Source organism: Frigoribacterium sp. PvP054, from assembly GCF_040547465.1.
In the GTDB taxonomy this organism is placed as follows: domain Bacteria; phylum Actinomycetota; class Actinomycetes; order Actinomycetales; family Microbacteriaceae; genus Frigoribacterium.
Genome location: NZ_JBEPPU010000005.1, coordinates 112,278 through 223,234 on the forward strand (window position 1 = coordinate 112,278; position 110,957 = coordinate 223,234).

Consider the following 110,957-nt stretch of genomic DNA (forward strand, 5'->3'; position numbering starts at 1 on the left):
TGCCGCGGCGGTGGCGGCCCGGAACTCGTCGACGGCGCCGGTGAGCACGCGGGTGCAGGCCGTCATGACGACCTCGTCGAGCGACGAGAAGTGGTTGAACACGGTGCGACGCGAGACGTCGGCGCGTTCGGCGAGCTCGTCGACGCTGAACCGGGGCGCACCTCGCTCGGCGATGAGGGCGTCGGCGGCGTCGACGATCGCCTGGCGGTGCTTGGCCTTGAGGGCGGCACGGCGGTCGGGCACCAGGCTCTTGACGGTCACCTGCCTACACTAAGTGCAGCGACGCACTCGGTGCAGCCAGATCCGCTGGGGAATCGCTGGGACTCGGGCGGCCGGGAGGCGGCCGCCGTACCCCGCCCGACCCGCGCCTCCTCGTCCCGCCCCCGTCCCCATCGCCCCGGACGGTCGGGTGGGCAGAAGGTGTCCTCGGCACACGGCTGAGGGTCGTCTTCCGCCCACTCGACGACGAGACGAGGCGGGGGACGCTCGGGTCAGATGGTGCCGTCGAGGTCGAGCAGGCGGGCGCTCTCGTCCCACAGTCGGCGGGCGAGGTCGGCGTCGTTCGCCTGACGAGCCACGCGGCCCGGCGCCGTGAGCCGGTCGAAGTAGTTGCCGCTCGGTGCCGGCACGGTCGTGGCCCCCGCGAGGCGGATGAGGGGCTCGGCGCCGTCCTCGGTCGAGACGGCGAGGCGCTTGGCGGCCGTCATGAACGCGCCGTTGCCGCCGAAGCCCGAGGCGACGAACCCGGGGTGGAACGCGTACGCGTCGACCCCGCCACCGGCGCGCGGCAGGCGTCGGGCCAGCTCGCGCGTGAACAGCACGTTGAGCAGCTTCGAGGTGCCGTAGGCGCGGAACCCGCCGGCCCACGGTCCGGCCGAGTTGTCGAGATCGTCGAGGTCGACCTTGCCGAAGAGATTGCCGGCGCTCGAGGTCTGGACGATGCGGACCGAGCCGGGCCGGGCGTCCTTCGCCGTCTCGAGGAGGCGCGGCGTCAGCAGGGCGGTCAGCAGGAACGGCGCGAGGTGGTTGCCCTGGAACGTCGTCTCGTGACCGTCGACCGTCAGCGACCGCTCGGGGATCGTGGCCCCGGCGTTGTTGGCCAGGACGTGGATGCGCGGCAGCTCGGCGAGCAACTGCTCGCCGAGGTCGCGGACGCTCGAGAGGTCGGAGAAGTCGGCGAGGTAGGCGCGGCCCCCGACCTCGTGGGCGACGGTGCGGGTGCGGTCGGGGTTGCGACCGACGACGGCGACGGTGGCACCGAGGCGGGCGAGCTCGCGGGCGGCGGCGCGGCCGATGCCCGAGCTGGCCCCGGTGACGACGACGGTCTGGTCGTCGAGGCGGGCGGCGGGAGGCAGGGTGACGGTCATGCAGGGGACGCTAGGCGGGATTTGCCCACCCCGCACCCCCTCGACCGGCGCGGAACCCCTGCCTAGGCAAATCGCCGACTGCCGGAGGACGGGGTGCCGGGGCGGCGGGGCAGCAAGGCGGCGGGGTGACGGGGTGACGTGAGGGCAGCATCGGGGAGCGGCCCATGGCGGCTCCAGGCACAGCGGTCTAACCTCGGACGACGACCCCGCCCGCGACGAAGGCACCCTCCATGCGACACGACGACGGCTCCCCCGACACCCCCGGCGACGACCTCGCGACCTGGTCGGACGAGGCGCACCGCGAGCTCGAGCTGCTCGTCGCCCGTGACCGCGAGGTCGAGCTGTCCCGTCGGCACGAGGCCGAGCGCGTCGCCCGTCTCGAGCGGGCCGCCCGACTCGAGCACGAGCGTCGCCGCGAGGCCGAGCTGCCCCCCGAACTGCGCGACGCCGACGACGAGCCCTACGACGGCGGCCCGAGGCGGCGACTCGTCATGGGGTCGTCGAGGGTGCTGGCGGCGGTGGCCCTGCTCGCCGCGATCGCCGTCGCGGTGACCGGGTTCCTCTAGGCCGACCCGCGCCTCCTCGGCTCGTCAGAGCGCCAGCGGGGCCCGCCCGGGCGGCGGGCCCACTCCGCCCTCACCGCACCGCCTTTCGTGCACGGCACCGCGACCAGTCCGGGTGCGGTGCACGAGACGCGGTGCGGTGTGCGTCGCGGCGGGACGGCTCAGGCCCCGCCCTCGGCCGCCAGGCGCCGCAGCACCCGGCCGGACGCGGCCGACATCTCGGCCTCGACGCCGAGCGCGGCGAGGTGCTCGACGACCGAGTCCATCTCGTGGGCCCGGCGCACCGCGTGCTTGCGGCTGCCCGTGACGTAGCGCTCGATCTTGGCGTCGGCGTCGCCCGACAGCTGGGCGGCGACCTGCGCGTGCACCCACTCCTCGCAGCCGGCCGCGCGGCCGGCCTCGAGGGCCTCGACCACCGTCGTGGCGAGGCTCTTCATCATCACGCTGCGCAGCAGCTTGCGCGAGGTGGCCTCGCCGGCCGGGGCGTCCACGGTCTCGACCTCGGCCCCGAGCGACCGCAGGAAGACCGCGACGTCGGCGGCGGCCGAGCCGCTGACCATGGTCTCGGTGGCCGCGCCCTTGGTCGGCACCGGCCCGAGCACGGCGACGTCGGCGAAGCGACCCCCCGCGGCCTCGACGACGGCCTCGGCCTCGCGCATCACCTGCGCGGAGGCGGTGGTGAAGTCGGACCAGATCGCGCCGGGCGCGAGGTGGCGCGCCTCGTCGGCCGCGATCCGACCGCTGAAGGACGCGCCGGTCAGCACGACGACGAGCTCGGACGAGGCCACGACCTCGGCGGCCGTGTCGAGCCGGCGGACGCCGTCGGGCGTGCTGGGCGCCGCCGGGTCGAAGCCCGTGACGTCGTGACCGGCGGCCGCCGTGGCCGCCGCGTAGATGTGCCCGGCCTCGCCGAGGCCGATGAATCCGACTCGCATGGTGTTCCTTTCGCCGCGAGTCGTGGCGACCCGCGTGTCAGCGCCCGATCGCCTGCGCGGCCCGGCGGAGTTCAGGGGCCCGATCGACGAGCTCCTGTCGTGTGTTGAGTTCTGCCGGCCCCGAGGCCGACACCGAGGCCACGACGTCGCCGTCGGGCCCGAAGACCGGGACGCTGACCGCGGCGACGTCACGGTCGCGCTCGGCGATCGAGACGTGGAAGCCGTCGGAGCGGATGACCTCGAGCGACCGACGGAGGTCGTCGGTCGAGACCGGCGTGCCGTTCGCGTCCCGCAGCTCGCCGACCGAGGCGACCAGCGCCTCCTGCTCGTCGGCGGGCATGTGCGCGAGGATCGTGCGCCCGGCGCCGACCGTCAGCGGCAGCCGACGGCCGATCGGCAGCTGGTACCGCAGCGGGTCGGCACCGTCGACCCGTGAGCTGAGCACGCGCTCGGCGCCCGAGCGGACGTAGAGCGACGAGGTCAGGCCCGTCGTGACCGACAGCTGCTGCAGGTGCGGCCGCGTCCGGTTGCTCAGCGGGTCGCCCACGATGAACGCGTGCGCCATGCCGAGCGTCGCGACCCCGAGGCGGTAGTCGCCCCCGACGTGCTGCACGAGGCCCCGACGCTGCAGCACCCCCACGATGCGCAGCACGGTCGCCGTGCTCAGGCCGCTGCCCTTGCTGAGGTCGACCAGCCGCATCGGCCCCGGCGCCCTCTCGAGCAGCTCGAGGACGTCGAGTGCGCGTTCGACGCTGCGGACGGTGGGCTGGGGGTCTGCCATGCCGACCATTCTCACCCGGACACGATGCGCCTCCGGGTCTCGGTCTCGTCGGCGTGCTTCGCCTCGGCCCGCTCGAGCACGGCGTCGGCCTCGTCGGCGGGCACCACGGCGACGCCGTCCGAGTCGCCGAGCACGAGGTCGCCGGGGTGCACGACGACCCCGCCGATCGCGACCGGACGGCCGATGCGGAACGGGCCGTTGCGGTACGGACCTGCCGGGGAGGCGCCGGCCGCGAAGGCGGGGAAGCGCAGCTGCTCGAGGTCGTCGACGTCCCGCACGGCCCCGTCGACCACGAGGCCGACGCAGCCGGCCTTGCGCAGCCGCTCGGCGATCAGCTCGCCGACGAGGGCGCGGTCGGTGACGCCGTGGCCGTTGACCACCAGCACCTGGCCGGGCCGGATCTGCCCGATCGCCTCGTGGATGCCGGCGTTGTCGCCCCCGGCCACCTCGACCGTGAAGGCCGGGCCGGCGAGGCGGGCGCCACGCCAGACGGCGCGGACGGCCGAGTCGACGACGCCGAGGCGGTCCATGGCGTCGCCCACGTTGGCGACGGGCAGCGCCGCGAAGCGGTCGAGCGGGGTGCGGGGGTCGGTCACGGGGGCTCCGATGGTCGGGGTGTCGGTGGGTGCGGCGGTCGGGGCCGGCCCGGGGGCCGGGGCCGGCTCGGGGGTCGGGGGCGGCCCGGGGGCCGGGGACGGCTCAGGGGTCGAGGCGGGCCCGGGCGTCGGGGCGGCGGTCGGGGCGGTCATCCCTCGCTCGGCTTCCAGCCGTGGGCGTACGAGAGCAGCAGCGTCCAGATGCCGAGGACGGCGGCGATGCCGAACGCGACCGGGCTGACGACGGACTCGGCGGCCGTGACGAGGTCGGCGTTCAGGCCGATCACGCCGACGAGCTGGGTGAGGACGAGCACGGTGCCCACGATCAGCATCGAGACGAGCAGGACGACGAACACCGTCGTCATCAGGCGGATCAGTCGCTGCCGGGCCGGGCCGTGCTGCGGTTCGGGGGTGGCGTTGTCGGTCATGGTGTCTTCTCCGTTCCGGGTCAGTGGGGCACGGGCAGCCAGCCCGGGCCGATCAGTGCGGCGATCAGCAGGATCGGCAGGACGTACAGGACGATCAGGGGCACGAAGGTCTTGACCGGGTTGACCCCGGCGATGCCCGTCGCGATGTAGATGGCCGAGGCGCCAGGGGGCGACGCCCCCTCGGTCGAGGCCGCGACGAGCACGACGCAGGCGGCCAGGATCGGGTCGACCCCGGCGACGACGAGCACGCTGAAGCCGATGCCGCCGATCGTGGCGATGGTGGCCGTCGAACTGAGCGGACCGGCCACCAGCACGACGAGCACGGCGACGACCACCGACATGACGAGCGGCGACGCGTCGAAGCCGTTGAGCACCGCCGACAGCTGGTCGGCCAGCCCGAGTTCGGTCAGGACGGCACCGCCGGCGAAGGCGAAGACGAGGGTGGCGCCGATGTCGCGGTAGCGCGGCGCCGTCTTGGCGACGAACCCGTACCAGGCGGCGCCCGTGCGTGGCAGCTTCTTGCGGCCGAGGACGAGGGCGAAGAGCAACAGCAGGACGGGGATCCACACCACGATGCTCACGGTGTCCATGACGTCCTCGCCGAGGGCGCCGATCAGGGCCTCGCCGGTCGGGCCGAGGGTGACCAGCACCGGGATGACGATGCCCAGGAAGAGCAGGAACGACGTCCACCCGCGGGCGAAGGCCTTCACGAACGGCATGATGTCCGACCGGTCGACCCGGCCGATCTTGTGTCGGCGCACGAAGATGAAGACGACGATCAGGCGCCAGAGCACGCACCAGCCCGCGGCCGCGAACATCGCGGGCAGCAGGGCGTCGACCGACACGAGCGGAGCGACCGTCGCGGTTCCGATCAGGATGAAGAACGACGCGCTCGGCGGGATGACCGTGCCGTTGCCGGCGTTGCCGGCGATCAGCGTGGCGGCGACGTGCGGCGGCCACTGCGAGCGCTTCATCCACGGGATGGCCACGGTGCCCATCGTCGCGGCGTTGGCCGAGCCCGAGTGCGCGACCGAGCCGAAGAGGGCCGAGCCGACGGTGGCCACGTAACCGGCGCCTCCTCGGAACCGGCCGAGCAGCGAGTTGAGGATGTCGACCTGGCGGTCGATGACCCCGGTCGAGGCCAGCAGGAACCCGATGAAGGTGAAGGCCAGGGCGGCGAACACGATCTCCTGGCTGAAGGCGGCCTGCAGGCCGACGAGCACCAGGTCGAGGACGTCGGGCCCACCGAAGGCGCACACGACGAGGAATCCGACGACCATCGCCTCGCCGATGCCCCGCTTCAGCGGCACGCTCCAGACGACGATGGTGCCGATGTAGGCGATGAGGGCCCAGACGGCCGTACCCATGATGACTCGCTCTCCGTTGAGGGTCAGAAGTTCACTAGACGCACTTGAAGTGCGTTCCGTGAACCGTACGGGGAGTTTCGGCCGCCGTCAAGAACCCACCTGACGCTGCGCACCGCGCTTCGTGCACCGCACCGCGGCTAGCCCGGGTGCACTGCACGAAACGCGGTGCGAAGCGGCGGCGCCAACCCCCGACACGACGGACGCCCCCGCACACACGGTGCGGGGGCGTCCGGCGGAGCAGGCGCGGGGCGGGGTCGGATCAGGCGAAGGTGGCCGCGTCGATTACGAAGCGGTAGCGCACGTCCGACTTCAGGACGCGGTCGTAGGCCTCGTTGATCTGCTCGGCGCCGATCAGCTCGGTCTCGGGCAGGATGCCGTGCTCGGCGCAGAAGTCGAGCATCTCCTGCGTCTCGCGGATGCCGCCGATGGCCGAGCCGGCCCAGCTGCGACGGGCCGGGATCAGCGCGAACGCGGGCACCTCGAGCGGCTCGGAGGGGGCACCGACGTTGACGAGCGTGCCGTCGACGGCGAGCAGGCCGAGGTAGGCGCCCATGTCGACCTTCGCCGAGACGGTGTTGACGATCAGGTCGAACGAGTTCGCCAGGTCGGTAAAGGTCTGCTCGTCGCTGGTCGCGTAGTGCGCCTTGGCGCCGAAGCGCAGCGAGTCCTCCTTCTTCGAGGTGGTCTGCGACAGCACGGTGACGTCGGCGCCGAGGGCCGCGGCGATCTTGACGCCCATGTGGCCGAGTCCGCCCATGCCGACGATCGCGACCTTGGTGCCCTCGGTGACGCCCCAGTGGTGCAGCGGCGAGTACAGGGTGATGCCGGCGCAGAGCAGCGGGGCGACCTTGTCGTAGTCGAGCGACTCGGGGACGCGCAGCACGAAGTCCTCGGTCACGACGACGGCCTGCGAGTAGCCGCCCTGCGTGATCGTGCCGTCGATCGGATCGACGCTCGTGTAGGTGCCGGTGTTGCCCTTGGCGCAGTACTGCTCGTCGCCGCGCTTGCAGTACTCGCACTCGCCGCACGAGTTGACCATGCAGCCGACGCCGACGCGGTCGCCGACCTTGTGCTTGGTCACCTCGGAGCCCACCTCGGCGACCGTGCCGACGATCTCGTGACCGACGACCTGCGGGTACTGGATCTCGCCCCACTCGCCGCGGACGGTGTGGATGTCGCTGTGGCAGATGCCGGCGTAGGCGATGTCGATCATGACGTCCTTGGGGCCGACGTCGCGGCGCTCGACGGTCGTCTTGACGAGGGGCTCGGTGGCGGACGGTGCCGCGTAGGCGTTGACGGTGCGCATGGGTCTCCTGAGGGGTGTGTTCGGTTCGGGGGCGGGGGCGGGGGCGGGTCGGGTCGGAACGAGGTGCTCGACGACCGTCGCCCACGTCCCGACGCTACGCTCCCGGCCCGATCGCGGGTGACCCCGACGGGACCCGCGGGCGAGGACCCGCGGGAGGCGCGGTGCGAGTCGGGCCGGCACCGCGCCTCCCGCGGGCGGTCGCGTCGGCCGTCGTCGATCGTGGGACACGCCTTCGCATGGGAAAGTGCCCTGACTAGCGGGCCGGCCGGCACGGACCACGGCGTAGCACGGACGGAGACGCAGCACCGGGTGGTCCGGTGCCGGACGAAGGAGTCGACATGGCAAGCGGAGTGGCAACAGTGTGGGTGCCCGTGACCGACATGGGACGGGCGACGGCGTTCTACCGTGACGCGCTCGGCCTCACGGTGAAGAACGAGAGCGACGACTGGACCGAGATCGACGCGAACGGCCTGATGATCGGCCTCAACGGTCGCGAGGAGGCCTCGGCGTCGAGCGAGGGCGGGGCGGTCATCACGTTCCAGCCCGACGGCACCCTCGAGGACGCGCTGGCCGACCTGCAGTCGCGCGGCGCCGACGTGACCGGCACGATCAGCGAGCACCCGTGGGGCCGCATCCTGCCCTTCAAGGACTCCGAGGGCAACGACCTGCAGTTCTACACGCCCCCGACCGACTGACGTCGCGGGCCCCGAGGAGGCGCGGTGCCGGTCCGACCGGCACCGCGCCTCCCCTGCGTGGTCGCGCCCGTGTGGTCGCGTCACGGCGCGGGGTACGCCCCCGGTCGGCCGTCACGTGGACTGGGGTCGGGACTTCGGGCCGCCGGTCGGGCAGGGTGGTGACCGACCTCGCGTCCTGCGCATCTGTGACGAACGGCGACCCCGCCTCGTCCTGAAAGAGTGGCCTCGTCTCACCAGCGTGCCGCGCCGGACGCGAGGAGGACGGGAGACCACCATGACCAGCACCGAGATCGACGGCGACACCGACACCCGCACCCCGCGGGGCCTCGCCCCGGCGACCCCGGACGCGGCCGCCGCCGCGGCCCCCGCGGGCGACGCAGCCTCCCCCGCCGCGCCTCCGCTGCTGCCGCCGCCGCCGATGGACCGGTTCCACCGTGACGCCTGGTCGGGCACCGACGTCGACGAGTCCCGGGCGAAGCTCGAGGCGGCGCTCGGCGGCCGACGGTTCCGGGCACGCCCGGGCGCGGAGCCGTTCTCGTTCCGCTTCGCGACCGCGGGCGACCGACGGCTGAGCCTGCAGACCGGCACCTTCACCGGGCACCTGCAAGGCGTGATCCCCTGGTCGCGCGACTACGTCGTCTCGTGGTTCCCCGTCGGCTCGGTGACGATCGACTACCCGAAGGGGCACCTCGCGAGCGTCGGCGGCCGGCCCTTCCTCACCCCGACCGAGACCTCGTACTCGTTCGCGATGACCCCGCACCGGCACAGCATCGTGCAGCTCGACGCGGGGTTCCTCGAGGACGTCGCGGCCACCCGACACGGCGGTCCGCCCCAGCGCGTCGACTTCGACCACGCCGCCGTCCCGAGCGACGACGCCCTCGCCGCCTGGCGCGGAGTCCTGGCCGACGTGACTCCGGTCGTCGTCTCACCCGAGACCAGCGCGCCCGACCGCCTCCTCGCGCAGACGGCCCTGGCCGAGGCGCTGCTCGACCTCTTCCCGTGGCGGCCGGTCGCCGTGCCCGCCGAGCTGCGGACCGAGCGCACGCGTCGGCTCCGGCTCGCCGCCGAGTACGTGCACGCGTACGTCGACCGGGCGATCAGCTCGAGCGACATCGCCGCCGCGGTCGACATGCACCCGCGCACCCTGCAGCAGCAGATGCAGGAGCACCTCGGCGCCAGCCCCACCCGCTTCGTGCGCGGCGTCCGCCTCGACCGGGTGCGGCTCGACCTGCTGCACGGCGACCCGCGCACCACGCTCGTGTCCGAGGTCGCCACCCGCTGGGGCTTCGTCCACCTCGGCCGCTTCTCGGCCGCCTACGTCGCCCGCTTCGGCGAGTACCCCCGCGACACCCTCGCCCGCTGATCGCGGCCGCGGCCGCAGCCCGCCCCCGCCGGTGTCGCACCGCCACCTCGACGGTGCACCGCGACCGCACCGCCAGGTGGACGTCGCACCGCCGAATGTGACGGTGCGCCGTCCACTCGGCGGTGCGACACCGGCACCGCCCTGCGAGAGCCCCGGTGGCCGACGCCGGACCCCGAGGAGGGGGGGGGGGGGGGCGCCCCGCCCCCCCCCCCCCCCGGGGGGGGGGGGGGCGCGGGCCCCCCGCCCCCGGGGGGGGGCCCCCCCCCCGCCCGCGGGGGGGGGGCCCCCCACGGGGGGGCCCCCCCCCCCGGGGGGGGCCCCCCCCCCCCCCCCCCCGGGCCCCCCCGGGGCCCCCCCCCGGGGGGGGGGCCACCCCCCCGGGGGGGGTGGTTCGACGACGCGAACGTGGTGCGACCTGGGCGGGGGCGGCCTCCTAGGCTTCGGGCATGGGATCAGACGCCAGGGTGCGCTACGCCGAACGGGCCGACGAGTACGCCCGGCACCTCGGCTCGATGTCGTCGGTGCACCCGGCCGACGAGCACCTGGTGACGTCGTGGGCGAGGGCGGTCGGCGGCCCCGTGCTCGACGCGGGCTGCGGTCCCGGCCACTGGTCGGGGCACCTCGCCGCCCGGGGCGTCGACGTGCGCGGCGTCGACCAGGTGCCCGAGTTCGTCGAGCACGCCCGCCGAGCGCACCCCGCCGTGCCGTTCGACCTGGGTGACGTCGACGCCCTGCCGTACGGGCCGGGCGAGTTCTCGGGCGTCCTCGCCTGGTACTCGCTGATCCACCACGACCCGGGCGGCATCCGTCGGCCGCTCGACGAGTTCGCGCGGGTCCTCCGACCCGGCGGCGGGCTGCTCGTCGGGTTCTTCGCCGGGTCGACCGTCGAACCCTTCGACCACGCGATCACCACCGCGTGGCGCTGGTCGCCCGACCTCCTCGCGGACGCCCTCCGCGCCTCCGGGTTCGACGTGCTCGAGACCCACACGCGGACGGGCCCGCCCTCCGGGCCGAGACCCCACGGCGCACTCGTCGCCCGGCTCGACCGGTAGGGCCGCTCAGCCGCCCTGGCGCACCTGTCGCACGTACCGGTACACGGTCGGCTCGGACACGTGCAGGGCCTCGGCCACCTGGGCCACCGCGCCCTTGAGCAGGAACACCCCCGCCCGTTCGATCTCGCGCACGGCCGCGACCTTCTCGTCGGGCGTCATGCGGTGCGGTTCGACGCCCTGGGCGGCGACGATCCGCGCGACGCCGTCGAGCGCGAGTTCGTCGACGTTCATGCTCAGCCGCTCGGCCACGGGCGCCGCCGCCGGGTGCGCCGTCGACCCCGTCGCCGCTCCGGACGCCCCCGTCGCGGCCCCGGGCCCACCGCCCGGCCCGGCCCCCTTGACCAACCCGGTCGTCGCCGTGATCGCCATGAGCAGGTCGCGCGCCCGGGCCAACGGCTCGTCGTCGATGTTCAGGCAGAGCATGCCCACGACGTCGCCGGCGGCGTCGCGGATGAAGAAGGTCGACGAGCGGAACGTGCCGCCCGTGCGCGACTCGGCCAGGTAGTTCGCCAGGTAGTCGCGGTCGTCGTGCTCGTGGTTCTGCAGCACCTTGAGCACCAGGTCGGTCGCCGGCCCGCCGACGCTGCGACCGCTCACGTGGCCGTTGGTCAGGGCGACGATCGAGCGGCTCAGGTCGCTCGTGTCGTGCAGCACGACCTCGGTCCGGGGCCCGAGCAGCTCGGCGAAGAAGTCCATCAGCGGCAGGTAGGGCTCGAACTCGGCCCGCAGGACGCGACTCGGGTCGACCACGGTGGCGCTGCTGGCTCTCGTCATGAGTCCAGGTTACCGGTGTGTAACAAGTTCCTCGCGCTGTGATAATTTCTTCTCACCCTGCCGACGACTCGGCTAGCTTGCGATGACCGACGACGCTCACGAAAGGCTCGACCATGACCCGAACCCGCTCCCGCTCCGCCCTCTGGGGCACCGTCGCCACGGGCGCCGTCCTGGCCCTCGGGCTCACCGCCTGCGGCGGCCCGAGCGCCCCGCAGCCCGGCGACGCCACCGGCGACGCCACCTCGTCGTCCGCGTCGAGCATCCCCGACACGAGCGCCCTACTCGACGCCGTCCAGGTCGACGACACGCTCGCCGCCGAGGTGCCCGCCGACATCAAGGACGCCGGGACGCTCGTCGTGGGTTCGAACGTCCAGTCGGCGCCGAACAACTTCTACGCGGCCGACGGCTCGACGGTCGTCGGCTCGGACCACGACCTCATCACGGCCGTCGCCAAGAAGCTCGGCCTCGACGTCGAGTACCAGAACCAGGACTTCGGCTCGCTCATCACCAGCCTGCAGTCCGGCCGCGTCGACGTGACGATCGCCGCGATGAACGACACCGCCGAGCGCCAGCAGGCCATCGACTTCGTCGACTACCTCACCTCGGGCATCACCCTGATGGTGCAGAAGGGCAACCCGGCCGACATCACCGGCCCCGACACCCTCTGCGGCAAGTCCATCGCGGTCGTGACCGGCACGAGCCAGCAGGAGTTCGCCGAGGCCACGAGCACGCAGTGCGAGACCGACGGCGACGAGCCCCTCGACATCACCGTGACCGACAGCGACAGCCAGAACCAGACGCAGCTGCGCACCGGCCGCATCGACGCCATCGTCAACGACCTGCCGAGCGCGGTCTACATCTCGAAGACCGCCCAGGACGGCCAGGCGTTCGAGGTCGTGCCCGGCGACGTCATCGACGGCGCCCCCTACGGCATCGGCGTCAACAAGGACGACCCCGCGCTGCGCGACGCCATCGCCTCCGCCCTCGACGAGCTGATCGACGACGGCACGTACGGCGAGGTGCTCGACGCCTGGGGCATCACCTCGGGCAGCGTCACCGAGGCGACCGTCAACGGCGGCAAGTAGGTGGCGACCGCACGACCGACGGGCACCGGCGCCGGCGACGCGACCCGCGCCTCCTCGTCCCGCCCGCCCGAGCGCCCCGGGCGCGAGCTGCTGCCGCAGGTGCGCCTGAAGCACTGGGGGCGGTGGGTGAGCGCCGTCGTCATCGTGGTGCTGCTCGTCGCCCTCGTGTACGGGGCGTCGCAGGGCGACATCTCGTACCGGGACATCCCGTACTACCTGGTCTCGCCGATCATCCTGCAGGGCCTCGTCGGCACCATCGTGCTCGCCGTGGTCGCGCAGGTCAGCGCCGTCGTCATCGGCGTCGTGATCGCCCTGATGCGCATCTCGAAGAACCCGGTCGCCCAGGCCTTCGCGGCCGGCTACACCTGGCTGTTCCGCGGCCTGCCGGTGCTGCTGCAGATCCTGCTCTGGTACAACCTCGCGCTGATCTTCCCGCGGCTGCAGCTCGGGGTGCCCTTCACCGACGTGGTGTTCGTCGACGTAAGCACGAACGACGTCATGACCACGTTCGTCGCGGCGTTCCTCGGCCTCGCCCTCAACGAGAGCGCCTACATGGCCGAGATCGTGCGGGCGGGGCTCAAGAGCGTCGACCGCGGGCAGATCGAGGCCGCCCAGTCGATCGGCCAGACCCCGGCGCAGCGCATGGCGCGCATCGTGCTGCCCCAGGCGATGCGCATCATCATCCCGCCGACCGGCAACGACTTCATCAACATGCTCAAGGGCACCGCGATGGCGTCGGTCATCGGCTACCTCGAACTGATCAAGGCCGCCAACAACATCGCCTCGTTCAACCTGCAGGTGATGGAGACCCTGATCGCCGCGGCCATCTGGTACATGGTCGTCGTCAGCGTCGCGAGCGTCGGCCAGTACCACCTCGAGCGCAGCTTCGACCGGCAGGACCGCCGCCCCGGCGGTCCCCCGAACGCCCGCGCCCTCCGCCGCAAAGTCGCCGCCGACCTCGGCCGCGCACCCCTCGTCAGGAGCACCCCGTGACCACGACCGACACGACCCCAGGAGGCGCGGTGCCGGCCGCCGGGGCCGCCCCCGTCCTCGAGGCCGTCGGCATCGGCAAGTCGTACGGCAGCCACGAGGTGCTGCGCGACGTGTCGATGACCGTCAGCAGCGGCGAGGTGGTCTGCATCATCGGACCGTCCGGCGCCGGCAAGTCGACGTTCCTCCGCACCCTGAACCGGCTCGAGGAGCCCGACGCCGGCGAGGTCTGGGTCGGCGGCGAGCCGATGGGCTTCGAGCTGCGCGACGGCGTGCTGCACGAGCTCAGCGAGCGTCGGCTGTCGGCGCAGCGGGCACGCACGGCGATGGTGTTCCAGCACTTCAACCTGTTCCCGCACCTGACGGTGCTGGGCAACGTGCTCGAGGGCCCCGTGCGCGTCCAACGTCGGTCGGCGAAGGAGGCGCGGCGCGAGGCCGTCGAGATCCTCGAGCGGGTGGGCCTCGGCGACAAGGTCGACGCCTACCCCGGCCAGCTCTCGGGCGGGCAGCGGCAGCGGGTGGCGATCGCGCGGGCCGTCGCGATGAAGCCGCTCTTCCTGCTCTTCGACGAGCCCACGTCGGCCCTCGACCCCGAACTCGTGGGCGAGGTGCTCAAGGTGATGGGCGACCTGGCCCGCGACGGCATGACCATGCTCGTCGTGACGCACGAGATCCAGTTCGCCCGCGAGGTCGCCGACCGCGTCGTCTTCATGGCCGACGGCGGCATCGTCGAGCAGGGCCCGGTCGAGCAGGTGCTCGGCGCCCCCCGCGAGGCCCGCACGAGGCAGTTCCTGCAGCGGGTGCTGGCGTGACGTCCGACCCGGCGCTCGACGCGTACCTGGCGTCGTTCGCCGAGCCGGTCGGGTACCTGAACTTCGGCAGCTACGGTCCGCCCTCGCGCGACGTCGTCGAGACGATCGGCCGCCTCGCCTCCGCGGCGAGCGCGGGCGTCCCCTCGTCCGGCCTGCACGCCGAGGACGACCGGGCGCTGGCCGCGGTGGCGCGCCTCACCGGGTTCGACCGCGCCGGGGTCGCCCTCACCGGCAGCACGTCGCTCGGGTTGATGCAGGTCGCGTTCGGCCTGCCGCGGGGCGAGGTCGTCGTGAGCGGCGCCGAGTTCCCGTCGAACCTCTACGCGTGGTGGCGCTCGGAGGAGGCCGGCCTCACCGCCGTGCGTCCGTTGCCCGAGGTGCCCGGTCAGCCGCTGGCACCCGTCACTCCCGAGCGGGTGGCCGACGCCGTCGGGCCCGACACCGTCGCGGTCGCCGTGAGCGCGGTCGACTTCCGCACCGGCGCGGTCGCCGACCTCGCCGGCCTGCGGGAAGCCGTCGGCGACCGCCTGCTCGTGGTCGACGGCATCCAGGGCTTCGGCGTCGTCGACGCCGACTGGACGCTCGCCGACGCCCTCGTCGTCGGCGGCCAGAAGTGGCTGCGGGCGGGGTGGGGCACGGGGTTCGTGGCGGCGTCCCCGCGGGCCCTCGCGCGCCTCCGTCCGGTGCTCGGCGGTTGGACCGGCGTCGAGGGCGCCTCTCGCTACGACGGCGTGCGACACGATCCGCTGCCCGGGGCTCAGCGCCTGTCGGTGACGAACGGCTCGCCGTTCGCCTCGGGCGCCCTGGCCACGGCGCTCGAGCAGCTCGAGTCCGTCGGGGTCGGCGCCGTGGCGGCCCGCGTGGCCGACACCGCGGGCGACCTGGTCGCCCGACTCGAGGCGGCCGGCGTGCCGGTGCTCTCCCCCGTCGAGCGCCACCGGCGGGCCGGACTCGTCGTGGCGGGCGTGCCCGCGGGCGAGGCCGCGCGCGTCGGCGCCCGGCTCGAGGAGGCCGGCGTCACGGCCACGATCCACGGTGACGACCGGGTGCGCCTGAGCGTCCACGCCACCACCACCCCGGCCGCACTCGACGCGGCCCTGAGCGTCCTGGGAGGACGACGATGACCCTCGAGACGAACCCCCTCCGGGCCGTGCACACCGACGCGGCCCCGGCGGCGATCGGCCCCTACTCGCAGGCCGTCCGCGTGGGCGACCTCGTGTTCGTGTCGGGCCAGCTGCCGATCGACCCCGCGACCGGCGAGTTCGCCGGGCCCGGGGTCCGCGACGAGGCGCGTCAGTCGTTGCGGAACGGCGCCGCGGTGCTCGAGGCCGCCGGCTCGGGCGTCGACCTCGTCGTCAAGACGACGGTGCTGCTGGCCGACATCGCCGACTTCGCCGTCGTCAACGAGGCGTACGCCGAGGTCTTCGACGGCGGCGTCCTGCCGGCCCGCGCCGCCTACCAGGTCGCGGCCCTGCCGAAGGGCGCCCGGGTCGAGATCGAGTTCGTCGCGGCGGTCGCCCCGGGGCACGCCGGGTAGCATCGCGGCATGCCGGAGGGTGACAGCGTCCACCGACTCGCGGCGCGCCTCCGTCCCTCGCTCGTCGACCGGCTCGTCGTCGACGGTGAGCTGCGGTCCGGCGGCCGGGCGGGCGACTCGCTCGCCGGCCGGCGCGTCGTCGAGCTCGACACCCACGGCAAGCACCTGCTGACCCGCTTCGACGACGCCACCACCCTGCACACCCACCTGCGGATGCAGGGTTCGTGGACCCTCACCCGACCCGGCCGGGTCCTGCCGTCCCGACTGCAGCGACAGGTGCGCGTGCGGGCGCGGCTCGACGACGGTCACACGCTGTGGGGCGTCGACCTGCCCGTGGTCGACCTCGTGCCGACCCGCGACGAGCACACCCTGATCGGCCACCTCGGCCCCGACCCGTTGCGCCCCGACTGGGACCCCGAGGAGGCGCGACGTCGCCTGGCCGCCCGCCCCGACGTCACGGTCCGTGCGGCCCTGCTCGACCAGCGTCCGATGGCCGGCCTGGGCAACCTCTGGGTCAACGAGGTGGGCTTCCTGCGCGGCGTGCACCCCACGACCCCGGTCGGCGGGGTCGACCTCGTGAAGCTCGTCGACGTCGCCGCGCGGGCCCTGCGGTTCTCGGCCACGACGCCCGGCGCGTACCAGGTGACGACGGGGCGCACCCGCCGCGGCGAGACGCACTGGGTGGTCGGCCGGGCCGGTCGCCCGTGCCTCCGCTGCGGCACCCGCGTCGAGGCCCGCGACGACCCGCCCGGCCCCGACGGTCGCTCGCGGCGGGCGTGGTGGTGCCCGCGGTGCCAGCCCGCGGCGGGCGGCCGCGACGGGTGACCGCCCCGCGCCCGAGGCACCCCCGCGCCCGAGGCACCCCCGCGCCGGAGGCGCCCCCGCGCCGGGTGGACGCCGACGCGGTTCAGGGGCGAGCGGCGATGATCGTCTCGGCGACGGCGGTGAGCAGCGGGGCCTGCTCGGGCGAGAAGCGGTTGGGGTAGCCGACCTGCATCCAGGAGTCGTCGACGAGCACGTCCAGCCAGCACGAGAGTCCTTCGGCCGACGAACAGCGCAGCGTCGCGTCCTGGGCGCCGGAGACCACCACGGGGGTCGCTCCACCGGCCGGGTCGTCGCCGTCGCGGAACGTGTCGGACGCCGACTCGTAGGCCCACCGTGCGCCGGGGGCGATCTCGACGTCGATGCCTCCGACCGCACCGTCCGGCACCTGCACGCCGTCGGGCATCGACCACCGACACTCGTACGTGTCGGACTGGGTCCGCTCGATGCCGTCCTTCGTGCCCGGCAGCAGGTCGATCGCCACGTCGGACAGGCCCGGGGTGCCGAGGACCTCGCTCATCGGCCGGGCGGTGGCCAGGGCCGGGCACCCGCCCGACGGGTCCCACCGAGCGGACGACTCGGGCGCCACCCACGGGCGGGCCGGCGTGAGGGGGACCACGACGTCGACGACGCGGGAGAAGAAGCTCGTCAGCAGAGCCGTCGCGTCCGGGGCCAGGGTCGGGGACTGGTGCCACCTGAACTCGATCCAGAACGACCCGGCCACGATGCTGCCGTCGCACTGCCCGATGGTGTCGTCGCACGACAGCACCGACGCGTCGCCGAGGCCGGCGGCGGCGGCCCCGGCGGCCCTGCGTTCGTCGATCCACGTCCGACCCGCGTCGACGTCGGACGAGACGTCCATGATGAGGGAGGCGGACGCCGAGTCGGTCGACGACCCCCACATGCAGGTCCGGACGCCCGCCTGACGCAGACCCGCGATGTCCGGCATGAAGACGTCGGGGAAGTCGTTGAACTGGTCCGGCGCGCGCAGCAGCGAGCCGAGGGACGCCTGATCGGCGACCGCGGCGCAGTCCAGGGGCAGCGACGGGACGGGAGCGGCGAAGTCGGGTGCCGGGGCGTTCGTCGGCGTGCTCGTGGGCGACGGGGTCGGGCTCGGCGTGGGCGTCGGGGTGACGGACACCGAGGCGGGTGGGGCCTGCTCCTCGGGCTCGTCGAACGGTGACGGGATGAGCCCCAGGGCGACGCCACCGCTCGCGAGGCCGAGGCCCACCAGGGCCAGGACGCCGAGGCTCCCGCCGACGACCCGGCCTCGGCCGCGACGGCCCCGACGGTCGCCCGCGACCCCCTCGAGGACGCCTCGCCTCACCGAGACGGTCATGGTGGTCAGCTCGTCGGCGGTCGGAGGGACGTCCCTCCACCCGCCTCGATCGTCGTCAGCGTTCACCGTCGATCACCGCCTTCCGGAGTCTCGTCCTGGATCTCAGGACACGTTGCTTCACGGCGCCGACGCTGACGCCGACGAGCTCGGCCGCCTCCGAGTACGAGCGACCGTCGACGAGGCAGAGCTCGCACACGCGACGGTCGGTCTCCGAGAGCGTCTCGATCTCGGCCCGGACGAACCTCAGGCGATCCCTGGCCTCGTCGTGGTCCGCGGGGGCGGCCAGGTCGTCCGGCAACTCGTCACTCGCGTGACGCATGTTCTTCCGGTTGAGGTTCAGGGCGTGGTGGCGGCAGGTCACGAGGAGCCACGGGAGCAGCGACTCGGTGCCGGCGACCGTGTCGGCCTTGCGCCAGAGGGTGAGGAACGTGTCCTGCACGACTTCCTCGACGTCCATGCGTCGTGACGTGATCGCCCACGCGTACCGCGTGACGGCCGCCGTGTACCTGTCCAGCACCGTCGCCAGCGCCGTCGTGTCCCCTCGGGCCACCTGCCTCAGCAGGTCCTGGTCCGGACTCGTCGTGTGATCCACGTCCACCCCCTCCACCCCGGCAATGTCGTCGACGTCGCGAAGGTCACAAAATCGTCCTGCCCGGCCGGGGCGCCGCACTCAGCCAGTGAGGACCGTCCTCAGGGCGTCGTACGCGGGGGTGGGCGCACCGTCGTCGAAGAGCAGGTCGTGCCCCTGCTGCGGGCGGCCCTCGTCGTCGACGAACCAGTCGTACCGGTCGTCGACACCCCAGGTCGTGTACGAGACGCAGGCCTCGGAGCGGAAGCAGGCCGTGAGGACGGTGGCGTACTGCTCGGCCTGGGCGTCCTGCCCCTCGTCGTCCGTGACGTCGTTCTCCGAGATGCGGACGAGCAGCCCCGCGTGGTCGAAGGCGTCGAACGTCTCGGCGAGGTCGTCGGCCGAGATCGCGTCGGTCCCGAGGTCGTAGACGTGGGCCTGGAGGCCCACGCCGTCGACGAACCCTCCGCGCTCGTTCGTGTCGAGGGCCAGCCGCAGCAGGGCGTCCTGGCGCGGACCCGGCACGTCGGCGCCGTTCTCGTTCACGAACTGCCGGACGTCCGGGTCGGCGTCGTGGACGGCTCGCGAGACGACCACGGGGTAGGTCGGCCCGAAGACCCGGTACCAGACGTTCTGCTGCAACTCGGTCCCCTGGTCGACGTCGAACGGTTCGTTGACGACGTCGAGCGAGTCGAGCCGACCCCGGAAGTGCGTGACGACCGTGGTCACGTAGTCGAGCAGGGCGTCGGCGCTCGACCGTCGCTCCTGCTCGGTGTCGGAGGGGAGCTCTCGCATCCAACGGGGCATCGCCTCGCTGAACGCGATCGTGTGGCCGTGCACCGCCATGCCGTGGTCCTCGGCGAGGTCGAGGAGCGCGTCGGCCTCGTCGAAGAGGTACTCGCCCCGACGAGGCGAGATCGCCTGCGGTTTCATGGCGTTCTCGAGGGTGAGGGCGCCGAAGTCGCCCACGAACTCGTCGGCGTACCGGGGGTCCGAGGCGAGCGGGCCGAGCGCCACGGCGGCACCGACGACGAAGTCCGGGCGGGAGCGGGCGGCGAGCGCCTGCAGACCGTCCGGCGAGGCCTCGGCTCCCGCCCAGGCGGGGCCCGCGGCGGACAGCGAGTCACCGGCCGGGGCCGTCGCGGTGAACGAGCCGACTCGGAAGGTCCCCTCGTCGCTCGACAGGCCGAGCCAGAGCTCGCCGGACCCGAGGACGCCCCCCAGGGGCGCCGAGAACACCGTCTCGCCGTCGTCGACCACCTCGAGCAGGTCGCCGGACCGACGCACCGAGAACTCGGCCTCGGGGTCGTCGATCGTCACGTGCTCGTCCACGACCGGCCGGGGGTCGGTCGCGTCGTCCGGCGGCGACCCGTCGAAGACGGCGATGCCGAGGTCGTCGCCACGGAACGTGAGCCGGACGCCGGCCGGTTCGAGGCGGAACTCGTCGGCGACCACCGGTGGGCTGTCGTACACGGCCAGGGTGGCGTCGGCGGTCACGTCCGCGAACGAGGCGCTGAGGCTGACGTCGCCCGGGGCCACGAGGTGGGTTCCCGCGAGGTCGAGCGGCGGGTCCGGCTGCCCGCCCGACCCGTCCTGGCGCACGATGCTCCGTCCCGTGGCCGCCACCCGCAGGCCGTCGTCGTCGGCGACGACTCCGGGCACGTGCCGCCAGTCCTGTCGGAGGACGTCCACGACCGTCCCCTGCTCGGGTCGCGGGGGCGACGACGTGCACCCCGCCACCAGGAGGCCGACGGCCACCAGCGCCACGACGCACCGCCGCGCCCCCGCTGCTGTCGGCTCCACGTCCGTTCGCTGCTCCACCCACGTCACGCTACCCGCGCCTCCTCACGGGCCCTCCACCCCTCGACCGGCGACCGGGCCAGTTCGCAGACTCGGGTCCTAGTGTCGGGCCACGCGGTCTCCCACCGCTGGAGCAGGGCACGACCGGCCACTTCGAATCATCGAATCCTGGAGTGCCCCCGTGGCCGCCCACCGTGAACGACGCCTGCTGTACGCCATCGTGCGCCTGATGGGCGACGCGACCGGTCCCGATGGCCGCGACGACCGCCTCCAGGTCCTCGTCGACGAATCCGTCGCCCTCTTCGACGCGCACGCGGCGGGCCTGATGCTCTTCAGGCGATCGGGTGAACTGCAGATCGCCGCGTCGACCGGGCACCACAGCGGCCTGCTCGAGCTGCTGCAGGTCGAGACGGACCAGGGGCCCTGCCTCGAGGCGGCCCGGACCGGCCAGGTCGTCGCCGTGCCCGACGTGACCGCGGTCGAGGCACGCTGGCCGCACTTCAGCCGCAGCGCCACCGACGCCGGGTACGCCTCGGTGCACTCGATCCCGCTGCGGCTGCGCGACGACGTGATCGGGTCGCTGAACCTCTTCGGCGAGGAGGCCGGGGCCCTCGACCCGGACGACGTCGCCGCCGCCCGGGCGTTGGCCGACATCGCCACCATCAGCATCGTGCAGCAGCGGGTCGTGGACGACGGCGAGGTCGGCCGGGCCCAGCTGCAAGCCGCCCTCGACAGCCGCACCGTGATCGAGCAGGCCAAGGGATGGATCGCCAACCGCAACGCGATCAGCCCGGAATCGGCCTTCGGCCTGCTGCGGGACCACGCCCGGCGCAACCGGCTGCCCCTGACCGAGGTCGCCCTCGGCGTGCTGGCAGGGCGCATCGTCCTCTAGGTGCCGTCACCGCTCCGGCCGCCGATCGCCCCGGGTCGTGCCGGTGACCCGACGTCGCCCTGTGTGAGCCGGATGCTCTGGTGGTCGGGGCGGAACCCGTGGTCGGAGCCCCAGAGCACCGCGTCGACCCGGTTCACGGCACCGATCTTGCTGTACAGGGTGCGGATGTGGGTCTTGATGGTGTTCGGGCTGAGATGGGCGAGGACGGCGATGTCGGCGTTGCTCTTGCCCTGGGTGATCAGCGCCAGGATCTCGGATTCACGGTCCGAGATGCCGAGCGCCCGACCGGGCCAGTCGACCGCCGGTCCGCTCCGGACGCGGGCACGCGCCCCGTGGACCACGCTCTCGCCGGCGGCGACGCGCTCGAGCCCGTCGACGAGGTCGGCGGCGGCCAGGCTCTTGGGGAAGTACCCCCTGGCGCCCCGCGCCAGGGCGGCCTCGATGAGGTCGTCGTCCATCTTCCAGGTGAAGACCGCCACGTGACGGTTGAGCGGGTTGGCGACGAGGCGTGAGACGTCCTCGTCGTCCGGCTTCGGCTGGGCGAAGGTGTCGTAGAGGGCGACGTCGACCACCGTGTCCACCCGCTCGCGCGCGTTGATCTCGACGATCTCGATCCGCTCGGCGAAAGGCTCGAGGACGCGGGCCAACCCCTCGACGACGATCTCGTAGTCGTTGACGAGCGCGATCCTGGTTCGTTCCGTGACGGGGGACATGCCTCCATGAATTCACCCCCAGGGGTGACACGACCGCGATCCCCGGGTGCTTGTGTCGAATGAGTCAGCGAACTCGCAGCCTCCGGGCCGGGACCGCGACCCGGGCCGCCACTCGACCGCCCGACCACCCCGGGCCCCCTCTGCGCGCCCACCCCCGGAAGGAACACCCCCGTGTCCGATGCCCTAGCTCCCTGGAACGCGTCCCTGACGCTGGCCGAGCACTCGATCATCGTCTATTCGCTCTCCGTCGCCGGCCTGGCGCTCTTCGCGTTCTTCGTGAAGTCGCTGGTGTCGACGAAGGAGATCACCCAGCGCTACCGCCCGTCCGTCTACGCGGGCATGTGCATCACCGGCATCGCGTTCCTGTCGTACCTGCTGCTGGTCCTCGCCTTCGCCTTCGGGTACGAGCGGGACGGCGACAGCTGGGTGCCGAACGCCACGGCGATCCTGTCGTGGGCTCCCCGCTACTTCGACTGGACGGTCACCGTCCCGCTGCTCGTCATCGAGCTGCTCGCCGTCGCCACCCTCGCCGGTGCCGCCGCCCGCCGGGCGCGCACCGTCGGCATCGCCGCGGCGTTCCTCATGATCAGCACCGGCTTCGTCGGCGGCGTCGTCATCGACTCCGGGACGAACATGGGCGCCCTCTGGCTGTGGGGCGTCATCTCGGGCCTGTTCATGGTCGTCCTGTACGTGCTGGTGATCTACGTCGTCGTCAAGGGCAGCCGTGACCTGGCCGGCACCGCCGTCCCCGCCACGCTCCGCAACGCCGGAATCCTGCTCATCGTCACCTGGCTCGCCTACCCGATCGTCTTCGGCCTGCAGGGCTGGGGCCACGGCGGCGCGGTCATCACCTGGATGCAGGTCGTCCTCTCAGCCGCCGACATCGTCGCCAAGGTCGGCTTCGGCTCGATGATCCACAAGATCGCCAAGATCCGTTCGGCGATCGACGTGGAGCAGGGAGTCGACACCCACCCCGAGTCGATCTGGATCTCGTCCGAGAAGCTGTCCGACGCCGCCCCCGCCGCGTCGGCCCCGGCCCGCACCGTCCCCGCGACCGACGCCTCGGGCACGCGTGGCGGACGTGCAGCCCGTCGCTGAGCCGACGAGCAGCCGCTCGGCGGGGGTGCGGGACGCTCGCGTCCCGCACCCCCGCGCCGTCGGCGCCGATCGCTTGCCGCCCCGCACGGTCGACGTCGCCGTCGTCGGGGGCGGCTGCTCGGGGCTCGCGGTCGCCGGGGAGCTGTCCCGGCGCGCGCCAGAGCTCGAGGTGCTCGTCCTCGAAGGGCGCACGCGGCCCGACCCCCGGGTCTGGTGCTCGTGGGACGACGGCTCCGACCCCGTCCCGGAGGCGCGCTCGGCTTCGTGGGACCGCTGGGAGGTCCGCACCCGCGCCGGCATCAGCACGGGAACGGACCCGGACCACCCGTACCGGATGGTCCGCGCCGAGGACCGCCGCGAGGCCGTCGACCGCCGCCTCGCCGAGAGCAGGGTGGCCGTCGTCGACGGCGCGGCCGTGCACGACTTCGACCGCCGTGCCCACGACGGTCGGCACGTCCTGCAGACCGGGGCGGGGACGGTGGAGGCGCGGCTCGTCGTCGACGCGACCGGTCACGACCCCCTCCCCTCCCCGCAGCACGGCGCGGTGCTGCTGCACCAGCGCTTCGTCGGCCTCTGGATCTCGACCGCGAGGCCGGTCTTCGACCCGACGACGGTCACGCTGATGGACTTCACCGACGCCCCCGACGACCAGGTCCGGTTCGTCTACGTGCTGCCGGTCTCCCCCACCGAGGCCCTCGTCGAGAGCACCGTCTTCACCCCGGAGCGTCGCTCCTCGATCGACTTCCGCGCCCACGTGCGCGACTACGTCCACCGTCGGTGGGGCCTCGAACCGCACGAATGGACCGTGACCGGGTCGGAGAGCGGATGCGTCCCGATGACCGACGCCGCGCCTCCTCGGCCCGGGGGCGACGCGACGATCGCGACCGTGGCCGGCGTGGTGCGCCCGAGCAGCGGGTACGGGTACGCCCGGGCACACCGCCACGCCCCCACCGTGGTGGACCACCTGCTCGACGGCACGCCGGCCCCGGCCTTCCGCGACACCTGGCGCACCCGTGCCCTCGACGCCGTGTTCCTGCGCTTCCTGCGCGACCGGCCCGACGCGGCGCCCGAGGCCTTCCGACGCCTCTTCACCCTGCCGGGACCGCTCGTGGTGAGGTTCCTCACCGAACGCTCCACGCCGAGGGACGAACTGCGCATCGTCCTCGTCCTGCCCAAGGCGCCGTTCGTCGCGGCCCTGCTCAGGACGGTCCGCGAGACGTGCGTCGCGCGGTGGCGCCGGTCGGCGTGCCGCGCGTGACCGCGACGGCAGCCGCGGGGCCCGCGTCGAGGGAGACCTCGACCGAGGTGGGGACGGTCGTGGCACGACGCGTCCTGGCACCGGTGACGGCGGCCCTCGCCGTCGTGACCGTCGTCGTGGGACTCGTCCGCGCAGGGGGCGTCGAGATCCCGCTCGAGGTGCAGCTGGTGCCCTTCGCGGTCAGCATCCTGGTGTTCGGGCTGCCCCACGGAGCCCTCGACCACCTCGTCCCGGCGCGGCTCCGCGGCGACGGCCGCGTCCTGCGCTCGGTCGCGGTCGTCGTCGCGCTCTACGCCGTGCTCGGCGCCGCGACCGCCGCCCTCTGGCTCGTCGCGCCCCTCGCCGGCATGCTCGCCTTCATCGCCCTGACGTGGTTCCACTGGGGTCAGGGTGACCGGTGGATCGACCACCTGATGGGCGACGGGACGGTCGGGGGCGCCGCCGCCGCCCTCACGATCGCCGCACGCGGCGCCCTGCCGATGCTCGTCCCGCTCGTGGCGCACCCCACCGACTACTCGTCGGTCGTGGGCGAGGCGGCCTCGGCGGTGGGCCGCGCCTCGACGGCCCCCGTGGGCGCCCTGTCGATCACGACGGGGTGGCGCGCCGTGGCCGGCGTGATCGTCCTGGCCCTGGTCACGGCCCTCGTGGCAGCCGTCCACCGGGCCCGCCGGCCCGTCGCGCGGACGGTGACCGAGGTGGTCGTGCTGGCGGCCTTCTTCTGGGTCGTCCCGCCCGTCCTCGCCGTCGGCCTCTACTTCACGCTCTGGCACTCGGTCCGTCACGTCGTGCGGCTCGAGCTCACCGACCCGGCCGGGGCGCGCGATCTCGCCGCAGGCCGGCTGTTCCGGCCCTTCCTGCGCTTCCTGCGCCAGGCCTGGCCGATCACCCTCGTGGCCCTCGCCATCCTCGTCGGCACCGGGGTGCTGCTGGGCGACGACGGTCTCGGCGTCTACCTCGTCGTCCTCGCCGTCCTCACGACCCCGCACGCCGCGGTCGTCACCTGGATGGACCAGGTGCAGGGCGCCTGGACCGGCCGGGGCCCCACCGGCACCCGGCCCGACGACCACCACATGCCGGAAGGCACACCCCGAGGAGTTGCATGACGATCATGGACACCCTTCCCCTGTGGCTCCTGGCCGTGATCTTCGTCGCCGGCGCCGCCGTCATCTGGGTCGCCGGCGTCCAGCTGTCGAAGACGACCGACGTCCTCGACTCCCGACTCCACCTCGGCAGCGCGCTCGGCGGACTGATCGTCCTCGCGGTGGCGACCAACCTGCCCGAGATCGCCATCACGGTCAGCGCCGCCGTCTCGGGCTCGCTCGAGGTGGCCGCCGGCAACATCCTCGGCGGCATCGCGCTGCAGACGGTGGTCATCGTCGTGCTCGACGCCTTCGGCAAACGGGGCTCGTCGGCCAAGCCGCTCACCTACCGGGCGGCCTCGTTGGGGCTGCTGCTCGAAGCACTGGTCGTGGTGGCGGTCCTCGCCGTCGTCATCGCCGGAACCCAGCTGCCCACGTCGCTCACGGTGGCCCGCCTCACGCCGGACGTCGTCCTCATCGCCGTCATCTGGCTCGTGGGCCTCTTCCTCGTCCGGCGTGCCGGCAAGGGCCTGCCGTGGCACGAGGCCGGAGCGGCACCCGACACGTCGACGCCTCGACCGAGCGGACACCGGACGCGCTCGAACCCGTCGCCGACGACCATGAGCACGAAGAAGGCCGCGGTCGTCTTCGGCCTGTCGGCCCTCGCCACGCTCGTCGCCGGCGTCGTGCTCGAACGCGCGGGCGATGCGGCCGCGTCGCAGATCGGGTTGTCGGGGGTGCTGTTCGGCGCGACGGTCCTGGCACTGGCGACGAGCCTGCCCGAGATCTCGACCGGGTTGCAGGCCGTCAAGCAGGGCGACGACAACCTCGCCGTCAGCGACATCTTCGGCGGCAACGCGTTCCTGCCCGTGCTCTTCCTCGTCGCCACCCTCATCTCGGGGCAGGCGATCCTGCCCCGGTCGAACACCAGCGACATCTACCTGACCGCCCTCGCCGCGCTGCTCACCCTCGTCTACGCCGTCGGCCTGCTCTTCCGGCCGCGACGACGCATCGTGGGCATGGGCGTCGACTCGTTCGTCGTGCTCGTGCTCTACCTGATCGGCATCGGCGGTCTCGTCGCCATCACGATCGGCTGACGCCGGCGGCCCGGCGCGTCGTGTGAGACCGTGCTCGAACTCGACCTCGGGGTCCCCTGGCCCCCGCGCCTCGCCCCACGTCCGTCACGCTCGATCTCGGCCTGTCCGGGGTGCGTCACCAGGGTGCGCGGGTGCCGTCCCACGACCAGAGGGCACCGGTCGGGCCGTCGTCGGGCAGGAGGGCCAGACGGACGATCCCGGCCGCCGCTTCGGCCGGGTCTCCTCCGACGGACATGCCCGGGACGATGCCCGTCCTCCTCAGGCCGGGTGCGACCGCGTTCACCTTGAACCGGTCGCCGAGTGCTTGGGCGGTGAGCAGCGTCACGCCGTTCACGGCGGTCTTCGAGGTCCGGTAGGCCAGCCCACCACCCTTGACAGCTTCCCAGTCGAATTGCGGATTCGGCCCGGCGTTCCACGTCAGCGACCCCGTGCCGCTGGAGACGTTGACGATGCGCGGGTGCGCCGAGCGGCGAAGCGCCGGCAGGAACGCCTGGGTGACTCCGATGAGGCCGAACACGTTGGTGTCGTACGCGGTGCGGAGCTGCTCCAGTGTCGTGCCGTCGATGTCGTCTCCGCCCGGATTCACCCCCGCGTTGTTGACGAGCACGTCCAGCTCGCCGACCTGCGCGGCGGCGGCCTCGACCGACACGGCGTCCGTCACCTCGAGTTGCACGACTCGCGCGGACGGCCCCAGGGAACGCGCCGTCCGCTCACCCTTCTCGACGTCGCGGGCTCCCAACCAGACGGTCACGCCGTGTCGGATCAGCTGGCGCGCGACGTCCAGGCCGATGCCACTCGTCGCACCGGTCACCAGGGCCACGGTCCCAGGGTGAGCGTGCTGGCGAGTCTCCGGTAGGCGTTCGATCTGCATGTCGTTTCCATCCCATCTTCCAACTCCAACGCTGTAGTTGGAGAATAGCAGTGGCCCTTCGGAATGCCAACCGCGGCGTTGGTATCGTCGTCGGATGGCTTGGGACACAGAGGGGACGCGTCGCCGACTCCGGGAAGCGGCACTGACCGAATTCGCTCGATCCGGATTCGACGGCACCACGGTGGCGGCCGTCGCCGATCGGGCAGGGGTGAACAAAGAGCGCCTGTACAGCTACTACGGCGACAAGAAGGCCCTGTGGGACCTCGTGCTCGGGACGGAACTCGAGCGCCTGGCGGCGGCGGTGAGCGTCTCGGGGACCGATCTGGAGGACATCGGCGAATTCGCCGGGGCGTTGTTCGACTACCACGCAGCCCACCCCGAGCTCGGTCGTCTGCTCCAGTGGGAGGGCTTGCGGGGCGGACCGCCTGCCGACGCGATCGCTCGAAGGGCGCACTACCAGGACAAGATCGAGCAGTTCCGCTCCGCTCAACGAGAAGGTGCTCTCGATGCAGCCCTGGACCCGGCCCATCTGGTCTTCGCCCTCATCGCCCTGGCCGCCTGGTGGCAGACCGTGCCGCAACTCGCGGAGTTGATCACGGGAGCCTCGCCTGACGACGAAGAACGAGCTCGCCGCCGCCACTTCGTCGTCGAAGCAGCTCGACGACTCTGTGCCACGACTCCGGTCCGAGGCGGATGAGACCGAGGCCCCCCGGGCGTGGCGTCGGTCCCGCCGGCGAGGAGCACACGAAGAGGCCGATGTCCCCGCCCCGACCTACCGCCGGACTCCTGGGCCCTGTTCAGCGTCCGACGGCCGGAGCCCCTGTCGGACACGCGAGACCTCCCCGCCACCCGAACGACGCAGTAACGTCTGGCCCCATGGACGCACACGTACGAGCCGTCGACACGACAGACGGCGGACGACTGGCCGTCACCCACTGGCGGGCAGAGGGGCCGACCGTCGTGCTCCTGCACGCCGGCGTCACCGACCAGCGGTCGTGGACCGCCGTCGCGGGAGACCTCGCCCACGAGCAGGTCGACGTCGTCGCGTACGACAGGAGGGGCTTCGGGGCCAGCCCCGCAGCCGAGACGACATCCACCTTCACCCATGTCGCGGACCTGACGGAGGTGCTCGATCACCTCGCTCTCGATCGGGTCATGCTCGTCGGCAACTCCCTGGGCGGCGCACTGGCACTCGACGCCGCGCTCCTGCACCCTGACCGCGTGACGGGGGTCGTGCTCATCGGAGCAGCCGTGTCCGGGATGACCGACGACGACACCCCGTTCGACTGGCGACCGGACACAGCCACCGCACACCTCATCGACGAAGCCGACGACGCATCCCTCAGCACCGACGATCGACTTCGAGCCCTCGCCCACCTCTGGCTCGACGGTCCGGCAAGCACCGAGGGAAGGGTCGGCGGTGGAGCCCGAACCCTCTTCTCCGAGATGAACCGAGACATCGTCGACGTGGACGAGACCGGTCCGACAGGTGACGCCGGTGTCGATGCATGGACGCGCCTCGCCGAACTGACCGTGCCCGTCCTGAGCACGTGGGGAGAGCTCGACCTACCGTGCGACATCCCGTTCTACGAAGAAACCGCCCGACGCATCGCCCAGCGCCCGGGCCGCGTCCTCCCGAAGGTGGCGCACCTGCCAGGGCTCGAGCAGCCACGACTGGTGGCCGATCTCATCGGGGACGAGCTCCGTCGCCTGCAGCGATGACAGGGACTCCTCACGCCGACTCGTGCCGTGGAGCGAGCGCCCCGCAGCCCGCTCGGCGATCCCCTGTCGGACGCACTCGGCGGACGATCGGCATCACCGGACCGTCACGACCAGCTTCCCGGGTGCCGCACCGGACTCCATGTCCGAGTGGGCCTGCACGATGGCGTCGAACGCGTACACGCGGCCGATCGGCACGGTGACCCGGCCGGCCCCGACAGCGTCGAGGAAGTCCTGCAGCACGGCCGCCGGCAGATCGCTGGCCTCGCCCGAGTAGGCGGTGAGGCGGACCCCGTTGGGCAGGTAGTCGATGGGGTAGAAATCCGGCACCGTCCACTGATCACTGAGCATGCCGGTGAAGCAGACCGTGCCGTGGACGGCGGTCGCCCGGAGGGTGTCGCGGAGCGTCGGCGCGCCCACCAGCTCGACCGCGCCGGAGACCCCCTCGGGGACGATGCGGCGCACGGCATCCGTGATGGCTCCGTCGTCGATGACGACGTGGTCGACGCCCGCAGCCTCCAGGACGGCGGACTTGGCGGTGCTCCTGGTGGTGGAGATCACCGTCATGCCTCGCTGCTTGGCGATCACGGCGAGGGCGAGGCCGACCGAGGAGGTGCCGCCCCGGATGAGCAGGGTGTCGCCCGGCTGCGCGTCCACACCGGTCACCAGGGAGCCGTAGGCGGTCTGCAGCATCTCGGGGATCGCGCCGATCACGCTCCAGTCGAGGGAACTCGTGAAGGGGACGACGGAGGCGGCAGGCACCGTGACGTACTCGGCGTAGCCTCCGTCGATGGTCCGCCCCATGCCGCCCATCAGGGCCGCGACCTGGGTGCCGGGCTCGAACTCCCCGCCTGGCGCCTCGACGACGACACCGACCGCCTCGATGCCCGGGACACGCGGGAACGACCCGAACGACCCGAGGCCCTGTCGGAAGTGCAGCTCGGAACGGTTCAGGCCGAACGCCCGGACCTCGATCAGCACCTGGCCTGCTGTGGCGCCAGGACGCGGGACATCGCGGATCTCCAGGACGTCCGGGGCGCCCGGTCCGTCGAGGACGATCGCTCGCATGGTGCTCATCTCGCGCCTTCCTGACTCCCGGATCGTCCCGGTAAGTCACACAAAGTAGTTGACGAGGAATATAGTTCCTCGGAGTGCACATCCGCACCGACCATCCGAAGGAGAGCTGCATCATGTCGACCACCCTCGGCCCCACGACCACCGCGGTCCTCGTCATCGACATGCAGAACGACACCGTCCACGCCGACGGGGCCTACGCCACCTCCGGCGCAGTCGAGCACGCGCAGTCGCAGGACGTCGTCGCGAACGTCGGCTCCGTCGTCGACGCCGCCCGCGCCTCCGGGGCCCCCGTCTTCTACAGCCGCATCGTCGTCCACCCGATCGCGGGCATGAGCGGCACCAACGCCCCGATCTTCCGGATGCTCGCCCCCGACACGTTCAAGCTCGACAGCTGGGGCGCCCAGATCGTCGACGAGCTCACCCCGGTCGCCGGCGACGTCGTCCTCGACCGCACCCGCATGAGCGTCTTCAACGGCACCGCGATCGACAACATGCTCCGCAACCTCGGCATCGAGACCCTCGTCGTGGTGGGCGCGTGGACGAACATGGCCGTCGAGCACACCGTCCGCGACGCCGCCGACCTCGGCTACCGGGTGACCCTCGTCGAGGACGCCACCTCGAGCCTCAGCGCCGAGTGGCAGCACGCCGCGACGAGCTTCGCCCTGACGAACATCGCCACCGTGAGCGACACCGCCAGGGTCACCGCCGCCCTCGCCGGCTGACCACGATCCGCCCTGACGACATGAGCCTCTACGACGTGTTCTTCGACCTGACCCGCGCCGAGATGCACCTCTGGGACCGCATCGACGACGCCCTCCGCGCCGAGATCGACGTGCCCTTGGGGCGGTTCGAAGCCCTTCTCGTCCTCCGCCGGCTCGGGCCCTGTCGCATCCTCGACGTCTCCCGCGAGCTCGCACTGACGGTCGGCGGGACGAGCAAGCTCGTCGACAAGCTCGAGACCACCGGCCTGTGCCTGCGGGCACCTAACCCCGACGACCGGCGGTCGTCCCTCATCACCCTCGCCGAGGCCGCCCGGGCCGTCGTCGACCGCGGTGAAGCAGTGATCGACGTGACCCTTCGAAGCCACCTCGGCGTCCACCTCAGCAGCGACGAGCTCAGCGCACTGAGGCGCGCGCTCCACGTGCTTCGCCAGGCGAGCAGGGCTGACACCTCGCCCGTGTAGCCCTCGTTCCCCGGGGCCGCGCCGACGTCAGCGCATGTCGGCCGATCGCGTCAGATGAGCGAGCCGTCGTCGGCGGAGGCGCTCCACCGGGGACCTGCGATGCGACGCCGGGCATCGGAGCGGCTGCTCGGTCGGGACCATCCGGCCGTCGATGCACGCTCTGCCCGTCGGCGTCACTACGGTTGTCCGGTGCTCTCCACGCTCCTGGCCCAGGTCTCCTGGCTCCCCGCGGTCGTCCTGCTCCTCACCGTCCTCGTCGGCCCGTTAGTCGGGACCGCGATCGTGCGACGACCGAAGCTGCTCAGGGTCCTGTGGCTCGTATCCCTCGTGATCCTCGCGGGCCTGACCCTCTACCCCGAGGGCGGAGCCGGGCGCGACGTCACCTGCACGATCGAGGCGCCCTACTTCTCGTTGCGGGCCGCCGAGACGCTGGCGAACGTGCTGCTGTTCATCCCCCCGGTCGTCCTCACCGGTCTGCTCTTCCGACGCCCCGCCCTGGCCGCCCTGGCGGGCAGCGTCGCATCGGCACTGATCGAGCTCGGCCAAGCGGTCGTCCCGGCCATCGGACGCGCCTGCGACACCGGGGACTTGATCACCAACACCACGGGCGCCGTCCTCGGCGGCGTCATCGCCGCCACAGCCCTGTCACTCGCTCGCCGGCGCCAGGGCCACGCCACCGGCCGCTGAGACCCCACCCCCTCCGCACGACGACCCCGACTCGCCACGGCTCCGGGCGGACGGACCCGCGACGGACGGAGTCCTTCTCCGGCGCGAGTCCGTGTATCGTGCTCACCACCGAGGTAAAAGGCGCCGCGCCCTGCGACGCACCCGCACGCGGCATCGAACGAGTCGCCACTTCTTCCCTCGAAGGAGTGCGCCCCCGTGACCCCCAGCCCCTCTCTCCCCCGCCCTCGGCTGCGCGCCGGCGACGCGCCTCCACGGTTGTCCGACGCGTGGATCGCCCTGGCCGGGTTGTCCGCGGTGTTCCTGTTCGAGATGCTCGACACCTCGGTGCTGAACGTCGCCCTGCCGACGATCGGCCGTGAGCTCGGCTCGTCGACGACGGGCCTGCAGTGGGTGTCGGGCGCCTACGCGGTCGCCTTCGGGGGGCTCATGCTGCTCTGCGGCGCCGTCGCCGACCGGGTGGGGCGCCGCCGCGTGATGCTCGCGGGCCTCTCGCTGCTGGCCGTGGCGAGCCTCGCCACCGTGGCGGTCACGACGACCGAGCAGCTCGTCGCCGTCCGCGTGCTGACGGGCGTCGCCGCAGCGATGACCACCCCGGGGTCGATGGCGTTGGCGTTCCGGCTGTTCGACGACGAGGGCCTCCGCGTCCGGGCCCTGACGGTGATCTCGACCGCGGGGCTCGTCGGCCTCGCCGTCGGCCCGACCGTGGGCGGGTTCGTGCTCGCCGTCGCTCCGTGGCAGGTGCTGCTGCTGGCCGACGTGCCGATCGCCGTGCTGGCGTTCGTCGGCATCCGGTGCGGTGTCGCCCGGGACGACGCCGAGGGGCTGCGGCGAGACCCCGTCGACGTGGGCGGCGCACTGCTGGGCACCGCGACCGTGGCGGGGCTGCTCGTGACGCCGACCGTCCTCGTCGGGCCGGCCAGCGCCTCCTCGTGGGGGTGGGCCGTCGGCGGGCTGACCGTCGTGTACGGTGCCGCGTTCGTCGTGCGTCTGCGGACGGCGCGGCATCCGGTGGTCGACCCGCACCTCCTCGCCCGTCCCCTGGTGTCGAGCGGCCTCGCGTTCAAGGCCGCCTCGGGCCTGGCCGTCGCCGGGCTGTCGTACCTCGTGACGCTGCAGCTGCAGTTCGCCTGGGGTTGGCCACCGGCCCTCGCCGCGGTGGGCACGCTGCCGCAGGTCGTCGTGCTCCTGGCCGGGGGTCGTCTCGTGGGGCCGTTCGTGCAGCGGGTCGGCCTCGGCCGGGCGGCGTGGATCAGCGCGGCCGCCGTCGTGTCTGGACTCGCGATCTTCGGCGCCCTGAGCCGTCACGGGTACGCCTGGGTGCTCGTCGCCCTCGTGCTCGTCGCTGCCGGCATGCGCGTCGTCGGCGTCGTCGCGGGAGCCTCCGTGCTCACGGGGCTGCCCGCCGACCGCACGTCCGTCGGCGCGGCCCTCGTCGACACCTCGAGCGAGCTCGCGGGAGGAGCCGCGGTCGCCGCCGCGGGCACCATCGTCGCGGCCTTCGTCACCGGCAGCATCACGACCATCCCGTGGACGCCCCAACGGCTCGGGGACTTCGAGGACGCCCTCACCGTCGCCGGGCTCGGCCTCGCCGCCATCGCCGCCCTGCTCGTCGTGGTCGGGACGTTCCGGGCACGGACCGCCGCCCCTGCCACCAGCGCCGCCGCACCTGCACACTCGACCACTCCCACCCCCACCCCCACCACCCAGGAGCCCTCTCGTGCCTGACACCACCACCCTGCCCCGCCCGCCGTTCGACCCCGAGTTCGTGCCGTTCCTCGAGGCGATGGACGCCCGCGGCCGCTTCCACCTCGAGACCGCGATGCTGCCGCGCATGCGACAGCTGGAGACGACGGAGGCGCAGCTCGACGAAGGACTGCGCGCCCGCGGCCTCGAGAGACGCAGCATCACCGTGCCCGGGCACCTCGGCGACCCGATCGCCCTGGCCGTGGTCCAGCGCATCGGCCGCACCGGGACGGCGGCCTGCGCCTACGCGGTCCACGGGGGCGGCATGATGTTCGGCCACCACCTCGGCAACCTCGACTCGTACGACGACTGGCTGCTCGTGCACGACGTCGTCCTGATCAGCCCGGACTACCGTCTCGCCCCGGAGCACCCCGACCCCTACCCGGTCGAGGACTGCTACGCCGGTCTCGTCTGGGTCGCCGAGCACGCCGACGAGCTCGGCGTCGACCCCGCGCGGATCGTCCTCGTCGGCCAGAGCGCCGGGGCCGGACTGGCCGCGGGCACGGCGCTCCTCGCCCGCGACCGACAGGGGCCGGCCGTCGCCGGGCAGGTGCTCGTCAGCCCCATGCTCGACGACCGCGACGCGACCGTCTCCGCCCGGCAGTTCGACGCGGTGGGCGTCGCCGACCGAGAGATGACCCGGTTCGGCTGGGACGCCTACCTCGGCGACCGTCGCGGCGGCGACGACGTGTCGATCTACGCGGCACCCGGCCGCGCGAACGACCTCTCGCTTCTGCCGCCGGCGTACGTCGACTGCGGCAGCGCCGAGGTGTTCCGCGACGAGACCGTCGCCTACGCCAGCGCGCTCTGGGCGGCCGGCGTGCAAGCGGAGCTGCACGTGTGGCCGGGGGCGTTCCACGGGTCGACGAGCATGATGCCTGGAGCGACCCTCTCGCGCCGGGCCTTCACCGCCCTGCGCGACTGGACCGGGCGCCTCCTCGACCCCACGCCCTGACGGCACCCGGGGCGGGCATCCGAGATCGCCCGCTCCGGGCCCGCACCGGGCGGACTCGACAGCGAGTCATCCGGTTCCACGGCTTGCGTCGGTGGCAGGTCGATGTCGTCAGGCCGCATCTGGTGCTCCGTGAGGCCGCCCCTCGTGCCGCGCTCGGGGTCGCACCGTGAGGGCCGCGATCGACAGGGCAACCCACACCCCGACCATGGACACAGCCAGGACGACGGCCGAGGCATCACCCCCGAGGAAGGTCGCCCAGTTGACCAGGACGCTGGCTGCCCAAGGCACGACCGTCAGGACGAGTGTTCCCGAGAAGCGGTCCCCCGTGACTCGGAAAGCGACGCCGGCGGCCAAGGCGACCACGATCATGATGCCCACCACACCGGGGGCCAGCAGCCCGCCGGCCCAGAGGTACCGGTTGAAGAAGTCGTACCAACTCGGCCGTCCCGCCGCCAAAGGGACCGATGCCGTGTCGAGCTGGTTCATGATCAGCAGCGCCCCGGACAACGCGGCGAACCAGCCCGTGGCTGAGGCGGCCGTGGTCCACTTCCGGTGCGGCTTGCCCACGGCAGCGACGAGGCCGAGGCCTGCGAGGAGGACGAACGTCACCCGGTCAGGGCTCGGGTACACCACCGCGTACTCCGGTGACGACGGGGTCTGCGCGACGACCAGGACGACGGCGAGGACGGCGGCACCCAGAGTGCTCAGTCTGGCGGCCGTGCTTCGCCTGGCGAGCACGAGTGCACCGGCCAGGACCCACAGCACCGTGACCAGGACACCGGCACTGTTGAACGGGCCGAACGGGTCGAGAGCGAAGGCATGAGCCCCGGGGTTCCAGGGCATCCAGTCCTGCACGATGAAGTAGACCAGTGACCACGCCACTCCTGTGGCAAGGGCGAAGCTGGCAGCCTGGTCCCGGGAAGTCGCCGGGAACACGGCAGAGAGGCGGGCACCGAGCCCGTGGGCAGCCAGGTCGAGCATCTCTGCTCGGCGCGGGCGCACACGCCCTTCTTCCTCGGCCATGTCGAGCAGTGTCCCCACCACCGCGTCCTCGTTCTCTCGTCGCCAACGCCCCGGGTACCACCGGAGCTGCCGCCGATATCGCTGCTCCAACTGCTGCAGATCCACGCCGACGACGCTCACGAGACACCTCCGACGCGCGCCTGGCCGGCGATGCCCCGTGGCCGCCATTCGGAGATGCGAGCGCGGGCCGCCGCGGCGTTCGCTTCGAGACGGCTTGCCGTGGCGCGGAGTTCGTCGATGCCTTCGGCGGTGACTTCGAAGTACCGGCGGTTCCTCCCGTCGACCACTTCGTCGCCAGCCACGGCGACGAGCCCCTGCTCGACGAGCCGGTCGAGTGCGGCGTAGAGGGTGCCCACCTTGAGCTGGACTCGGCCCCCGGAGAGTTCTGCCGCATCGGCGATGAGTGCGTAGCCGTGCTTGCGCCCGCCGGCGAGTGAAGTCAGGACGACCATCGTCGGCTCGCGCATCTCAGATCGGGTCATGTGCCCACTATATTCAATTGACCGCAATATTCAAGCGACTTCACTCCGTTCAGTCGGCCGCGCAGAAAAACCTGCCCCTGCGGTCACAAAATGGCCACGCCTGGCACTTCACTACTGAGAGCGGAAGTGAGGACGAGCAGTGAAGCGACGATCGACATCGGGCGAGACCGAGAACGAACTGGTGGCTCGCGCGCGCGGCGGGGACATCGCCGCGTTCGAGGCATTGACCCGTCTGCACGTCAGGAGTGTTCTCCGGTACGCGGCCTCGGTGGTGACGGATCGTGGCAGTGTCGAAGACGTCGCCCAAGAGGTCCTGCTCGTGGCCTGGCGCCGCCGAACGGACCTCGACCCAGAACGTTCCCTATTGCCGTGGCTGCTGGTTGCGACGCGCCACATCGCGATCGCGACCAACCGCCGAGCAATCCGCCAAGAGGCCGGCGACCTCGACACGGTGAACCACCTCCACCAGTGGGAACGCGGTCAGGACCGTCGCAAAGCGACTGAGGAACTCGCACACCTCCGAGAGGCCCTCGACGGTCTCCCCAAGGAGGATCGCGACCTCGTCCGGCTCTGCTTCGTCGAAGGCCTCTCCTACGACGAAGCTTCGGCGGCACTGGGCCTGACGCCTCCCGCGACACGCAAACGCGTCCAGCGCATCCGCGTCCGGTTGCGCTCCTTCCGCACAGCCACCTCCGGCACGCAGTACGAGAACTGAAAGCAGGGCGAACATGACGAACACGAACTGGTCTGGCACAGAACTCGATGCCGCTGCAGGTCGAGTAGAGCACGCCCTCTCGCGCAAGCTACGCGGTCGACAGCGCCTCCACCGCGGTGGGATGGCTGCTGGCGTCGTGGTGCTCGGCATCACGAGCGTCGCAGCCGCTTCCACACTGCTGCCTCCGCAGACCAAGGGTGAAGTAAACGGTGCCGCTCCGTACATCACGGCCGTGTCCTCTTGCCTCGAGACCGCAGGCTGGAACGTGTGGCTGGCCCCGTCCGACGGTCTCGACCCCGCTGCGGACAGCATCCACTTCTCGGTGAACGGCTACGAGCAACTCCGCTTCGCCGACGACATCGACCGGTGCCGCGCCGACGTCGCCCGGACGAACAACGTGGACGTGAAGGACGTCATCGGACTCTGATGGCCCCTGGTGGCCGATCCCCTCTCGGGACGGGACGTGCATGAGGATGCTGAGCGATCGCGAGAGGCCCTTCCAGCCTCTCGTCGGTGTGGCGTCCTTGTTCTGCCGCGCCTCTGGATCGTCGAGTGCCTACCGGGCTTCGACCTCGTCGTCGCCCTCCCAGGGGTCCGACGACTCGTTCCAGATCGCGTCCCCCGAGCCTCCCCGCGATTCCCACATCTCTCTCGTGACGACGATGTCCGTGCCCTCTTCCGAGAAGCCGTGTTCCGCCTCATCGAGATCTCCGGTGGAGGCCCCGTTTCCCGAGAGCAGGAGGCGCGTCAGGGCTTCCCCGGACGACAGCAGGGTGTCGAGGGCGGCGGCCAGGTCGGTGTCGTCGGGCTGCTCAGACCTCAGGGCGGCTCGGAGCACGCTCCGCCTGATCAGCTCTTTCGCGAACGAACCCGTCGTCCCGTCGGCGCGGTCGGCGGCGGCGTCGAGAGCGGCGTCGCTGAACGACAGGCCCGAGGCGTAGCGACGGAAGAGTCGGCGGCGGGCCGCCTGGTTCGGCAGCGGGATCTCGACCCCCAGGTCGACGCGACCGGGCCTGGTGGCGAGGGCACGCTCGAGGACCTGCACGCGGTTGGTCGTCATGACGAACGCGACGTCCGCGTCACCGTCCAGCCCGTCGAGGGCGTCGAGCACCTCGAACAGCAGCGGTTGGGGGCTGTAGCTGCGTTCCATGGCCACGAGGTCGATGTCTTCGAGGACGACGATCGAGGGCTGGAAGGTGCGCGCGATCTCGGTGGCCGCCGACACGAACTGGATGCTCGAACCCGTCAGGAGCACGGCCGTCACCTCGGGAGTCCGCGCCAGCAGGTGCCGGACGGTCATGGTCTTTCCGGTGCCGGGCGGGCCGTAGAGAAGCAGGCCGCGTTTCAGGTGCTGGCCGGCGGCGACCAGTTCGTCGCGGTGTTCGCCGATGCCGACGACGTGGTCGACGACGGTGTCGAGGACGCCCTCACCCAGGACGACGTCGTCCGCGGTCACCGTCGGCCGGCGCAAGAACGTCGCCCCAGCCTCCTGCCCGTATTCGGTGGCGGTGAAAGAGAGCACGTGCCCGCGCAGGACGCTGTGCTCGACCATCAGCTCGCGCAGTCGCCCGAGGAAGACCGGCACGATCGCCTCGTCCGCCGCGATGACCTCGAGGGAGGCGCTGGCACGGCCGAATTGGGGTGCGGCGTCCCGTTGCACGACGATCAGCCGGCTGCCGTCGACGTCGAGCAGGCGAACTCCGAACGCGACCACGCGCCGCGAGGTGTCGGGCCCCGTCGCACGGGCGACGTACGACACCGGTCCGGGCGCGAAGGGGGTGTGCGGGTTGGCGATCAGTTCGCCGACGGACATGTGGAAGCGCTGGTCTCCGCCGCTCACGCCGAGCAACCGGGCGACCTGCCCGGAGGGCTCCCGACTCTCGTCGGCCAGAACGGCGAGTGCGATGTCCGCGTCGACCAACCGGTGCGGCTGAACTTCTTCGGTGATGATCGCCAAGCTGCTCGCGTCCGCTCCGAGGTGGGCACTGATGACATCACCCAGTGGTGTGCGCTTCGATGCATCCTCGGAGGTCGCGAACTCCTCGACGCGCTTGAGGTACCGGGAGATCTGGCGCATCAGGTCCAGGTCGAATCGATCAAGCGGCATCGCAGTCCCTCCGTTCTGGCGGCCATGCGCCGCGAACCGAAGGTAGCGGACTGTCGGTCGCCACGAGCAGACCCCTACGACACCTCGACCGTTCGCGACCTCACGCGGTCACGACCACGAGCGGGAGAGGCCGGGGCCGAGTGTGGACCCCTGTTGTGGGCATGGCAGTACGTGATCGCCTTTCCTAGGCTCCGAACATGGACCACCTCTCCGGCTCGATGTCCGCTCTCCTCCCGATCGCACGCGAGCACGCTCTTGCGTCCGTCCCCTCCCGCGGCCCGATGCTCCCCTTCGCCTTGACCGACGACGGACACGAACGAAAGCTGCAGCGGTGCATGGCCGAACGGCTGGAGGACGCCCTGGAGCAGACGTACCAGGTCGTGTCCTCCGTGGCGGGGCTGGAAAGCGCCGTGATCGTGTGGGACGGCTACTTCACAGGCACCGACGGCCGGTCCGAAGCCGTCTTCTTCGAGGTGCACGAGTCCGGGGCTGCGAACAGTGTCGTCTCGGTGCAGCGCTACCGACGCGCGGGCTTGTTCACCAAACGCATCCTCCCCGTCGGCGGGCTCGAGCAGGTCGTCGACGACCGCCCGACGTTGATCAAGAACTGATCACCACCTCGACCTCGACCCTGACCGCTTTCCGACAAACAACCAGTTTGCAGCGGTCGGCCTGATCGTGAGCGCCGCGACGCTGCTCATCCTCGGGGCCTACCTCGAGGCCGGCAGCTGTGGCGACATGTGGCAGGGAACTGTCGCTGATGCCACGCCTCGGTCCGTCGGCGCGTCCGCAAAGCCCGCGGAAGAAACCGCTGAACATCGGACCGAGGAGCGCATGGAGTCGGCTGTCGCCGCACCGATGCCCATCTGTTGAGCTGCAGAGCACGTCGACGCGCTGCCCCACTGACCGACCCTCTGTCGGGCACGGAAGCAGACCACTTCGAGCTGCGCCCCTCCTGATGCTGCGCAGCTCGTGATCTCAGGAGGATTGACGCACCTGGTCGGGGCGATGCTCACGCCTGGGTGCAAGCCCTAGCCTCAGGGAAAAAGGAGTCCTCATGAGCGTTGCCGTGGAGCAGCTGGTGCGCGCCCCGCGATCGGATGTGCGCGTCTTGGTCGGCACGGGGGCGATGGTCGGGGCCGGATGTGCGTTGCTCCTGCCCATCTCATGGATGGTCGTCTGGGGTGCCTTCGCCGGACTCGACGGCGCTGGTATCGCGGAATGGGTCGTGATCTCACTCGTCTACGCACTCCCCGCTGCCGTGGTGTTCACCCTCATCGGAGCGGCTGCCGGATTCGCCAGCGCGTCGCTGTGGCGGCAGCGTCACCGCTGGGGCAGAGCGAGAAGCCAGGCATCAGCCGTATCGGCCACGGCGGCATTCGTCGGCGTACCAGCAGGCCTGGCCGTAGGCCTCCTCATCGGTGATCCTCTTTCCGGAACCACCGTCGGCCTCGTCGCCGCATCAGCTGCCGGCGTCACGGCCGGACTGTGCCTGCGCCGACTGGCACGGCGAGAGGCGCCGCCCGTTCGGTAGCCGGTCGGCTATCGGCCACCTGCCTCGTACTGCGGGGGGCGAAGCACATCCATGCTTGTCGTGAAGGCAAGACCTTCGACCGCCTCATGACCCACATCGAATCCACCCAAGGTGACCAGGTCACGCTCCCTGAGGACTACTTCGACCCACTCCCCGCCCCTGGCCTCTACAACGTCCTCGAGGACGCACCAGACCCCACCATCGGCCAGCTGACTGAATCGCTGGACAGCCTGCGCCGTGGCGACGACACGATCACCTACGAACTCGTGTGGCTCGGCGACGTCCTCAAGGCCGTCGGGCACCTCACCATCTGATCGCCCACTGCGGCATCGTCCATCGGGACGCTGCCGCCAGATCGTGTTCGGCCCTAGGGAACGTCTTCTCCGAATGCCAGGAGGGACCAGGGTTCCAGGCCGCGGGTCTCCAGGACCGCTTCAGGGAGCGCCCGGCGCGTGCCGAACTCGCGCGCTGAGTAGTCCAGCAGGTTCGTGCCGAAGACGATGACATCCGTCTGGACGACGGAGAAGACCGGGGCCCCTGGGCCGAACGGCGCGGCCGGCAGGTAACGGTGGCCGTACAGAGGTACGAGCTGCGGCCATGTGGTGACCTGTTGCTTCACGACCTCGAAGCGCGCCGCGACGGAGTCGGGGCGCGCACCCCACGACGCCGGCCAGAAGACGTTGTTCTCGACATCGAACAAGACGCCCTCGAAAGGTGCTCGGATCGCATCGCGGACACGCTTGTCTGCCCTCGCCCGCCAGTCGTACCAGCCATCAGCCACGGGAAGCGCGAGGGCGAGGAGCTCGCGGTGATCGGGGGCGAAACGGACGCCGTATCGGCGTTCAGCACGACGCAACTCAGCCTCGGAAAGCCCTGCCTCGAGGGCGACACGTCGTTCTTGAAGGAGCTCGACGACCTCGGCAGCAGACACGTCGTCAGCATAGATGCGACCTGTTCGACAGACGATCCCTCATCGGACGGCGCTCCCGACGAGAGCTACTGGGGAGGAGGAGGCGGAAACACGTCGGTGAAGGCGTACAGCACGATGAGCGTCGAGATGATGAGCATGCCGATCCCACCGACGATCATCAGTCCTGGCGACTGGGTCTGGGGGCCGATCCGGCGCCCCTGATCCTCGTAGGCCTTGCGTGCGGCGTCGGAGATGTGCTGGTGGAACACGATGAAGCAGACCCCACAGATCGCGAACAGGGGCGCGAAGACCACGGCGGCGCCCTGCAGCTCTGTCATCGCCTCATCCTGGCCGTGAACGAGCCCGCGGGTCCAGTCAGCTACGGACGCAGGACGATCCCCTATCGAGACAGGGTCCAAGCCTCTACCGCACGTTCAGGTACACGAGCAGGACGAGAGACACGCTGAACGCAGCTATGGCGACATGTAGGTAGACGCGTCTCGAGCCTTCGGGGTTCGCATTCCCCGAACGCTTGTGCACGCCCAGGTACACCGCGAGACCCATCATCCCGACCACAAGGCCGGCCCGGGGGAGGAAGTTCAAGAGGAATTCCACAGGCCCTCACTCTGCCGCGTGACTCTCCGAAAATTGAAGAACCCACCGCCTGACGATCCCCTGTCGGGAAGTAGGTGACTCGGGACCAGCTTTCACTCGTCGAGGGGCACCGAGGCATAAGCAAGCAAGCGCAGATAGCTGGAAAGCCTCAGAAGGAAGAGGAAGACGACTACCCCGATGGCAGCTCCGCCGAGGAGTATCCACGCTTGCGTAGCGAAGGCCATAACAACCATGAGTGCCGTCATCAGTCCGGTGCCGTACGCGCACAACAGGGCTATCTCGCGGGGAATCATGCCCCACACCTTCTGGTCCTCGAGGAGGGTGATGCTCATGGTCTCGTCCTTTGGTCGGGAGGGTCAAGTCTGTCCCGACACGCGCTCGAGGGCACCGACAGGCCGGATGACGATCGTCTAACGGACGCAGGCGTATGACTCGCTGGAACGCGCAACACGAGGGGTCTCTAGGGTGACGTCATGACGAAGAAGAGCTGGTGGTTACAAGCTGGCCCAGCCAAGCGATGCGCCAAGGCGGCCGTGTTCTGGGGCACCCTGGCAGCTTTCTCTCTCGTTCTTTCCCTAGTCGTAAGGGATGTGGCCTGGTGGGCTCAGCTAAGCCAGTCCGTGGCCACGCTTCTTCTCGCAGGTCTGGCACTTGCCTTCGGCCTGAGCTACCGAACGCACCGCGCAGTCGAGGCTGGCAGATAGAAATCGTTCGGCCAGCGATCCCCTATCGGGCGGCGTCGAACTGATCTTGGTGGGCTGTGACCTCGTCACGGTGGGCCTCGGACCATTCCTTCAACTGCCTGACCGTCGTGTGCAGAGAGAGGCCGAGCTCGGTGAGCTCGTACGTCACCGTGACCGGGACCGTCGCAGTCGCGGTCCGGGTGATCAAGCCATCCCGCTCGAGAGACCGCAACGTCTGGGACAGCATCTTCGGACTCACGCCCGCGAGGACCCGTCCGAGTTCGGAATACCGCATCGGCCTCGGGTCGCCGTCACACTCGGGGCCACTGCCCAGCGCAGACATCACCAGGGTCACCCACTTGCCGGCGACCTGCGCCAACAGTCGCTGACTCGGGCACACCGACAAGAACGCGTTGTAGCGCGCCTTCTCATCAGCCTTCTTCTCAGCAGCGGTCGCGGTCGCCATGGAACCTCCTCAGGTATCTACGCACTTTAAGGTAACTACTTCCTCCAAGAAAGTGCTTCGTTCAGAGTGAAAAACAACACGCAGTTCCACAAGCACGAGAGGCACCTGATGAGCACCAGCACCACCCCCGACCTGCCCGGCGGAACCTGGACCCTGGGCGACCACACAGTGACCCGCTTCGGGTACGGAGCCATGCAGCTCGCCGGCCCCTGGGTCGTCGGCCCCCCGAAGGACCATGACGCCGCCCTTGCAGTGCTGCGCTCCGCCGTGGCCGGCGGCATCACCCACATCGACACCGCCGAGACCTACGGGCCCCGCGTCGTGAACGAGCTGATTCGTGAAGCCCTGCATCCGTACGCCGACGACCTCGTCATCGCGACGAAGGCAGGCGGCCGCCGTGACGAGAACGGCGGGTGGCCCTCAGCCCGGAATCCCGACGAACTACGCGCCCAGATCGACGACAACCTCGAGACCCTCGGTGTCGACTCCCTCGACCTCGTGCACCTGCGCCTCGGCGACGCCGACGGTCCCGTCCAGGAGCGCATCGCCAAAGCGTTCGAGACGCTCGTCGATCTGCAGCAGCAGGGCGTGATCCGACACCTCGGCGTCAGCAACGCCACCGCGCAACAGGTTGAAGAAGCGCAGTCGATCGCACCCATCGTTTCGGTGCAGAACATGTACAACCTCGCCAGCCGCGGGGACGACACCCTCATCGACCGGCTCGCCGACGAGGGTGTCGCCTACATCCCGTTCTTCCCCCTCGGCGGGTTCACCCCGCTGCAGTCCGACGCCCTCTCGGGCGTCGCCGCCCGGCTCAACTCGACGCCCATGTCGGTCGCATTGGCTTGGCTGCTGCACCGGTCGCCGAACGTCCTCCTGATCCCCGGGACCTCCTCGGCGGACCACCTGAGCGAGAATATCGCCGGCGCCGCACTCCCCCTCGCCGAGGCGGACCTCCGCGAGCTCGACCGCATCTCGGGCTGACCATCGGTGCCGCCTGGTGAAACAAAAGGCAATATCCCGCCAGGCGTGCCCCGGTGAACGGCAAACGATCCCTTATCGGGACACCCGCACGCAGGCAATGAGAACGTACGAGCCCACGAGAAACTGCTCACCTATAGTCAGCTCATGCTTCTCTGGCCTGTACCCCGGAAGGACCTTGCTCTACCAGAAGGTGTGGGCCCCGAACTCTTCCGCATGTTTCACTCGACCTACCCATCGAAAAGCGTCGGTTGGTTGTCTGTCAGCCCGCGCTGGGAATGGGACCTTCAGGGTCCGTGGTGGAACCGCAGCTGGGGGTCACCACGGGTCGTTGGAGACATGTCGATCGATTACACCGTGGACACGCGCCTCATCTACCCCGATGACCCCGAGGTGTGGACTTTCGTCAGCAGCGCCTGGCCACTTGAACCAGATGACCTCGAAATGCTCAAGAAAGGAACTCTGGAAAAGAGCGACGCAACCTTCAGTGTTGAACTCGTCGATCCCCAGGTCGAGAGCGACATTTGGTCGGACCACTGGTACGTCCCCTGAGACTTAGAAATCCTGACCTCGACCGCTTTCTACCGTTCAGTTGTGGCGGCCAAAACAGGGAGAAAACCCGCCCGGGTACTAGAGATGCCACGGACAGCGCCGTCGAAGCGTAGTTCTACCTCGACTCCTGACCTCGACCACTAGCAGGGCCCCAAAGAACGACGCCCTATCGGGCGCCGTAGCAACTCGTCTAGATGCTTCGCGGCATACGTTGTCGCCTGGTGAACGACTGGGGCCTCCAGGCGCTCGTGCTTCAAGTCTCGGTATGAGTCCGTGAGTCCACGTCGGACATGGCGGTCTTCGAGGGGCGGAGGACGCTCATGGCAGGATGCTGCTGGCGACGGGGACCGACGGACCGCCGTGTCAGGAGGGAGCGACCATGACGGACAGCTATGAGCCGATGACCATGCAGGACTTGTTGCGCCGAATCCCCGTGGCGAACCGCCCCACGGTGTCCCGCATCCTCGAGGGCATCCCCATTGCCGCTTTTACTCTTGCTGGGTCCTACGTCCGAGCAGATCGCGCCGACGGTAAACCGCCGCTGCGCATTGCGTCCGGTTGGGTCAACGGCTTCATCAACCGAGATGAAGCAGTCGTAGTCGGCGGTCCTGGGCTCGAATACTGGGCCAGCAACGAGCGTGCTCCGTTGTGGGGTGTATGGATGCCAGAGAACAGCGCACGCGACGGCAACAGCATCAGCCGACATCGCCTCGAACAGCAACAGTGCCCGAACTGCGGCGAACTGATGCCGCTGACGAACGTCTGCGACTTCTGCTGATGAGCGCAACAGCTGCCGCCGCCGGACACCCACAGGTGGGTAGCCTTCACAAGAACGGCGACCGTATGTTCGGTATTGCTGGACCGTATTCACGAGACCTTGCTGCCCGCGGCACCCCGAAGCTTTCCAGCCTGCACAAGCAGGCCGTCACCCCGCTCATGAGTGACGTCCGCATTGGAGACCAGCTCCGCGTCGAGTGGGACGGCACGAAACACTGGTGGGCATCCTCCGACGCTGGCGTCATCGGCCGGCTCTCCTGGTTCAAGAGCATGCAAGACCAGGTCGCGAACCTCACCGCTAATGCCCGAAACCCCTACGACTTCGACAATGGCGTCCTGCACGTGCAAACCGTAACTATCGACGACGGCGGCATCGTCGTCGATTGTGGTGGCTACGTCGTGCCTGACGGGCACGACCCGGTTCAGTGGAACGCTCACTCAGAACCGCAGCCGCCGAGACAACATAAAACCCCCGTCCCGGCCCCGGAACCGACGCGGTCCGTAACTCCCGCCGAAGCGCAGCCGGCCAGGTCGTTCCTCAAGAGATTCCTAGGCCGCTGATTCGCGACCTGCGAGGCCGGATTGTTAGTTGCAGCGTGTCCAGCGGACCCGCGCTCGGCCTACCGTGCCAACGCACCCATCCGTCCGTCAGCCGATCGTCTATCGGGACGCTGCGTCGCGTTTGGGGTTGGATCAGCCCGACAGCGGTGGCGATGGTAGTTCGTTGACGCGCAATGTACGGCTAGGAGGGAAGCCGAAGTGCTGCCGATACGCACGGGCGAACGTGCTGGCGTCGAGGAACCCGGACTCGTGGCAGGCCATTTGCACTGTCATCCCGCGCTCGAGAAGATATCGAGCATGATCCAGCCGTCGTCGACGAATTTCCGCGGCCGGTGACCGACCTCTCGCGGCGAAGATGACCTGAACCGATCGGACCGACAAGTGGGCAGCGTCAGCTAGTGACGCGGTCGAGAACGACGGATCGACGAAGCGCTCATCTATTACCTGGCTTAACTCGCGGTGAAGCCGCGTGTGGGACCCAGCCGTCGACATCTGACGGACCAGCGGGCGGTGGCTGTTCATCGTCTCGTGGTGCCGGCGGTGCGGCTGCGCGAAGGTCAGGAGTACGTGCCCGGACGTGCCGACGGGCTTGGTCGTCCAGCACACCTCCCGGACGTCGCCCGCGAGCGTGACGAACCACTCAGCTGAGGCCTTCGCGCTGCCTAGGCTGATGATTGGGCACTCGTGAGACGGGTACGGCGAACCATCCGGACGGTGTCTGTGCAGCAGGTCGTGGCTTGGCCCGCCCTGCAGGTCAGCGCCTCGGCGGTGCCCGAGGAAGCGGGCCGCGGAGTCGTTAGCCAGCGACAACAGGCCTTTCTCATCGATGACCCACAGCGGTACGGGCGCATCTTGAACGACCGCCGCGAGGAGCGTCACGTCGTTCATCATCTCGCCGCCAGCCATGAGGGCCTCCCGAACTTCACGCTAAGCGAGGACACATGAACGCCGATTGCGGCGTTATTTCAAGCATGTAAAAGCTGCCCCGGTCTGCGCGATCTGCCGGGTCAACTTCGCGGAAAGCCTGTCCGCCAAGACTTGCGACCTCGACAGTGATCTGGCGAGATTCGATCGCTTATCCGAAGGAGACCGACATGACCGCATGGAACGACAGACGCGACGAGGCAACGAGCACAGTCAGGAAGGCTGCCGCGACGTCCGGTCGAACGTGGGCCGAGCTCGCCCACGAACTCGACCGCCCACTCCTCTGGACGATCGCCGCGCTGCTCGGCTCTCACGCCCTCCCCAAGGAGCTGGCAGCGAAGGCCGGCGAGCTGCTCGACCTGGACGAGGAGACCGTAGCCGCGCTGCAGGAACAGCCATACCGAGTGATGGGCGACGAACTCAAGTCCGACCCCACGATCTACCGCTTCTACGAACTTCTCGGTGTCTACGGCCCGGCCCTCAAGGAAGCCATCCACGAAGAATTCGGTGACGGAATCATGAGCGCGATCAACTGCAACATCGAACTCGCTCGCCGCGCAGACCCCGAGGGCGACCGTGTTCGGATCGTCATCGACGGCAAGTTCCTGAAGTACCAGTGGTGACGGCGGAGAGAACATACTCATGACGTACATCGCCCCTAAAGACTTCGCGGCCCGCATGATCGACGCCGGCCACGCCAAAGCCTTGCTCTCAACCCGAGACACTCTCATCCGCAGCTACATGGCCGGGGCGATCCTGGCTCTCGCGGCAGTCTTCGCCGTCACCATCAGCGTGCAAACCGGCTCCCCCTTGCTGGGCGCAGTCCTGTTCCCCGTCGGGTTCTCCCTTTTGTATCTGATGGGCTTCGACCTGCTCACCGGGGTCTTCACCCTGGTTCCTCTCGCTTGGCTCGACAAACGACCCGGCGTGACCCTCGGTGCGGTCCTGCGAAACTGGGGGCTCGTTTTCCTAGGCAACTTCGCCGGCGCCCTCACCACAGCACTTCTCATGGCAATCGTCTTCACCTTCGGCTTCTCCTCCGACGTCAGCGAGGTCGGACAAGCGATCGGACACATCGGCGAAGGCCGGACCCTGGGCTACGCAGAACACGGGGTTGCCGGGATGCTCACTCTCTTTGTCCGCGGGGTCCTGTGCAACTGGATGGTCTCCACCGGGGTCGTCGGCGCCATGATGTCCGACAGCCTCCCCGGCAAAGTCATCGCCATGTGGATGCCGATCATGCTCTTCTTCTACATGGGCTTCGAGCACTCGGTGGTCAACATGTTCCTCTTCCCCATCGGACTCATGCTCGGCGGCAACTTCACGCTCGGCGACTACCTCGTGTGGAACGAGATCCCGACCGTTCTCGGCAACCTCGTCGGCGGGCTGACCTTCGTCGGCCTCGTCATCTACGCCACCCACGCAAAGACCGCCCCCGCAAGGCAACTCAAGGTCAAGGCCTGAGCCGGCGACCACGGGTGCGCCTCTCGCGAGGGGCGCACCCGGCCATGCCGACCTACAGTGACCGCTGGCCGATCGTCTATCGGGACAGTCAATCGTTCCCGGCGCGGCACATCAGTCCGAGCGCTCCTGCTATCCGCCGGCAACGCTCGATGCACTGATCACGATTGGTGATCCTGCGGCAGCACATGCCTCACTGATCGCCTGGCGGGCAGCGTCATAGTTGCCCGCAGTTGGGTCAAGGGCCGCAGCTCCCCGGGCGAGAGTTGATAGCTGTTCGAGGGCGGCCGAGATCTCTGGGTCATCCGAATCCAAGTTGGCGAGGGGCTCAGTCGCACCCTCGAGACGCGCGTGGAAGCCGCCCTCGTCCAACGTCCCTGCGTCGCGTTCGATGAGGGCGTTGGAGATGACGCTGACGTACGCGGTGACCTGGCCACACGTGTTTGAGGCACTGAGGTCAGGGTCGGGGAACGGGTCGGTTGCTGGGTCTGTGACGGTCTCATTGCTGGTCGGAGCGGAAGTAGGAGCGGAGCCGTTGCTTTCCCTCGCATCCGTGGCTGTGCAACCAGTAAGCGTTGCCACGCAAACCAGAAGCGCGAGAACGCGCGTGCCCCGTGCCTTTAGCGCCGTCATAACAGACCCCCGTCGTCGGTTCAGAGACAGCGTATGGGCTTCACCGCGCGTCGAGCACTCACCCGTTCGGTTCAGGCCGGTGCTGTGTTCCACCCATAATCCGCGAGTGACGTTGCCAACGAAAAGTGGTTTCGTCGGAGTTATGTCACGTTGACCAAGCCTGGTCGGTGCTCCACAGTGATGACCTATGAGCCGATTCGTCTCCAGGTCAGCTATTCGCATGGCCAGCGCCGGCGCTGTGGTCCTCGCCCTCACCGCCGCGTGCACGAGCTGCGCTGCCTCGATCGATCACACCGTCAAGGGCAAGATCGAAGAGCGTGCGGAACAGGTGCGGAGCTACCTGGAGTACATCGGCGATAACCCCACGGGAGACTCAGTCGAGCATCGAATACGAGCGGGCGAGCTGTAGACGGATCTCGCGCTCGACGGCGCCGAACCGGCCAGCGACTCTCCCCTCGGTCCTCCCACAAGCGTCGTTTACGACCTGAGCACCGACGAGCAGGAGGTCGTGGCGGTGTCCTTCCTCATAGCCGATCAAAGCACCGACAGTGTTGGCCTATATGGCTCAGAAACCCGCGCCCTCATAGCTTGCATGACTCTCACCGCGAACTCTGACGGTCGAATTCGGGGCAGCTCGGCCGAGTGCCCCGACTACGTCGACAACCTCTACAGCGCCTACCGCCAAGTGGCCATGAAGCCCTAGACCCAGGAACTCAAAGCGATCACTTCCGATATCGGATGGTCTAGCGGGCACCCCGTAACTGACTTAGTAGCTCTGCTTCCGCTAGAAAGAGTGATGCCTCTTGATCCCGTCCAGCAAGATTTTGACCTTAAGAGCACCATCGCTCCGGACGACTTGGCCGGCCGTGTCTTCGATCACTTTCACGGCGCCTCTCGCCAGGTCGCGACGAACGGTCGCGTCGGCAGCGTGAACCTAGGATCTCGGCTTGCCTATCGAGCCTTCGGCGCCCTCATGAAAGCTGGCAGGAAGCGGCTGCCCATGATCGTGAACTGGTCGATCACAGAAGATGGGGCCGGTAGTCAGGTACACGTCTCACTGAAGAGCGACGAAGGCGACTACGCCTTCGCCACGCGATGGCACTATCAAGCGTACGAGGCGCGATTTGCTCAACTCGAGACAGATTTTCGACGCCGCTTTGCTTAGCAAGCTCCGTCCGGAATTCGATCCCCTATCGGGCGGGTCTAGTACGACTGCTGTCAGGACACTGCGACGTGACCAGTGGGGTGAGACCTCGCCCTGCCATGATGTTGGCGTGCCGAAGGACTACGAGATCGAGGTCGCCCTGCAGAAGGTCCTGCAGCGATACCGGTCGACCGGCCCCGCACTGACCTATCTCGACTACGAGATCCTTGATCTTCGCCCTGGCACGGGGAGCGTGGATTTCGAGCTGCAGCAACGAGATGGTCACTCAGCACGCTTGGTGATCCAGCACCCCTCCAGCGGCGCGCCTCAGTTCTGGCTCTTCGCAACACCAGCGGACGCCGACGACTGGGTCGGTCAACTACTCCTCTGGATCGACGAGGAAGTCTTCACGAGCGGCCTGATGGAAGGGCGTGCCCGAGTAGAGCATGACGGAGACAGCTACGTGCAGGCAGCCCCCTACGGCTGGCGGCTCGACGATCCCGGAGAACACGAGCGCCTCATGGAAGCAGCCGGCCCCAAAGGCTGGTACAGCGGCCTGAGATGACGACCCACGGTCAGAACCGGGCACGACATCACTGCCCACGAAGCCCAAGCCCTCAAGGAGCACCCATGAACATCACGGTTGAGATCGGCGACTGGGAGCACGAGTGCTGCGGTGAGGCCATCGAGCGCAACGACATGGTCGACCTGGGCTGCAGCCGGTTCCAAGACGCCGGCGGACAGGTGCGGTTGATCGAGACCCACCACGACTCCCGCCCTGAAACCCACATCCGCGGGCGGGTCGTCGACATCCTCGTCCTCGCCGACGATGGTTCGACGACGCCGATCCTCCGACTCCCCAGCGGGGCAGCACTGCGAGGCTTCGACAACGAAGACGACGGACACCTCGAGTCTCCTTGGACAGGTGAGCTCGTCAAGGAGGAAAGCAACCACTTCCTCATCGTGGTGAAGCGGTAGACGATCGTCTAACGGGCGCTCGGTCCGTGGTCTTCCCAGAACCCCGGACCGGTTCAAACCTCGTTTCGAACCGGTCGCCGTTTCCGGTCCGCCAGTCTGGCCCTCAGGCGGGCACGCCCGGAATCGATCGTTTCTGACTGCCCGGGAGGGATCGCTAAGCGGAGATGCCTCGTCGCGTTGACACGAGGAGGGCTCCGCCGGCAAGGACTACGACTCCGGCGGTGAGGAACAGGGTTTGCACGCTCGTGGCGTCGAGGAGGATGCCGCCGATGGCTGCGCCTCCTGCGATGGCGAGCTGGAATGTGAAGACGAAGAGCCCGCCGGCTGCCTCAATGCGTCGCGGTTCCGCGCGAGAGATCCAGGTCTGCGACATGGTCGGATTGGCGCCGAAGCCGATGCCCCAAATGGTGGCAGCGATGAAGACGAGGGCGGGCGATCCGATCGCGAACGAGAAACCGATGATCGAGAGTCCGATCACGAGGGGAACGGCGACCATCGCGACGCCGAGGCGGCGGTCCGCGACGAACCCGACCAGGACGTTGCCGATCAGGCCGCCGACGCCGTAGAGGGCGAGGAGGAGGGCGACGGACGCTGCGGTGATGCCGGGGGTGGCCTCGGCTGCGGTGCGGACGAAGGTGTAGCTGCCGAAGTGGCCGCCCACGAGGAGCGCGAGGCCGATGAGGCCGACGATCATGACCCGCGAGTGGAGAGCGTCGAGCAGCTGTCGGAGACCGCCGGCGGTCGCGGCGGGGACGCGCGGGACGAGGAAAGCGAAGATGACGAGGGCGACTGCTGTTGCGGCTGCCACGGCGAGGAACACCGTTCGCCATCCGGCGATCGAACTGATCAGGGCGCCCAGCGGGACGGCGGCGACCGTGGCACCGGAGACGCCGATGTTGACGATCATCATGGCGCGGCCGAGGCGGTGCGCGGGGACAAGGGAAGCTGCGACGGCGAGGGCCATGGCCCAGGTACCCGCGACGGCGGCGCCCAGCGCGAGGCGGGCAACAACGACGAGGGCGTAGCTGGGTGCGGCGGCGGTGAGCAGGTTCGACACGAGCGCGAGGGCGAGCAGCCCGACGATCAACACCTTGCGGTCAAGCTTAGGGAACAGCAGTGCTGTACCGGGCCCAGCGATCATGCCCATGACGGCGGTGGCCGTGACCACTTGCCCGGCGAGGCCCTCGGTGATGCCGAAGTCCCTGGCCATGAGTGGCAGAAGGCTGGCGGGCAGAAATTCGCTGGTGACGAGTACGAAGATGGCGAGCATGAGCGCGACGACAGCGGCCCATGCGTGTCGAGGTACGGCCTCTGTGTCGGGGCGTATCTGAGGGACGGATGCTGTGCTGGTCATGCGGGGGCTCCTGCGATCGGATGGCGAGGGAAGACGGATTCGTCGGACATCGTCGGCCGGGGAGACGCAGGTGCGAGAGATGCCGCAGGCTGCTGCGTCATCGCCGTGAACGACGCTACGACCACCCGATGAAGAAAGGGAGGCACGGACAGGCCCCCCTTTGCGCAAGGCGCCGATATCGCCAGCCCCGACGGCCTGGTCGTGCCCGTCGGCGAGGAAGAGAGCGCTGGTTCCTCTCTCAGGCGCGCCGAGCATGGGTACCGTGGCCGGATGAGCATCAGTGACGAGATCCGGGAGTTCCTGACGTCACGTCGAGCCCGCGTTCGTTCCGACAGCGCCGGGTTTACCGGCAGGTAGATCCCGTCAGAGATACGGCAACGCAACAGGCCCCCGGCAACCGCCAGGGGCCTGTTGCGTACCGGCAGGCCGCGGCTCGCGAGCCGGGGCGGACGTCGCCGGACGCGCCCCGTTGTCAGTCTTCGGGAATCGTGAACTGACCAGGGGGGCGGACCTCGTCGGGGTCGGGCCCGCCCCGCACGCCGAGGTCGAGCGCGTCGATGGCGGCGAGCTGCTTGGGGGTCAGCTCGAAGTCGAACACGTCGAAGTTCTCGGCGATGCGCTGGGGCTTGACCGATTTCGGGATCGCACTCCGCCCCTCCTGCAGGTGCCAGCGGAGCATGACCTGGGCGTTCGTCTTGCCGTGCTCGGCGCCGATGCCGGCGATCACCGGGTCGCTGAGCGGGTTGCGCGACGACCCGTCGCTCCAGCCGGGGTAGAAGGTGATGCCGCCGATCGGCGACCAGGCCTGGGTGACGGTGCCCTGGGCGGTGTCGGCCGCCTCGTTCTCCTTCTGGGCGAAGTAGGGGTGCAGCTCGATCTGGTTGACGGCCGGCACGATCGTGCTGCCCTCGGCCAGGCGGGCGAGGTGCGTGGGGGTGAAGTTGCTGACGCCGATCGACCGCACCCGGCCGTCGGCCAGCAGCCTCTCGAGCGCGCGGTACGCCTCGAGCGTGACATCGAACTGCCACGGAGCGGGCTGGTGCAGGATCAGCAGGTCGAGCGTCTCGACGCCGAGCTTGCGGGTGCTGATGTCGAAGGCGTGCAGGGTCTCGTCGTAGCCGTACTGGCTGATCCAGACCTTGGTCTCGATGAAGATCTCGTCGCGATCAACGCCGGAGGCGCGGATGCCCTCGCCGACCTGGCGTTCGTTCATGTAGGCGGCGGCGGTGTCGATGTGGCGGTACCCGGTGCGGAGCGCCGCCTCGACGGCCGCCGCGGTCTCGTCGGCGGAGCTCTGGAAGACGCCGAGCCCGAGTGCGGGCATGCGGACGCCGTTGTTCAAGGTGATGAAGTCCATGGCCTGACCGTACGACCCGTGCATGGAGGGAGGGAGGTCCTGGTGTCACCTGTCACCCGTCCGGCCGCCAGAGCACCCTGGTCTCATGAACACGGACATCCACGATGACTCCCTCGAGTCGAAGGACCTGATCCTTGCGGCCCGTGGGCAGATGGACGAGAGCATGATCGCCGCCGACGCCGAGCACCTCGAAGCCCTCCTCGGGGAGGGCTTTTCGTTGACGCACATGACTGGTTACGTGCAGCCGAAGGCGGAGTGGCTGGATGAGATCCGCAGGGGTTCGATGCGGTACCACTCGATCCGGCGAAGCTCATCGTCGGTCGATGTCGACGGAGCACGCGCAGTCGTGATCACCCGGGACATCGTCGACGCCACCATCTGGGGCAGCCGGGCGAACTGGAGGCTGCAGATGACAACGTCCCTGTCGCGTCAGGACAACAGCTGGGTGCCGACCAGGTCGGTTGCGACGACGTGGTGACCAAGAGGGGTTTTGCGAGTACCGGTCACGGCAGCAACTCCCGCGTCGACCGCCGTCGGCACAGGATCAGATCATGACCGATCTCCAGGACGCACCCCGCACCGGCACGACCCCCACCACCCCGGTGGTGCACCGGACCGCGATCCTTGCGATCATCCTGGTCACGTATTTCATGATCATCCTCGACAACTCGATCATCTTCACCGGGCTGCCGTCGATCCAGGCCACCATGGACTTCTCCCCTACCGGCCTGACGTGGGTGCAGGACGCCTACACGCTCGTCTTCGGCGGGCTCCTCCTGCTCGGCGCCCGGGCCGGCGACATCGTCGGCCGGCGCCGCCTGTTCATCATCGGCCTGGTCATCTTCTCGGTCGCGTCGCTCCTCGTCGGTGCAGCTCCTTCCGGCGCCGTCATGGTCGCCGCGCGGGCCCTGCAGGGCGTGGGTGCCGCGATCCTCGCACCGCTGTCGTTGTCGCTCCTCACCGCGACCTTCTCCGAAGGCCGTGAACGCAGCCGTGCCGTCGCGCTCTACGCCGCAGTTGCTGGCATCGGCGCGAGCGCCGGCATGGTCGTCGGCGGCGTCCTCGCCGACCTCATCTCGTGGCGAGCCGGGTTCTTCCTCAACTTGCCCATCGGCGCCGTCATGATCGTCCTTGCCGTCCGGTACCTGATCGAGCTGCCCCGGGTCCGCGGCCGCTTCGACGTCGTCGGCGCGGTGACTGCGACCCTCGGCGTCGGCGCCCTCATCTTTGGCATCATCAGCTCCTCCGAGGTCGGCTGGGCGTCACCACGGACGCTCATCTCCCTCGCCGTCGGCGTGCTCCTGCTCGTGGCCCTGGTTATGAACGAGCGCCGCGTGGAACAGCCGATCATGCCGCTGCGACTGTTCGCCAGCCGTGCCCGGTCCGGTGCGTACGCGATCCGGTTCCTGTACCTCGGCGCCATGATGGGGTTCTTCTTCTTCACCACCCAGTTTCTGCAGGAGGTGTTCGGCTGGAGCCCCCTCCAGGCAGGGCTCGGGTTCCTGCCGATGACGATCGTCAACTTCGCCGTCGCGCTCTCGGTCCCGCGCCTTCTCGACCGTCTCCACTCCGTGGTGGTGCTCGGCGCCGGCGTCGCCGTGACCTTCGCCGGCATGCTGTGGCTCAGCCGTGTCGACCAGGGCGACTCGTTCGTCACGGGCGTCGCTCTACCGATGGTGCTCATCGGCCTGGGTCAGGGGCTCGCCTTCGCACCGTTGACGAGCTACGCCCTCGTCGGCATCACCGGTGCTGATGCCGGCGCCGCCTCCGGTCTGCTGAACACGTTCCACCAGCTGGGCAGCTCGCTCGGCCTCGCCGTCCTCGTCGCCGTCGGCACGAGCGCCGCCGCAGGCGGAACGGACCCCGTCGGGGTCCTCAGCCAGCGGGTCGAGGTCGCCCTGACGGGGTCGAGCGTAATGATCGCGCTCGCGTTCCTCGTCGTCGTCCTCGTGGTCCTCCCCGGCGATCTCGCCCAGAAGCGCGCAGGCAGCAGCCGGGCCTGACGCCGTGAGCACGTTCACCTTCGATGGCATCGGCACGAGCTGGGACATCGTGACCGACCTCCCGCTCGACGCGCGCCTGCGTGCACTCGTGCTCGACAGGGTCGAGGCCTTCGACATCACCTGGTCGAGGTTCCGGGAGGACTCGCTCGTCACGCGGCTCGCGCAGGGCGGCCCGGTCACGTTCCCCGACGAGGCACGAGCGCTCTTCGACCTCTACGACGCGCTCTCCAACGCGACGGGAGGTGCCGTCGATCCTCTTGTCGGTCGAGACCTCGAGTTGCTGGGGTACGACGCTGACTACAGCCTCGTACCCGCCTCGAGGGAAGCCCGTGAGGCACATCGGGCGCAGGGACGGCCCCTCTGGAAAGACCTGGTCCACCGAGACGGCACCACCGTCACCAGCAGCGACCCCGTCCTCCTCGACGTCGGGGCAGCAGGGAAGGGCTTGCTCGTCGACATCCTCGGTCAGCTGCTGCACGACGAGGGCGTCGAGTCGAACCTCGTCGACGGCAGCGGCGACATGAGACGACGCGGCAGCGGCACCGACCGGATCGGCCTCGAGCATCCCCTCGTACCCAAACGGGTGATCGGCGTCGTCGAGCTCCGCGACGGCATCGCGCTCTGTGCGTCGTCGACGACGAGACGGGCCTGGGGACCAGGCCTGCACCACGTCCTCGACGGGCGAACCGGATGGCCGGTCCGAGGCGTCCTCGCGACCTGGGTCACGGCCGATGACTGCCGCACGGCTGACGGTCTCACCACAGCCCTGTTCACCACGCCCGCGTCGCGTCTGGCCAAGGACTTTGACTTCGCGTCGGTTCTCATGACCGTCGACGGCGAGGTCGAGACCTGGGGCGACCTCCCCGGCGAGCTCTTCTCGGACCATCCCACCCACACGACCCGAACCCACTCCTGAGAGCAGAGGAACACATGCCCACCACCACTCCCCTCACCGTCCTTGCCGTCGGTGCGACCGGCAGCGTCGGCCGCCACGTCGTCGCCGAAGCCGTCCGCCAGGGCCACACCACCCGTGCCCTGGTCCGCGACGCCTCCCGCGCCTCCCGCCTCGATCCGTCGGCCGAGACCGTCGTCGGGTCCCTCACGAGCGTCGATGATCTCCGCCGCGCCCTCGACGGCGTCGACGCGGTCGTCTTCACCCAGGGTGCCGCCTACGGCAGCTCGGACGCCGAAGCCGTCGACTACGGGGCCGTCGCGAACGTGCTCCGCGCCCTCGACGGCCGCCCCGTGCGCATCGCGCTCATGACCGCGATCGGCGTCACCCGCCGAGCAACGACCCACGATTGGAAGCGCCGCAGCGAACGCCTCGTGCGCGCCAGCGGCAACGCCTACACGATCGTGCGGCCCGGCTGGTTCGACTACAACGACGACGACCAGCTGCAGAACGTCTTCCTCCAGGGCGACACCCGTCACGCCGGCAACTCCTCGGACGGTGTTATCGCCAGAGCGCAGATCGCCCGCGTCCTCGTCGACAGCCTCACCAGTGACGCCGCCGACCACACCACCTTCGAGCTCGTCGCCGAGCGCGGCCCCGCGCAGACGGACCTCGACCCCGTCTTCGCTGCCCTGGACCACGACGGCACCATCGACGGGGTCCGCGACCAGCAGAACCTGCCCGTCGACGCCGAGCCGGCGTCCGTGCAGGCCGACCTCCGCGACCTCGCCCGCTCATGACGCCCAAAACGACTGCAGCGCGCCTGATCGCCGGATCGATCGCAGCCGCGACGGCAACTGTCGTCCTTGCAGGGTGCTCGTCGTCCGATAGGGAGCCCGCACGAGCGACGAGCACGACCTCGTCGCCGCGCAGCGCCGAAGCCTCCGACCAGGCGGCACCGAACAGCTCCTATCGTGACGGGACCTTCGAGGCCACTGGTTGGTACGGCGGGCTCCCTTCGCACCACGACGTCACACTGACGATCACCGACGACCTGATCACCGACGTCACGATCTCGACGCCAGCTGAGGACCCGACGTCACTGGAGTACCAGCAGGCCTTCGCCGCCGCACTCCCCGACGAGGTCATCGGTCGCCACGTCGACGAGGTGCAGATCGACCGCCTCGCCGGTGCCAGCGGTTGCCCCGACGGCTTCATGGACGCGCTCGAGCAGATCAAGGCCGAGGCCGCCATCTGACCTGCTCTGTCGATCTCACGACGACGGCCGCCACCCTCTCGGGCGGCGGCCGTCGTCAGCTGGGAAGTCGTGCGCTCAGCGCCTCCGAGCTGCCACCGCGAGCTCGCTCGTGCCGTAGCTGTCGTCGTCGGGGTTGAGGGTGACGCCCGGGGCAACGATCTCGTCGATGCGGTCGAGCACGTCGTCGCTCAGGACGACGTCGGCCGCGGGCAGCTGCGACTCGAGCTGCTCCATCGTGCGCGGCCCGATGATCGCCGAGGTGACGCCCGGGTGCCGGATCACGAACCCGATCGCCAGCTCGATCATCGTCAGCCCCGCCTCATCGGCGAGGTCGGTGAGCGCAGCGAGGGCCTCGAGCTTCTGCCCGTTGGCCGCGGTCGTCATGTCGAAGCGGGCGCCGGGGCGAGCCGAGGAGGCGGGGGTCGGCGCCTTCCCGTCGCGCCACTTCCCCGAGAGCCAGCCGCCCGCGAGCGGGCTGTACGTCAGCGTCCCCATGCCGTAGCGCTGGGTGGTGGGAAGCACGTCGGACTCGATGCCGCGGACGAGCATCGAGTACGGCGGCTGCTCAGTGACGAAGCGCTCCAGGTGGCGGTCTCGGGAGACGACCTGCGCCTCCACGATCTCGCTGGCCGCGTACGACGACGAGCCGACGTAGAGGACCTTGCCCTGGCGGACCAGGTCGGTGAGGGCACCGAGGGTCTCCTCGACGTCGGTCGTGGGGCTCGGACGGTGCACCTGGTAGAGGTCGATGTGGTCGGTGCCGAGGCGGCGGAGCGACTCCTCAACCTCGCGGACGATCCAGCGGCGCGACCCGCCCGAGCGGTTGACGCCCTCGCCCATGGGCATGAAGAACTTCGTGGCGAGCACGACGTCGTCGCGGCGGCCCTGGATCGCCTTGCCGACGATCTCCTCCGAGCGGCCAGCGGAGTAGACGTCGGCGGTGTCGACGAAGTTGATGCCGGCGTCGAGCGCGCGGTTGATGATGCGGACCGAGTCGTCCTCGTCGTCGTTGCCCCAAGGGCCGAACATCATGGTGCCGAGGGCGAGCGGGCTGACCTGCACTCCCGTGCGGCCCAGCAGACGGTGTTCCATCATTCCTCCTTGTGTCGTTCCTCCCATGCTGCGCCTCAGCCGTCGGCACTCACGGGTACTGGTGGACCCTCTCAGGGCCGGTATCTGCGTCGTAGCGTCGAGAGTGCGGCTCACGACGCTGCGACCCACCGCGCCTCGTGACAGCCGCCGAGACGAGGAGGACGACATGCAGATCGAACCCAACAAGCCGACGGTGAAGAATCCCCCGGAGCAGTTCGCCGGAGACGTGTGGCTGGACGCCATCGCCGCCCCGCACACCGACGACCAGCGGATGACCGTCGCCCTGGTCCGCTTCGCACCCGGAGCGCGCACCGCCTGGCACTCCCACGCCCGCGGCCAGTACCTCCGGGTCACATCCGGCATCGCCCGGTTCGGCGACCGGGCCGGGAACATCCACGAAGTCCACCCCGGGCAGACCATCTACACACCCCCCGGCGAGGAGCACTTCCACGCCGCCGGTGGTGACGGGTTCATGGAGCACATCGCCATGATCGAAGCCGGCGACGACCCCGCCAGCACGACCACGTGGCTCGAGCACGTCTCCGACGCTGACCTCGAGGGCCGGGCATGAGCCGGACACCTGGTGCTGACGCGAGAGCCGAGCACGATGTGCTCTTCCCTAGTCGCACGTCGGATCTCGCCCGCACGGACCCGGAGTTCGTGGCGTTCTTCGACGACTTCGCCTTCGACGAGACCCTACGGGCCGTCACGGGCGACCTCCCCCGGCCCGAACGGCTGATGTACCAGCTCGGTGCTGTCATCGCAGTGGGCGCCGTGACTGAGTACCGGGTGATACTCGGAGCTGCTCTCGACAACGGTGTGACGCCCATCCAGGTGAAGGAGATCGTCTACCAGGCGACCGCCTACGTCGGCATCGCCAGGGTCATCGACTTCCTCCACGCCACCAACGAGCTGCTCACCGAGCGGGGCGTCGCCCTGCCGCTTGAAGGCCAGTCGTCGACCACGCCCGAGACGCGCAACACCGACGGCCTGGCGAAACAGAAGGAGATCGTCGGGGACGACACCGTCGACGGGATGTACGCCAACGCTCCCGCAGACGCCCGACGGTTCCAGGGGTTCCTGTCGGGAAACTGCTTCGGTGACTACTACACACGTGGTGGTCTCGACGTGCGTCAGCGCGAACTGCTGACGTTCTCCGTCCTGGTCGCCCTGGGTGGCGCCGACGGACAGGTGAAGGGGCACGTGAAGGCGAACGTGAACGTCGGCAACACCCGGGCGCAGCTGCTTGATGTCCTCACCGTGCTGCTGCCGTTCGTCGGGTACCCGAGGACACTCAACGGTCTCACGGCCGTGAACGAGGTCTCCCCGCCCGAGTGACCCGGAGCGGCGAAGGAGGCGCGGTGTCGGTCTTACCGACACCGCGCCTCCTTCATGTCGTTACTACGGGCGGACGAGCACCTTCAGCGCTTCCCGGTCCGCCATGGCCTGGTAGCCAGCGGGCACACCGTCGAGGTCGACGGTGTGGTCGAACACCTTGCCAGGCTCGATGGTGCCGTCGAGCACGAGGGGCAGCAGCTCGTCGATGTAGGCCCGGGCGGGCGCGACGCCGCCGGTGAGGGTGACGTTTCGCATGAAGGGTCCGAAGCCAAAGGGCACGTCGGTGAACTGCGGGGCACCGACACGGCTGATGACGCCACCGTCGCGGACGATCTCGAATGCCGTCTCGAGAGCGGGCTTGAGGCCGACAGCTTCGAGCACGACGTGGACGCCGTCGCCGTCGGTGAGCTCCTTGACCTTCGCGATCGCCTCGTCGCCACGCTCGGCGACGACGTCTGTGGCGCCGAACTCACGGCCGAGGTCGGTGCGGGACTCGTGACGGCCGAGGAGGATGATGCGCTCGGCGCCGAGGAGCTTGGCCGACAGGACGGCGGAGAGGCCGACGGCTCCATCGCCGATGACGGCGACGGTCTTCCCGGCGCTGACGCCGCCCTTCTTCGCCGCGTGGTACCCGGTCGACATGACGTCGGACAGGCTCAGCAGCGACGGGATCAGCGAGTCGTCGAAGCCTGCGGGCACGGTGACGAGGGTGCCGGAGGCCTGCGGAACGCGGACCTTCTCGCCCTGGCCGCCGTCGACGCCGTCGGAGCCCCAGTGGGCGCCGTGGCGGCAGGAGGTCTGGAGGCCCTCCTGGCAGAAGTCACAGGTGCCGTCGGAGGCTACGAAGGGCGCGATGACGAAGTCACCGACGGCGACACCGGTGACGTCGGTACCGATCTCCTCGACGATGCCGACGAACTCGTGGCCCATGCGGGCGGGCTCGCTGTCGGCGTCCTTGGAGGCGTAGGGCCAGAGGTCGCTGCCGCAGATGCAGCCGGCGACGATCTTCACGATCGCGTCGGTGGGCTGCTGGAGGGTGGGGTCGGTGACCGTTTCGACGCGGACGTCGCCGGCGCTGTACATCAGTGTTGCTCGCATTGTGGGGCCTCTCGACAGATGCTGGTGGCCGGGCAGATCGCCGGCCGTGAGTCAGGGGCAGCGGTGTCGTTGCTGCATGTCCATGCAACAGCGGTCACGTCGGCGACGACAGGGCCTGTTGTGCCCGGTACTGTCAGGACCCTGCTGCCGGGTGGCGGTCGTGCTCTACTCCGCGATCTCCTCGGGGGCCAGGCGTACTTCTTCGGCGTCGAAGTTCGCCTGGACCTGGCGGAGGACGGTGTCGTCGATGTGCCCCTCGTTGCGGAGCCGCACCACGGTTTCGCGCTTACGGTGCAGGATCTCTAGGCGCAGAGCACGGTACTGCTCGTCGCGGCGGACGTCCTCGTCGTCCTCGGCGGTGACGTCGCCGGCCTCGATGACTCGGAGGTGGGCCTCGTACTCCTCCCGGGCGCGGTCCTCGACTTCCTGGTCCACCCCGAGGTCGTGCGCCACGTCGGCCAGGGACCCCAGCGCCTCCTCGGTGGCCGTCGTCTCCGCCAGCCGTCGCTCCTCGATCACTCCGGTGTCTTCGGGGAGAGAGGCCCAGCGAACGACGGCAGGGAGGAGCAGCCCCTGGACAACGAGGGTGAGGACGATGACACCGGAAGTGACGAAGACGATCATGTCGCGGTCGGGGAAATCTGTGCCGGTCGAGAGCACGAGCGGGACGCCGAGCGCGGCGGCGAGCGACACAGCACCACGGAACCCGGACAAGCCGCTGAGGATGCGCGCGCGGTGGCTGACGCGGCGAAGCCGCTGCTCAGGCCGGCGGTCGAGCGCCCTGATCGCGTACGCCGCAGCGAACAGGAACGCGATGCGGACGGCGATGAGGGTGACGCTGATGACCAGGACGGAGACGAGGCCGCTGATGATGAGCCCGGTGTCGAGGGCGCGGACGGCGGTCTGCAGCTCGAGGCCGACGAGGACGAACAAGGAGGCGTTCAGCAGGAACGTCGACAGGCGCCAGAAAGCGTCCGACTCGCGCCGTGTCGCGGCTCTTCCACGACGAGGTGCGACCTGGCTGAGCGTGAGGCCGGCGATGACCACGGCGAGGACACCCGACGACTCGACGGACTCGGCCACGAGGTAGGCGACGAAGGGCGTGAGGATCGTGATGACGGTCTCCTGGAGGGGATCGTCGAGGCGGTTCCGTATTTTCTTCACCGCCCAGGCCAGGGCGAGGCCGATGAGGGCCCCTCCGCCGTAGGCGAGGACGACGAGCCACGAGATGCGAAGCGGCGTCGCCTCGTCCTCGCCGATGACGACGGCCACCGCGAGCCCGTAGATGACGAGGGCCGTGCCGTCGTTGACGAGGCTCTCTGCACGCAGGGTCGTGACGGTGCGCCGCGGCAGGGACTTCGTGAAGGCGCCGACGGCGGTCGCGTCGGTGGGCGCGACCGCGGCGCCGAGTACCCAGGCCGGGCCCCAGGGCATGCCGAGCAGGTGCGCGACGGTGGCGACCGCCGCTGCGGTCGCGACGACGAGCACGGTGCTGGTCAACACGATGCCGCGAAGGTTCGCCTTGATTTCTCGGAGCGAAGTCGTGAGGCTCTCCCAGAACAGCAGGGCGGGCAAGAACAGGAACAGGACGACTTCCGGTGGCAGCTGCACCTCGCGAAGGGCAGGCACGAACCCGAGCAGGATGCCGCTGGCGAGCAGCAGGATCGGCGGGGCGATGTGGAGGCGGGCGGCGAGGCCGCTACAGATGAGCACGGCGGCGCCGAGCACGACGACGATCTCAAGACCGAACACGGTTGATCCTCACGACTGAACAGGCCCGATCGGCCCGTGACGACGACACAACTCGTTCTGCACGTTGTCTGCCAGGTGCTGGTGTTGCTTGTCTGCCCGGGGGTACCAGGGGAACCTCCCTCACCGTCGTTCTGAGATCTACGCTCGACGTCATGGACGACAAGACCCAGGTGCGCGATTTCCTCGTCAGTCGGCGCGGCCGGCTCACCCCGGAGCAGGCGGGGCTTCCGGCCTACGGCGCCACCCGCCGCGTCTCCGGCCTCCGCCGAGAGGAGGTCGCCATGCTCGCTGGCGTCAGTGTCGACTACTACGTTCGCCTCGAACGGGGCAACCTGTCCGGTGTCTCGGAGAGCGTGCTCGAGGCGCTCGCCCGGGCCCTGCAGCTCGACGAGGCCGAACGAGCTCATCTGTTCGACCTCGCCCGGACGGCCAATGCCTCCCCGACCGCCCGCCGGCGGGTGACGACGCGGCGCGTCCGCCCACAGGTGCAGCAGATGCTCGACGCTCTGGGTTCTCCGGCCTGGGTCCGGAACGACCGAGGCGACTTCCTGGCCGCCAACGTCCAAGGACACGCCCTGTACTCGGAGATCTTCCGCGACCCCGTCAGGCCGGCCAACACCATCCGATTCACTTTCCTCAGCCCACGCGCCCGTGACTTCTTCGACGATTGGGAGGGCACCGCCGACTCGAGCGTTGCGATCCTCCGCGCAGCAGCTGGCCGCGACCCACACAACAAGGCCCTCTCCGACCTTGTCGGCGAGCTCGCGACCCGCAGCGAGGAATTCCGTGTCCGCTGGGCAGCCCACGAGGTCGCCTTCCACCGCACTGGCTTCAAGCGACTGCATCACCCCGTCGTCGGTGCACTCGAGCTGAACTACGAAGGAATGGAGCTCACCGCCGACGTCGGCCTCACCCTCTTTATCTACAGCGCCGAGCCCAGCTCCGTTTCAGCCGAGCGCCTCGCCTTGCTCGCTAGCTGGGCCCTGTCCGAGGATCAAGAAGCCAAGCTCGCAGCAGCTGAGGCGACCGCACAGACACCTTGAGACGACGTCTCCCGATCGTCAACCGGACGACCCGGCGGGTCAGCCAGTCTCCTGCAGCTACTGGGCCTGGAGCGTCTCGATAGACCAGTTCGGTGCCGATCTCGATGAGGGATCGGCTATCGGGACGTGCGATCGCGAACCGTGCATTACGGTCGAGCCGTGATTCTCGTCTGTTGGGCAGTCGCCATCCTTCTTGCGTTGATCGCAGTCGCGTTCGCCTTTGCCGACCGGCGTGCCGGACGAGCATTGTCTCGACGGGCGTACATCACGCTGGGCGGATCCGTCGTGGTCGCCCTGGTCGGCACTGCGTCCGTGTTCATCTGACCTAGCACCGCCGCGGGAGCCCGAACGACCATCGGTAAGCGGGCACGATCGGGTCAAAATTTCCGATCTCGGCGAAGCGTGAGTGGGACACTGCCGCAGTGATTAAGAACATCCAGGTGGAGTTAAACATCTATGGCCAGCAGGGCTCTTCGGTGCACGTGACACAGCTCTTGGGCGTCACACCGGACGAGCAGTACGAGATCGGCGATCTCAGGGGTGACGGCCCCCGCGTCTTCGACGTGTCGATATGGAACCTATTCAGCAACCGTCACGTCGACGCTATCCGCGCAGAGCACGGGCAAGACCCTTGGGGGCGTGTGCAGTGGATACTGCTACTGCTGCCGCAGAACTCGGCGACACTTTTCACCAAGCTGCGCCTCGAGGGCTACCTCATCACACTGGCCGTGTCCCTCATCACCGACCACGAAGAAACCACCTTCACAGTGCCCGCGCAGGTCTTGCAGCAAGTGGCAGCCGCTGGGCTTGATCTCGAACTGACACCCAGATCAACTAAGCACACGCAGCTCTCGTATCACGACGTCTGGTGATTCTGGCGGAGCCCAACAGGACACGTCACCACTGGCCGGCAGCCGATCGTCTATCGGGCACAAGAGACCCGTTTCCGCCACACACCGACGAAAACGATGCAATATCGTCCAGCGGAACGCCGCAGACGGCGGGTCATACCGTCCCGGCCACTGAACCGACGAAAGTGTGCGCGCACAGCGAAGCCACTCACAATACGACTGACAAGGAGCCAAAGTGAAAGCAAAGAGCTTCGTCACGGTCGTCATCGCAGGCCTGGCGCTGATTCAGACCGGATGCGCTTCGAGCGAGGCTCGCCAGGTGACGGCCATCGACAGCCGCTTCGACCAGCTCGACCTCAGCAGTCTTGGCGAGGCCAGTTGCGATTATCGGTTCCAGCCAGGACCCCTTGACCAAACGGGTAACGAGTTCAGTAGACATATCGCCCTGACGGACGAGAACCTCATTTCTGGAGCGACATCAGTCCTAGAAGAGCAGGGGTTCACGGTCGCCAACCAAAACCAGGGTCAATTTGGCGAAGTTATCCGATTCGACGGACCAGACGGAATGACCGCCGGCGTCACCACTATTCGAGCCGAGTTCGAGGGTAAAAAAATGCCCTATGACGGCTTGGAAGACTGCGATGTTCCTGCCGAAGGCCTGACGGTCGTGTCGTTGTCCCTTCCCAAGTGACCCACCTATCAAGTTCTCACACCCCTCCTTCGACGGGTGCTCTGCTGCACTGACGTATCTACGGCCCCTGCTACTAGGAGGAGGTCGGCTCGCGACACAACCGTCCGTTATGAAATGCAGAGGGCAGCTGCCAGGTCTGGGCTGTCTCGTTAGCCAATCGGCTATCGGGCCTCGCGCTCAACGGCTATGCCAAATGGTGACCCGTATTCTGTGCAGATGCGGCCACGGGCGAGACGACTGTTCGGCGGGGTGCTCTTACTCGTCTCGCTACCGCTTGGATTCGTCTCCATCGCGCTCGGGTTGACCTTTGATGGACGGGACCCACTCACCATCCAATGTTTGCGTGGGCCTTACCCCGACGAGGGAGGCCCCTTTTACGAGGCGACTCGCGTCGTAGGGGAAATTTCGCTCCTGCCACTGGGCGTCGACTGCAGTTATGACGTAGACGGCGACAACGTGGCTGCGCAGACTATTCACCACTACGACTATCCGGCGACAGCCGGCCTGATTGTAAGCGTCATGGCCTTCGGTTGTGGCGCTCTGCTCATCCTCGTCCGTGACTGATTCGAACTGTCGCCCGCTGAGCGATCGTCTACTGGGCACGGTCAGTACCCCTTGGCACCGTGGGATGCTCGTGTCATGACTGCTGGACTTGGTGCTGCCACAGCGACCATCATCGTGTTCCTCGTCATGGCAGTACGACGAAACCGACACACTCGCCAGCTCATCGATCAAGGCGACCTAGACCCCGCCGCGGCTCGAGAATCTCGTCTGCAAATTCGAGTCTTCTCAGTAGCACTCGCTCTCGCAGTCATAGCGACAATCGCGTCCGCTCTTCTCGTTTGACTGCAGACCCTGACCATGGGCTCCGCTGAGGGATCCCCTATCGGGACAGCCACGGATCGCATGCCGCGATAGGCAAAGCTGAACCTGTCCTAGGCGTTCTGCGGCAGCACAGTGCCCGCGCTGAGGCACGACTTACGAATGACATCCTCGAAGTCTGTATTGCTGATGGCATTCGCAAGGAGGTAGGGCCTTGCGCACGCTCGTTCGAGAACGGCGAGGATCTCAGGCTGGGAATAGAGCCAATCTCGAGAGTCGACGTAGCTCGTCGAATCGGGCGCATGCTCCTGCAATAAGAGCTGAAGCTTCTCCTCATTGGTTTGACAAAAGTCGCGCACAAGAGCCTCAAAATGGGTCTCGTCTGTCCCATAGGCGCTGAGGAGCAAGTTCACCAGCACAACATCGGAAGCTTCCGGGGTGACCTCGCCGGTGAGCTCTTCGTATTCGTGCTCCAGCGCCTCAAGAGCCAGCGCAGGCCTATACATGGGCAAATTCCTCCTCTTCCGAACCACGCGCTGAACCTCGTCATCGAAAAGCTCCACAAGCACAGTGAGCCGGTTGATCACGCGCTGCATCTTCTTCGGCGGCTGCACCAAGCCCTTGTAGAGCAGCTTGTGGGAGACGACCGACCACGCATCTTGTGCGCGCGTCCGCAGCTGGACTTCTACGAATATCTCCTCGCCCTGATCGTCCTGGACAGATGCGTCGGAGAGGATGAAGTGGATGCCTGGGTAGAAGAGTTGATTCTGCTTACCCTTCTTTACGCTTCTCTCAACAATGGCCCATGAGCCACCTTGGATAAGGCGGTCTGCCTCCCGGACGTCCTCCTTCGTGGAGCAGATTAAGCGAAGTCCGACCTTGTCCTGAATCGAAGTCCATGTGCGAGGTGAGGTTGGGTCTGCACGTGCCTTCCGAATCAGACTTCGAGCCGTCTTGACTCTGCCGCTAAGGACGTGATCGCCGATGTTCCCACCAGTGAGACCCTCAAGCGTCCGGTGATACGTGTCGAGCGCAACAAGCAGCGACGGGTGGGCCAGCCGATACCTCTCGCCGAGATCGAAAGACTCCGAGCTCATGCCGGCGGGCGTGACAGCCGATAGGAATCAGTCGACCCTCTGACGATGATTCGAGGGCCCTCAGGCGAGTCTGAGTCCACTGTCACGGTTCCATTCTGCATAGCCTCGCTGGACGCGGTGATCGTAACGCCAGACGAGGTCTTCAGCTTCAACCCACCGATTTGGCTACTAACTAACCTGGTGTCCTTGGCAAAAGTCGACGACCTAATTTGACTAGGTAGGGACTCCGAGAACACATCCCGGTCCTCGGCGTCCAAGAATTCAGAGATGAAGGAAGTCGGATTGAGCTGTGGAGCGGGGCTCTCGAGGACAGCGACAGCAGCTGTGGCATATCTACCGCGCTTCTCCTCCGAAATCAAAGGAGAGTTGATGAACTTCGTCAGTGCTTTTACGAAGTCTTCGGTCTGCACTTCTGCCCGGTGCTTGAGGTCACACCCGAGAAATTGCTGAAGGAAATAGTCCGCGAAAGAGACGCCGTTCTGCTTGTCGACCATCAGCCCAACCAGTTGATCAGCATCATCGATCCAGAAGAGTCCGATCTTGTAGACCCTCGAGTTCTGGCCCATGATCAGCTCTGTGAGGTGTTCGACCTGGAACACGACATCGTCGCCCTCACCTTCGTGGTTCAGGCGAACACCCTCTTGGTGCTCGGCCTTGAGAATGACGAAACGGTTACCCTTCGAGCTGCTAGCCAAAGAGGCCATAAAGACTCCCGCCGAGCTTCCGTTGGTCTGCTTCCGATGCATCCACTCAGCGATCTCCTTCGAGTTTGTTGCCAGGAGCGTCGGATCGGCCAGAGCCGCCCGAACGAGTTCGGGGACAGGGCTGCCGTACTCATCCGTGGCCACAATTTCGCGAGCAAAGGCAAACGCTGGCTGAAGCATTTCCTCGCGGATGAAGCGATCTGTGGCCAGGTTTAGCGGTGTGGGCGCCGCAGAAAATAGCGGCTCAGAGCCACCTTTTTCCTGCCATCGTCCCCGTGGGATCTCGTGGAGCATTGTTTGATGAAGCGTCAACGGTTCGACAGTTGGCACGTTTTTCCCCTCGGCCCCGGCAGTGGGACTCGATTCTATGAGATTGTATCGACTACCACCGACACCGACGGCATCGACTTACCAACAACCAGCCGAATGCTCTCGGCCTACTGAACAGAATCGGGCTACTCCGATCTATGAACTGCCCGGTAAACCGTCGAGCGGGCAACTCCGAACAGCTCGGCGATCTCGCTCGTCGTGTGGGCGCCGGTGCGGTGCAGCTGTACGAGGTGCTTCTCCTGGGAGGCGGTGAGCTTGGGCTTTCGGCCGCGCAGCTTGCTGGCGGCCTCGGCGATCGCCATGCCCTCGCGGGTGCGGGCTCGGATCAAGTCAGCCTCGAACTCGGCCACCATGCCAAGGACGTTGAACAGGAGCCGGCCGACAGGGTCGGTGGGGTCATAGACCGCTCCCCCGAGGTTGAGTGCGACGCCCTTCTTTGTGAGCTCGTCGGCGATGTCGGTCGCGTCGCGCAGCGAACGGGCGAGGCGGTCGAGCTTCGTGACCACGAGGACATCGCCGGCACGGCACGCCGCCAGCGCCTCACGGAGGCCCGGCCGCGCTCGAGTCGTCCCCGATAGGCCGTGGTCAACATGCACGTGATCATCGTCAACACCGAGTGCTGCAAGACCGTCACGCTGTGCTGCAAGATCCTGCCCAGAGGTCGAGACGCGGGCGTATCCGATGAGCATCCGTTGAATGTAGCGTTTAAACCCCCGTCACCGGGCATTTTTACGGGACAGGCATACGCGAATCCGCGGGCCAGACGCCCCTTGGCCTCAGTCGGCCGAGACCAGCTCGTGAAGGTGTCCCGATGAACGACCGTCAATCGGCCACGACTTCATCAGCCCTTCAGCACAACCGCTTTCCGCCAGATGCGGCACCCGTGCCGGCCGCCGGGCGTCAGCGCCGGTCGTCGACGACCCGGTCGAGCCACTCGCCGAGCAGTCGGCGCTCCGGACCGGTCAGCTGGTCGAGTTCGGGGGCGACGGCTCGGAACGCGACGACCGTCGCCAGGTGCCCCGTCCGGTCGGCGACGGGCGCGTCGGTGAGGATCTGCGCGAGGAGCCCCTCGAGGGCCGCCTCGGCGAGCCCCGGGTCGCGGTCGTCGACCAGCGTCCCGAGCAGCGTCGTGATCACCCCCACCCCCGAGGTCTGGACGAGCCCGACGGCACGCTGCTCGGAGACCCTCAGACGGCCGGCCGCCGCCACCCGGTGGACGCGAGCCTCGAGCACCGCCCTGCCTCGGCGTGCGGCGGATGAGTCCGCGACGCGGCCGGGGTCGCTGAGCAACGTGAAGAGGGCCGGGTTGTCGAGGCCGAACGCGACCTGGCTGCGCCATCCGTCGCGGAGGTCGTCGACCGGGTCGACGTCCGCCTCGGTGGCGGCCTCGACGACCGACGCCTTGGCCCCTCACCGCAGCCGACGCACCCACCTTCACCGAGATCGCCTCGATCGCGGCCGAGGTGGCAGGCCGACCGGTCGCGACCGAGGTCGTCGGCGAGGACGAGTGGGTCGCGCGGGAGGTCGCCGCGGGTCGCCCCGAGACGACGGCCCGGTTCGTGCTCGGCATGTACCAGGCGGCGGCCGGCGGCTTCTTCGCCGGCACCGATCCGCTGCTCGGCGAATTGCTGGGTCGCGAACCCCGGTCGGTGCGCGATGTGCTGAGCGGTGATCGCCCCGCCTGAGACGTGCCGCGCGGGTGGCGTCGACACACCCAGCCGCGATCGCCCGCCTGTCGGTGCTCACGGAAATTGCATAGGCTGCACGAAGCAACTCGCCAGACGATGACGTCCCTGAGGAGAACACATGCGCCCGACCGCTGCGAACCGGACCCGGAGGTCGCGACTCCTCGCGACCGCACTGGCCGCCCTCACCGCGGTGGGGGCGATCGGGTTCGCGGCGGTGCCGGCCCAGGCCGACGACGCGGCCGGGCGGGCGGTGGTGTCGGGTGAGGCTCGCTTCGAGGTGCTCTCGCCCACGCTGATCCGCACGGAGTACGCCGGTGACGGTCGCTTCACCGACCGCGGCACTTTCACCGTCGTCGGCCGCGACGACTTCGGCCCCACCCTGTTCAGCCAGACCCGAGCCGACGGCTGGCTGACGATCGACACCGGCAAGATGGTCGTCCGCTACCGCGAGGGCACCGGTGCCTTCACGAGCGAGAACCTGTCCGTCGCCCTGACGACCGACACGGGCCAGGACGTCACCGGTTCGCCGTGGACGTCCGCCGAGGTGCCCTCGTGCGCGGTCGGCGTGCTGTGCGAGGCCGAGGACGCCGGGCTCGAGGGCATCGCCCCCGCGACGAACCACACCGGCTTCACCGGGACGGCCTTCGTCGGCGGCTACGAGGCCGTGGGCGCCGCCCTGCAGTTCGACACCACGGTCTCGACCGCGGGGCCACTCGACCTGACCCTCCGCTACGCGAACTCGCAGGGCGGCGACGGCCAGGTCACGACCCGCTCGCTGAGCGTCGTGGTCGACGACGGACCAGCCGTGCCCCTGAGCTTCGCCCCCGGCACCGGCTGGGACGACTGGCGCACCACGACGGCGGGTCTCGACCTCTCCGCCGGGCCCCACAGCATCCGGATCGAGCGGGGCGCCGACGACTCCGGCCAGGTGAACGTCGACAGCTTCGCCCTCACCGCGCCGGGAGCCGCCTACCCGGCACCCGCCGCGACGACCGCGGGCGCGGACTGCCCCTTCGGCGAGATCTGCGAGGCGGAGGACGCCGGCAAGACCGGCACCGCCACCCGGGCGACGGACCACAACGGCGCCTCCGGCGACGCCTTCGCCGCAGGCCTGTGGAGCGACGGCGCAGCCCTGACCACCCACCTGGTCGACGTGCCCGCGGAAGGCGACTACCGCCTCCAGGTCCGCTACGCCAACGGCGGCACCGGCACGCCGACCCTGTCGACCGACGCCGGCACCGACACGGCGGCGCTGCCGCCGACGAGCGGATGGGACCACTGGGACACCGTCAGCCTGCCCGTCCACCTGGGCGCCGGGGCGACCGACGTCCGGCTCGACTGCCCGACGACCGCGGGCAACTGCAACGTCAACGTCGACACCGTCGCGGCCGTCACCGCCGACAGCCCCACCCTGGCGCCGCACGCCGCGCTCGGCGGCTACCGACGCGACCTCGACACCGCGAACGGCGACGTCGCGACCAACCCCGGCCTGCTCTACCAGGACGGCTGGTCGCTGCTCGACGACACCGACTCGGCTCTGTACGACCAGGCGGCCGACGTGGTCACCCCCCGCCCCGACCGCGCGGGGACGGCGATGCAGGACGGCTACGTCTTCGGCTACGGCTCCGACTACCGGACGGGACTGGCCGACCTCTCGACCCTGACCGGGCCGACGAAGCTGCTGCCGCGCTGGGCGTACGGGGTCTGGTACAGCGAGTACTACGACCGGTCGCAGGCGGACTACGAGGCCATCGCCCAGGAGTTCCGCACGAGGGGCGTGCCGGTCGACGTCATGGCGATCGACACCGACTACAAGATCGGCAGCACGACGAACGTCGACGACAGCAAGTGGGACGGATGGAGCGTCGACCCGGCCCGCATCCCCGACATGCGGGCCCTGCTCGCCGAGTGGCACGACGAGGGCATCCACAACACCCTCAACATCCACCCCTCCATCTCGGGCAGCGACCCGAAGTTCGCCCAGGCGCAGGCCACCGCCGGCGGCAAACTCACCAAGGGTGACGGCGACCGCTGGCTCTTCGACTGGTCGGATCCCGACCAGCTGCGCGCCTACTTCGACCTGCACGACGACACGCAGGCCCAGGGCGTCGACAACTGGTGGCTCGACTGGTGCTGCAGCGAGAACTCGCGCTACTCGGCCAACGGCGTCACCCCCGACGCGTTCATCAACCAGCAGTACGCCGCCCAGACCGACGCGGCGAACGACGGCCGGGGGTTCGCGTTCTCGCGGGCTTACGGCTCGCTGACCGCCGGCGGCTACGGCAACCCCCAGCCCGTCTCGACCGGGCCGTGGGCCGACAAGCGGACCACGCTGCACTTCACGGGTGACACGACGTCGTCGTGGGAGATGCTGAAGACCCAGGTCGGCTACACGCCGGGCGAGTCGGCGGCGACCGGACTCGCGTCGATCAGCCACGACATCGGTGGCCACAACGGCGCCCAGTACGGCATCACGGGTGCCGAGCCCGGCACGACGCAACTGCCCGAGGACCTCTACGCGCGGTGGGTGCAGCTGGGCGCCTTCCAGCCCGTCGACCGCCTGCACAGCAACCACAGCGACCGGCTGCCCTGGCAGTACCCGGCCGCGGCGGACGAGTCCGCGACGCAGTTCTTGAACCTGCGCGAGGACCTGCTGCCCCTCACCTACACGCTCGCCGCCGAGGCGACCGCGACGGGCACGCCCATCGTCCAGCCGCTGTACCTGCAGTACGCCGACCAGCAGGAGGCATACTCCGCCGCGGGATCGGAGTACCTCTACGGACCGGACGTGCTGGTGGCACCGGTGACGACCCCGAACGGCGACGCGGGCACCGCGACGACGTCGGTCTGGTTCCCCGCCGGCAGCTCGTGGACCGACTGGTTCACCGGCACGACCTACGCCGGCGGCACCACGGCCGACGTGACGACCGACCTGACGGCGATGCCGGTCTTCGTCCGGGGCGGCGGCATCGTGCCGACCCGCTCCGAGCACGTCGCGAACGACGGCTCGGCGCCGCTCGACGCCGTGACCCTGACCGTGGCCACCGGGGCCGACGGCGCCTTCTCGCTGTACGAGGACGCCGGCACCTCGGCGACCGCCTCGGCGAGCACGGCCGTCACGTACACGCAGCGACCCACCGGGGGCCTGCTCGAGATCGCGCCGGCCGACGGCAGCTTCGACGGCCAGGTCACCGACCGAACGTGGACGGCGACCTTCACGGACGCGGACGAGCCGGCGAGCGTCCTCGTCGACGGCGCACCCCTCGCCGCGACGGACTGGACGTACGACGCCGCGACCCGCACGGTCTCGGTGCCCACGACGACCCGGGCGGTCTCGGCGGGCACCACCGTCGAGTTCTCCTCCGTCGCGGCCGTCGACCCGACACCGGCACCGACGCCGGGCGACGGCGCGACTCCGTCCGCTCCCCCGACCGCCACGGTGCCGGGGGCGGGTGACGGCGGCACCGGCGGCGGCGACGGGACCACCCCGGCGGCCGACCGGCCGACCGACCCCTCGTCCGGCGGCCCCCTGGCCTTCACCGGCGCCGACGTCGTCCCCCTCGGCCTGGTCGCCCTCGGCCTCGTGCTCGCCGGAGGGCTCCTGCTGTGGCGACGACGCCGCCCTGCCGAGTGACCGCGAGGACGAAGGAGGCGCGGCGCCGGCCGTGCGGACGGCCGGCGGTCAGCGGGCGGCGAGCGCCTCGACCGGGGTGACCGACGTGGCACGCCGGGCCGGGACGAGCGCGGCGACCCCGGCGAGCACGGCGGCGGTCAGGGCGAGGCCGACGAGCAACGGCACGGGCAGCGTCGGGGCGATCAACGCCCCGTCGTTCGCCGAGCCGAGCAGCGCCTGGGCTCCGGCCCAGCCGTAGACGACGCCGAGCACGACACCGACGACGATCGCCGTCGACGCCATCTGCGTCGCCTCGAGCAGGATCATGCGACGCACCTGACCCGCGGTCGAGCCGACCGCGCGCAGCAGACCCAGTTCGCGCCTCCGTTGCAGGACGCTCAGCGACATGTCGTTGACCATGCCCACGGCCGCGATGACGGCGGAGAAGCCGACCAGGCCCGCGACGACCAGCAGCGTCGTGCTGAAGAACCGGTCGAGCTCGGCGGCGTACGTCGGGTCCTGCTCTAGGGTGTGGATGAACGTCCGCAACGTCTCGAGCGCGACCGACAGGGTGGTGACGAGGGTCACGCCGATCACGACGCCGATCGTGGCGCGGGTGCTGCGCTCGGGCTGGCGCACCGCGTTCTCGGCGGCGAGGCGGGCCACCTGGCTCGGGCCGAAGGCCCGGCCGACGGCGTGCAGCACGGCGGGCATGAGCGCGTGCGATCCGACGACGACCCCGGTGAACGACAGCACCCCGCCGGCGAACGCGACCAGCACGCCCGTCACGTCGGCCAGGCCGACGACGACGCCGGCGACGAGCGACAGGCCCCCGCCGACGACCAGCAGGGCGGCGAACACCGTCCGCACGACGCGGCGGTTGCGGCCGGACAGCGGAACGTCCTGCGCGGCGTCGGTGGCCTGCAACGGCGTCACCAGCAGCACGCGGCGCGAACCGACCCAGGCCGCGGCGACCGTGGTCAGCACGACCGCGACGGCCGGGACGAGCCCGCCGACCGAGACGTACGAGTAGGCGAGGTCGGGCAGGTGACCCTGCGCGACGAGCACCCGGACGGCGACGACGACGAGCGCGACGCCGACCACGACGCCGATGACGGCCCCGGCGAGGCCGACCAGGAGCCCCTCGCGGGCGACGGCCCGACGCTGGTCGCGCGCCGACGAGCCGAGCAGCCGCATCAGCGCGATGGTCGGCGTGCGACCGGCGACGACCGTGGCGAAGGTGTTGGCGGTGACGATCGCGCCGACGTAGAGGGCGAGGCCGACGAAGACCGACGCGACGGCGCCGAGGAGCGTCGAGACGGTGCCGCTCGAGGCGACGGCCGAGTCGGCGACGACCTGCTCGAGAACGTGCGTGACGCCGAGCAGCCCGACGCCGAAGGTCGTGCCGAGCCCGGCGACGACGATGCTCGGGCGGTGCTCGAGCAGCTGGTCGCGGGCGCTCACGCGACACGCTCCAGGTCGAGCATGACGCCCGAGATCTCGGCCGCGCTGCTCCGGTCGATCTCGTGCACGATGCGGCCGTCGGCGAGGAACACCACGCGGTCGGCGTAGCTCGCCGCGACCGGGTCGTGCGTCACCATCGCGATGCTCTGGCCGTGGTCGGTCGTGGCGGTGCGCAGCACCTCGAGCACGTCGCGTCCGGCCTTCGAATCGAGGGCGCCCGTGGGCTCGTCGGCGAAGACCAGGTCGGGCCGGGTGGCCAGGGCGCGGGCGATGGCGACGCGCTGCTGCTGCCCGCCCGAGAGCTGGTGGGGGCGGTGGGTGAGCCGGGCACCGAGGCCGAGGGTGCCGACGAGCCGGTCGATCCAGGCGCGCTCGTCGGCGGTGGCGCGACGACCGTCGAGACGGAACGGCAACTCGATGTTCGCCGACACGTCGAGGGTCGGCACGAGGTTGAAGGCCTGGAAGACGAAGCCGATGCGGCGTCGCCGCAGCAGCGTGAGCTGGGTGTCGTCGAGACCGGTGATGTCGGTGTCGCCGAGCAGCACGCGCCCCGAGGTGGCCGAGTCGAGACCGGCCGTGATGTGCATCAGCGTCGACTTGCCCGAACCGCTCGGGCCCATGACGGCCGTGAACCGACCGGCGGGCAGGTCGAGCGAGACGCCGCGCAGGGCGTCCACGCGGCCCTCGCCCTCACCGAAGGACTTCGTGACGTCACGGACGCGGGCGACGGGCGCCGCGCCTCCTGGGGTCGGGTCGGCGAGCCGGGTGGTCGGGTCGGACGAGGAGGCGCGGGTCGCGCCGGTCGCGGAGGTCGTGTCGTTCATGTCGTCCATCGTCGCCGCGAGCCCCGGTGCCGGGACATGACGCCCGCCCACGGACTCCGGCGGGGGTTATCCCCCGCCGTCGGCGCCCGTGACCCGCGAACGGGCGCTGTCCGCCGAGGCGACCCGTCGGTATCGTCCGGCTCATGACCTCCGTCCTGCACCGGTCGGCACCGACGCCGACCGCCCCTGCCGACAGCGCCACGGCCGACTTCGTCCGTCCGACGCTCGTCCGTTCCGGGACGCGCGCGGCCCCCCTGACGAACCAGGCGGTCGTCGCCGCCGTGGCCGGGGTGGCGGCCCTGTGCAGCCTCGTCCTGCCCGGGGTGACCATCACGGACGCCGTCAGCATGTGGACGGGCGTCGCCCTCGCCTTCCTGGGCCTGGCCTTCACGGCGCTCCTGTCGCTGCGGCCGGGTCTGGCCCGGTACGAACTGCTGGTCCCGGCCCTCGACTTCGTGGCGATCGGCCTCTTGCGCTTCGGCACGGGCGACGCCAGGTCGCCGTTCCTCGCCGCGGTGCTGCTCCCCGTCATCTGGATCGCGGCCCGGCCGGGACGGAAGAACATCGTCTACCCGCTGATCGGCACGGCAGGCACCTTCCTCGTCCCCATGGTCCTGACCGACGCCGACCCGGGCGCCTCCGAGACGGTCCGCCTCGGCTTCGTGCTGCTGGTCTTCACGGCGGTCGCGTGGGTCACCAACGAACTCGCCCGCCAGGCGGCGAACCGCCTGCAGCACGTTCAGGAGAGGCGTCGGGTGGCCGAGGACGAGATCGGGCAGGCCGCCGTGGTGCAGCGCTCGCTGCTGCCCACCTCGACCGCCGGCATCCCGCCGCAGTTCACCGTCCGCGGGGTCTGCCTGCCGACCCGGTCGGTCGGTGGCGACTTCTACGACTGGTTCCCGACGACGACCGGCGCCGCCTTCACGCTCGGCGACGTCATGGGCAAGGGGGTCGGGGCGGGCATGATCGCCGCCGGCGTCCGCTCGGTGCTGCGGGCGACGACGCGCGCCGGCTCGCCCTCCGAGGCCGTCGGCCGGGCGGCGATCGGCGTCGACACGGCGGGCGACGGCTCGTCACCCGAGCAGTTCACCACGTGCTTCCACGCGCACGTCGACACCGACGGCCGCGTGCACTGGGTCGACGCCGGCCACGGTCTCGCCATGGTCGTCCGCCACGACGGCGGCCTCGACTGGCTGCGCGGCGACGACCTGCCCATCGGCGTGGGCACGACCTGGACGACGCACGAGACCTCGCTCCACCCGGGTGACGTCCTCGTCACCGTCAGCGACGGGGTGCTCGACCTCTTCGGCGACGACCTCGACGCGCTGGCGGCGTGCGTCCGGGCCCACCCCGACCCCGACGACCTCGTCGCCGAGGTCGGGCGGCGGGGCCGGGACGCCCACGCGGACGACGACGTCACCGTGCTCGCCGTGCGCTTCGAGGCGCCCGCCGGCCCGGTCACGGTCGCGTAGGAGGCGCGGGTCGACACCCAGCCCCTAATCTGGACCGCAGGTCCCGGCACACCGACGTCCGGGCGGACGACCGGCGGGTGCTCCCCACCGGTGACGAGGGGGACATCATGACCGACGGCCGACGACCGGGACGGGCTGACACCACGACCAGGGCCGACACCACGACCAGGGCCGTCGAAGCGCGCGGCGCGCTGACCGCCACCCCGTTCGTGACGATCATCGCCCTCTCGCCGATCGTCGCGATGGCGCTGACCGTCGTCGTCATGCGAGGTGCGCTCGAACAGGCCGTGCCGGGCCGGACGGGTGTCGACGCCGGCGACCTGGCCCTCGTCCAGGTCGTCGCCCTGGTGCTCTGGCTCGGCATCGTCGCGCTCGCCTGGCTCGATCACCGCACGCTGCGCGCTCGGGGTCTCGAGCGACCGTTCGCGTGGGGCTGGGCCCTGCTGGGCCCCCTGGTCTACCTGATCGGACGCAGCGTCGTCGTGCGCCGCCGGGTCGGCGGCAGTGCCGCTCCGCTCTGGCTCTACCTCGGGCTGACCGTCCTCGGGTCGATCGTCGCCACCATCGTCGTCGTCTCGTCGGGCGTGCCGACGCCGTGACCGTCGGGGACGCGGTCGTCGTCGCCACCCTGCTCGTGGTCGTCGGGAGGAACGCAGCCTGACCCGCGCCTCCTTGTACGCCTCTGGCGAGGGTCCGTCAAGGGGTGCGACGACGTGCTCGACAACGTCGGTGCCACCGTCGTATCGTTCACCGACCGGTCCGCCGGGCTCTCGAGCCGCCGACCGCGCCACGAACCACCCGTCAGCCCGGACCTCGCTGATCAGGCCGCACGACTTGCGCCCACGAGGTCCCACCCGTTGATCTCGTGGGCGCAAGCAGCCCCACCCGACGGGGCTGCGCATCGGCGGACACCTGGTCCCCGAATCGCCAGGTGTCCGCTCCCGCTGCCGCGGGGCCGCACCCGCGACCACGCGACGCTCGTCACGGCGCGCGCGGCGAACCTGAGAACACCCTCGGCGGCGGGCGCGTAGCGTCCGACGGGTCGAAGGCGTTTCTTGCGTCTTCATTGGCCGGTGTTGCCTCGCATCCCTGCCCGTGAAGCTCATGCGACAACATCGGCATCTGGGGCACGGCTGCGGACTCTTCCGCGGCCGTGCCCCTCTCTCGTCCCGACCCATCCCCCGGGCCCCGTACGGCCCTGGGCCCAGGGCGCCCGGCGGGAAGTCAGCGCGTCGAGCCGTAGGCCCCCGCGTCGATGTCCTCGATCAGGGTCGGGCCCGTCGGGGTCCAGTCGAGCAGTCGACGCGTGGCCTCGGACGACGCGGCCATGTCGAGGCCGAAGAATCCGCCGATCCAGCCGAAGTGCTCGGCCACCCGCTCGGCCGGCACCGACTCGACCGGGAGGCCGTACGCGCGCCCGATCGCCTCGGCGACCTCGCGCGTCGGCACGCCCTGCTCGGCCACGACGTGCAGCACGTCACCGGCGGACGCCTCGGCGAGCCCGAGCACCACGGCGCGGGCGGCGTCCGAACGGTGCACGGCCGGCCATCGGTTCGACCCGTCGCCCGGAAAGGCCGACACCCCCTTCTCGCGGGCGACCGCGACGATCGACGCGACGAACCCGTGGTCACCCCTCCCGTGCACGGTGGGCGCGAAGCGGAGGCTCACCGCCTGGACGCCCCGGGCGACGGCGTCGAGCGCGAGGTTCTCGCTGCCGCCCCGAGGCGCTTCCGGCCCCTGGAACGGCGAGCGGTCGGCCTCGGTCGCCGGGCGCCCCTGCGCGAGGCCCGCGGTGCCCGAGGCGAGCAGCAGCGGACGGCCGGTCCCCTCGAGCACCGCGACCAGCGCCTCCACGGCCCCGCGCTCGGCGCGGTTCGACGCCGCCGGGTCGGACCAGTCGTGCTTGTTGGCGAGGTGCAGCACGGCCTCGGCCTCGGCGGCGCCCGCCCGGATCGCGTCGAGGTCGTCGAGGTCGCCCCGGCGGACCGCGACGCCCTTCGCCGCGAGCGACGCCGCGGACGCGTCGGACCGCGCGAGACCCGTGACCTGGTGGCCTGCGGCGATCAACTCGTCGACGACGGCCGACCCGATCCAGCCGGATGCTCCGGTGACGAAGACGTTCATGGGTGCTCCTTCCTTCGGTGACCACCGAGTGCTCGACGCACCACCCGGTCACGATGTCAGCGACTGTCATCAGCCGCGAAAACGACGGTACACCCGATGTCAGTGACTGACAACAGACGTGCCGGAACCCGTAGACTCGGGCGCATGGTCCGCTGGCAACCCGACACCCGAGCCCGCCTGCAGGCGGCGGCCCTCGGACTGTTCGTCGACCGCGGCTACGACGAGACCACCGCCGCCGACATCGCCGAGGCCGCGGGCGTCACCGAACGGACCTTCTTCCGGCACTTCGCCGACAAACGCGAGGTGCTCTTCGACGGGCAGCAGTTCTTCTCGGGGGCCTTCGTCGACGGCGTCCGAGCCGCCGGGCCCGACGACCCTCCGCTCGCCGTCGTCGCCTCGGCCCTCGACGGTGCCGCCGCGTTCTTCCCCGACGAGCGTCGTGCGTGGTCACGCAGCCGGCAGGCGATCATCGACGCCCACCCCGCCCTGCAGGAGCGTGAGCTGCTCAAGCTCTCGGGGCTCGCCGTCGAGGTGGCCGCCGCCCTGCGCGACCACGGGGTCGACGAGCCCGCCGCCACCCTGGCCGCCCAGTCGTGCCTGACGGTCTTCGGGGTCTCGTTCGCCACCTGGATCGCCGACGGCGAGAACCGCCCCTTCGCCGAGATCTCACGCGACACGTTGGCGCGGCTGCGAGCTCTCACCGGCTGACGCGCGCCCGTCCCGGCGGGTCGCCGGGGTCTCGGCGGTTCAGCGCGAGCCGGGGCCGGCGCCGCCACCCGGTGCCGAGCCCGCGGTGGGCGTGGTGCCCGTGTCGATCCGGACGGTCAGGGCCAGCGCGTAGCCCGAGGTCGCGTCGCCGGTCACCGTCGGCAGCTGCAGCGCACCGCTGTCGTCGCTGAACACGTTGTCGCTCGCGAGGCTGACCCGGTCGAGGTTCGCCGTCGAGCCGTCGTACTTCGAGAGGGCGTAGACCGTGCGGCAGACGTCCTCGGGCAGGGCGAGCTGCGACGTGGCGATCGCCTTCGTCGAGTCGGTGATCGACCCGACGTCGGGGTAGACCTCGAAGTGGACGTGCGGCCACCGGCCCGAGTAGCAGGCGGGGAACACCGACGAGAACGTCACGGTGCCGGTCCGGTCGGCGACCTGGACCCCGCGGAGGTAGGTCTCGTCGGTGATGCCGTCCGAGTACATCGAGTACCCGCCGGCGGCGTCGCAGTGCCAGACGTAGACGGCGACGTCGGCGAAGGGGACGTCGCCGGCCGCCATGTCGAGCACCGTCATGCTCAGCGTGATCGGCACGCCCGCCGCGGTCGTGCCGCCGTCGAGGCTCGACCGGATGTCGCTGCGCACGATGCCCGACCGTTCGAGCACGTCGGCACCGTTCGACCCGTCACCCGGGTAGGGCCCGGCCGTCTCGTCGGGGATCTCGCCCGCGGGCAGCGTGCCCGCACCCCCGGTGGCGCTCGCGCCCGGCGTCGCGGTCGCCGACGACGAGGCGCCTGCCCCGCTCGAGCCCCCCGCCGACGTGCACGCGGCGAGGACGACGCTGCCCGCTCCGAGTCCGATCAGGCCGAGGACGCTGCGGCGCGAGACGAGCGTCCGCAGGTCGAAGGCGACGCCCTGGTCGACGACCTCGTCGTCGACGCGGTCGAGCAGGCGGCCCTCGTAGGCGGGCCCGTCGGGCGTCCGGTCGGGTTCGGGGATGCGGGTGGGGCGCTGGTCGTCCATGGTCTCGCTCTCGGCTCGGGCGGGTCGCCTCGGAGCAGGTCACTCCGAGGTGTCGCCGTCAGCCTGACGGCCGTCCCGATGACCCGGCACTGCGCCTCCTGTGGGCCGCCCATGAAGGAGGCGCGGTGCGAGAGGTCCTCGCACCGCGCCTCCCGGGGTCGTCGGCCTACTGGTAGACGCGCACGTAGTCGACCTTCATCTGCTGCGGCAGCTGGGTGCTGCCGTCCGGGTAGCCGGGCCAGGCGCCGCCGACCGCGACGTTGAGGATGAGGAAGAACGGCTTGTCGAACACCCACGGGTCGCCGCCTGTGCTGGCCGGGGTGACCCGGTGGTAGACCTGGCCGTCGACCGACCAGGTGATCGAGCCGGGTGCCCAGTCGACGGCGAAGGTGTGGAAGTCGTCGGCGAACGACCAGCCCTGGGGGTGCTGGTACGTGCTCGTCAGCCCTTCGCCACCCGAGTACCCCGGGCCGTGGACGGTGCCGTGCACGCGGTGCGGCTCGAAGCCGACGTTCTCCATGACGTCGATCTCGCCCGCGCTCGGCCAGCCGGCGTTCGGCAGGTCCGCCCCGAGCATCCAGAACGCCGGCCAGATGCCCTGGCCCCGCGGGATCTGGATGCGCGCCTCGACCCGGCCGTACTGCGCCGTGTACTTGTTCTGCGTGGTCAGGCGGGCCGACGTGTACGACCCGTCGCCCTCGCGCTTCGCGGTGATGACGAGGTTGCCGGCCCCGTCGAGCGCCGAGTTCGAGCGTGAGTTCGTGTAGTTCTGCAGCTCGCCGTTGCCCCAGCCGCCCCCTCCGGTCTCGAGGTTCCAGACCGAGGGGTCGGGCGCGCTGCCCGCGCCTCCGTCGAACTCCTGCGACCAGACGATCGCCTGCTGGGCCGAGGTCGCGGCCTCGGCCGGAGCGGGCGCGGCGGCGACCGTGGTCGCGGCCAGTGCTGCGGCGGCGGCCAGGCCGACGCCGGTCAGGATGCGTCTCTTCACGGGTCTCTCCGTTCTCTCGGTGCGTGCGGTGGTGTGTGCGGTGGTGCGTGCGGTGGTGCGTGCGGTGGTGCGTGCGGCGGTGCGTGCGGTGGTGCGTGCGGTCGACTCCTCGCGTGCGGTCACGGGTACGTCACCACCCGGCTCGGCACGGTGTTGCCCGCGGGCGTGGGCACCGAGTCGCCGACGCCGTTGATGACGCTCGAGATCGTGCCGACGTCGCCGAGCGAGACCGTGAAGACGCCGTGGGCCTTCACGCCCGAGGTGCGCGGCACCTCGAACGCCTGGGCCAGGCGCACCTGCGGGTTGACGTTGAAGAACGAGTACACGCCGCCACCCCAGATCTCGTGGCTCGTCACCCCGTCGGCGACCTTGTAGGCGGCCCATCCCTCACCGGTCGGGCTCCGCCACGAGGCGTTGTCCGGCACGTCGTAGGGCAGCTCGTTCTGGAAGAAGATCGTGCGGCCGCGTTCGCCGTTCCAGACCACCTGGTACTGCTGGTAGTGCTCGACGAACAGGCCGGTGGCGAGCACGTCGTCACCGTTCACCTCGACGCCGGTGGCCCCACGGTTGACCGTCCACCCGGTCGGGGCACCGCCGTGGTCGGCACGCCAGGCCCAGATGTGGTCGACGATCGTGTCGTCCGAGTTCACCTGCAGCGTGGTCGTCGCGTTGCCCTGGATGCTCGAGCCGACGCGGAAGTACACGTCCTGCACGCTCTGCGGGTTCGCCGCGTGGTCGACGTGCGAGCCGGTCGTGCCGAGGCGCATCAGCTGGTCGCTGTTCCGCGTGCCGGCGTCGACGACGAGGCCCGAGACGTTCACCCCGGCCACGTCCGCCGTGGTGAGCACGGCGTTGCCGCTGGTCGGCACGAGCGTCGGGAACCCGATGCCGGTGACGACGGTGTCGGCCCGCGTGACCTCGATCGCCTGGTCGAGCGAGTAGGTGCCCGGCGTGAAGAACAGGTTCAGCCCCTGCGCCAGCGCGCCGTTCAGGGTCGCCGCCGAGTCGCCGGGGTGGGCGACGTAGAAGTCGCGCATCGGCAGGTCGCTGCCTGCCGTGTCGGGCCAGGTGACGCCGGACGAGTCCCGCTGCAGCGACGGCACGAACACGTGGTAGTCGCCCGAGTCGTCGACGTAGAGGTACGGCTTCTCGCGCGTGACCGGGGTCGTGGCGAGGGTCGTGTAGCTCTTCGCGAAGTCGTTCGCGGGGGCGCCCTGCACGCCCGAGAAGGTCATGTTCCAGTTGCCGCCCTGCCACGACCCGAGGGTCGAGTCCCGGGTGTACCACTGCTGCTGCGAGCCCGAGGTGACGGTGCCGTCGACCTTGCTGTCGGCGATGTAGCCGCCGGATGAGTAGCCCTGGCCGCCGTCCTGGTTCGACGGGCCCATGGTCAGGTCGCCCCTGATGTGCACGCGGCGCATGGGCGCGGCCTGCGACACGGCCCAGCGGTCGACGCCCGACTCGGGCTCGACGGCCAGGTTCTCGACCGAGCGCCAGAAGTTCTGGGTCGCGTTCTTCTCGTCGCCGTAATTCCAGCCCGAGTCGACGTTGACGGCACCCTGGATGGTGACGTCGTCGGGGTTCTTGCCGAGCCCCTGCAGTGCCGTGTAGAAGCCGAGGTTGGCGAAGACCCGGCCGTAGGTGCCGGGCTCGAACAAGAAGGCGTGGCGCTGGTCGCCGAACTGCGCCGTGGGGTTGCGCAGCTGCGCGTCGAAGGCCGCGTCGATGTCGGCCTGGATGGTCGAGGCCGGCACGCTCGGGTCGTACACGGTCACGTTCGGGCCGAAGTCCGGCCGGTCGCTCGTCGCCACGGCGGTCGTGCCCCCGGCCGCCGCCTGTGCCGCGAGGGCCGGCAGGACCGCCCCCACGACGCTCGCCGCGACCCCCGCCGCGATCACTGTCCTCATCCGTCTGTGCATGATCTTCTCGTCTCCGGTGGCGTCGTTGCCACCCGTCTGGACGCTACGCCCGCATCGCGGACGAAACAAGACCCCCCTGTCCATCACGCGAACGGGGGGTACGAGAAAAGTGCGGAGACCGCAGGAGGCGGGGGGGGGGGGGGCCCCGCCCCCCCCCCCCCCCCGCCCCCCCCGCGGCGGGGGGGTACGGATAATTGGGGGCCCCCCGGGGGGGGGGGGGGGCGGGGCCCCCCCCCCCCCCGCCTCCTCGGGCCCCTCGGGGATCGAGGTCAGGCCGTGGCCGCCGCGCGGGCGACGTAGCCCTCGGCGAGCCGACCGCTCGCCGCCTCGGCGTCGGGCACCGTCCCCGGGTCGACCGTGAGCCGCACCCAGTCGTCGCCGAGCACGAGGTCGGTGACGCAGGCGTCGGCCGAGCACGACCGGTAGGCCCGGTCGCCGTCGGCGAGTCCGGGCACGCTCACGGCCGTGTCGGGGTCGACGAGCCCGAACTCGATGCGCTGGTCGAGGGCCCAGGCCCCGCCGGTCAGGACGCTCTCGTCGCTGTAGGGCGTCGTATCGGCGAGGATCGAGCACGACGTGGCCACCGCCCGGCTCCAGGCCGCGGCGTAGACCGACCAGCCGCCGCCCGGGGTGAGCACGAAGAGGTCGTCGCCCGCGCCGAAGGCCTCGCGCTCGACCGCGGCGTCGGCCACGCACGACCAGGGCCGGGCCGGGCCGCCGAGCGGCCACGGGTCGTCGGACACGTCGGCGGACGAGACGACCTCGGTCACCTCGGCGACGACCGGCGCGAAGCGTTGCTCGGGCGTGGCCTCGGCAGAGGGGTCGAAGCCCGAGGCGAGGATCGACACCCAGGTGTCGCCGACCAGCTGGTCGAAGGAGCAGCCGCGGAAGGTGTCGTCGCCGAAGCACCGGCCGTCGGGGTCGTCACCGTAGATCTCGACGAACTGCGGCCAGACGTCACCGGCGTGCGGGAGCACCTGCACGAGCAGGCCGCTGTAACCGCTGCCCTCGGTCGGGTTGTTCTTGCCGTCCGACGAGGCACCGTCGTTCCAGGTGCACGACAGGCCGCCCTCTTGGGCGATCGCGTAGTCCGAGGGCATGACGGTGTCGCGGTCGTAGTGGTCACGCGGGGCCCACGACGCGTCGAAGGCCGTGGCGGTGCCGGCCGCCAGCAACCCGGCGCAGTCCACCCCGAGCTCGGTGACCGGCGAGTCGGCGGCGGGTGGCGGCGTCGTCGCCGGCCCCGAGGTCGCCGGCGTCGTCGACCCCGCCGTCGGCACCGCGTCGTCGTCCGGCGACCCACCGCCGCTCGTGCACGCCACCAGCAGCACCGTCGTCGCGAGTGCCCCCGCCAACGCCGCCCCGACCCGACCCGTCATCATCCCCATGGTTCGACGCTATCGACCGCAGGAGGCGCGGGTCGTCTCGATCGTGCAACGGCCGTACCCGAACGCCGCGCGGCGGGGGACAACCGCATCACGGTCTCATCACGACGCACCTCCGACGTCCCTCCGCCCCCCGGTCGGGCCGACCGGGCTGTCTACAGTCGACCGACCGCGCGCCCGATGCGCGGCACCACTCGTCCCGGGGGAACCATGTCCAGATCTCGCCGTCTCGGCGCCACCACCGCCCTGCCCGCCGCCGCGCTCGCCGCGGCCCTCGTCCTCGCGCCGACGACGGCGTTCGCCGCCGAGGGTGACCCCGTGGCCGTCGACGCCCCCGCGGCCGACGCCGCCCCGACGGGCGCGCCCGTCGCCGTCGACCCGACCACGGTGGCACCGACCCCGGCGGACGCCCCGGCGACGTCGACCGGCGACGCGGGGGCCGTGACCTCCGGCGACGACGCGACCGGCGCCTCCGGGTCCGGTGCGACCCCCGCCGAGGCCGACGCGCCGACCGGAGACGACGCCCGGCCCGCCGACGACGCGGCGTCGGAGGACGAGACCGCGGTGGCCCCCGGGCCGGTCGAGACGTCGGCGCCCGCCGAGGTCGCCGAGGTGTCCCCGGCCGACGAGGTGCCCGTCGACGAGCCGGTCGTCTACGGCGACGACTTCCAGATCCACCCCGGCATGGCGGTGTCCGTGTTCCCGTTCGGCTTCACGCCCGGCGACCTCGTCACCGCCGAGGTCGCCGGGGACGACGTCGAGGACGGCGACGGCTGGTCCTCGCTGTCGCCCCTTGAGGTCTTCGACGCCGACGGGGCCGCGACGTTCTTCGTCACGGCCCCGGCCGACCTGCCCGTCGGCGGGACCGTCACCGTCACCGTGTCGGACGAGCACGGACGCGTCGCGTCGACCGACTTCGCGGTGACCACGTTCGCTCCGGCCCCGCACCTCGAGGCGCCCACGGATGCCACGGCGGGCGTCGTGACGATCGCCGGCGAGAACGGCGTCGCCGGCGGATACGCCTTCGTCGAGGTCTACGACGCCGAGGACCTCCCGACCGACGAGGAGCCCCTCCTGCGGGCCGCGGCCGCCGACGAACCGGCCGACGAGCTCGAGGCGATCCCCGTCGACGTCGACCCGGTGCCCTACGAGACCAGCGGTGGCGCCGTCACCCTCGTCCCCGTCGACGCGACGGGTCGCTTCGCGGCACGGTTCGTGCTGCCGGCGGGCGACTTCGCCGCCGAAGCGTTCTCGTTCGACGCCGCCCAGACGACGGTGAGCGGCTTCTCGGACACCGTCCTGCTCTCGGTCGCCCCCGCCGTGACGGCCCCCGTCGTCTCGACGCCCGGCTCGGTCGCCCCGGCCGCGACCCCGGTGCGACCGGTCGTCGCCGCGACGCCCACCCGTCCGTCGTCGCTCGCCTACACCGGCTCCGACCCGTCGGGCGCCCTGGGCTGGGCGGTCGCGTCGGTGCTCGCCGGGGCGGGTGCCCTCGTCGCCGGGCGCCTGCGCCTGCGCCTGCGTCGCCGCTGAGTCGACACCCGTCGGCCACCACGCCGCCACGATGTGCACAGCCCGCCACGAGATCTCGTGGCGGGCTGTGTACATCGTGGCGGCGTCGGCCGCACCGGTGCCGGCGTCAGGGCGCGGGCTCGCCGGGTGCCGGAGGGTCGCGGACCACCTGCTCGGCCCCGGCCTTGTCGAGCATCCCCGGGAAGTTGAACCGCGCGAACCTGCCCGTCGGGTCGTGCGGGCTCACCGGTCGGGCGATCGAGGAGGCGCGGATCACCTCGACCAGCAGGTCGCGTCGGGCGTCGTCGAGCACGGGCGTCGACCGCTCGCGCAACAGGACGGACACCGACGGGCGGCGACCACGCGAGAGCTTCAGGAGCAGCCCGGCCTCGTCGTCCTGTACCGGGACGAGTTCGGCGCGGGTGATCTCGGCGAAGGGCACGACCCGCCGCCCGATGCGCAGCCGCCGACCCCGCAGGTCGACGGCGAAGGGCGCGTTCAGCCAGAGCACGACGTTCCAGACGACGGCGGCGATCGTGGCCCAGAGCACGAACCAGATCGGCACGGCGATGAGGCCGAAGAGGTCGACGGGCGAGTCGCCCGACGACTTGGAGAAGAACGCGCTGGCGGTCCCGAGCAGCACGGCGGCCGGCATCGCCACGCGCATGACGCGGACGAGCAGGCGCAGCTTGGGCTCGTCGTCGAAGACGATCCAGGTCTCGTCGGGCATGCCGTCACCGTACCGGGCCGACGCCCCGGGATGTCGGCGAGCGCCCGCCCCCTCCCCTTGGAGTAGACAATCCCTCATGGACAAGGCCGCCCTCGACCCGCCCCGAACCCCGTCCGAGAAGGCGCTGCAGTCCCGTCAGCTGTTCCAGGTGGCCGTGCAGGTCCTGCTGGTCCTGCTCTTCGTCGCGCAGCTGAGCTTCCGGGCCGAGACCCGGGGCCACGACGGCATCTGGTTCGCGATGCTCGCCTTCGTGGTCGCGTTGGCGGCGGCCGACGTCGTGCTGGTGGTGCGCCTCCTGGCCGTGACCTCGTGGCGGAGGCTCCCCGTCGGACCCGACGAGCGCCTCCTCTGGGGCACGTTCGCCGAGCGGGTGCTGCCATCGGGAGGCGCGGCCCACCCCGGTCGCCTCGCCCTGTCGACGGCGCGGTTGCGCTACCTGCCCGACCCGATCTCGCGCCTCCGCGGGGCACGGGCCGAGGAGTGGCCCGCCGCCGGACTGCACGACGTGCGCATCACCCCGGTCGACGAGCGTCGTCGCCGCCGCGGCGGCCGGTGGGTGATGGTCGACGTCGAGGGCGGCGATCCGATCACGCTGATGTCGTCCGAGGCGCACCTCGTGGCGGACGAGTTGTTCGACGCCCTGAGCGTCGCCACCCCGGCACCGCGCGACTGACCCGCGCCGACCCCGCCACCGGCCCCTCAGGCGAGTCGCGCCTCCAGGCCGGCCCGCACGTCGGGCCACTCCGGGCGGACGATCGAGAAGTAGGCCGTGTCGCCGACCGTGCCGTCGGCGGCGATCCGGTGCGATCGCAGCACGCCCTCGGGCACGGCGCCCAGCCGCCGGATGGCCGAGGCGCTGCGGAGGTTCCGCGCGTCGCAGCGCAGTGCCACCCGGTTCAGCCCCAGGGCGTCGAACGCGTGGGTGAGCAGCAGCAGCTTCGTGGCGGGGTTCGTCCGTCCTCCCCAGAACGCACGGCCGTACCAGGTGCTGCCGATCTCGACCCGTCCCTGCGCCGGCGCGAGGTCGTAGAGCGTCGTCGTGCCGCGCACCTCGCCGTCGTCCGCGCCCCGCACGGTGAAGGCGAGGGTCGTCGGGGCGGCGAGCTGCGCCTCCACGTGGTCGGCGTAGGCCGCGACGCTCGCCGGTCGGGGCGTGACCATGCCCGCCCACAGCTCGTCGTCGGTCAGCGGCCACAGCGCGTCCGCGTCGCCGACCTCGAGCGGGTCGAGACGCACGCCGCCACCGGCCAGCCGCACGTCGTGGATCACCGGGCTCCGCCTCGCGCACTCATGGCCACCACCCTACGAAGGGCCGCATCGGCACCGCCACCCGGGCGTCCCGCCCCCTTCGCGCCACCGCGCGAATCCGCTACGGTGATGCCGCGGCCGCCCACGAACTGGGGGCCGCGGCACGACCCCACCGTGCCGCACCATCGTCAGACGCGCCCGACCCGACGGGCCCGCCCGAGGAGACACCCATGAGCACCCACGGCACCCCCACCCGCCTGCGCGAGGACGACGTCGACGGCGTCGTCTGGGACGCGGCCCAGGAGGCGCGGCTCGCATCCGCCGCCGCCCGCACCTCGACGGCGGCCGCGAGCCTGCCGGCCCCGGGCCCCGCGGCCGTCTGACCCGGCGCGCCCGCCCCGGCTCCCCCCTGCGCCTGCCCCTGCCCCTGCCCCTACCCCTGCCCGGACGAAGAACACCGTCGAGTGGACAGGGCACCGTCGCAGGACGCGGTGCGCCGTCCATTCGACGGTGTCTTGATCCGGTCGGCTACGGCCGGTCGGCATCCTCCCGGCCGTCGTCTCGCGCGTCGACACCGTCGAGCGGCGCGACGGGAGCCCCGGTGGCCACCGCACCGGCGGTCGCGGCCTCCGACGCCGTCCCGGCACCGCGCCTCCCGGCACGCCCCTCGCCACGACCGTGTCCGGCCCGCGCGGCGGCCTCGAGCTGCTCGGCCTCGTCGCCCGAGAGCGCCTCGCCGCGCGACACCATGCCCGCCACGTCCGACAGCTCGATCTGGGGCAGGAAGAGCGAGAGCACGAACGCCACCGCGATGAACGGGATCAGGTAGGCGAAGACCGGCGCGAGCGAGTCGGCGTAGGCCTCGACGACCAGGCGACGGACCTGCTCGGGCAGCTGGTTCAGCGTGGCCGGGTCCAGGGTCGCCGTGGCCTGCGAGGCGTCGTCGGCCGAGGCCCCGGCACCGGTGAAGACGTCCGTGAGGTTCGAGGTGAGCCGACTCGTGAACAGCGCACCGAAGATCGCGACGCCGAGCGCGGCACCGACCTCGCGGAAGTAGTTGTTCGTGCTGGTCGCCGTGCCGACGTTCTGCGCGTCCACCGAGTTCTGCACGACGAGCACCACGACCTGCATGATGAGGCCGAGGCCGGCGCCGAACAGGAAGAGGAAGACACAGATCAGCCAGAGCGGGGTGTCGGCCGTCAACGTCGTGAACAGCGCCATGGCGATGCCCGTGAGGACGGTGCCGACGACGGGGAACACCTTGTAGCGACCGGTCTTGGTGATCAGGTTGCCCGACACGATCGACGTGCCGATCAGGCCGACCATCATCGGCAGCAGCAGCAGGCCCGAGACCGCGGCCGAGGCGCCCGAGGACATCTGGAGGAACGTCGGGACGAACGCGATGGCCGAGAACATGCCGATGCCCAGCACGAAGCCGACGGCCGTGGCGAGGACGAACACCTTGTTGCGGAAGAACGACAGCGGGATGATCGGGTCGTCGGCGCGCGACTCGACGAGCACGAAGAGCGACGCGGCGACCACGACGCCGGCACCCCAGAGCCAGGTCTCGGGGGCACCCCAGCCGTGCTCGTCCTGGCCGCCGAACTCGGTGAAGAAGATCAGGCAGGTGGTCGCGGCCGACAGCAGCACGACCCCGAGCACGTCGATGCGCTTCGTGGCCTTCTTGCTCGGCAGCGTCAGGGCGGCCCAGGTGATGGCGAACGCCACGATGCCGACCGGGATGTTGATGTAGAACGCCCACTGCCAGGTCAGGTGGTCGACGAAGAAGCCGCCGAGCAGGGGTCCGCCGATCGCCGAGAGGCCGAAGACCGCGCCGAGGGGGCCGAGGTACTTGCCGCGCTCGGAGGCGGGCACGATGTCGGCGATGATCGCCTGCGACAGGATCATCAGGCCGCCGCCGCCGAGACCCTGGATCGCGCGGAAGACCACGAAGGCCCAGAAGTCGGTCGCGAAGGCGCACCCGATGCTGGCCAGGGTGAAGATCGCGATCGCGACGAGGAAGAGCGAGCGGCGCCCCAGCACGTCGCCGAACTTGCCGTAGATCGGCATGACGATCGTGGTGGCCAGCAGGTAGGCCGTGGTGATCCAGGCCTGGTGCTCGACGCCGCCGAGCTCGCCGACGATGGTCGGCATGGCCGTCGACACGATCGTCTGGTCGAGGCTCGAGAGCAGCATGCCCGAGATCAAGGCGCCGAAGATGATCCAGATGCGTCTCTTCGTCAGGAGGAAGGGCGCGTCGGCCTTCGCGGCGGTGGTGGTCGTCATGGCTGGGTCACAGCGCCTTTCGGTCGTGGTCGGCGGGGAGGGTCGGTGCGGCTGCCGGGGTCGGCGACGCGGAAGGGGTAGACGCCGCGAAGAGCCCGCGGGCGATGGCGAGTTGGGCGTCGAGGACGGCGTCGAAGCGCTCGTCGGCCCGCCCCTCGGCGGAGAAGAAGCGTTCGAAGGCGCGCTGGACGAGGCCCGTGAGCAGGGTCACGGCGACGTCGATGCGAGGGTCGCCCTCGTCCAGCCCCTCGTGCGAGGCGACGGCCGCCACGATGCGCCGCCGCTGCTCGTCGCCCTGCCGCATCATGGCCCCGAACAGTCGCGGTTCGCGGTCGAGGGCGGCCTTGAAGTCGGCGGCCTGCCCGCGGGTCAGGCCGACGTTCTCGACCCGCTCGACGACCAGGGCGCCCAGGTCGTCGAAGACCGTCGAGAGGACCGGGAGGCGCGGGTCGCGTCGCGAGGACGCGTACCCGTCGAGTGCCTCGTCGTCGTCGTCGAGCGCGACGCCGACGACGACGTCCTCCTTCGAGGCGAAGTGGTTGAAGAAGGTGCGACGCGAGATGCCCACCGAGGCGCAGAGCTCTTCGAGGGTGAACCCCGAGAGCCCGTGCTCGGCGGTGAGCCGCCTCGCGGCGGCGGTCAGCTCGAACCGGGTGCGCTGCCGACGCTGGGCGGTCTTGCCGGTGGCGAGGGCCATCGCGCGCCTCCTCGGTCTCGTCGCGGTTCGTGGTCGGCGACGTCGCCGGGGCCGGTCGGCCGAGATCGATGATTGCACTCCGAGGCCAGGAGTGCAATTCTGCTCCCTGTGAACCTGCCGGGTGACGAGCCTGCCTGGGGGCTACGCGGCAGAACGGTCAGCGTCCGCTGGGAACGCCGTCGATCGGCGGCACCCGTTGCCTACGCTGGCCCGATGAGTGCACCGAGAGCCCGCCGCGTCTGCCTGTCGGTCGCCGGTTTCGCCCTCGTGGCGATCGGCCTGGCCGTGCTGGCGTTCACCTTCGACTGGGACGCCCCGACCATGTTCGGCCTGCCCGCCGGCCTCGCCGGCTTCTCGCTGATGATCGCGGGCGCGATCGTCGCCGAGGTCGGGTTCCGCGGTGCGGTGAAGGCCAGGAGGCGCGAGGTCGCGATCCGCAGGCGCGCCCACGTCACCGACCTCGAGCGCACCTCGTAGCGCGTCGCGTCAAACCGTCATCCACTTGATCGCGGGGTAGAGCACCCGGGCGATCTTGCGGGGGCAAGGGAACGACGTCCGCGTGCCGTCGTGCTCGGCCAGCGTGATGACGGGCTGGTCGGCACCCGGGGCGTAGTCGACCGTGGCGAGGGATTCGGCCGTGATCTCGTGCGTGCTCGGCCGGCCGGCGGTGTCACGCAGGACGTAGACGAGACGGTCGTCGTGCACCTGCATTCCGTGCTGCGCGTCCCCTGCCGTCCAGGTCACCGAGAGTCTCACGAGCCGACCTTATCGGGTCGCGGGCACACCGGTCCCGGCCGGTCCGCCCGGACGAGGAGGCGCGGGGGCGTCCGTCAGGCGACGAGCGACCCGAGGGCGGTGCCCAGGTCGCGGAAGACCGCTTCGGCGACGGACCGGCGCGAGGCGGGCAGCGCCTCCTCGACGGCCCGGCCGTAGAGGGCGCCGGCGTCGTTGACGCCCGCCGCACCGTCGGCGGTCAGGGCGAGGACGAAGCTGCGCCGGTCGGTGGGGTGCTGCGACCGGTTCACGAGTCCGGCGGACTCGAGGCGGTCGGCGAGGGCCGTCATCGCCCCCGACGAGAGCCCGAGCGCCTCGCCCACCTTCTTCGGCGGGGTGTCGCCCTGCACCGACAGGTGCACGAGGGCGAGGAAGTCGGTCGACCCGACGCCGATGCGCTTGGCGAGCTGGTCGTTGGCGAACGCGATCTGGGTCTGCAGGTGCTGGAGCGCGATCAGCACGGCGGCGATGTCGCCGGTCTGGGGCTCGACGTGCGTCGAGGCCGTGGGTGAGGGGGTCATGGGGTCTCCGGGGGTTCGGGTGCCACCGCGATCGGGTCCGCTCGTGTGGACGACACATGTCGCTTTACTGACGAGCAACTCGACCAGCGAGTAGTTCGATGAACGTAACATCTGCTCGGGCGGGCGACAAGACCCCCGGTCGGGTCGGGACCCGTCTCGGCGGACCCCGCCCGAGGCCGTGCCCGGGGACCTCGCACCGGGGGTACGAGCGGGCCCACGAGGCGAGTAAACTCGCCGCGGACTCGCCGCCAGGGTCCGGCCAACCGGGGTCGACGACGATCCGACGACACGATCGACACCGCAGGAGCACCCCCATGACCGCAGACACCCGCCCCCACGTCGTCATCGTCGGCGGCGGCTTCGCCGGCATCGCGGCGATGAAGTCCCTGCGCGACGCGGACGTCCGCATCACCCTGATCGACCGTCACGTCTACAACATGTTCCAGCCGCTCATGTACCAGGTGGCGACGGGCGGCCTCAACGCCGGCGACGTCACCTACTTCCTGCGGAGCCTGCGCTCGAAGCAGTCGAACGCCGAGTTCCGCCACGGGCTGCTCACGACGGTGCGCGCCGACGACCGCATCATCACCCTGCGTGACGGCGAGGAGATCGCCTACGACGCCCTCGTGCTGGCCAACGGCGTGAACACCAGCTACTTCGGCACGAAGGGCGCCTACGAGTACGCCTACTCGATGTACTCGCGGTCGCAGGCGCTGCGAATCCGTGACGAGCTGTTCACGCAGCTCGAGAACGCCGCGGCCTCGCAGGGCAGCGGCGAGGTGCGGGTGGTCATCGTCGGCGGTGGCGCGACCGGCGTCGAGATGGCCGGCGCCCTGGCCGAGCTGCGCGACCAGGCCCTCAAGGACGCCTACCCCGAGATCGACGCGTCGAGCATCACGATCACCCTCGTGCACCGCAGCGGCGAGCTGCTCAAGCCGTTCTCGCCGCGCCTGCGCAAGTACGCGGCCAAGGTCCTGCGCAAGCGCGGCGTCGACCTCCGCCTCGACACGGGCGTCGAAGAGGTCCGCCCCGACGGCGTCGTCACGGCGGACGGCGAGTTCGTCCCCGCCGAGCTGGTCGTCTGGGCGACCGGGGTCGCCGCCCACGCCGAGGTGGCCGGCTGGGGCGTGCCGCAGACCCACGGCGGGCGCATCCAGGTCAACGACGACCTCACGGTCAAGGGCCTGGACCGCATCTTCGCGGCCGGCGACATCGCCGCCACCGACGACGCCCTCGCGCAGCTGGCCCAGCCGGCGATCCAGGGCGGCGAGCACATCGGCGAGCAGATCGTCCGGATGCTCGCGGGCAAGAAGCCGACGCCCTTCAAGTACCACGACAAGGGCACGATGGCGACGGTCGGCACGAACGCCGCCGTCGTGCAGCTGCCGAGCGGCATGACCATGACCGGCCCGCTCGCCTGGTTGCTCTGGGTCTTCGTCCACATCACGAGCCTGCTCGGCAACGGCAACCGCCTGTCGACCCTGACGCACTTCTTCGTCCGGTACCTCTGGGCGTTGCGCAAGCGCGCGATCCCCATCGTGGGCGACGTGCGCCCGGTCCGCCCCAACGGCGACCGCGCCCCCGAGCAGTGGCAGACCGAGAAGGTCGAGTAGCAGGCCGACCCTGCCGGGTCGGGTGGGCGGCCCTGCCGGGTCCGGTGGGCGGCCCTGCCGGGTCGGCGGCGGCTCGCGTGAGGTGACCCGCGCCTCCTGACCGCCCGAGACCGAACGCGAAGAACCCCGTTTCGAACGATGAACCCGGAAGAAACGGGGTTCATGGTTCGAAACGGGGTTCGAGGCTGATCCGGCACGGGCCGGATCAGGTCCGGAGCTACTCCGTGGCGACGGTGATCTTCGCGACGCCGACGAGCATCTCGTCCTGGACCGCGTCGGTCTTGAAGGTCTGGTTCAGCAGGGCCGCGGCGTCGGGGCTGATGTGGACGGTGGTGCCCTCGAGGACGGCGTTGGTGCCGTCCATCTGCAGGGGCTTCAGCGTGCCACCCCAGAGGTTGAACAGGTAGGCGTCCTCGGCGGCGACCTGGCCGTTGGCCGTCACGGTGCCGTAGAGCTTGCTCTCACCCGGGTCGATGCGGAAGTCGGTCAGCTCGACGACCGTGCCGTCGGCGGCGGTGAGGCTGATGCCCGAGCCGTCGTGGTCGATCTCGCCCTGGACGTACGGGCGGACGTCGCTGTCAGGCCCGTAGTAGTCGACGTTGCCGCCCGTGATCGGGAACGCGAAGGTGCCCGTGGTGGAGTCGAACGTGGCCGAGCCCACGACGCCGGGGGTGAGGCCCAGGCTGGTCAGGGCCGAGACGAAGGACGCGTCGACGGCGACCTGGGTGTCGACGCCCTTGCTGAGGTCGGCGATCGACGCGGCGGGCGTCGACGCGGCGGACGGCTCGGACGAGGCCGAGGCGGACGACGACGAGGTGTCGGTCGACGAACCGGAGTCCATCGAGCACGCCGCGAGGCTGAAGACGAGGGCGCCCGAGGCGACCAGGCCCAGCGTGGTCTTGGTGATGTTCTTGCGGGTGAAGGCGTTCATGGTGGTGCTCCTTGTCGTTGGTCCCGGTGGGGATGTACAGGGTTCGCCACCACGGCCGAAACGGATTGGAACGCCCTCGACCCGTCACCCGGCGGGTACCTCGGAGGGGTCCTCGGCGAGGTGCTCGGTGGCTCCCCCGACGGGTTCGGCCCACCCGCGGGCCCGCGCGACGGTCAGGCCCCGCTGGGACGTCCAGAAGCCCCGCACCGTGTCGATCAGCTCGGCCGCCCCGACGTCGGCGCCGAACGCCAGCGAGCCCGGCTCGAGCGCGATGCCGTCGGCCAGGGTGGGCAGGGCGACGGGGTCGAAACCGACGGCGTCGACGAGCGCGGCGACGACGTCGAGGGCCGCCCGGTCGTCCGACGCGAGGGCGATGGCGCTGCGGTCGGGGTCGCCGGCCGGCAGGGCTCCCTCGTCGAGGTCGTGGTAACCCATGTGGTTGAAGCCCTTGACCACGCGGGACGCCGGCAGGTGGCGCTGGACGAGCTCGCTCGTCGAGGTGCGGACGTCCGAGAGGTCGTCGCGGAGGCCGTCGGTCTCCCACCAGTAGTTCATGGCGTCGACGACCACCTTGCCCGCGAGGGCCTCGACCGGCACGGAGTCGAGCTTGCCGAGCGGCAACGCCAACACGACGACGTCGGCGTCACGGGCGGCGTCGGCCGACCGGACCGCCCGCGCACCGGGCGCGATCACGTCGACGATCAGCCGGATGCGCTCGGGGTCGCCCGAGCCGGCGAGCAGGACGGGGTGGCCGGCGGCGTGGAACAGGCGGGCGAGGACGGTGCCGACCTTGCCCGCGCCGAGGATGCCGATGGTGGGTGCAGACGTCATGTGTCGTGCAACCGAGCGGGCGGCCCGTCGATTCCGAGGTGACCCGCCGGGGAGGCCGCGCGCCCGTGAGCGCCCCCGAGGCGTCACCTCGACGGCACGCCCGCGCGCGCGGCGATGCACCGCAGGCCCCTGAACCAGGTCTGCGGTGCACCGTCGGTGTGGAGCGTCGCTCAGGTGCGAGCGGCGCGGGTGCGGGTCAGGCGCGAGCCGTCAGGCGCGGGCCGAGCGGCGGCGGGCCGCCACGAGCAGGCCGAGCCCGGCGAGCAGCGCCAGCAGGCCGCCCACGAGCGGGGCGGTCGCGTCGTCACCCGTGAAGGCGAGCGACGAGTCCGCCGCGACGGCCGAGGAGGCGCGGGCCCCAGAGGCGAGGACGCTGCGGTCGGTCGCGGCCACCGTCACGAGCGCGACTCCGGTGGTGCCGGTGGTCCCGGTCGTGACCTCGGTGCCGTCGGTGCCCGGCGTGGTCGTGCCGTCGTCACCCGGGGTGGTGGGCGTCGTCGGGTCGACCGGGTCGGTCGGGTCGAAGGGCTCGGCCGGGTCGACGGGGATCGTCGGGTCGGTCGGGTCGGTCGGCATGGTGGGGTCGGTCGGCGTGGTGCTGGTCGTCCCTCCGGTGGTGTCGCTGTCGCCGATCACCGAGACGGCGTTGCCGCCGATGGTGACGGGCAGTCCGATCGAGGGCACGACCTGCGTGCCACCGAGGATGCCGTCGTCACCCGACGTCGTGCCACCGGTGGTGCCGGTGCCGGTCGAGCCGGAACCCGTGGTCGTCCCCGTGCTGGCCGAGTCGCCGACGACCGAGACGGCGTTGCCGCCGACGGTCACGGGCAGTCCGACCGAGGGCACGACCTGCGTGCCACCGAGGACGCCGTCGTCACCCGACGTCGTGCCACCGGTGGTGCCGGTGCCGGTCGAACCGGAACCCGTGGTCGTCCCCGTGCTGGCCGAGTCGCCGACCACCGAGACGGCGTTGCCGCCGACGGTGACCGGAGCGGTCACGTCGGGGATCACCTGGCTGCCGCCCGCGACCGAGTCGTCACCGCTGGTGACGGCACCGGTCGAACCGCTGCCGGTCGAACCGGCACCGGCCGAACCCGTGCCGGCCGCAGGGGCCGTCGTCGTGTCCGTGCTGCTGCTGTCGCCGACCACCGAGACGGCGTTGCCGCCGACGGTCACGGGCAGCCCCACCGACGGCACGACCTGCGTGCCCCCGAGGATGCCGTCGTCACCGCTCGTGGTGCCGGCACCGGCGGTGGCGTCGTCCGCCGCGCCTCCTGCCGGAGCACCGGTCGTGCCACCGGTGCTGGCCGGGTCGCCGATCACCGAGATCGCGTTGCCGCCGACCGTGACCGGCACGGTCACGCCGACGACGGCCTGCGAGCCCGACCCGACCGAGTCGTCACCCGAGGTCGCGGCCGGGGCCGCAGCAGGGGCGGCAGCCGCCGGGGCAGCAGCCGGAGCCGCGGCGCCGGTGCCGGCCGAGTCGCCCAGCACCGAGACGGCGTTGCCGCCGACCGTGACGGGCACGTCGACCGAGACGATGCCCTGGCTGCCCGAGAGCAGGCCCGATTCGCCGCTCGTCGTCGTGACGGGTGCGACCGGTGCCGCCGGAGCGGCGGGTGCGGGCGCGGCAGGCGCCGGTGCGGCAGGCGCCGGTGCCGCAGGTGCCGGTGCCGGTGCGGCGGGCGCCGCGGCCGGGGCGGCCGTGCTGCTCGAGTCGCCGAGCACGCTGACGGCGTTGCCGAGGGCCGAGACCGGGGCCTCGACGACGGCGCCGACCTGGGTGCCCGAGAGCAGCCCGTCGTCGCCGGTGGTGGTCGCCGCGTTCGCGGCGGTCGTTCCGAGGGCCCAGATGCCCCCGACGAAGAGTGCTCCCACGAGCCCTCTCGAGACGTACTTGTTCACGATGTTCTCCAAGAGATGAGGTGTGTGGTGCCGCGTGGTCGCGGCGGGGTCGCTGATGTCGCCGGCAGCAGGGGGCTGCAGGGGCGACGCGACCGGCCTCAGTCGGGAGAAGAGTCGGTGTCGTACGCAGGCGTCGACGGGAGGTCGTCGTCGCCGTCCGCGGACCCCGTCGAGACGGCGAGTCCGGGAAGCTGGGAGGCGCGGGTCGCGTCGACCGCGACGGCACCGCCGGTCGCGCCGCCGCCCGAGGCCTGGCCGTTCGCGCTGCCGCCGGTGGCCGAGGGCAGGGCGGGTGCGCCGTGGTCGTCGCCGGCGGGCGAGTGGGCCGGACCGGGGGCGGGAGCCAGGGGCGCGGTGGTCGAGTCGACCGGGGTCGACGCCGTGGCCATGCGGTCGCGGAGCGTCGAGAGAGCGTCGGTCGGACCGACCGCCGAGGACGACGACGCGTCGGCCACGACCGCCGCGTCGGCCGTGCCGGCTGCCGCATCGCCGTCGAGCGGGCCGACGACGCCGACGGCGTCCGGGGTCGTTCCCGCGAGCGCGCCGTCCGCAGGGACGTCGCCGCCCGGCCGGGGCGTGACGCCCCCCGGCACGACCGGCGGGACGATCGGGGTGGCCGGGGCCGCCGCCGAGTCGCCGACCGCGGCGAGGCCGTCGTCGACGACGCCGGTCAGCGGGTCGGTCACGGTGGAGACGGGTGCCGGGCCGGCGACGGCCGGGACGACCGGGACGGCCGCGACGACCTGGTCGACGGTCTGCGAGACGGGCGCGACGACCGACGAGACGGGTGCGGCGGCCGCGACGTGCTGGACGACCTGGGGCACCACGGGTGCGGCGGCCTGGACGACCTGCTGGACCGGGGGTGCGACGGCGGTGGCCTGGACGGCGACGTCCGTGACCTGCGACACCGCGCCTCCTGCGGTCTGGCCCACGGCGGCCACGGGGGCGTCGAGCGAGCCGGAGACCTGGCCGACGGCCGAGGTCACGCCGCCGAGGAGCGACGAGGGAGCCTCGTCGGCCGAGGCCGACGTCGACGAGAAGGCGAGCCCGAGACCGACCAGGCCGATCGCGGCGAGCCCCGAGAGGCCGAGGAGGCGCGCGAGACGGAGCGGGGCGGGTCGCCTCGTCGTCGTCTCGGCCGTCTGATCCACGGCGCACCTTCTTCGGTCGCGTCTCCAGCCGGGTCGGTCGGGCCCGGCGGCGGGGAGTCTCACCCCTTCACCGCGCTGGTAAGACGCGATGTGGGGTTCTTTCTACGCCGATGAGGCGGGGTTGTCCATGAGTTCGCCTCAGATGTACCCCGATCCCCACCGGCGGCCCGGACCGCGCGGGGCGCCTCAGACCAGTTCGAGGTCCCAGGCCGGGGGGACGTAGACCGAACCCCAACCGGCGCGGAGGCGCGTGACCGCCCGGTCGAAGGACGCGACGACGTCCATGTCGCGTCGGACCATCGACTGCAGCTGCAGCCCCTCGTAGAGGGCGATCAGCTGCTCGGCACCGCACGACGGCTGCATCGTGTCGGGCTCGCGTCCGAGTTCGACGTCGCGGGCCAGCGAGGCGTGGACCAACCGGTAGAACTGCTGCCACTGGTCGTGCAGCAACGGGGCGGCCGGGTGGCCCGGGGTCGCCGCGACGTTGACGACGGCGCTGAGCAGTCGCATGAGGGCGGGTTCGGCGGCGTTGGCGGCCACGATGGCGCGGAGCAGGGCGATCGTGCCGTGCGTCTGGGCGAGGGGCATCAACGGTCGGGTGCGCCGGCCGACCCAGAGGTCGACGGTCGCGAGGACGAGGCCGTGCCAGTGCGTGAACTCGTCGCGGACGGTCTTGACCGGGAGGCCGGCGGCCTCGGCGACGAGTTCGAACGAGGCCTCGTGGAACGCGTTGTCGGTGAAGACGCGCATGGCCGCCTCGACGATGGCGATGCGCCGCCCGACGGCGGCCGAGGGCGCGCCGAACGGGGTGGTGGGGGTGCTGGGGGTGCTGGGGGCCGTCGACCCGGCGGGTGTCCGGGCCGGTTCGGGATGGGTCTCGTGGATCACGGATCGACGTTACGGAGTCCGCTCGCGGCGGTCGACGCCCAGTCCGGGGCACACCGGGCCGCGGTCAGCGGCCTGCCGAGTACCGGGCGCTGACCTCGGCCGGCGTCGAGGCCACGTCGAGGACCGTGGTGTCGTCGAGGTCGCCCTTGTAGTACCTGCTCGTCGGCATGGACGGCCAGGCGCCGTTCATCCCGTCGTAGCCGATTCGCCAGTAGCCCCGGAAGTTCTCGGCGGCGGACTGGGTCGACGAGGCGACGCTGGCGCCGTCCACGTAGAGCACCATGCCCGACGGGCCCAGGGTCACCGTGGCGAGGTGCCAGGCGCCGTCCGTGTAGGCCCGCGGACTCTCGATCGAGAAGTAGCCGGCGTTGTAGACGCCGAAGATCAGGGTGCCCTTGTCGGTCAGGTAGAGGTGGCGGTCGTACTGGGTCGACGCCCCGGCCTGGCTGTTGCCGAAGCTGATCAGCTTGCCGCCCGTGGTCGTGGTCGTGCGGAACCACGTCTCGACGGTGAAGACCTGGGGTCCGACGAGGCTCTCCCCCGTGGTGATCTGACCGGACACGCCGTCGAGCCGCACGAAGGGGCTGTTGCCGGCCGCACAGGTGCCGTCGCGGATCGTGGCCCCCTGCGTGAGCGTCCCCGCGCGCCCGTTGCCGCTCGCGTCGCGGGCGGTCGTGCCGGCTCCGTCGTTGAACTGGTACGCGAACCGGGCCTGGGCGGCGACCGGACGGTCGAGGCAGGCGAAGCGCGAGGTGGCGAGGGACGCGCGCGTCGACGTCGTGGCCGAGAAGGCGGCGTGGCTCGACCCGACCACGGCGAAGAGCACGGCCACCCCGGCGACCACCGCGAGCACCGCGCCCGAGGCCCGCGCCACGCGGGTCCGCCCCGTCGGGGGCGTGCGCGCTCGGTGACGCGAGAGGGCGAGCGGGTCGGCGACGCCGTCGGTCGTCGGCTCGAGCCGGGTCGCGGCGAGCAACAGCAGCACGACGAGCGACACGACGAGCACGCCCAGGACGCGGTCGCCGCCCTGCCACAGCATCGCCGAGCCGATCGCCGGCACGAGCAGCACGCCCACGCCGCGGACCGCCTCGGTCGGGACCAGGCTCGAGTCGACGTCGGCGTTGGCGTCACCCCGCAACCGCAGCCCGTCGTCGGTGGTGTCGACGAGGCGGTGCAGGCGCAGCGCACCGGCGCGGTCGGGGTCGTCCACGAGCAGCACCTGGCCCGCGTCGAGGTCGTCGGTGGCGACGGGCATCGCGACGACGACGTCGCCGGCGACGATGGCGGGCGCCATCGAGCCCGACACGACGGTGGTCGGCGACCAGCCCCAGAGCGCCGGGACGGCCGCCCAGAGCAGGAGGCACACGGCCGTCGCGAGGACGACCCGCGCGGTCGTCGCCAGGCACAGCGCACCCCAGAACGACAGAGCGGTCCGGCTCTGCTGGTCGGCGGTGGCGGTCGTCATGGCGGCGTGGCCGGGCTCGGAGGTCGACGAGGGTCGACGACCGGGTCAGCGCGTCTGGGCCTCCCAGGTGAAGGCGATCGCGGCCCGGGAGTCCTGACCGGAGTTCGGCGTCGACTGGTTGAGCGTGTACTAGAACTTGAACGACCGCGACTCGGCGGTCGTGCCGGCCGGCGACCACGTGGGGGCGCCGTCGGCGTAGCCGGTGCGCTGGCTCGCGAAGTCGGCCAGCGTGCCCGAGAAGACCTGCGCGTTCTGCGAGGCGGGGGTGAACGAGTCGCACGAGGTGCTCGAACCGCCGGTGCCCTGCTGGATGGTCAGGTCGAGGTACGACGAGAGCGAGTTCGTCGTCGTCGCCGACGTGCCGTAGAGCCGGACGGCCGAGGGCGCGCTGCCCTTCGACGTGACCGTGATGCACTTCGTGCCGCTGTCGCCGGGCACGAGGTTCGAGGCCGAGAACAGGGCCACGTCGGCGTCGTCGTCCGTGAGCTGCACGGTGCCGGTCGACCAGTTGCTGGTCGGGTTCGAGGTGGTGGCGGAGAAGGCCGAGTACGAGGCCGTCGAGATGATGGCTCCGGAGGCGATGACGGCGACGGGCACGGCGGCCCAGCGGGCACGGCGCGTCCAGCGGGCGCGACTGATCGATCGGGACATGTCGGGGAGTCCTTCGGGTGGGGTGCGTCGGGCCCCCGTGGTGCGGGTCGGGAGGGGGCACGGACGAGTCGGCACGGTGCCGATGATGCGAAAGTACCGACGAATCGTCACGTCGGTAAGGGTCCCGGTGTCCCCAGTGAGGGGGAACCCCCTGTACCCCGTTCGGGCCCCGAGCCGCGCCGTCAGCGCCCGCGGCCGGCCAGCAGGGCGTGCAGCAACGGCACCGCCGAGGCGACCATCAGCACGGTGCCGAGCACGTCGTCGCCGCTGCGCAGCACGGCCCCGGCGACGAGCAGCGCCCCGAAGAGCACGGCCGAGACGACGCGGCGCGCCACCCGCTCGATGCGCCCGAGCTGCCGCTCGATGCGCGGGCTGCCCACCTCGAGCGACCCGTCCTGCAGTCGGTCGACGAGACCGTCCAGGCGGCCGGGCAACCGGGCGGCGACGGACGCGGCGTCGAGGGCGCGCCGTGCGACGTCCTGCACCGCGTTGCCCCTCTCGTCACGGATCAGCTGTGCCGCGTACGGCTCGACCGAGTCCCAGAGGTTGAAGCTCGGGTCGAGGGCGCTCGCGACGCCCGACGTCAGCGTCATCGCCCGCAGGACGAGCAGGAAGTCCTCGGGCAGCTGGAACGGCAGCGATCGGATGAGGTCGCCGAACTGACCGGCGAACTCGCGGTACTCGCGGGGGTCGACCTGACGCAGCTCGGCGAAGCCCATGCCGCCGAACCGGGCGAAGGTCGCGCTCACGGCCCGTTCGAGCCCGACGGTGTCGGCGTTCGGCAGCAGGACGCCGAGATCGCGCATCGCGGCGACCATGCCCGAGCCGTCGCGCGACGCCGCGGCGATGAGCAGCTTGCGGAGCCCGTTGCGGGTGCCCGTGGGCACCTCGCCCATCATGCCGAAGTCGATGAAGGTGAGCTTCCACGGTCGCGCCCCGTCCACCGCGTCGGGCACAGGGGTCACGAAGATGTTGCCGGGGTGCGGGTCGGCGTGGAAGAACCCGTGGGTGAAGAGCTGGTCGAACATCACCTCGGCGAAGACCGGCGCGACGTCGGCCGGGTCGATGCCCGCCGCGGCCAGCGCCTCGACGTCGGTGATCTTGATCGCCGAGACGTCGTCGAGCACGAGCACCCGCCGCGTCGTGCGCTCCCAGACGACCTCGGGCACGCTGACCCGGTCGTCACCGGCGAAGTCGGCCGCGAAGCGGGCCGAGTTGGCCGCCTCGTTGAGGTAGTCGATCTCCTCCAGGCTGGTGCGGGCGAACTCCTCGACGAGCGCGGGGGCGTCGACCCGGTCGGACACGAGCCGGACGTGGCTGAGCCAGCCGCCCACGCGACGCAGGGCCGCGAGGTCGACGTCGACGATCGCGTCGATGCCGGGCCGCTGGACCTTGAGCACGACGGCGTCCAGTCCGGTGTCGGCCGAGTCGGCCGGGCCGAGCGTCGCCCGGTGCGCCTGACCGAGCGAGGCCGCGGCGATGGGCGACGGGGCCACCGAGGTGAAGACCCGCTCGAGGGGTCGACCGAGCTCGGCCTCGGCGAGCGCCCTGATGCCCTCGAACGGCACGGGCGTGACCTCGTCCTGCAGGCCCTCGAGCTCTTTCGTGATCTCGGGCGGCAGCACGTCGAGGCGTGACGACAGGTACTGGCCGACCTTGATCATCAGACCGCCGAGGTCGAGGGCGAGGGCGTGGAACCCCCGTGCGAAGCGGCGCATGCGCCGCGCCCTGGTGCGTTCGGCCACCCGCCTCAGGCCGAAGCGCGGCAGCACGAGCTCGAACCACCAGGTGACGGCCAGGTGGCGCGAGGCGAAGCGGAGGATGCGGCGGTATCGGGCGCGACCCGCGGCGTCCTGGAAGGCGGGACGGGACGGATCGTGTCCGGCGGACGACACCCGCGTCAGTCTCGGGCGAGGATCGAGTAGATGCGACGCCGGGCGTCGTCCAGCACCGCCACGGCCTCGTCCACCTGCTCGGGCGAACCCGAGCGTCCGACCTGCGCCGTGGCGCGGGCGAGGTCGACGCCGGCCTTGGGCAGCGCCGTGTACCGGTCGCTCGACGAGGGTCCGGCGGCACCGAACGGCATGGAGTCGTCGGCTCCGGCGACGGCACGGCCGGCCTCGGTGAGCGAGTGCACCTTGCGACCGTCGGTCTCCTCGGCGGTGACGAGGCCCTCGTCGATGAGCAGCTGCAGGGTCGGGTAGACGGAGCCGGCGCTGGGCTTCCAGTCGCCGCCGCTGCGGTCCTCGATCTCGCGGATGATCTGGTAGCCGTGCATGGGCCGTTCGGCCAGCAGCGCGAGGATCGCGGCGCGCACCTCGCCCCGCGGCGCGCGGGTGCCCTCACGGCGGTCGAAGGTCGACCGCAGCTGCTCCATGGCCTGCCACATGCCGTCGAGGCCGGTGCCCGTGCCGAAGGTGCCGGCGGATGACGTCTTGTTCATGGTGTTCTCCTTCTCGAGGGTGGAACGGGGTCGAACGACACCCGGACGATATACCCCGGCGCCCCGACGGTCCGGGCTGACACCCAGACAGGGGAGGCGCGTCCGCCGTGGTTCCGAACGCTCCTGTTCTGGGGGTGCCCCGTCCTCGGACGGGGGGTTCGCGACGGGACACGACGGTGGTTGTGTTCCATGCACGGGCATGAACCCCCGTCGACGGCTCAGGCCGTCACCCCTCCGGCGTTCCCCGACGTCCGCCGGAGGAATCCCTGCCGCCTCGGCGTCCCCCGACGTCCGTCGAGGCGGCAGGACCTCCGGCGTTCCCCGACGTCCGCCGGAGGCCCACCACCCTCGGTGACGACCCGCGCGCCGAGACAGCCCCGGAGTCCTCCCATGTCCTCGTCCCCGACCCGCCGCCTCGCGGCGACGACCGCCGTGGCCGCACTGCTGCTCACCGCCCTGGCGACCACCCCGGCCCAGGCCGCGTCCTCACCCACCGACGACGCGCCTCCCGTGGTGGCGGCCGCCGCCTCGCCCGCGGGCGTGACGGCCGACCTCTCGGACGACATGGTCGAGGTCCCCGCCGCACCGTTGATGCGGGCGCAGACCGACGACGACGTGTCGCGCGCCTCGACCGTGACGACCCACCCCGTCTACGTGAGCGTCGCCACGGTGACGGCCACGACCTCGGACGACTCCGCCACGCCTCCCGACGAGGCCTCGATCCGCACCGCGGTCGCCCAGCTGCACGACTACTGGTGGGAGGAGTCCGGGCACACCGTCGACGTGACGCTCGGCGGCATCGAGACGCGCCCGCTCGACCAGGCCTCGTGCAACCCCTCGACGGTGCTCAACACCGTGCACACCTCGGCCTTCGACGGCCGGTTCGCCCGGTACGCCTGGGCCGGCACGAACGAGCACCTGCTCGTCCTGACGCGGGAGACCTGCGGCACGACCGCGTTCGGCACGGTCGGCGGGGACGGCGGCGAGATCTTCAGCTCGTACGGCACGGGCACCGCACTCGGCGTCCCCGTGCTGCTGCACGAGTTCGGCCACAACCTCGGCTTCGGCCACGCCGGCGCCGGCATGTGCCGCAGCACGACCTCGTTCGACGGGGCGGCCGGCGACTACCGCTACGCCACGTCCACCGACACCCCGGCCGCCTGCCCCGTGCTCGAGTACGGCGACTTCCTCGACATCATGGGCTACTCGGTCTCGTCGGCCCGACCCCACCTGTCGTCCGTGCAGCGGGTGCGGGCCGGGTACCTGACCGACGTCACGACGCTCAGCGGGGCGGGCACCACCCGCCAGGTCGTCGTCGGTTCGCTCGACGGCGCCGCGACGGGCCGGGCCGTCAAGGTCGTCGACCCGATCAGCGGGCAGGACTACTACCTCGAGTACCGGACCGCCACCGGCCAGGACGCCACCAGCGCCGAGTTCGGCGGCCGCTCGTCGTCGTGCGCGCTCGTCGCACCGGGCTTCACCCGCTGTGCGCTGACCAGCGACAAGGCCACGGGCAGCGTGCGCGTGCTGCGCCCCCTCACCTTCTCGGGCTCCGTCACCTCGACCGTCGCCCTGGCCGTCGGCCTCGACGCGAAGGCCGACCCCAGCCGTCGCGACACGCACCTCGACGCGGGCGAGTCGTTCACGAGCGCGGACTCCGGCTTCACCGTGTCGGTCCGGTCGATGTCGCCGTCCGGAGGCGCGGTGCTCGACGTCACGCTCGCGGGCGCCGCGAAGCAGACGCCCACCGTCGCCCCCACCCCGGCGCCCGCCACCGCCACGACGAGCACGCTGTCGGTCGACCGCACGCGTCAGACCTACGGCTCGCCGACGCGCGTCACGGCCACGACGCGGGTGACGACGGCCGACGGGTCCGCCCCGACCGGCACCGTGACGGTGCGGGACGGCTCCACCACGGTCGGCTCCGTGCGGGTCGGCACCGACGGACGGGCCGCGGTGACCCTGCCGGGGACGACCGCCGCGGGTGCCCACCCGCTCCGCGCCTCCTTCGTCCCCGACACCGCCGCCCAGGCCGGGTCGGACTCGGCGACGGTGACGGTCACGGTCGACAAGGCCGCCTCGACCGCGAAGCTGACGCTCAACCGCAGCACGCAGCCCTACGGCACGTCGCCGGTCACCGCGACGGTCGCCGTCACCGGCGTGGCCGGGGTCGCACCCACCGGCACGGTGGCCGTGTCGCTCGACGGCCGACGCGTGGCGCAGGTCGCGGTCTCGGGCGGCAAGGCGAGCTACGCGGTGCCCGCGACGACGGCCGTGGGCACGCACCGCCTCGTGGCGACCTTCACGCCGCGCGACGCGTCGATCGCCGCGTCGACGAGCGGCACGGCGACCCTGACCGTGACGAAGGCGCCGTCGACCAGCGCCCTCGCGACGGGGACGACCTCGGTCAAGAGGAACACCGCGCCGAGCGTCACGGTCACGGTGGCGGCCAAGGGCGTGCGCAACCCCACCGGCACCGTCACCGTGAAGGTCGGCACCCGCGTCGTGGGCAGCGCGAAGCTGCCGGCGACCGGCGCGGGCAAGGTCACCGTGCCCGTGTCGAAGTTCACCAAGGCGGGCACGTACTCGCTGTCGGCCTCGTACGCGGGGACCGCCACGGTGTCGACGAGCGTCTCGAAGGCGGTGAAGGTCACCGTCCGCTGACGCGCTGCTCGTCGGCACGACGACGAACCCCGATCACGACGACGAACCCCGATCTCTCGGGGTCCGTCATCGTGGACGGGCTTCGAGGGCTCAGGAGGCGCGGGGCGACATCCCGGGACGCCACCGCCCCCTGCGTCAGTACTTCGCGGACTGCCCGCCGTCGATCGGCACGACCGCCGCGTTGACGTACGTGGCGTCGTCCGAGAGCAGGAACGCCACGACCGAGGCGATCTCGGCGGCCTCGCCGTAGCGCTTGGTCGGGTTGACCTGGATGAACTGCTCGGCGGCGCCCTTGGGGTCGTCGGCGTCGATCTGGCGCATCGAGGCCTCGACCATGGGGGTCCAGATCGCGCCGGGCGCGATCGCGTTGACGCGGATGCCGAACTCGCCGTACTCGACGGCCGAGTTGCGGGTCAGGCCGACGACGCCGTGCTTGGCGGCGGCGTAACCCGACTGGTTGCCGACGCCACGGATGCCACCGACGCTCGCGGTGTTGACCACGGCACCGCCGTCGCCCTGGGCGCGCATGACGCCGAGCACCTTCTCGAGGCCGAGGAACACCCCGCGCAGGTTGATCGACACGACCTTGTCGAACTCGTCGGCGCCGAACCGCTCGGTGAGGTTCTGCCTGCCCTCGATGCCGGCGTTGTTGAAGAACCCGTCGATGCGGCCGAAGCGCTCGACGGTGGCCGAGACGTAGCGGGCCACGTCGTCCTCGCTCGAGACGTCGGCCACGACGGTCAGCACCTCGGCGCCCGCGACGGCCTCGAGCACGGCGGCCTCGGAGTCGGCGAGGCCCTTCTCCGAGACGTCGACGAGGGCGAGCTTCGCCCCCTCGCTCGCTAGGCGGACGGCGGCGGCACGGCCGAGGCCGGACCCCCCGCCGGTGACGAGGACGACCTTGTCGGTGAAACGCTGCATGGGAAGGGCTCCGGTTCTCTCGTGTGCGGGGCCCGACACGGCGCCGGGCCAGTCGCCGTGCGACGGTGCACGGTCGGCGGTAACGCTACACGTGTCGCCTTACTGTGCCCTGACCGGGGTCGCCGCACCGCGCCTCCCGCCTGCTCCCCCGCAGCCCACGATGGACCCGGTTCCGAGCCGTGTACCCGAGAGCGACGGGGTGCACGGTTCGGAACTGGGTCCTCGAGCGCAGGAGGCGCGGATCGGCCACCCGAGGAGGCGCGGCTCAGGCGCCGGCGAGCGCCTCGATCTCGACGCCCACGATGCGCTCGTCGGCGATCGTGACCGGGTACGCCTCGCCCGTGATCCGCACGGCCGCCTCGGTCTCGCGCTCGGCGCACGAGCCGCCGACCCAGAGCTCGACGTCGCCGGGCTCGACGACCCGCCGGTGGTGGCGGTCGGTCAGCGCCAGGCGGGAGGTCGGGACGCGGAAGGCGACCCGCGCCTCCTGGCCGGGCTCGAGGGCGACGCGGGCGTAGCCGAGCAGCTGGGCGACCGGTCGGGTCACCGAGCCGACGACGTCGTGCGCGTAGAGCTGCACGAGGTCGGTGCCGGGGCGGTCGCCGGTGTTGGCGACGGTGACCGACGCGACGAACGAGCCGCCGGCCGGCACGTCGGCCGAGTCGACGACCAGGTCGGAGCGGCGCCACGAGGTGTACGACAGGCCGTGGCCGAACGGCAGCACCGGCGTGCTGTCGGCGCTCGTCACCTCGGACGGCCCGCCGAGCACCGGGTGCAGGTACGAGAAGGGCTGCGCCCCGGCCGAGCGCGGCAGCGACACGGGCAGGTGCCCGGACGGCTCGACGCTGCCGGTCAGCACGCCGGCGACGGCGGCGCCGCCCTCCTCCCCCGGGAAGAACGCCTGCACGACGGCCGCGGGAGCGGACGCGCCCGAGATCGCCCAGCCCACGGCGTAGGGCCGGCCCGAGAGCACGACCACGACGGTGGACGTGCCCGTCGCGACGACGGCCTCGACGAGCTCGCGCTGCACCCCCGGCAGCTCGAGGCTCTCGACGTCGTTGCCCTCGCCCACGGTGCCGCGGCCGAAGAGGCCGGCCCGGTCGCCGACGACGACGATCGCGACCTCCGAGGCGCGGGCGGCCTCGACGGCGGCGGCGATCCGGGACCGGTCGTCGCCCTCGACGTCGCAGCCGCCCTCGACGACGACCTCGGCCGCGGGCAGCTCGGCCCGCAGCGCGTCGGCCACCGTCGGCAGCTCGATGCCGAGCGGTACGCCGGGATGGTGCGCGAGCACGTGGTTGACGAACGAGTAGCAGCCCATCAGGGCCTCGGCGCTGTCGCCGTTCGGCCCGAGGACGGCGATCGACGCGGGAGCCGCACCGACGTCGCCCCCACCCCGGACCAGCGGCAGCACCCCGTCGTTGGTCAGCACGACGACCGACTCGTCGGCCAGTCGGCGCGCCACCGCGCGGTGCTCGGCGGAGTCGAGGTCGATCGAGGTCGGCGGCGGCGTCTCGAACGTCTCGTCGAGCAGGCCAAGGTCCTCTTTCTCGGCGAGGACGCGCAGCACCGCCCGGTCGACGAGCGCCTCGTCGACCTGCCCCGAGCGGACCCGCTCGGCGAGGGGCTCGAGGTAGGCGTCGCCGGTGGGCAGCTCGACGTCGATGCCGGCCTCGAGGGCCAGGGCGGCGGCCTCGCCCCGGTCGGCGGCGACCGCGTGCATCACCTGCAGGAAGGCCAC

The 110,957-nt window shown here is 70.8% G+C and carries 115 protein-coding genes (2 of these 115 cut by a window edge); 59 read left to right on the top strand and 56 right to left on the bottom strand.

What is annotated here, in order from left to right:
- Window positions 1–261, bottom strand: the 5' end (the start) of a protein-coding gene (locus tag ABID81_RS08910; protein WP_354594442.1) for a TetR/AcrR family transcriptional regulator. It extends 453 nt beyond the left edge of the window; 261 of the gene's 714 nt are visible here — the first part of the coding sequence; its start codon is at window positions 259–261; the stop codon falls past the left edge of the window.
- Window positions 262–491: 230 nt separating this feature from the next.
- On the bottom strand, window positions 492–1,367 hold the full coding sequence (locus ABID81_RS08915; protein WP_354594443.1) for an SDR family NAD(P)-dependent oxidoreductase: 876 nt from the start codon (window positions 1,365–1,367) through the stop codon (window positions 492–494).
- Between the two features lie 230 nt (window positions 1,368–1,597).
- On the opposite strand from ABID81_RS08915, the gene ABID81_RS08920 reads away from it, so the two are divergent.
- A complete protein-coding gene (locus tag ABID81_RS08920) occupies window positions 1,598–1,933 on the top strand; it encodes a hypothetical protein (RefSeq protein WP_354594444.1) in 336 nt (111 codons plus the stop codon).
- A 158-nt stretch (window positions 1,934–2,091) separates the two neighbouring features.
- Here ABID81_RS08920 and ABID81_RS08925 read toward each other — a convergent pair whose 3' ends face one another.
- The 6 genes from ABID81_RS08925 to ABID81_RS08950 form a co-directional block, all read right to left on the bottom strand.
- Window positions 2,092–2,865: an NAD(P)-binding domain-containing protein gene (locus ABID81_RS08925; RefSeq protein ID WP_354594445.1), complete on the bottom strand. Its 774-nt coding sequence runs from the start codon at window positions 2,863–2,865 to the stop codon at window positions 2,092–2,094.
- A 37-nt stretch (window positions 2,866–2,902) separates the two neighbouring features.
- Window positions 2,903–3,646, bottom strand: coding sequence for an IclR family transcriptional regulator (locus tag ABID81_RS08930; RefSeq protein ID WP_354594446.1), 744 nt, complete (start codon window positions 3,644–3,646; stop codon window positions 2,903–2,905).
- 11 nt (window positions 3,647–3,657) lie between these two features.
- Window positions 3,658–4,242, bottom strand: coding sequence for an RraA family protein (locus ABID81_RS08935; RefSeq protein ID WP_354594447.1), 585 nt, complete (start codon window positions 4,240–4,242; stop codon window positions 3,658–3,660).
- A 149-nt stretch (window positions 4,243–4,391) separates the two neighbouring features.
- Entirely contained in the window at window positions 4,392–4,670 is a 279-nt protein-coding gene (locus tag ABID81_RS08940; RefSeq protein ID WP_354594448.1) for a hypothetical protein, read from the bottom strand.
- A gap of 20 nt (window positions 4,671–4,690) precedes the next feature.
- Window positions 4,691–6,037 (bottom strand): TRAP transporter large permease subunit, encoded by a 1,347-nt coding sequence (locus ABID81_RS08945; RefSeq protein ID WP_354594449.1) that lies wholly within the window; start codon window positions 6,035–6,037, stop codon window positions 4,691–4,693.
- Between the two features lie 259 nt (window positions 6,038–6,296).
- The gene (locus ABID81_RS08950) at window positions 6,297–7,343 is read right to left on the bottom strand and encodes an NAD(P)-dependent alcohol dehydrogenase (RefSeq protein ID WP_354594450.1); all 1,047 of its coding nucleotides are present in this window, start codon (window positions 7,341–7,343) and stop codon (window positions 6,297–6,299) included.
- Window positions 7,344–7,681: 338 nt separating this feature from the next.
- On the opposite strand from ABID81_RS08950, the gene ABID81_RS08955 reads away from it, so the two are divergent.
- The 3 genes from ABID81_RS08955 (at window position 7,682) to ABID81_RS08965 (ending at window position 10,453) form a co-directional block, all read left to right on the top strand.
- Window positions 7,682–8,038, top strand: coding sequence for a VOC family protein (locus tag ABID81_RS08955; RefSeq protein WP_354594451.1), 357 nt, complete (start codon window positions 7,682–7,684; stop codon window positions 8,036–8,038).
- Window positions 8,039–8,312: 274 nt separating this feature from the next.
- Window positions 8,313–9,401 carry an AraC family transcriptional regulator gene (locus ABID81_RS08960; protein ID WP_354594452.1) on the top strand — a complete coding sequence of 363 codons (1,089 nt, stop codon included), beginning with the start codon at window positions 8,313–8,315 and terminating at the stop codon, window positions 9,399–9,401.
- A 446-nt stretch (window positions 9,402–9,847) separates the two neighbouring features.
- Window positions 9,848–10,453 (top strand): class I SAM-dependent methyltransferase, encoded by a 606-nt coding sequence (locus tag ABID81_RS08965; protein ID WP_354594453.1) that lies wholly within the window; start codon window positions 9,848–9,850, stop codon window positions 10,451–10,453.
- Window positions 10,454–10,459: 6 nt separating this feature from the next.
- Here ABID81_RS08965 and ABID81_RS08970 read toward each other — a convergent pair whose 3' ends face one another.
- The gene (locus ABID81_RS08970) at window positions 10,460–11,227 is read right to left on the bottom strand and encodes a helix-turn-helix transcriptional regulator (RefSeq protein ID WP_354594454.1); all 768 of its coding nucleotides are present in this window, start codon (window positions 11,225–11,227) and stop codon (window positions 10,460–10,462) included.
- Between the two features lie 113 nt (window positions 11,228–11,340).
- Between ABID81_RS08970 and ABID81_RS08975 the strand changes: the two genes are divergently transcribed.
- From ABID81_RS08975 to ABID81_RS09000, 6 genes are read left to right on the top strand one after another with little or no spacing between them, the layout of a single operon-like run.
- Window positions 11,341–12,312, top strand: coding sequence for an ABC transporter substrate-binding protein (locus ABID81_RS08975; RefSeq protein WP_354594455.1), 972 nt, complete (start codon window positions 11,341–11,343; stop codon window positions 12,310–12,312).
- Window positions 12,313–13,305 carry an amino acid ABC transporter permease gene (locus ABID81_RS08980; RefSeq protein WP_354594456.1) on the top strand — a complete coding sequence of 331 codons (993 nt, stop codon included), beginning with the start codon at window positions 12,313–12,315 and terminating at the stop codon, window positions 13,303–13,305.
- Window positions 13,302–14,114, top strand: coding sequence for an amino acid ABC transporter ATP-binding protein (locus ABID81_RS08985; RefSeq protein WP_354594457.1), 813 nt, complete (start codon window positions 13,302–13,304; stop codon window positions 14,112–14,114). The genes ABID81_RS08980 and ABID81_RS08985 overlap by 4 nt, the downstream gene beginning before the upstream one ends.
- Window positions 14,111–15,238 (top strand): aminotransferase class V-fold PLP-dependent enzyme, encoded by a 1,128-nt coding sequence (locus ABID81_RS08990; RefSeq protein WP_354594458.1) that lies wholly within the window; start codon window positions 14,111–14,113, stop codon window positions 15,236–15,238. Before ABID81_RS08985 ends, ABID81_RS08990 begins: the two co-directional genes overlap by 4 nt.
- Entirely contained in the window at window positions 15,235–15,651 is a 417-nt protein-coding gene (locus ABID81_RS08995; RefSeq protein WP_354594459.1) for a RidA family protein, read from the top strand. The genes ABID81_RS08990 and ABID81_RS08995 overlap by 4 nt, the downstream gene beginning before the upstream one ends.
- A gap of 9 nt (window positions 15,652–15,660) precedes the next feature.
- Window positions 15,661–16,476: an Fpg/Nei family DNA glycosylase gene (locus tag ABID81_RS09000; protein WP_354594460.1), complete on the top strand. Its 816-nt coding sequence runs from the start codon at window positions 15,661–15,663 to the stop codon at window positions 16,474–16,476.
- Window positions 16,477–16,558: 82 nt separating this feature from the next.
- Here the strand turns inward: ABID81_RS09000 and ABID81_RS09005 are convergent, their stop codons facing one another.
- From ABID81_RS09005 to ABID81_RS09015, 3 genes are all read right to left on the bottom strand, one after another.
- A complete protein-coding gene (locus tag ABID81_RS09005) occupies window positions 16,559–17,812 on the bottom strand; it encodes a hypothetical protein (protein WP_354594461.1) in 1,254 nt (417 codons plus the stop codon).
- Between the two features lie 55 nt (window positions 17,813–17,867).
- Entirely contained in the window at window positions 17,868–18,404 is a 537-nt protein-coding gene (locus ABID81_RS09010; protein WP_354594462.1) for an RNA polymerase sigma factor, read from the bottom strand.
- Window positions 18,405–18,482: 78 nt separating this feature from the next.
- Window positions 18,483–20,072, bottom strand: a complete 1,590-nt coding sequence (locus tag ABID81_RS09015) for an endo-1,4-beta-xylanase (protein WP_354594463.1) — start codon at window positions 20,070–20,072, stop codon at window positions 18,483–18,485.
- Window positions 20,073–20,361: 289 nt separating this feature from the next.
- Between ABID81_RS09015 and ABID81_RS09020 the strand changes: the two genes are divergently transcribed.
- The gene (locus ABID81_RS09020) at window positions 20,362–21,072 is read left to right on the top strand and encodes an ANTAR domain-containing protein (protein WP_354594464.1); all 711 of its coding nucleotides are present in this window, start codon (window positions 20,362–20,364) and stop codon (window positions 21,070–21,072) included.
- Here the strand turns inward: ABID81_RS09020 and ABID81_RS09025 are convergent.
- Window positions 21,069–21,785: a response regulator transcription factor gene (locus ABID81_RS09025; RefSeq protein ID WP_354594465.1), complete on the bottom strand. Its 717-nt coding sequence runs from the start codon at window positions 21,783–21,785 to the stop codon at window positions 21,069–21,071. The two genes, ABID81_RS09020 and ABID81_RS09025, sit on opposite strands and share 4 nt — an antisense overlap.
- A 171-nt stretch (window positions 21,786–21,956) precedes the next feature.
- Between ABID81_RS09025 and ABID81_RS09030 the strand changes: the two genes are divergently transcribed.
- From ABID81_RS09030 to ABID81_RS09045, 4 genes are all read left to right on the top strand, one after another.
- Window positions 21,957–22,883 carry a bacteriorhodopsin gene (locus ABID81_RS09030; RefSeq protein WP_354594466.1) on the top strand — a complete coding sequence of 309 codons (927 nt, stop codon included), beginning with the start codon at window positions 21,957–21,959 and terminating at the stop codon, window positions 22,881–22,883.
- Between the two features lie 73 nt (window positions 22,884–22,956).
- Entirely contained in the window at window positions 22,957–24,141 is a 1,185-nt protein-coding gene (locus tag ABID81_RS09035; RefSeq protein ID WP_354594467.1) for a lycopene cyclase family protein, read from the top strand.
- A gap of 59 nt (window positions 24,142–24,200) precedes the next feature.
- Window positions 24,201–25,244, top strand: coding sequence for a Brp/Blh family beta-carotene 15,15'-dioxygenase (locus tag ABID81_RS09040; protein WP_354594468.1), 1,044 nt, complete (start codon window positions 24,201–24,203; stop codon window positions 25,242–25,244).
- The gene (locus ABID81_RS09045; protein ID WP_354594469.1) at window positions 25,241–26,317 is read left to right on the top strand and encodes a sodium:calcium antiporter; all 1,077 of its coding nucleotides are present in this window, start codon (window positions 25,241–25,243) and stop codon (window positions 26,315–26,317) included. The genes ABID81_RS09040 and ABID81_RS09045 overlap by 4 nt, the downstream gene beginning before the upstream one ends.
- Window positions 26,318–26,432: 115 nt before the next feature.
- Here ABID81_RS09045 and ABID81_RS09050 read toward each other — a convergent pair whose 3' ends face one another.
- On the bottom strand, window positions 26,433–27,188 hold the full coding sequence (locus tag ABID81_RS09050; protein ID WP_354594470.1) for an SDR family NAD(P)-dependent oxidoreductase: 756 nt from the start codon (window positions 27,186–27,188) through the stop codon (window positions 26,433–26,435).
- Between the two features lie 94 nt (window positions 27,189–27,282).
- Here ABID81_RS09050 and ABID81_RS09055 point away from each other — a divergent pair, with 94 nt between their 5' ends.
- Both ABID81_RS09055 and ABID81_RS09060 read left to right on the top strand, forming a co-directional pair.
- The gene (locus ABID81_RS09055) at window positions 27,283–27,885 is read left to right on the top strand and encodes a TetR family transcriptional regulator (RefSeq protein WP_354594471.1); all 603 of its coding nucleotides are present in this window, start codon (window positions 27,283–27,285) and stop codon (window positions 27,883–27,885) included.
- 179 nt (window positions 27,886–28,064) lie between these two features.
- Window positions 28,065–28,910, top strand: a complete 846-nt coding sequence (locus ABID81_RS09060) for an alpha/beta fold hydrolase (protein ID WP_354594472.1) — start codon at window positions 28,065–28,067, stop codon at window positions 28,908–28,910.
- Window positions 28,911–29,003: 93 nt separating this feature from the next.
- On the opposite strand, the gene ABID81_RS09065 is transcribed toward ABID81_RS09060, so the two are convergent.
- Window positions 29,004–29,984 carry a zinc-binding alcohol dehydrogenase family protein gene (locus tag ABID81_RS09065; RefSeq protein WP_354594473.1) on the bottom strand — a complete coding sequence of 327 codons (981 nt, stop codon included), beginning with the start codon at window positions 29,982–29,984 and terminating at the stop codon, window positions 29,004–29,006.
- A gap of 113 nt (window positions 29,985–30,097) precedes the next feature.
- Here ABID81_RS09065 and ABID81_RS09070 point away from each other — a divergent pair, with 113 nt between their 5' ends.
- The 5 genes from ABID81_RS09070 (at window position 30,098) to ABID81_RS09090 (ending at window position 34,552) form a co-directional block, all read left to right on the top strand.
- Window positions 30,098–30,706: a cysteine hydrolase family protein gene (locus tag ABID81_RS09070; protein ID WP_354594474.1), complete on the top strand. Its 609-nt coding sequence runs from the start codon at window positions 30,098–30,100 to the stop codon at window positions 30,704–30,706.
- Window positions 30,707–30,726: 20 nt separating this feature from the next.
- Entirely contained in the window at window positions 30,727–31,167 is a 441-nt protein-coding gene (locus ABID81_RS09075; RefSeq protein ID WP_354594475.1) for a MarR family winged helix-turn-helix transcriptional regulator, read from the top strand.
- Window positions 31,168–31,356: 189 nt separating this feature from the next.
- Window positions 31,357–31,854: a VanZ family protein gene (locus ABID81_RS09080; RefSeq protein WP_354594476.1), complete on the top strand. Its 498-nt coding sequence runs from the start codon at window positions 31,357–31,359 to the stop codon at window positions 31,852–31,854.
- A 195-nt stretch (window positions 31,855–32,049) separates the two neighbouring features.
- On the top strand, window positions 32,050–33,579 hold the full coding sequence (locus ABID81_RS09085) for an MFS transporter (RefSeq protein ID WP_354594477.1): 1,530 nt from the start codon (window positions 32,050–32,052) through the stop codon (window positions 33,577–33,579).
- The gene (locus ABID81_RS09090) at window positions 33,572–34,552 is read left to right on the top strand and encodes an alpha/beta hydrolase (protein ID WP_354594478.1); all 981 of its coding nucleotides are present in this window, start codon (window positions 33,572–33,574) and stop codon (window positions 34,550–34,552) included. Before ABID81_RS09085 ends, ABID81_RS09090 begins: the two co-directional genes overlap by 8 nt.
- A gap of 108 nt (window positions 34,553–34,660) precedes the next feature.
- On the opposite strand, the gene ABID81_RS09095 is transcribed toward ABID81_RS09090, so the two are convergent.
- Window positions 34,661–35,695, bottom strand: a complete 1,035-nt coding sequence (locus tag ABID81_RS09095) for a hypothetical protein (RefSeq protein ID WP_354594479.1) — start codon at window positions 35,693–35,695, stop codon at window positions 34,661–34,663.
- Window positions 35,692–36,057: a PadR family transcriptional regulator gene (locus ABID81_RS09100; protein WP_354594480.1), complete on the bottom strand. Its 366-nt coding sequence runs from the start codon at window positions 36,055–36,057 to the stop codon at window positions 35,692–35,694. The genes ABID81_RS09095 and ABID81_RS09100 overlap by 4 nt, the downstream gene beginning before the upstream one ends.
- 139 nt (window positions 36,058–36,196) lie before the next feature.
- Here ABID81_RS09100 and ABID81_RS09105 point away from each other — a divergent pair, with 139 nt between their 5' ends.
- Together ABID81_RS09105 and ABID81_RS09110 are read left to right on the top strand one after the other, a co-directional pair.
- Window positions 36,197–36,772: an RNA polymerase sigma factor gene (locus tag ABID81_RS09105; RefSeq protein ID WP_354594481.1), complete on the top strand. Its 576-nt coding sequence runs from the start codon at window positions 36,197–36,199 to the stop codon at window positions 36,770–36,772.
- Between the two features lie 121 nt (window positions 36,773–36,893).
- Entirely contained in the window at window positions 36,894–37,199 is a 306-nt protein-coding gene (locus tag ABID81_RS09110; RefSeq protein WP_354594482.1) for a hypothetical protein, read from the top strand.
- A 129-nt stretch (window positions 37,200–37,328) separates the two neighbouring features.
- Here ABID81_RS09110 and ABID81_RS09115 read toward each other — a convergent pair whose 3' ends face one another.
- On the bottom strand, window positions 37,329–38,879 hold the full coding sequence (locus ABID81_RS09115; protein ID WP_354594483.1) for an AAA family ATPase: 1,551 nt from the start codon (window positions 38,877–38,879) through the stop codon (window positions 37,329–37,331).
- Window positions 38,880–39,076: 197 nt separating this feature from the next.
- Here ABID81_RS09115 and ABID81_RS09120 point away from each other — a divergent pair, with 197 nt between their 5' ends.
- The 3 genes from ABID81_RS09120 (at window position 39,077) to ABID81_RS09130 (ending at window position 40,727) form a co-directional block, all read left to right on the top strand.
- A complete protein-coding gene (locus ABID81_RS09120; RefSeq protein ID WP_354594484.1) occupies window positions 39,077–39,490 on the top strand; it encodes a hypothetical protein in 414 nt (137 codons plus the stop codon).
- Between the two features lie 446 nt (window positions 39,491–39,936).
- Window positions 39,937–40,413, top strand: a complete 477-nt coding sequence (locus tag ABID81_RS09125; protein ID WP_354594485.1) for a hypothetical protein — start codon at window positions 39,937–39,939, stop codon at window positions 40,411–40,413.
- Between the two features lie 86 nt (window positions 40,414–40,499).
- Window positions 40,500–40,727, top strand: coding sequence for a hypothetical protein (locus tag ABID81_RS09130; RefSeq protein ID WP_354594486.1), 228 nt, complete (start codon window positions 40,500–40,502; stop codon window positions 40,725–40,727).
- A gap of 53 nt (window positions 40,728–40,780) precedes the next feature.
- Here the strand turns inward: ABID81_RS09130 and ABID81_RS09135 are convergent, their stop codons facing one another.
- From ABID81_RS09135 to ABID81_RS09145, 3 genes are all read right to left on the bottom strand, one after another.
- A complete protein-coding gene (locus tag ABID81_RS09135) occupies window positions 40,781–41,344 on the bottom strand; it encodes a hypothetical protein (RefSeq protein WP_354594487.1) in 564 nt (187 codons plus the stop codon).
- Between the two features lie 65 nt (window positions 41,345–41,409).
- Entirely contained in the window at window positions 41,410–41,661 is a 252-nt protein-coding gene (locus ABID81_RS09140; RefSeq protein ID WP_354594488.1) for a hypothetical protein, read from the bottom strand.
- Between the two features lie 369 nt (window positions 41,662–42,030).
- Window positions 42,031–42,270, bottom strand: coding sequence for a hypothetical protein (locus ABID81_RS09145; RefSeq protein ID WP_354594489.1), 240 nt, complete (start codon window positions 42,268–42,270; stop codon window positions 42,031–42,033).
- Window positions 42,271–42,411: 141 nt separating this feature from the next.
- On the opposite strand from ABID81_RS09145, the gene ABID81_RS09150 reads away from it, so the two are divergent.
- Complete coding sequence (locus ABID81_RS09150) at window positions 42,412–42,642, top strand: hypothetical protein (protein WP_354594490.1); 231 nt, start codon at window positions 42,412–42,414, stop codon at window positions 42,640–42,642.
- Between the two features lie 22 nt (window positions 42,643–42,664).
- Here the strand turns inward: ABID81_RS09150 and ABID81_RS09155 are convergent, their stop codons facing one another.
- Complete coding sequence (locus ABID81_RS09155) at window positions 42,665–43,087, bottom strand: winged helix-turn-helix transcriptional regulator (RefSeq protein WP_354594491.1); 423 nt, start codon at window positions 43,085–43,087, stop codon at window positions 42,665–42,667.
- 108 nt (window positions 43,088–43,195) lie between these two features.
- Here ABID81_RS09155 and ABID81_RS09160 point away from each other — a divergent pair, with 108 nt between their 5' ends.
- The 4 genes from ABID81_RS09160 (at window position 43,196) to ABID81_RS09175 (ending at window position 45,958) form a co-directional block, all read left to right on the top strand.
- On the top strand, window positions 43,196–44,071 hold the full coding sequence (locus tag ABID81_RS09160) for an oxidoreductase (RefSeq protein WP_354594492.1): 876 nt from the start codon (window positions 43,196–43,198) through the stop codon (window positions 44,069–44,071).
- A 336-nt stretch (window positions 44,072–44,407) separates the two neighbouring features.
- A complete protein-coding gene (locus tag ABID81_RS09165; RefSeq protein ID WP_354594493.1) occupies window positions 44,408–44,620 on the top strand; it encodes a hypothetical protein in 213 nt (70 codons plus the stop codon).
- 379 nt (window positions 44,621–44,999) lie between these two features.
- The gene (locus ABID81_RS09170; RefSeq protein WP_354594494.1) at window positions 45,000–45,398 is read left to right on the top strand and encodes a hypothetical protein; all 399 of its coding nucleotides are present in this window, start codon (window positions 45,000–45,002) and stop codon (window positions 45,396–45,398) included.
- Window positions 45,398–45,958 (top strand): hypothetical protein, encoded by a 561-nt coding sequence (locus tag ABID81_RS09175; RefSeq protein ID WP_354594495.1) that lies wholly within the window; start codon window positions 45,398–45,400, stop codon window positions 45,956–45,958. The genes ABID81_RS09170 and ABID81_RS09175 overlap by 1 nt, the downstream gene beginning before the upstream one ends.
- 132 nt (window positions 45,959–46,090) lie before the next feature.
- Here ABID81_RS09175 and ABID81_RS09180 read toward each other — a convergent pair whose 3' ends face one another.
- The gene (locus ABID81_RS09180) at window positions 46,091–46,864 is read right to left on the bottom strand and encodes a helix-turn-helix domain-containing protein (RefSeq protein WP_354594496.1); all 774 of its coding nucleotides are present in this window, start codon (window positions 46,862–46,864) and stop codon (window positions 46,091–46,093) included.
- 188 nt (window positions 46,865–47,052) lie between these two features.
- On the opposite strand from ABID81_RS09180, the gene cynS reads away from it, so the two are divergent.
- The 6 genes from cynS to ABID81_RS09210 all read left to right on the top strand — a co-directional run bounded on the left by cynS (window position 47,053) and on the right by ABID81_RS09210 (window position 51,098).
- A complete protein-coding gene (gene cynS / locus ABID81_RS09185) occupies window positions 47,053–47,505 on the top strand; it encodes a cyanase (protein WP_054146748.1) in 453 nt (150 codons plus the stop codon).
- 19 nt (window positions 47,506–47,524) lie between these two features.
- Window positions 47,525–48,346, top strand: a complete 822-nt coding sequence (locus tag ABID81_RS09190; protein ID WP_354594497.1) for a formate/nitrite transporter family protein — start codon at window positions 47,525–47,527, stop codon at window positions 48,344–48,346.
- Window positions 48,347–49,196: 850 nt separating this feature from the next.
- Window positions 49,197–49,385 carry a hypothetical protein gene (locus tag ABID81_RS09195; protein ID WP_354594498.1) on the top strand — a complete coding sequence of 63 codons (189 nt, stop codon included), beginning with the start codon at window positions 49,197–49,199 and terminating at the stop codon, window positions 49,383–49,385.
- Window positions 49,386–49,772: 387 nt separating this feature from the next.
- The gene (locus ABID81_RS09200) at window positions 49,773–50,141 is read left to right on the top strand and encodes a hypothetical protein (RefSeq protein ID WP_354594499.1); all 369 of its coding nucleotides are present in this window, start codon (window positions 49,773–49,775) and stop codon (window positions 50,139–50,141) included.
- Between the two features lie 109 nt (window positions 50,142–50,250).
- On the top strand, window positions 50,251–50,685 hold the full coding sequence (locus ABID81_RS09205) for a hypothetical protein (RefSeq protein WP_354594500.1): 435 nt from the start codon (window positions 50,251–50,253) through the stop codon (window positions 50,683–50,685).
- Between the two features lie 65 nt (window positions 50,686–50,750).
- Window positions 50,751–51,098 carry a DUF6578 domain-containing protein gene (locus ABID81_RS09210; protein ID WP_354594501.1) on the top strand — a complete coding sequence of 116 codons (348 nt, stop codon included), beginning with the start codon at window positions 50,751–50,753 and terminating at the stop codon, window positions 51,096–51,098.
- A 154-nt stretch (window positions 51,099–51,252) separates the two neighbouring features.
- Here ABID81_RS09210 and ABID81_RS09215 read toward each other — a convergent pair whose 3' ends face one another.
- Window positions 51,253–52,707 carry an MFS transporter gene (locus tag ABID81_RS09215; protein ID WP_354594502.1) on the bottom strand — a complete coding sequence of 485 codons (1,455 nt, stop codon included), beginning with the start codon at window positions 52,705–52,707 and terminating at the stop codon, window positions 51,253–51,255.
- A gap of 217 nt (window positions 52,708–52,924) precedes the next feature.
- A complete protein-coding gene (locus ABID81_RS09220) occupies window positions 52,925–53,809 on the bottom strand; it encodes an aldo/keto reductase (protein WP_354594503.1) in 885 nt (294 codons plus the stop codon).
- A gap of 85 nt (window positions 53,810–53,894) precedes the next feature.
- Between ABID81_RS09220 and ABID81_RS09225 the strand changes: the two genes are divergently transcribed.
- From ABID81_RS09225 to ABID81_RS09245, 5 genes are all read left to right on the top strand, one after another.
- Complete coding sequence (locus tag ABID81_RS09225; RefSeq protein ID WP_354594504.1) at window positions 53,895–54,287, top strand: nuclear transport factor 2 family protein; 393 nt, start codon at window positions 53,895–53,897, stop codon at window positions 54,285–54,287.
- A gap of 73 nt (window positions 54,288–54,360) precedes the next feature.
- Window positions 54,361–55,812, top strand: a complete 1,452-nt coding sequence (locus ABID81_RS09230) for an MFS transporter (protein WP_354594505.1) — start codon at window positions 54,361–54,363, stop codon at window positions 55,810–55,812.
- A 4-nt stretch (window positions 55,813–55,816) separates the two neighbouring features.
- Window positions 55,817–56,728 carry an FAD:protein FMN transferase gene (locus tag ABID81_RS09235; RefSeq protein ID WP_354594506.1) on the top strand — a complete coding sequence of 304 codons (912 nt, stop codon included), beginning with the start codon at window positions 55,817–55,819 and terminating at the stop codon, window positions 56,726–56,728.
- Window positions 56,729–56,742: 14 nt separating this feature from the next.
- Window positions 56,743–57,504 (top strand): SDR family oxidoreductase, encoded by a 762-nt coding sequence (locus tag ABID81_RS09240; RefSeq protein ID WP_354594507.1) that lies wholly within the window; start codon window positions 56,743–56,745, stop codon window positions 57,502–57,504.
- Window positions 57,501–57,962: a hypothetical protein gene (locus ABID81_RS09245; RefSeq protein WP_354594508.1), complete on the top strand. Its 462-nt coding sequence runs from the start codon at window positions 57,501–57,503 to the stop codon at window positions 57,960–57,962. The genes ABID81_RS09240 and ABID81_RS09245 overlap by 4 nt, the downstream gene beginning before the upstream one ends.
- A 75-nt stretch (window positions 57,963–58,037) precedes the next feature.
- Here the strand turns inward: ABID81_RS09245 and ABID81_RS09250 are convergent, their stop codons facing one another.
- Window positions 58,038–59,054 carry an aldo/keto reductase gene (locus ABID81_RS09250; protein ID WP_354594509.1) on the bottom strand — a complete coding sequence of 339 codons (1,017 nt, stop codon included), beginning with the start codon at window positions 59,052–59,054 and terminating at the stop codon, window positions 58,038–58,040.
- Window positions 59,055–59,220: 166 nt separating this feature from the next.
- On the opposite strand from ABID81_RS09250, the gene ABID81_RS09255 reads away from it, so the two are divergent.
- Both ABID81_RS09255 and ABID81_RS09260 read left to right on the top strand, forming a co-directional pair.
- Window positions 59,221–59,625, top strand: a complete 405-nt coding sequence (locus ABID81_RS09255) for a cupin domain-containing protein (protein ID WP_354594510.1) — start codon at window positions 59,221–59,223, stop codon at window positions 59,623–59,625.
- On the top strand, window positions 59,622–60,392 hold the full coding sequence (locus ABID81_RS09260; RefSeq protein WP_354594511.1) for a carboxymuconolactone decarboxylase family protein: 771 nt from the start codon (window positions 59,622–59,624) through the stop codon (window positions 60,390–60,392). The genes ABID81_RS09255 and ABID81_RS09260 overlap by 4 nt, the downstream gene beginning before the upstream one ends.
- Window positions 60,393–60,455: 63 nt before the next feature.
- Here the strand turns inward: ABID81_RS09260 and ABID81_RS09265 are convergent, their stop codons facing one another.
- Window positions 60,456–61,490 (bottom strand): zinc-binding dehydrogenase, encoded by a 1,035-nt coding sequence (locus ABID81_RS09265; RefSeq protein ID WP_354594512.1) that lies wholly within the window; start codon window positions 61,488–61,490, stop codon window positions 60,456–60,458.
- A 165-nt stretch (window positions 61,491–61,655) separates the two neighbouring features.
- Window positions 61,656–63,242, bottom strand: coding sequence for a Na+/H+ antiporter (locus ABID81_RS09270; protein WP_354594513.1), 1,587 nt, complete (start codon window positions 63,240–63,242; stop codon window positions 61,656–61,658).
- A gap of 152 nt (window positions 63,243–63,394) precedes the next feature.
- Between ABID81_RS09270 and ABID81_RS09275 the strand changes: the two genes are divergently transcribed.
- The 3 genes from ABID81_RS09275 (at window position 63,395) to ABID81_RS09285 (ending at window position 65,827) form a co-directional block, all read left to right on the top strand.
- Window positions 63,395–64,285, top strand: a complete 891-nt coding sequence (locus tag ABID81_RS09275) for a helix-turn-helix transcriptional regulator (protein WP_354594514.1) — start codon at window positions 63,395–63,397, stop codon at window positions 64,283–64,285.
- A 422-nt stretch (window positions 64,286–64,707) separates the two neighbouring features.
- Window positions 64,708–65,157, top strand: a complete 450-nt coding sequence (locus ABID81_RS09280; RefSeq protein WP_354594515.1) for a DUF4279 domain-containing protein — start codon at window positions 64,708–64,710, stop codon at window positions 65,155–65,157.
- A 214-nt stretch (window positions 65,158–65,371) separates the two neighbouring features.
- The gene (locus ABID81_RS09285) at window positions 65,372–65,827 is read left to right on the top strand and encodes a hypothetical protein (RefSeq protein WP_354594516.1); all 456 of its coding nucleotides are present in this window, start codon (window positions 65,372–65,374) and stop codon (window positions 65,825–65,827) included.
- 935 nt (window positions 65,828–66,762) lie between these two features.
- On the opposite strand, the gene ABID81_RS09290 is transcribed toward ABID81_RS09285, so the two are convergent.
- The 4 genes from ABID81_RS09290 to ABID81_RS09305 form a co-directional block, all read right to left on the bottom strand.
- Window positions 66,763–67,746: a RelA/SpoT-related domain-containing protein gene (locus tag ABID81_RS09290; RefSeq protein ID WP_354594517.1), complete on the bottom strand. Its 984-nt coding sequence runs from the start codon at window positions 67,744–67,746 to the stop codon at window positions 66,763–66,765.
- Window positions 67,743–68,780, bottom strand: a complete 1,038-nt coding sequence (locus ABID81_RS09295; RefSeq protein WP_354594518.1) for a nucleoid-associated protein — start codon at window positions 68,778–68,780, stop codon at window positions 67,743–67,745. The genes ABID81_RS09290 and ABID81_RS09295 overlap by 4 nt, the downstream gene beginning before the upstream one ends.
- A gap of 125 nt (window positions 68,781–68,905) precedes the next feature.
- The gene (locus tag ABID81_RS09300; RefSeq protein WP_354594519.1) at window positions 68,906–69,469 is read right to left on the bottom strand and encodes a recombinase family protein; all 564 of its coding nucleotides are present in this window, start codon (window positions 69,467–69,469) and stop codon (window positions 68,906–68,908) included.
- Between the two features lie 211 nt (window positions 69,470–69,680).
- Window positions 69,681–70,013 (bottom strand): hypothetical protein, encoded by a 333-nt coding sequence (locus ABID81_RS09305; RefSeq protein WP_354594520.1) that lies wholly within the window; start codon window positions 70,011–70,013, stop codon window positions 69,681–69,683.
- 230 nt (window positions 70,014–70,243) lie between these two features.
- On the opposite strand from ABID81_RS09305, the gene ABID81_RS09310 reads away from it, so the two are divergent.
- Together ABID81_RS09310 and ABID81_RS09315 are read left to right on the top strand one after the other, a co-directional pair.
- Entirely contained in the window at window positions 70,244–70,465 is a 222-nt protein-coding gene (locus ABID81_RS09310; protein WP_354594521.1) for a Rossmann-fold NAD(P)-binding domain-containing protein, read from the top strand.
- A gap of 121 nt (window positions 70,466–70,586) precedes the next feature.
- Window positions 70,587–74,102 (top strand): TIM-barrel domain-containing protein, encoded by a 3,516-nt coding sequence (locus ABID81_RS09315; protein ID WP_354594522.1) that lies wholly within the window; start codon window positions 70,587–70,589, stop codon window positions 74,100–74,102.
- A 48-nt stretch (window positions 74,103–74,150) separates the two neighbouring features.
- On the opposite strand, the gene ABID81_RS09320 is transcribed toward ABID81_RS09315, so the two are convergent.
- Together ABID81_RS09320 and ABID81_RS09325 are read right to left on the bottom strand one after the other, a co-directional pair.
- Window positions 74,151–75,545, bottom strand: a complete 1,395-nt coding sequence (locus tag ABID81_RS09320; protein WP_354594523.1) for an ABC transporter permease — start codon at window positions 75,543–75,545, stop codon at window positions 74,151–74,153.
- Complete coding sequence (locus ABID81_RS09325; RefSeq protein ID WP_354594524.1) at window positions 75,542–76,369, bottom strand: ABC transporter ATP-binding protein; 828 nt, start codon at window positions 76,367–76,369, stop codon at window positions 75,542–75,544. The genes ABID81_RS09320 and ABID81_RS09325 overlap by 4 nt, the downstream gene beginning before the upstream one ends.
- A 143-nt stretch (window positions 76,370–76,512) precedes the next feature.
- Here ABID81_RS09325 and ABID81_RS09330 point away from each other — a divergent pair, with 143 nt between their 5' ends.
- Entirely contained in the window at window positions 76,513–77,841 is a 1,329-nt protein-coding gene (locus tag ABID81_RS09330; RefSeq protein ID WP_354594525.1) for a PP2C family protein-serine/threonine phosphatase, read from the top strand.
- Between the two features lie 107 nt (window positions 77,842–77,948).
- Window positions 77,949–78,440, top strand: coding sequence for a hypothetical protein (locus tag ABID81_RS09335; RefSeq protein ID WP_354594526.1), 492 nt, complete (start codon window positions 77,949–77,951; stop codon window positions 78,438–78,440).
- A gap of 625 nt (window positions 78,441–79,065) precedes the next feature.
- Here ABID81_RS09335 and ABID81_RS09340 read toward each other — a convergent pair.
- Window positions 79,066–79,965 carry an SDR family oxidoreductase gene (locus ABID81_RS09340; protein ID WP_354594527.1) on the bottom strand — a complete coding sequence of 300 codons (900 nt, stop codon included), beginning with the start codon at window positions 79,963–79,965 and terminating at the stop codon, window positions 79,066–79,068.
- Window positions 79,966–80,109: 144 nt separating this feature from the next.
- Between ABID81_RS09340 and ABID81_RS09345 the strand changes: the two genes are divergently transcribed.
- Window positions 80,110–80,673 (top strand): TetR/AcrR family transcriptional regulator, encoded by a 564-nt coding sequence (locus ABID81_RS09345; RefSeq protein ID WP_354594528.1) that lies wholly within the window; start codon window positions 80,110–80,112, stop codon window positions 80,671–80,673.
- A 39-nt stretch (window positions 80,674–80,712) separates the two neighbouring features.
- Here the strand turns inward: ABID81_RS09345 and ABID81_RS09350 are convergent, their stop codons facing one another.
- The 4 genes from ABID81_RS09350 to ABID81_RS09365 form a co-directional block, all read right to left on the bottom strand.
- Entirely contained in the window at window positions 80,713–81,693 is a 981-nt protein-coding gene (locus ABID81_RS09350; RefSeq protein ID WP_354594529.1) for an intradiol ring-cleavage dioxygenase, read from the bottom strand.
- A gap of 166 nt (window positions 81,694–81,859) precedes the next feature.
- Window positions 81,860–82,681 (bottom strand): glycoside hydrolase family 16 protein, encoded by an 822-nt coding sequence (locus tag ABID81_RS09355; RefSeq protein WP_354594530.1) that lies wholly within the window; start codon window positions 82,679–82,681, stop codon window positions 81,860–81,862.
- Between the two features lie 119 nt (window positions 82,682–82,800).
- Entirely contained in the window at window positions 82,801–84,588 is a 1,788-nt protein-coding gene (locus ABID81_RS09360; RefSeq protein ID WP_354594531.1) for a pectate lyase-like domain-containing protein, read from the bottom strand.
- 281 nt (window positions 84,589–84,869) lie between these two features.
- The gene (locus ABID81_RS09365) at window positions 84,870–85,988 is read right to left on the bottom strand and encodes a hypothetical protein (protein ID WP_354594532.1); all 1,119 of its coding nucleotides are present in this window, start codon (window positions 85,986–85,988) and stop codon (window positions 84,870–84,872) included.
- A 207-nt stretch (window positions 85,989–86,195) separates the two neighbouring features.
- Between ABID81_RS09365 and ABID81_RS09370 the strand changes: the two genes are divergently transcribed.
- Window positions 86,196–87,518 (top strand): hypothetical protein, encoded by a 1,323-nt coding sequence (locus ABID81_RS09370; protein WP_354594533.1) that lies wholly within the window; start codon window positions 86,196–86,198, stop codon window positions 87,516–87,518.
- A 106-nt stretch (window positions 87,519–87,624) separates the two neighbouring features.
- Here the strand turns inward: ABID81_RS09370 and ABID81_RS09375 are convergent, their stop codons facing one another.
- Window positions 87,625–88,227, bottom strand: a complete 603-nt coding sequence (locus tag ABID81_RS09375; protein WP_354594534.1) for a hypothetical protein — start codon at window positions 88,225–88,227, stop codon at window positions 87,625–87,627.
- Between the two features lie 76 nt (window positions 88,228–88,303).
- Here ABID81_RS09375 and ABID81_RS09380 point away from each other — a divergent pair, with 76 nt between their 5' ends.
- A complete protein-coding gene (locus ABID81_RS09380) occupies window positions 88,304–88,900 on the top strand; it encodes a hypothetical protein (protein ID WP_354594535.1) in 597 nt (198 codons plus the stop codon).
- Between the two features lie 26 nt (window positions 88,901–88,926).
- Here ABID81_RS09380 and ABID81_RS09385 read toward each other — a convergent pair whose 3' ends face one another.
- Window positions 88,927–89,496 carry a GNAT family N-acetyltransferase gene (locus ABID81_RS09385; RefSeq protein WP_354594536.1) on the bottom strand — a complete coding sequence of 190 codons (570 nt, stop codon included), beginning with the start codon at window positions 89,494–89,496 and terminating at the stop codon, window positions 88,927–88,929.
- Window positions 89,497–89,705: 209 nt separating this feature from the next.
- On the opposite strand from ABID81_RS09385, the gene ABID81_RS09390 reads away from it, so the two are divergent.
- Window positions 89,706–89,858, top strand: a complete 153-nt coding sequence (locus ABID81_RS09390) for a hypothetical protein (protein WP_354594537.1) — start codon at window positions 89,706–89,708, stop codon at window positions 89,856–89,858.
- 145 nt (window positions 89,859–90,003) lie between these two features.
- On the opposite strand, the gene ABID81_RS09395 is transcribed toward ABID81_RS09390, so the two are convergent.
- Together ABID81_RS09395 and ABID81_RS09400 are read right to left on the bottom strand one after the other, a co-directional pair.
- A complete protein-coding gene (locus tag ABID81_RS09395) occupies window positions 90,004–91,761 on the bottom strand; it encodes an MDR family MFS transporter (protein ID WP_354594538.1) in 1,758 nt (585 codons plus the stop codon).
- Between the two features lie 7 nt (window positions 91,762–91,768).
- A complete protein-coding gene (locus ABID81_RS09400; protein ID WP_354594539.1) occupies window positions 91,769–92,458 on the bottom strand; it encodes a TetR/AcrR family transcriptional regulator in 690 nt (229 codons plus the stop codon).
- A gap of 213 nt (window positions 92,459–92,671) precedes the next feature.
- Between ABID81_RS09400 and ABID81_RS09405 the strand changes: the two genes are divergently transcribed.
- On the top strand, window positions 92,672–92,935 hold the full coding sequence (locus ABID81_RS09405; protein WP_056261424.1) for a hypothetical protein: 264 nt from the start codon (window positions 92,672–92,674) through the stop codon (window positions 92,933–92,935).
- 9 nt (window positions 92,936–92,944) lie between these two features.
- Here ABID81_RS09405 and ABID81_RS09410 read toward each other — a convergent pair whose 3' ends face one another.
- Together ABID81_RS09410 and ABID81_RS09415 are read right to left on the bottom strand one after the other, a co-directional pair.
- Window positions 92,945–93,214 carry a hypothetical protein gene (locus tag ABID81_RS09410; protein WP_354594540.1) on the bottom strand — a complete coding sequence of 90 codons (270 nt, stop codon included), beginning with the start codon at window positions 93,212–93,214 and terminating at the stop codon, window positions 92,945–92,947.
- Between the two features lie 74 nt (window positions 93,215–93,288).
- Window positions 93,289–93,753, bottom strand: a complete 465-nt coding sequence (locus ABID81_RS09415) for a MarR family winged helix-turn-helix transcriptional regulator (RefSeq protein WP_354594541.1) — start codon at window positions 93,751–93,753, stop codon at window positions 93,289–93,291.
- 314 nt (window positions 93,754–94,067) lie between these two features.
- On the opposite strand from ABID81_RS09415, the gene ABID81_RS09420 reads away from it, so the two are divergent.
- Entirely contained in the window at window positions 94,068–95,366 is a 1,299-nt protein-coding gene (locus ABID81_RS09420) for an NAD(P)/FAD-dependent oxidoreductase (protein ID WP_354594542.1), read from the top strand.
- A gap of 217 nt (window positions 95,367–95,583) precedes the next feature.
- Here ABID81_RS09420 and ABID81_RS09425 read toward each other — a convergent pair whose 3' ends face one another.
- The 9 genes from ABID81_RS09425 to ABID81_RS09465 all read right to left on the bottom strand — a co-directional run bounded on the left by ABID81_RS09425 (window position 95,584) and on the right by ABID81_RS09465 (window position 105,631).
- Window positions 95,584–96,297, bottom strand: a complete 714-nt coding sequence (locus ABID81_RS09425) for a hypothetical protein (RefSeq protein WP_354594543.1) — start codon at window positions 96,295–96,297, stop codon at window positions 95,584–95,586.
- 84 nt (window positions 96,298–96,381) lie between these two features.
- Window positions 96,382–97,128, bottom strand: a complete 747-nt coding sequence (locus ABID81_RS09430; RefSeq protein ID WP_354594544.1) for an NADPH-dependent F420 reductase — start codon at window positions 97,126–97,128, stop codon at window positions 96,382–96,384.
- A 210-nt stretch (window positions 97,129–97,338) separates the two neighbouring features.
- Complete coding sequence (locus ABID81_RS09435; protein ID WP_354594545.1) at window positions 97,339–99,033, bottom strand: hypothetical protein; 1,695 nt, start codon at window positions 99,031–99,033, stop codon at window positions 97,339–97,341.
- A gap of 98 nt (window positions 99,034–99,131) precedes the next feature.
- Entirely contained in the window at window positions 99,132–100,184 is a 1,053-nt protein-coding gene (locus tag ABID81_RS09440; RefSeq protein ID WP_354594546.1) for a hypothetical protein, read from the bottom strand.
- Between the two features lie 186 nt (window positions 100,185–100,370).
- Window positions 100,371–101,072 (bottom strand): TetR/AcrR family transcriptional regulator, encoded by a 702-nt coding sequence (locus tag ABID81_RS09445; protein ID WP_354594547.1) that lies wholly within the window; start codon window positions 101,070–101,072, stop codon window positions 100,371–100,373.
- A gap of 64 nt (window positions 101,073–101,136) precedes the next feature.
- A complete protein-coding gene (locus ABID81_RS09450; protein WP_354594548.1) occupies window positions 101,137–102,537 on the bottom strand; it encodes a LamG-like jellyroll fold domain-containing protein in 1,401 nt (466 codons plus the stop codon).
- A gap of 129 nt (window positions 102,538–102,666) precedes the next feature.
- Window positions 102,667–103,188 carry a hypothetical protein gene (locus tag ABID81_RS09455; protein ID WP_354594549.1) on the bottom strand — a complete coding sequence of 174 codons (522 nt, stop codon included), beginning with the start codon at window positions 103,186–103,188 and terminating at the stop codon, window positions 102,667–102,669.
- 182 nt (window positions 103,189–103,370) lie between these two features.
- Entirely contained in the window at window positions 103,371–105,083 is a 1,713-nt protein-coding gene (locus ABID81_RS09460) for an ABC1 kinase family protein (RefSeq protein ID WP_354594550.1), read from the bottom strand.
- A 5-nt stretch (window positions 105,084–105,088) separates the two neighbouring features.
- Window positions 105,089–105,631 (bottom strand): PadR family transcriptional regulator, encoded by a 543-nt coding sequence (locus ABID81_RS09465; RefSeq protein ID WP_354594551.1) that lies wholly within the window; start codon window positions 105,629–105,631, stop codon window positions 105,089–105,091.
- A gap of 390 nt (window positions 105,632–106,021) precedes the next feature.
- On the opposite strand from ABID81_RS09465, the gene ABID81_RS09470 reads away from it, so the two are divergent.
- The gene (locus ABID81_RS09470) at window positions 106,022–108,295 is read left to right on the top strand and encodes an Ig-like domain repeat protein (RefSeq protein ID WP_354594552.1); all 2,274 of its coding nucleotides are present in this window, start codon (window positions 106,022–106,024) and stop codon (window positions 108,293–108,295) included.
- Window positions 108,296–108,430: 135 nt separating this feature from the next.
- Here ABID81_RS09470 and ABID81_RS09475 read toward each other — a convergent pair whose 3' ends face one another.
- Window positions 108,431–109,216, bottom strand: a complete 786-nt coding sequence (locus tag ABID81_RS09475) for an SDR family oxidoreductase (RefSeq protein WP_354594553.1) — start codon at window positions 109,214–109,216, stop codon at window positions 108,431–108,433.
- 265 nt (window positions 109,217–109,481) lie between these two features.
- Window positions 109,482–110,957: the 3' portion of a beta-xylosidase/alpha-l-arabinosidase gene (locus ABID81_RS09480; RefSeq protein ID WP_354594554.1), read on the bottom strand. It continues 876 nt past the right edge of the window; the window shows 1,476 of its 2,352 coding nt (coding positions 877–2,352); the start codon falls outside the window, past its right edge; it ends in the stop codon at window positions 109,482–109,484.

Coding starts and splice junctions, on each gene's coding strand:
- ABID81_RS08915 (WP_354594443.1), bottom strand. CDS start 1,367: ATGACCGTCACCCTGCCTCCCGCCGCCCGCCTCGACGACCAGACCGTC.
- ABID81_RS08920 (WP_354594444.1), top strand. CDS start 1,598: ATGCGACACGACGACGGCTCCCCCGACACCCCCGGCGACGACCTCGCG.
- ABID81_RS08925 (WP_354594445.1), bottom strand. CDS start 2,865: ATGCGAGTCGGATTCATCGGCCTCGGCGAGGCCGGGCACATCTACGCG.
- ABID81_RS08930 (WP_354594446.1), bottom strand. CDS start 3,646: ATGGCAGACCCCCAGCCCACCGTCCGCAGCGTCGAACGCGCACTCGAC.
- ABID81_RS08940 (WP_354594448.1), bottom strand. CDS start 4,670: ATGACCGACAACGCCACCCCCGAACCGCAGCACGGCCCGGCCCGGCAG.
- ABID81_RS08945 (WP_354594449.1), bottom strand. CDS start 6,037: ATGGGTACGGCCGTCTGGGCCCTCATCGCCTACATCGGCACCATCGTC.
- ABID81_RS08950 (WP_354594450.1), bottom strand. CDS start 7,343: ATGCGCACCGTCAACGCCTACGCGGCACCGTCCGCCACCGAGCCCCTC.
- ABID81_RS08955 (WP_354594451.1), top strand. CDS start 7,682: ATGGCAAGCGGAGTGGCAACAGTGTGGGTGCCCGTGACCGACATGGGA.
- ABID81_RS08960 (WP_354594452.1), top strand. CDS start 8,313: ATGACCAGCACCGAGATCGACGGCGACACCGACACCCGCACCCCGCGG.
- ABID81_RS08965 (WP_354594453.1), top strand. CDS start 9,848: ATGGGATCAGACGCCAGGGTGCGCTACGCCGAACGGGCCGACGAGTAC.
- ABID81_RS08970 (WP_354594454.1), bottom strand. CDS start 11,227: ATGACGAGAGCCAGCAGCGCCACCGTGGTCGACCCGAGTCGCGTCCTG.
- ABID81_RS08975 (WP_354594455.1), top strand. CDS start 11,341: ATGACCCGAACCCGCTCCCGCTCCGCCCTCTGGGGCACCGTCGCCACG.
- ABID81_RS08995 (WP_354594459.1), top strand. CDS start 15,235: ATGACCCTCGAGACGAACCCCCTCCGGGCCGTGCACACCGACGCGGCC.
- ABID81_RS09000 (WP_354594460.1), top strand. CDS start 15,661: ATGCCGGAGGGTGACAGCGTCCACCGACTCGCGGCGCGCCTCCGTCCC.
- ABID81_RS09005 (WP_354594461.1), bottom strand. CDS start 17,812: ATGACCGTCTCGGTGAGGCGAGGCGTCCTCGAGGGGGTCGCGGGCGAC.
- ABID81_RS09025 (WP_354594465.1), bottom strand. CDS start 21,785: ATGTCCCCCGTCACGGAACGAACCAGGATCGCGCTCGTCAACGACTAC.
- ABID81_RS09045 (WP_354594469.1), top strand. CDS start 25,241: ATGACGATCATGGACACCCTTCCCCTGTGGCTCCTGGCCGTGATCTTC.
- ABID81_RS09050 (WP_354594470.1), bottom strand. CDS start 27,188: ATGCAGATCGAACGCCTACCGGAGACTCGCCAGCACGCTCACCCTGGG.
- ABID81_RS09055 (WP_354594471.1), top strand. CDS start 27,283: ATGGCTTGGGACACAGAGGGGACGCGTCGCCGACTCCGGGAAGCGGCA.
- ABID81_RS09060 (WP_354594472.1), top strand. CDS start 28,065: ATGGACGCACACGTACGAGCCGTCGACACGACAGACGGCGGACGACTG.
- ABID81_RS09065 (WP_354594473.1), bottom strand. CDS start 29,984: ATGAGCACCATGCGAGCGATCGTCCTCGACGGACCGGGCGCCCCGGAC.
- ABID81_RS09070 (WP_354594474.1), top strand. CDS start 30,098: ATGTCGACCACCCTCGGCCCCACGACCACCGCGGTCCTCGTCATCGAC.
- ABID81_RS09075 (WP_354594475.1), top strand. CDS start 30,727: ATGAGCCTCTACGACGTGTTCTTCGACCTGACCCGCGCCGAGATGCAC.
- ABID81_RS09100 (WP_354594480.1), bottom strand. CDS start 36,057: ATGACCCGATCTGAGATGCGCGAGCCGACGATGGTCGTCCTGACTTCA.
- ABID81_RS09110 (WP_354594482.1), top strand. CDS start 36,894: ATGGCTGCTGGCGTCGTGGTGCTCGGCATCACGAGCGTCGCAGCCGCT.
- ABID81_RS09115 (WP_354594483.1), bottom strand. CDS start 38,879: ATGCCGCTTGATCGATTCGACCTGGACCTGATGCGCCAGATCTCCCGG.
- ABID81_RS09120 (WP_354594484.1), top strand. CDS start 39,077: ATGGACCACCTCTCCGGCTCGATGTCCGCTCTCCTCCCGATCGCACGC.
- ABID81_RS09125 (WP_354594485.1), top strand. CDS start 39,937: ATGAGCGTTGCCGTGGAGCAGCTGGTGCGCGCCCCGCGATCGGATGTG.
- ABID81_RS09130 (WP_354594486.1), top strand. CDS start 40,500: ATGACCCACATCGAATCCACCCAAGGTGACCAGGTCACGCTCCCTGAG.
- ABID81_RS09140 (WP_354594488.1), bottom strand. CDS start 41,661: ATGACAGAGCTGCAGGGCGCCGCCGTGGTCTTCGCGCCCCTGTTCGCG.
- ABID81_RS09145 (WP_354594489.1), bottom strand. CDS start 42,270: ATGAGCATCACCCTCCTCGAGGACCAGAAGGTGTGGGGCATGATTCCC.
- ABID81_RS09150 (WP_354594490.1), top strand. CDS start 42,412: ATGACGAAGAAGAGCTGGTGGTTACAAGCTGGCCCAGCCAAGCGATGC.
- ABID81_RS09155 (WP_354594491.1), bottom strand. CDS start 43,087: ATGGCGACCGCGACCGCTGCTGAGAAGAAGGCTGATGAGAAGGCGCGC.
- ABID81_RS09160 (WP_354594492.1), top strand. CDS start 43,196: ATGAGCACCAGCACCACCCCCGACCTGCCCGGCGGAACCTGGACCCTG.
- ABID81_RS09165 (WP_354594493.1), top strand. CDS start 44,408: ATGTCGATCGATTACACCGTGGACACGCGCCTCATCTACCCCGATGAC.
- ABID81_RS09170 (WP_354594494.1), top strand. CDS start 45,000: ATGACGGACAGCTATGAGCCGATGACCATGCAGGACTTGTTGCGCCGA.
- ABID81_RS09175 (WP_354594495.1), top strand. CDS start 45,398: ATGAGCGCAACAGCTGCCGCCGCCGGACACCCACAGGTGGGTAGCCTT.
- ABID81_RS09180 (WP_354594496.1), bottom strand. CDS start 46,864: ATGGCTGGCGGCGAGATGATGAACGACGTGACGCTCCTCGCGGCGGTC.
- cynS (WP_054146748.1), top strand. CDS start 47,053: ATGACCGCATGGAACGACAGACGCGACGAGGCAACGAGCACAGTCAGG.
- ABID81_RS09190 (WP_354594497.1), top strand. CDS start 47,525: ATGACGTACATCGCCCCTAAAGACTTCGCGGCCCGCATGATCGACGCC.
- ABID81_RS09195 (WP_354594498.1), top strand. CDS start 49,197: ATGGCCAGCGCCGGCGCTGTGGTCCTCGCCCTCACCGCCGCGTGCACG.
- ABID81_RS09200 (WP_354594499.1), top strand. CDS start 49,773: ATGCCTCTTGATCCCGTCCAGCAAGATTTTGACCTTAAGAGCACCATC.
- ABID81_RS09210 (WP_354594501.1), top strand. CDS start 50,751: ATGAACATCACGGTTGAGATCGGCGACTGGGAGCACGAGTGCTGCGGT.
- ABID81_RS09215 (WP_354594502.1), bottom strand. CDS start 52,707: ATGCTCGGCGCGCCTGAGAGAGGAACCAGCGCTCTCTTCCTCGCCGAC.
- ABID81_RS09220 (WP_354594503.1), bottom strand. CDS start 53,809: ATGGACTTCATCACCTTGAACAACGGCGTCCGCATGCCCGCACTCGGG.
- ABID81_RS09225 (WP_354594504.1), top strand. CDS start 53,895: ATGAACACGGACATCCACGATGACTCCCTCGAGTCGAAGGACCTGATC.
- ABID81_RS09230 (WP_354594505.1), top strand. CDS start 54,361: ATGACCGATCTCCAGGACGCACCCCGCACCGGCACGACCCCCACCACC.
- ABID81_RS09240 (WP_354594507.1), top strand. CDS start 56,743: ATGCCCACCACCACTCCCCTCACCGTCCTTGCCGTCGGTGCGACCGGC.
- ABID81_RS09245 (WP_354594508.1), top strand. CDS start 57,501: ATGACGCCCAAAACGACTGCAGCGCGCCTGATCGCCGGATCGATCGCA.
- ABID81_RS09250 (WP_354594509.1), bottom strand. CDS start 59,054: ATGGAACACCGTCTGCTGGGCCGCACGGGAGTGCAGGTCAGCCCGCTC.
- ABID81_RS09255 (WP_354594510.1), top strand. CDS start 59,221: ATGCAGATCGAACCCAACAAGCCGACGGTGAAGAATCCCCCGGAGCAG.
- ABID81_RS09260 (WP_354594511.1), top strand. CDS start 59,622: ATGAGCCGGACACCTGGTGCTGACGCGAGAGCCGAGCACGATGTGCTC.
- ABID81_RS09265 (WP_354594512.1), bottom strand. CDS start 61,490: ATGCGAGCAACACTGATGTACAGCGCCGGCGACGTCCGCGTCGAAACG.
- ABID81_RS09275 (WP_354594514.1), top strand. CDS start 63,395: ATGGACGACAAGACCCAGGTGCGCGATTTCCTCGTCAGTCGGCGCGGC.
- ABID81_RS09290 (WP_354594517.1), bottom strand. CDS start 67,746: ATGAGCTCGGAGTCTTTCGATCTCGGCGAGAGGTATCGGCTGGCCCAC.
- ABID81_RS09300 (WP_354594519.1), bottom strand. CDS start 69,469: ATGCTCATCGGATACGCCCGCGTCTCGACCTCTGGGCAGGATCTTGCA.
- ABID81_RS09315 (WP_354594522.1), top strand. CDS start 70,587: ATGCGCCCGACCGCTGCGAACCGGACCCGGAGGTCGCGACTCCTCGCG.
- ABID81_RS09325 (WP_354594524.1), bottom strand. CDS start 76,369: ATGAACGACACGACCTCCGCGACCGGCGCGACCCGCGCCTCCTCGTCC.
- ABID81_RS09330 (WP_354594525.1), top strand. CDS start 76,513: ATGACCTCCGTCCTGCACCGGTCGGCACCGACGCCGACCGCCCCTGCC.
- ABID81_RS09335 (WP_354594526.1), top strand. CDS start 77,949: ATGACCGACGGCCGACGACCGGGACGGGCTGACACCACGACCAGGGCC.
- ABID81_RS09340 (WP_354594527.1), bottom strand. CDS start 79,965: ATGAACGTCTTCGTCACCGGAGCATCCGGCTGGATCGGGTCGGCCGTC.
- ABID81_RS09345 (WP_354594528.1), top strand. CDS start 80,110: ATGGTCCGCTGGCAACCCGACACCCGAGCCCGCCTGCAGGCGGCGGCC.
- ABID81_RS09350 (WP_354594529.1), bottom strand. CDS start 81,693: ATGGACGACCAGCGCCCCACCCGCATCCCCGAACCCGACCGGACGCCC.
- ABID81_RS09360 (WP_354594531.1), bottom strand. CDS start 84,588: ATGAGGACAGTGATCGCGGCGGGGGTCGCGGCGAGCGTCGTGGGGGCG.
- ABID81_RS09365 (WP_354594532.1), bottom strand. CDS start 85,988: ATGGGGATGATGACGGGTCGGGTCGGGGCGGCGTTGGCGGGGGCACTC.
- ABID81_RS09370 (WP_354594533.1), top strand. CDS start 86,196: ATGTCCAGATCTCGCCGTCTCGGCGCCACCACCGCCCTGCCCGCCGCC.
- ABID81_RS09375 (WP_354594534.1), bottom strand. CDS start 88,227: ATGCCCGACGAGACCTGGATCGTCTTCGACGACGAGCCCAAGCTGCGC.
- ABID81_RS09380 (WP_354594535.1), top strand. CDS start 88,304: ATGGACAAGGCCGCCCTCGACCCGCCCCGAACCCCGTCCGAGAAGGCG.
- ABID81_RS09390 (WP_354594537.1), top strand. CDS start 89,706: ATGAGCACCCACGGCACCCCCACCCGCCTGCGCGAGGACGACGTCGAC.
- ABID81_RS09395 (WP_354594538.1), bottom strand. CDS start 91,761: ATGACGACCACCACCGCCGCGAAGGCCGACGCGCCCTTCCTCCTGACG.
- ABID81_RS09400 (WP_354594539.1), bottom strand. CDS start 92,458: ATGGCCCTCGCCACCGGCAAGACCGCCCAGCGTCGGCAGCGCACCCGG.
- ABID81_RS09405 (WP_056261424.1), top strand. CDS start 92,672: ATGAGTGCACCGAGAGCCCGCCGCGTCTGCCTGTCGGTCGCCGGTTTC.
- ABID81_RS09415 (WP_354594541.1), bottom strand. CDS start 93,753: ATGACCCCCTCACCCACGGCCTCGACGCACGTCGAGCCCCAGACCGGC.
- ABID81_RS09420 (WP_354594542.1), top strand. CDS start 94,068: ATGACCGCAGACACCCGCCCCCACGTCGTCATCGTCGGCGGCGGCTTC.
- ABID81_RS09425 (WP_354594543.1), bottom strand. CDS start 96,297: ATGAACGCCTTCACCCGCAAGAACATCACCAAGACCACGCTGGGCCTG.
- ABID81_RS09430 (WP_354594544.1), bottom strand. CDS start 97,128: ATGACGTCTGCACCCACCATCGGCATCCTCGGCGCGGGCAAGGTCGGC.
- ABID81_RS09450 (WP_354594548.1), bottom strand. CDS start 102,537: ATGACGACCGCCACCGCCGACCAGCAGAGCCGGACCGCTCTGTCGTTC.
- ABID81_RS09455 (WP_354594549.1), bottom strand. CDS start 103,188: ATGTCCCGATCGATCAGTCGCGCCCGCTGGACGCGCCGTGCCCGCTGG.
- ABID81_RS09465 (WP_354594551.1), bottom strand. CDS start 105,631: ATGAACAAGACGTCATCCGCCGGCACCTTCGGCACGGGCACCGGCCTC.
- ABID81_RS09470 (WP_354594552.1), top strand. CDS start 106,022: ATGTCCTCGTCCCCGACCCGCCGCCTCGCGGCGACGACCGCCGTGGCC.
- ABID81_RS09475 (WP_354594553.1), bottom strand. CDS start 109,216: ATGCAGCGTTTCACCGACAAGGTCGTCCTCGTCACCGGCGGGGGGTCC.